Raw genomic sequence first — 111,109 nt, 5'->3', positions numbered from 1 at the left:
GTCCTGGACCTAGAGGTCGCTCAACTGGGCGTCTTTCAGGCCGAGATCGCGGCCTGGGTCGAGGCGCTCGGCGAGGCGTTCGAGGGCAATCTCGCCTATTGGGTGCCGGCCTCGTGACGGACTTCCGGTCATCGCGCGGGTTCGAAGAAGTCTTGCGGCCGCCGGTCGATATCCGGCGCGCGCGGATCACGACCGCAGTGCTGCGTCCGTCTCACGGTGCTGGCGAGCATGCGGCCATGCGGTTCGCCCGTGTGGCGCGTAAGGCGCCGGAGGTGATGGTGAAGGTCACCGGCCGGACCCGGGACGGCGCCCATCTGAAAGCGCACCTGGACTACATCAGCCGCAACGGCGCCCTGGCGCTGGAGGGGCCCGACGGCGAGCGACTGGAGGGGCGGCGGCAGGTGGGGGATCTGGCGCGCGATTGGGCCGGGGAATTCGCGCTCGATCCGGGGCGCAGGCGGGACGCCTCGATCTCCCTTTCGATCATTCTGAGTATGCCGGCCGGGACCGACGCCGTCCGCCTACATGACGCGGCGAGGGCATTCGCGGCCGGGACGTTCGGCGAACGATTTCCCTATGTCTTCGCCCTGCACGACGAAGGCCGGCACCCGCACGTCCATCTGACGGTGCGAAAACTCGGGCGGGACGGCGAGCAGTTGAATCCCCGCAAGGCGGACCTTCAGGCTTGGCGCGAAGGATTCGCCAGCGCTCTTTGCGACCGGTCCATCGAGGCCGAGGCGACGCCGCGTCGGACACGGGGCGTGACCCGCAAGGCCGAACGGATACCGGTGCGCAAGATGCGGGAACGGTTCGCGGCGGGCCAGGGGCCTTTGCCCGAGGTGCTCGCCGTCGCCTATCGGGCGGCGCTCGCCACGAGCGGCGGCGGCGCGCCGTGGCTGGAGGCGATCCGGATCCGTGAGTTGGCTATCCGGCGCGCGCTGGTGGCGGAGGCCTTGCGTCTGTCGCGATCGGAGCGGCCCGGCGACCGCGCTCTTGCCGCTGTGGTGGAGCGGTTCGTGCGGGCACGGCCGGCGCCGATGACGCGGGATCAGGCGCTACGGCAAAGAGGGGAGGCCCAGCGCGACGCGGGTCGGCCCCGTGAGCGCTAGGGGACCTTCATCGCAATCGCCGCCGTCGCGTTTGCGAAGTGTCAGAAGTTATCCTATATTTCTGACACTGAGGTTGTCATGCAAGTACTCGCCGATCAGATCATGGAGCGCGCCTCAACGCTGCCCGAAGGCGCGCCGATCGCCGCCAAGGCGCTGCTGCACCTGGGCACGCGCGCGGCGGTGGACCAGGCCCTGTCGCGGCTGGTTCGCCGGGGCCGGCTCATGCGCGCCGGTCGCGGCGTCTACATGCGCCCGGTGGAAAGCCGCTTCGGTTCCCGCACGCCCTCGGTCGAGACGGTGGTGCGCGCCGTGAGCGAGCAGCGCGGCGAGGTCGTCGCCTCCAACGGCGCAGCGGCGGCCAACGCCTTGGGTCTGACCACCCAGGTGCCGATCCGCATGGTCTATCTGACCACTGGGCGGAGCCGCACCTTCAGCGTCGGCAAACAGACGGTGGAGTTCCAGCACGCGCCCGCATGGCAACTACTCCTCGCTGATCGTCCGGCCGGGGAGGCGGTTCGCGCCCTGGCCTGGCTCGGGCCGGAGAAGGCCGGAATGGCGCTAGAAACCCTGAAGCGAAAGCTGGGCCCCTCGGCGTTCCGGGAACTCGTGTCGGTGAGGCCGCGTCTGCCGACCTGGCTGGCGCGTTCGGTCAGCCAGGCGGCGCATGCCTGAGGTGCTTTCCGCGGAACACCGACACGCTCGCCTTTGATTTATTCGGTCCGGGGCAGTGTGGCTTGGGTGCTAGCCCATACGGTGTTGCGTATGAAGTAGCTTTATCCGCATTTCCGTATTGTCTACGTTTATGCGCGTAAGCGTATATTGACAAATGATGCGGATTTCCGTATGTGGCGGCAAAAGGAGTTTCACATGGAGCCCATCGTCCGCAGTGAAAAACAGCTCGCCGCAGCCATTCGCCGATTTCGGAAGTTGGCGGATATGACCCAAGGCGATCTCGCGACCAAGGCGACCAAACGCCAGGCGACCATATCCAATCTGGAAAGCGGCTCCGCCACGCTTGAAACCCTCTTCGCCGCTCTTGGTGCGCTCGAGCTGGAAATCGTCGTGCGGCGCAGAAGCCGGGGCCCGGCGCCTGATATCGGGGACCTGTTCTGATGGCCCGCAGACGGAGCAATGCGCCCCTCCTGGTTTACCTCAATGGCAGGCTCGTCGGTCGCCTTCGCCGGGAAACCAGCGGAGCCATCGACTTTCAGTACGATCCCTCATGGCTGGCGTGGGAGCACGCGATCCCGGTGTCGCTTTCGCTGCCGCTTCGCGAGGATCGTTATCTCGGGGCGCCGGTCGTCGCCGTGTTCGACAACCTGCTGCCCGACAATGAGAAAATCCGCGGGCGGGTCGCCGCGCGGGTCGATGCCGACGGAATCGACGCCTACAGCCTCCTGGCCGCCATTGGCCGTGACTGCGTGGGCGCCCTGCAATTCCTGCCCGAAGGCAGCGAACCGCCCCGGCCGGGCGAGATCGAGGGTGAGCCCCTCAATGACCGCGCCATTGCGAAAATTCTGGACGATCTGACCGCAAATCCTCTGGGGCTCGACGATAGCGAGCACTTCCGGATTTCACTCGCTGGCGTTCAGGACAAGACCGCCTTCCTCCGTCATGACGGCCAATGGCTGAAGCCGAACGGCACCACGCCGACCACCCACATTTTTAAACCGCAGATCGGCAAGGTGCCGGGCAGCACCATCGATTTTTCCGACAGCGTCGAGAACGAATACCTCTGTCTGACCTTCCTGCGCGCGCTCGGCTTCGACACCGCCAATGTCGAAATTCAGACCTTCGGCCGGAAGCGGGTTCTTGTCGTCGAACGTTTTGACCGCACCTACGCCCGCGACGGTCGCCTGTTGCGCCAGCCCCAGGAGGATTTCTGCCAGGCGCTCTCGGTGCCTTGGGCGAAGAAGTATGAGAACGATGGCGGACCCGGGATCATCGACTGCCTCGATCTGCTCGGAGCGAGCGATGAGGTGACCATTGATCGTCAGGCCTTCATGAAGGCGGTTATCGCCTTCTGGCTGCTCGGTGCGACCGACGGGCACGCGAAAAACTTCAGCGTATTTCTGTACCCCGGCGGCGGCTTCCGCCTCACACCTCTCTACGATGTTCTATCCGTTCAGCCCGTCCACGACGCCCGGCACCTCACGCGCAACCGCTATCGGATGGCGATGGCCGTAGGCGACCGTCGACACTACCGCGTCGACAGCATCATGCCCCGGCACTTCTACCAGACCGGCGCAAAGGCGGGCCTGGACGAAGCGACCATTCGCGGACTGTTCGCCCAACTCGTCGCTGATGCTCCCGAGGCCATCCAGGCGACCAAAGCCAGCCTGCCGCGGGGGTTCCCCAAAGATCTCGCGAACTCGATCTTCACCGGGTTCAACAGCCGCCTGCGCTTGCTGGAGCTGGAGCTGGACCGGTTCGCCGCCGCCGACGATGCTGATGACGGTGAGTAACCGGCATAGACCTAACTGCCGGTCAGCTTGCGGAGCTGCTCTGCCCGGCGTTTGACGCCGATCTTTGGATCAAGCGCCAAGGCCGCGTCGTAGATCCGCAGCGCTTTCGGGAAATCCTCGAGGATTTCGCAGCAGGCGCCCTTCAGTTTTAATGCAAGGGCGCGCGTGTGCGGGTCCAGGGCGTCGGCGTTGACGAGAAAGCCGTCCAGGCTGATCAGAAGCCGGTTTGCCAGTTCCGGGGAGGGCGCATCGCCCGTCGCACGGAACAGTTTCTGCACGAGATACACATCGCCCTTGGCCAGTGAGGCCTCAACCCACGTGTCACGATCCAGGAAGGTGCCGTCGAGGCCGTAGTCGAATCCTTCGCCCTTGAGGTAAAGCAATCGCACCACCGGGCGATCCGCCGGGAATTCATAGCGCGCCGCCCAACCCGATTCAGGCACACAACTTCCCGTCTCGATCCCGGCTTCGAGGTCAAAGATGACCAGGCGTGAACTGTCTTCTGAATTCGGCGCGTTGCAGGCCTGGCAGACGGCGTAGCGTCCATCGTCGGACAATCCGCTGTCAAAGATGTTGGCGGCGAAGGTCCGCGTGATGATCGGACTTCCATCGGCGCGGAAGGCCAGAAACATGCCGCAGAGTTCTGACGTGAATCGCCAGTCGTTCAGCGTGAAGGTGCCGTTGTTCGCGACTCGGCCGTCATTGGGGCGCTCCACTTGGCCCACGGCTACGACAAGATCCCCGTCGACAAGGTAGTAGCGCCCCAGGCCTGACTGTCTGGCGCCCCCGACTGTCCCGGCGTCATTGCCGTCGCGCCATAGCAGGATGAAACGACCATTCGCCGATCGCACCTGATGGCCGATGAAGTTCAGCTCCGGAATGTGAACGATACGGCTGGCATCATCCAGCGACTGTCGGCTGATGCGCTGTCTTGCCCCGGCCGGCGGCTCCGGTCCCCCCGCGGCGCGCTCATTGGCGCCGAACAACCATTTCAGCATATCCGCACCTATTCGCTGCAAACGATTGTCAGGTCGACGTCGATGGTCTCCCGGAGGAAGGTGAGGGCCGCCGCCAGCACCACCGTCTGATCGGGCGTGCGATTGGCCTTGGACAGCCCGGGCTGCGCGATCAGGACTTCGGGCTTTACCGGCATGGCGCGGTTGAGCTTGACCATCTTGTTTATGTCGGCTGCCGAGCCCGCCAGGAATCGGGTGGGCCGGTCCGCCCGGCGCAGTGTCGCTTCGCGGTTCCGGATGTGCTGGCAAAGTTGAGGGAACTTGCCGCTCCATTTCGCCGATCGGACCGCCTGGGAGCTCACCTCCACAACATCCTTGATGCGCTCCCCCGGTGTCGCGCCGCCCGCGAACTTGCAATGCACGAACGCCACACGGATGAATCCGTCTTCGACTTTCATGCACACCAGGTCGGCCGCTTCGCCGGCGGCGTCATCATCGAAAATGACGTCAAAGCCACTCTCGATATAGTGCTGGGCGGCGTGGGCCTGAATGGAGTCCGTCCGCTTCACACCTGCCTTCCACAGGCTCTCTTTCTTGAAGTCGACGCCGTCCCATTCCCAGGTCTCAAATCGATCTTCCGAAATGACTAGGGCCTGTGGGGTTTGCGGCCCGATATGCAGGTTCGCATCGAGTTCAGTCAGGTCCACCAACCTGAAGAGCGGTGGGTAGTTCGAGAAATATTCCGCAAGGGTCTGCTGCAGCTTGCCGACCGTGACGCGGACGGTGGCGCCGGTGAGCTGAATGACCGAAAAACCGTGTTCCCCGCCGAGCTTGAAACGGAAGGTACCCCAGGTTCCGCGCGTCGCTTCGACCAACTCGAAGTCGATGGCGTCGGCCGCACGATCAGTCGCCCTCAGGACAAGCTCAAAGGTGGTCATCGCGCCTTCGCTGGTCCCGTTCCTGAATGTGACGCGCTCTTCGGCCTGACGCAGCATTTCAAGCGGCCACTCGATGCTGAACGGGTCAGCCGCCGGCAGTGCATAGACCTCGTTCGGGATCAACACATTGTCGATAAGCTTCGACGTGTCGATGTTCCCATCCAGCAGCTTGTCGCCGACGGTTTCGCACCATTCGGTGAAGCGCGGGATCGAGCCCTGCTCACGCGACCAGACCCGACCCTTGAACGAACAGCCGATGGTGATCTGCCGCCCGCCCTCCCAGCCGGTGCCGCTCAGATTGGATTTGACGGAGCCGGCCTTTTCCGAAAGGCCAAGCGCCTGTTTCACGTCCGCGCCGGTATACATCGCATAAGACAGATTTCGCCGACCGTGCTTCTTCACCCCGACATTCTGGAACAGCAGGCGCGATATGCGGCCGAGGCTGCGGAACATCACGTCGCCGAACATCAGCCTGGTCGCGCCGACCGCCTTCGCCAGGTCCTCAAACGCGGAATCATGGTCGCTTGACGAGAGGTAGAGCAGCTTCCGGGCTTCGTCGTAGTGCAGGATGAAGAGGTCCCAGGTCCGGTCGCGAACCGAGCGCGCACGCGTCCATTTCAGGAATGGTTCGGTGCGGGTGACAAAGAAGAGGGTGTTGCTCGCCTCGTTCAGCCACACCGCATGAGGGATCATGCTTTCCGGAAGCCCTGTATGGAAGCTTCGGGGCTTAAAATTCGGGGCCTCATAGAACAGCGTGCTCAAGGTTGGGCGCAGCAGCTGATGCGAGATCGCCGTGTCGTCGTCGAGGCTGTCGTCGAGCCGTTTGGACGCATTCAGGAACTCCATCAGCTTCGCGTGTTCGCGGGCCGCCTGTGAGCTCAACTCGCTCAGGAGCTGGTTCCAGTCGGCATCTTCGCTGTAGAGCCGCTCCAGCGCGCTGGACACGTTCGGTTCGGCGATGTTCGCAACCACCGAGGCGTCGCCGATCCGGTCGCCGGTGCTGCGCGTGAAGCGCCCGGTGAACTGGAGGAGGACGGCAAGGCTCTTGTGGAGGTCGTGAATAGCCGCGACCTTCAGCTCAGGAAGGTCGAACCCCTCGCCGAGCATGTTGACGCAGACGGCGATCCGGTGCTTGCCGGCGCGCAGATCGTCCACCCGGCTGTCGGTGTCGTTCAGCTTCGAGTGCAGCAGGATCGGATTGAGATCAGGTGCGAGGCGCCGGTAGATCGCGAACACCGCCGTCGCGCGTTCGATCGTCCGGCACCGGGCCATCATCAGATGGTTGAAGCCACCTGCGAGATCGTCGCGTAGCCGCGTCACGGCGGCTGTGGCGATAGCCTCATCGGCCTGGTCCAGGATCGGCTCGTAGACGGGGTCAAAAGTGATCGGTTTGAAGTAGCCGTCAGTCTGCGCCATCCGCAGCGGGTAGTTGTAGATTACATGACCATCGACGAGCTTGCCGTCGCGCCGGAAGGGCGTCGCCGTGAACTGAAGCGTGGGCTTGCCACGAAAGGCCTCCCGAAATCCGCTCCAGGTCTTTGCGCCGATGTGATGGGCTTCGTCGACAATCAGAAGGCCGACAGCCTCCGCAATGCGCGGCCACAGCGCCTCAGCGTCCGCCAGCGCGCTCATGGTCGCGATCACGACATTCGAGCGCTCAAAGATCTCGAGATCCTCGGCCTTCTTCGGCACCTTGGTGATGACGCCGACATAGGGGTTAGGGGCGCCGTCGAGCAGGACGCCGAGCCTCCGCAGCAATCCGAAGCTGAGAAACTTCCTGGCGGTCTGCGAACGCAGGGCATCCGACGGCACGATGACCAGCACCGGCTTGCGGGCGTAGGCAGCCATCGTCGACAGCATCGTCTCGGTCTTGCCGGTGCCGGTCGGCATCACAACGGTGGCAGGTTGCTGGTACAGGCTCCAGTGGGCACCGATCGCATGAAGCGCGCCCACCTGCGGCGGACGCAGGCCTTCATTGCCGGGACGGACAGTTCCATCGGCTTCCGGGCGCTCGGCCTGGAACAGGAACCGGCCGTTCCATGCGTTCGCCAGTTCGTCGAGAGCAACCTTCCATCCCGCGTCGGCCGCACGCTGATCGATCGCCTCGAGGGCGCGGTGTTTCAGCCAGCGCAATGTGCCGTCGGCCTCACGAAACAAGACCGCGTCCGCCTCCGGCGGGCGCGTGGCGATCTTGCGCGTGGTGACGACCACCGTCTCGCCGGATGGCAGCCGGTACAGCGGCTCCTTGATGCGGGCGGAGACGAAGACCTCGCCCTCGGACCTGGCCTCAACCTTCTCGTCGAACCTGACAATACGCCGAACCTGGCCGATGCCGAATTGGACCGGACCGTAGTTCAGGATTGGCAGATCGAGGCTGATTGTCTGATCGACTGCAAAAAGATCCGCTTGTGCCATCCTCGACCTATTGTTCCACCCTCATTACGCGGGGTGTTCTCCACCAATGGTAGAGACTTGCCGTTAAGCTTACCAGCGTTCTCCGAAGGTCTCGCTGGCTGGTCGCCGAATCGTTGGTGCACGACGAAGCACATTCCATCGGCGGAATCGGGTTCAGCGCTTTCGTCGCGCGAATCCTGAAGACCCCACTGCAAGCGACCCGCCGTTAGCGTTGCCGGTCGCGTCCGCGCGCCGGATCGCGCTCCGTTGGGCGAGGTCGGCCCGCGCGGGCCCAGGCGACCTCGAGCAGGCGCGTCTGGATCGCGGGATCCGGGACCAGTCTCGCCACCACGATGGCTGCTTTCGCCAGACGCTCGCCGAGCGCGTCGTGCCCCTTCGAAGGTTCTGCGTCTCGCCGGGGCGATGGACGATCGAGACCGGCGGCCTGCCGGTCGCGCTCGCGCGGTCGATGGCCCCGCACCTCCATCCCCAGGGCCTGCGCCTGAATCCACACCTCGCGGCGAAAGGCCGGATCGCCGGACACCCGGATCTGCTCCCAGCCGCGGTGGCGGGCGATCTTGAGCATGTCGATGACCGCGTCCGGATAGGCCTGGTTGGACACCAGCGACCTGCCGCGGTCCCTGAACATCGGCTCGGCCGCCTTGTGGTCGCGGAAAAAGCGCTCCGGTCGTCCGCGGAGGTCGCGCTCGACCAGATAGCGGTCGAGCACCGCTTCGGGCACGTCGCCCTTGGTGGTCGAGCGGCGCGCGCCCGCCGGAGCCGGCGCGGGGCCGAGGCGGTTGGACGGTGCGACCGGATCCGGGGCTTTCATGGTTCGCGCTCCGGCAGGGCGGCATCCACGACGCGGTCCAGCCAAGCGCCGACAGCGGTCTCGTCCGCGCCGGCGGGCGGCGGGGGCAGGCCCTCGGCGGCGAAGCCGCGGGCGATGACATCGAAGTCCATGGGATCCTCCTCAACGGCAGGCGGCGCGATCGGCATGGACGCGGGCCCGGCGAGGTCCGGGGGCGGCCGCAGCCGACGCTGGAAGATCCGGTCGCGATAGTGGGCGATCTTGCGGCCGCGGACCGGCGGCAGGCCGGCCTTCAATACGATCAGGGCGGTTTGCGGCAACTGCATCAGCTCCTGGGGCAGCATCAGCGCCCGGCGCTGGTCGGAGACGGTCGTGCTGCGCCGGCCGGGGGCGAGGCCCGTCGGTCGACTGCGGCTCCGGCCGTCCGTCGTGTAGAAGCCGAGCCGATCGCTCAGCTCCTGGGCGATCTTGAGCTCCTTGGGCGCGAAGACGATCTCGACCCCGCAGTTGGTCATCACATCCTCGGCCAAGTCCGGGCCGTAGATCGCCCTCAGCTGGGACGGGCTTTGAAGCACGGCCAGCAGCCGCAGACCGTAGCCGGCGACCCAGGCGAAGGCATGCGCGAGAACCGGCGCCGGACCGAGACGGGCGAACTCATCGAGCACGATCAGGGCGGGGCGGTCGGCGGGGCCGGGCAGGGCGCGGCTGTTCAGGTCGACCAGTTGCTGGAAGAGCAGGGCATAGAGCGGCTGGACCCTCAGCATATTGTCCGGCGTCGCCCCCAGATAGAGGGAGAGGCGGCCGCCGCGCAGGTCGCGCAGGTCGAAGTCCGAGGCGGCGGTCGCGGCGTCCACCCGTGGATTGAGCCACAGGCCCATCCGGGTGGTGATCGATTGCCGCACCGAGGCGAAGGTGTTTTCGCTGGAACTGGTGAAGTCAGTGAGTGCGGCCACGACCGGGCCGGGAAGCGGGCGACCGTCCTGGTCACGGGCCGCGATGATCCGGGGCAGCCGTGTGCGCGCGTCGCCGGCGGTGAGTTGGCGGAAGATCTCGCCGAGGGTGAAAGGCCGCTCCGGTGTGGCCGCGACATAGCCGCCGACGCCGATGAATCCCGTCCGCGCCGCCTCCGCCCAGAAGGGATCGGCTCGCTCGTGAACCGGAAACAGCATCACCGCCATGCGCTGCAGTTCGTCGAGCACCGCGATCGGGTCCGTGCGATCGACGTGGCCCAACGGGTTGAAGCGCGCCGTCCGGCCGTCCCGCGCCAGGGGGTCGAACAGATGGACGGTCTGGCCCGCTTCGGCGCGATAGCCCGCCGTGGCGAGGAAGTTCTCGCGCTTGATGTCCAGGACGACCACGGAGTTCGGCCAGGCGAGCAGATTGGGAATGACCACGCCGACGCCCTTGCCGGTGCGGGTCGGCGCGTAGAGCATGACGTGCTCGGGACCGTCGGCGATCAGGAAGCCGCTTTCAGTCCGGCCCAGCACGATCCCGGACCGCGCCCGCAAACCGGCCCGTCGCTGTTCCGCTCCGGACGCCCATCGGGCGGCGCCGTGCAGCGGCCGTCTTCGGCTAAGCAACGTGGCAGCGCCGAGGATCGCGCCCGTCAGCCCCGACACCGACAGGCCAACCGTCAGCCAGCGCCGCACTTCGGGATCGTGGCGATAGTACCAGAGCCAGCCGGGGACGCGGGCCGGTTCAAGCTCGCCGGAGAACCGCCCGAGGCCGATCACGGCGACGAGGGCGGCGAGGACGACCAGAAGACTGAGGACGACCAGACTGCCGGCGGCGAACGCCGCCGCCCTAGCCGCCGGGCTGACGCCTGCGAGCCGGGTCATGCCAGACCTCCGTCACGCGGAACCGCCCGTCGACCTTCTTCATCTGGATGACGACGTCGACGAGCAGATGGAGCAGGGCGCGGATGTCCTCGCGCGGCAGGTCGCGCCCGCCTTCGGACTCTCTCACCAACAAGGTCAGTTGCTCGAAGGCCAGGGCGGCGGAATCGGCGTGCACCGTCGTGATCGAGCCCGGATGGCCCGAGTTGACGTTGCGCAGGTAGAAGAAGGCGGTCCCGTCCCGGAGCTCCTGCAGCAGGATGCGGTCCGGCCGCATCCGCAGGGCGCTTTCCAGAAGCTGTTTGGGTCCGATCCTCGCCAGGCCCTGGCCGTCCTTGGAATAGACCAGGTGGACCACGTTTCGGTGCGGCACGACGAACTCGCGCGTGTCCTCGATGGTCAACAGGCGCTCGTGGTCGGGGATCAGCTCGATCAGTCCCTTGGCCAGGGTGGTCTTGCCCGATCCGGTCGCGCCCGAGATCAGGATGTTGCGTCGGGACGCGACGGCGAGGGTCAGGAAGCCGGTCCAGTCGCCGGCCTGGCGCAGGCGCGCCAGCTCGGCGTCGACAGGGTCGGCGGCCTCCGCCTGGGCGTCGGCGACCTGGTCGAACAGGCCGGCCGCAGCGAAATCCCCAAGGCCCAGGCGTCGCCGCGACGGCTTCCTCAGGGTCAGGGAGAGGCCGCCGTCGGCGGCGACCGGCGGCAGGACGATCTGGCAGCGCACGTCGCCGGGCAGGGTGGTCGAGCAGATCGGCTGCTCGGGGCCGACGTCCTGGCGGGTGTAGGCGGCGGCCGCCACGGCCAGCGTCCGCAACCACGCCTCGGTCAGTTCCGGCGCCTCGGACCAGCGCCACGTCCCGTCGGCTTCGACCCCGACCTCTCCGGGCCGGTTGATGACGACCTCGGTCACCGTCGGCGGCTCCAGAAAGGGACGCAGGGGCGCGAGGTAGTGGTCCAGGACCGAGGTGTCGTCCATCAGCGGGGCCGCAGTTGATAGACGCCGGAGAAGTCCAGATCCTGGGCGACGAAGATCGAGACCTCGGCGCCCTGGCCTTTTCTCAGCGTCGGCGGAATATCGACCGAGCCCTGGAGGGCGACGGCCGCCGCATCCGAGGGCAGGCGCGCGGTGGAGGACCCGCCGTCGGTCTGGCCGACCGCGGCATAGACGCCGTCGTCGACGATCGAGAGCAGCAGCGCCCCGCCGAACCTGTCCCAGAACCGGGTGTCGACCACGCCGTCGAACCCGGAGCGGCCCAGGGCGTCCGCGGCCGGTGAGCCGAGGGCCACGGCGACCCCGGTCGGCGTCACCGCCCGGGTCCACAGCACGAAGAGCCGGCGCCGGCCCTGCTGGAGACCACCGCGGTATTCGCCCAGGACCCGGGTGCCGCGTTCCATCAGCACCACGGCGCCGTTGTCGGACCAGGCGTCGCGCGGCAGGACGCAGGTGACATAGCCCGGCGTGGTGCTGTCCATGGCGGTCTGCAGGACGCACGGCACGCTGGTCCCCGCCGTGATCAGCAGATTGCGGTCAGGCAAACGGCCGGCGCGCGCCTGACCGACGGGTGTGACCTGACGCAACTGGTCGAGCGAGGTCTCTGCGGCCGCCGCCGGCGCCGCCGGTGTCCCAAGCGCTAGCGGAGCGTTCGGCTGTCCGCCGCCGGCCCGGCTGTAGGCGAGCACAGGGGCGCGCCGGGCGCTTTCGGCAAGGGCGCGGCGTTGCTCCGCCGGGGAGGGACCGGACCGGGGCGACGCTTCGCCTCCAGGCTGGGTCTCTAGCGCCGGCACGACCTCCCCCTCGCTCAAGGTCGGCGCGTCCGGATCGACGGCGGCGTCGCTGAGCAGCGGCGGGGTCTCGCGGCGGGCGGGCTCGAACGGCGCAGTCTGCCGGGGCGGGTCGTCGCGCCGGGTCGGCTCGGCGCCATCGGCGTCGCCCCGATCCCAGCTGGCGATGAGGAAGGCACCGCATCCGACGGCGAGGGCGGCCAGGGTGATGATCTTGCCCTGGCGTCCGCCGAACCGTCCGGCGATCGGCGAGACGCCGCGATCGGTCGCGGGCGGCGGCGGACCCGGGTCGTCGGCCGGGGGGGTGGGATCGGCGGACGTCATGACGGGCCTCCGACAGGGACGCGGTCCACGGACGGGGCGGCCGTGCCGGTGCCCAGGCCGACGCCGCGGGCGTCGTAGGCGTCGTTGAACAGGCAAAGCACCGATCGGCCCTGCCTCAACCGCAGACCGCGCACGACGCCGTGGATCACGACGAACTCGCCGCGGACATCGTAGGGCACGAGCCGCTCCGATCCGTCCTCGCCGACCTCGAACAGGGCGGGCACGGCCTGGACGCCGGGAAAGCGCAGCACGGTGAACCGGCCGTTGTCGCTGACCTCGCTCGGCTGCAGGGCGGCGTCGCCCTGGGCGGACCAGGCCAGATTGCGGGTCCCCTCGACCACGCCGCGTTCGAGTTCCAGACCGATCAGCCGTCGCTCCATGGCTTCGGCCTGGGCCACGAGCGCCTGCGCGGTCCGGGCCTGCTCGTCGGCCGGGTAGCGAAAGCGGACTTGATAGGCGACGGCGGTGCGGTCGCCGGGATCGCGGGCGAGCAGTTCGAAGGCGTAGTGCCGGACCGTGCCGCCGCGTTCGGTGACGACGAGCAGGTTTGTCGCTTGGTGACGTTCCCGGGGCTTCAGGAACAGCACCGATCCCTCCGCCGCCACCTCCCAGGCGACGCTGTCGCCGATTGCGGCGTGGCGGATGGTCTCTTCCGGAGAGAAGACGATCTGGGTCGCCGTGCGAAACGCCCCCGAGATTCGGTAGACGGCGGCGGGATCATAGGCGAGCTCGCGAATTCTGGGGTCGAGCGGCGTCTGCGCTGCGACCGGGGACGTCAGGGCGAGTCCGGCGACGAGGGCCAGCAGGGGGAGAAAGGGTTTCATCGGATGACCTCCGGATCGGCGCGATAGGAGGTCACCTGGAAGCCGAGGGGGTTCCTCAGCCGGTCCGGCTCCGACATCGGCGCGCGCGTGTAGGTAAAGGCGATGGTGGCGATCCAGTCGCTCTCCACGGTCTGCTGGGCCTGGCGGACCGTGCGGTGGAAGCGGACGTTGGCGACGCCGTCGTTGATGAAGCCGATGGCGCGGATCGAGATGATGGCCTCGCCGTCGCGGCCGTAAAGGTTCTGCGGGCTTGCGGGGTTGGAACCGCGGAACAGGTCGGCCCAGCGGCGCTGTTCGGCCGGGCCCGACAGGATGGAGACGAGACGGAAGGCGTCTTCGGCGGCGGGATCGAGGTAGCCCTCGCGCTGGCGCACGTACTGGCCGAGGAAGTATTTGCTGACCGCCTCGTCATAACGGACGGGTCCGTCTTCGGCCGAGAGACCGCGCACGACATCCACCGCGCCGGTCGACCGATCGACCCGGATGACGAAGGGTTCGGTGGATTTCAGCGGCGTCAGCATCGCCACCGCCCCGGTCGCGATCACCGCAAGCCCGGTCGCGACGCCTGCGGCCGACCAGGCCAGACGACGCGAGCGCAGGGCCGAGGCCAAACGGTCCTGATCCCAGCGCCGGGCCTCGGTGAAGTAGCGCTTCAGGTCGGGGGAGGGGACGCCGCTCATGCGCAGCCTCCCGCGCCGGATTCGACGGTAGGAGAGGTCGGCTGCGGGGTGGTCTGCGGCGCGAGCACCGATCCATGGGGATTGGCGGGGCGTCGGGCGGAGCCGTCGCAGGTCGGCAAGGCGGGATCGCCGCGGTGCGCGCAGGCGCCGAGCAGCATCAGGCCGGCGAACAGGAGGGAGCGATAAGTCATGTCAGGCGCCTCTCGGTCGGATGGAGCCGCCGCCTCTCGGGGGCTGACGGCTGGATTCCTGGGGACCCTGGGCGCGGCCCGAGCCGCTTCCGCCCAGGGCCGCGGCATTGGCGAAGTCGGCGAGGCCGGCGCTGGCCCCGCCCGCGACGCCGGCGGCGATGGCCGGGGTTTGGAGGAAGAAGATCGCCCCCAGCAGGCACAGGGCGATGAAGATCAGCCCGCCGATCATCGGGTCGGCGCCCTGGATCGCGCCCCACTGGTCGCGGACGAGCGACAGGACCAGCTGGAAGATGACGATGATCAGGGCGAACAGGACGAGGTAGTTCACCGCCTGGCTGAGCCAGCCGAAGAAGAAGCGTCGGGTGGCGTCGAACAGCGCGCAGGCGATGAAGATAGGGCCGAGGGTGACGAGCAGGGCCAAGGCCAGTTTGGCGACCAGTACGACGCCGAAGCCGAGCGCCGCGGCCAGGGCGCCGATGATGAAGACGGCGGCCGAGACCACATAGGGGCCGGGATTGAAGGCCGAGGCGTCGCGCGAGATGTCCTCGCCCAGCCAGGCCGCATAGGCGAAGAACTGGTCGAAGGCCGCGCCGACGCTGGGCGTGTCCGCGCCGCTGATCGCCCGGGTCAGGGCGTTCGGCAGGCCCGTGAACAGCGGCTCGGTGACGAAGGTCGAATAGGCGGCCGTGGTGGCCAGCAGATAGAGGAAGGCCAGCTTCAGCGACCGGACCGCAAAGTCCATCACCGGTTCGCTGATCGCGCCCCGCAGAATGGCCACCCCGTAGAGCACGACATACAGAACCAGGGCGATGCGCAGCGGCCCCTCGACCTCGGCGATGACCGACGACAGGCGTTCGCCGAGGAAGACGTTCAGCCGTTCGTCGATGAAGTCATAGCTGGGTTCGAAGACGCGGAAGGTCATCGTCGGTTCCTCAGAAGGCCTGCTCGTAGGCGCGCATCCGCGTCGTTCGCCGCGCCTCGGCCAGGCCCTCGCGCGCCGCCGCGCAGTCGTCCGCTTCACGGCCGGCCTCGCACGCCGCGATGACCGCTTCGGCCGCCTCGGGATCGGCGGCGAAGTCTTCGGCCGTCCGGTCGGGCGCCCCGCAGCCGACGAGGCCGAGCGCGACGAGGAGGGCGGACCGTCTCACCGGAACGCCCTCTGATAGACGTCCATCCGGGCGGCGCGCGCGGCCTCGGCCCGCTCGCGGGCGCGCTGCTCCTCCAGCCGGGCCTCGGCGGCCTGGGTCAGGGCGAGTCCCTGGAGGCGGACCTGTTCGTTCTGGATCAGCGCCTGTTCGGCCGCGAGCCGCGCTTCGAGATCCAGGACGGCGCGGGCGTTGGGCGCGGTGTCCAGCGCGGACCGCAGCGTCTCCAGCCCCTCGAGCCGCCGGTCCGCGGCGCCGGTCACCGCCTCGCCGACGGCGAGATCCCGCGCCGTGCGGGCGCCGGCCCGTTCGAGGCTGTCGCGGTAGTAGGCCTCGGCCGGATCGAGATCGCCCGTCGGGGGCGTGTAGAGCCGGGTGTCCCGGCGGATGGCGTCGGCGCGGTCGGCCAGGTCGCCCAATGCGCTCAGGTCGCCGTTCGCCGCCGCCCGCAGGGCGCGCATGTCCGGCAGGGGGTTGCGCACGGTCGGCAGTCCGAGCTCGCTGGCCAAGGCGTTGACGCCGGACAGGTCGTTCAGGCTGTCGAACAGCTGCTGGCCCTGCTCGATCTGGGTCTGAAGCGCCCTCAGCTGATCCAGGGTGGTGCGGGCCTCTTCGATCATCTGGGCGAGGGCTCTCGGATCGTGGACGATCTGCTGCGCCTGAACCGTGGGGGCGACAGCGAGGGCGAACGCGGCCGTGGCCGCGGCGAACAGGATGCGGGTCTTCACAGGAACCTCCTTTGGTCATGGAAGGGATCGCGCCAGAGCGCGTAGTCGTCGCCGGTCTCGGCGCGCACCCGGTCCAGCAGGGCGACGGTCTCGGTCCGCCCGGACAGGACCGCCAGGGCGTCGTCCATGCCGCTGAGGTCCAGTTCGACGACGACGCTGTCGTGCCCCTGTTTGACCAGGAAGCGATGCGACTCCGGCGTCAGGACCTCGCGGACGAGACGGAACTCCTCCTGGGTCAGACCGAAGCCGTCGACATAGTCGCGCGCCTGACCATGGGCGTTGGGCAGGAAGATCTTGGTCGCGCACTGCTCGAGGATGGCGTGGGCGATCGGGGAGCGCAGGGCGTCGGCCGGGGACTGGGTGCCGAACACCATCAAGGCGTTCTGCTTGCGCCAGGTCTTGAGGCCGTCCTGGGCGAGGTCGGTGAAGGCCGGATCACCCAGCACCTTCCAGAATTCGTCGATGTCGAGGACGAGGCGACGGCCGTCGACGCGTTCGGCGATGCGGTGGAACAGATACAACATCGCCGGCGTGCGGACCTCGTCGTGGTCGAGCACCTGGGTGATGTCGAAACCGGCGAAGCGCGCGTCCAGGCTGAGGGCGTCCGCGTCGTTGTCGAGCACCCAGCCGAGCGGACCGCCGCGTTGCCAGCGCTCCAGCCGCGCGCCGACGCCGCCAGCGTCGCCCTGGCCGAGCAGGCTCCGCAGGGCGGCGATGGACCGGCGCTCGGGCGGCAGAGCCTCCAGCGCAGCGACGCCCTGATCGATGGCGCGGGCCTGCGGCACGGTCAGGGTCTCATTCGGACGGGCGACCAGGGCCCGGACCAGCCGGATAAGGAAGGCGCGATTGGCGGGGGTTGGCGCGAGCGCCTTGAAGGGGGCGAAACCGGTCGGCTCGCCGTTGCGCAGGGCCAGATAGGTCCCGCCGCAGGCGCGGACGAAGATTTCGGCGCCCCGGTCCTTGTCGATGAACAGCTGCTGGGCGTCGAACCGCTCCAACTGGGCCAGCATAAAGTTCTGCACCACCGTCTTGCCCGACCCGGACGGCCCGCAGATGAAGGTGTGGCCGAGATCGCCGACGTGGAAGTTGAACCAGAAGGGCGACCCGGCCGTGGTGCGCAGCACGGCCACGGCCTCGCCCCAGTGGTTGCCGCGCGTCTTGCCGACAGGATGGGCGTGGAACGGCGCCAGGGCCGCGAAATTGCGCGATGTGATCGCTGCGGGCCGGGTGCGGCGGGCGAAGGCGCCCGGGAATTGCGACCAGAAGGCCGCCTCGAGACCGAGGTCTTCGCGGGCGACGACCAGGCCGGAGTCCGCGAGGATGGCGCGGGCCTTGGACAGGTGGTCCGCCAGCGCGGCCGGGGTGTCGCCGTGTACGAGAACCGAGGCCTGGTGTTCGCCCATCACGAAGCGGTTGCTGACCAGGTCGTCCAAGGCGTCCGACAGGCCGGTGATCTGGGAGGCCGCCCGATCGCGCGCCGAGACCATCTGGTTCTGCTTGCGCTCCATCACCGCGCGGGCCGAAGCCTTGGACAGAAAGGCGAAGGACTGGCTGATGACGAAGCCGAAACGGACGCTGAGCAGATCGTCCCAGAGGCCGGGCCGGGTCGCGGCGGGGTATTCCTTGATGGCCAGGACCCCGGCATAGCGCGCCTCGGCGGTGTCCCGCAGTTCGATCGTCTCGCGGCCGAAGATGGCGCGCACGGTGTAGATGGCGGAGCCAAGATGGCCGAACACGATCGGGACCGATGATCGACGCCCGGTGAGCACCAGCCGCATGACCTCCATCGGCTCGGAGAACCACAGGCCTCCGCGTTCGTAGAGGCCCAGCGGGCGCGGCGCGTAGCGCGCGAGGTACTGCACGAGATCGCGACCGGCTTCTTCGATGCGCTGGATATGGGCGATCTCGACCTCGGCGTCGGTCCGCCGCGCCGCCTTCAGACGACGCGCCAGCGCCGCGGCCCGGTCGCCGGCGTCGCGGCCCGGATGCAGGACGAGGGTGACGAACAGCTCGTTGATCCAGAGCTGACGGCCCGCCACCCGGTCGTCGTAGAGCGCGCCGAGCTCCCCCGCGAAGGCCGAACGGAAGCCGGTGGCCCGGTCCAGTTCGACCGGGCGACGCACCACATGGTGCCAGACCGCCAGACGGTCGTCGGCGAGGTTGCGCCAAGCCTGGTTCAGCTTGACGTGCCAGTCGTTGAGATCGCGCGCGTCGGCGGTCTCGAAGCTGGCGCCGTCGATCTGGAACACCATCATCAGGGCGCCGCTGTCGAGCGCGACCACCTGGTCCGAGACGTGGCGCGCATAGGGCAGGTGCGGCCGGGCGTCGGCTTCTCGCCGCAGCCGCGCCGCAGGGACGCCGCCCTCAGCCACGGGATAGCTCCACGGGGCGATAGCGGCGAACCAGCGGGAGCGGCGTCGCCGAGCTCCCGCCCCAGAGCGCAGAATTGCGCGACCGGCCCTTGGTGTCCACGTAGACGAAGAGAAGCCGGAAGGCGTTGTGGTCGGCCCGGCAGATGCCTCGGAACACCAGATGCAGGGCCGGCGCGACGAGCAGATAGAGCAGGCTGCCGCCGACCAGGAAGACGACGCCGGACAGGATGACGTTGACTCCCATGGCCTCCATGGGCACGCCCAGGATCATGGCCGGCCGGGTGCAGGCCAGGAACAGCGGGTCTTCGGTCAGACGTTCGTCAGCCATGGGAGCCTCCCGCAGACAGGCGCGACAAGGCGAGGCCGACGGCGAGACCCGAGGCGAGGCCTGCGAGGATCTGGGCGAACCGCTTGGGCGAGATCAGCCTGAGGCCGAGCATCAGGCACAGGGCGAGACAGGCCGAGGCTGATCCGATCACCAGCCATGAAAGGGGGAGGTCCATCATGCGCCGCCCGTGATCAGGTTGACGATCTCGGCCGCGCCGAAGACCACGACGATGCCGAGGACCACGATCGCCGCGCGGCGCAGGTCGAACAGGCCGAACATCCACAGGATGCCGACGACCACGACCGCCAGAACGGCCAGCAATCGGGCCGTGTTGCCGGTGAGCATGTCGACGACGTTCTGGAGCAGGCCTTCGACATTGGCCGAGGCGAGAGCGGGCTGCGCGGACAGGCAGGTGGCCGCCAGCGCGATGCAGGCCGCGGCGCCGACGTGACGCGGGAAGGACAGAAAGGTCAGGGAACGAGACATCAGTGGCTCCGGTCGACGGATGTGGAAAAGGCGACCCGCACGGGTCCGCGTGCGAAGACGTCCCAGGCCGCAGGCAGGGCGCTCAGCGCCGTCGGTTCGGGAGGCAGCGCGTCAGGCGGCTCGGGGGTGATCGCCATTGCCGGTGCGGCGAGGTTCAGTCTGATCGCCGCCTGCTCGACCCTGGCGACGTAGCCGTTGCGGAAACCCCGTTGTGCATCGCCGGTGTTATAGCGGGACAGGGCGGTACGGAGGGCGGACTGCCGGTGCTCCGGGGTCTCGCCGTCCGGTCTGTAGCCGGCGCGAAGCACCGTCGCCGCGGCACGAAGATTCAGGCAGGGATCGAACGTGTCCTCGACCGTCAGCCCCAGCCAGTCGAGATTGTCGCTGTTGATCTGAGCCAGACCCAGATCAAGGTTCGCGCCTCGGGCCAGGAGGCGACGGGCGGTCGCCGCCGCCTCCGCCGCGTCACGCGCCCGGGCGGGGCGGAGGCGGCTGCGATTGACCCCGATCGCGAGCGCATCGAACCGGCTCTCAACGTGCGCAATGGCGGCGAGGGTCTGCGGCGCCACGGACGGCGCGCAGCTTTGCGACAGGGCGAGAACGAGGGCGAGGTCCAGCATGAGGGGCTCCTGGAAGAGCCGTCATCTCATCGGGTTCGGCCGATGCAGACGACCCGCCAAGGCCCCGTGGGAAATCTACGGTAGGAAACTGCGGGGCTCGCCTGCGCGACGGGCGGCGACCGCCAGACGCGCGACGGCCTGCACGCGCGTCCGCACGCCGAGGGCGCCGCAGGCCGCCATCAGATGCTCATCGACCGTTCGGGGGGAGAGCCCGAGCCGTTCGCCGATCCCCGAAGAGGTCAGTCCGGTGGCCGCCAGTTGCAGGCATTCGAACTGCCGCTCGGTCAAGGCCTCAAGCGCTGGAGCATAGGACGGCGCGGACAGGGGGGCGGGCGTTTTCATCGCCGAATCCAGCCGCGAAAGTCCGACCGCGCGCCAGTCCGGAACCTTCGCACCGTGAATCTACGACCCGCCGTCGTCCCGTTCCGGGGTCATCAGCCGGCTTCGGCGTTGCTCGAGCCAGGCCTCGGCTTCGGCATCGCGCCGAACCGACTGATCCGCGAGATCCCTGAACATCCGGGTGAAGGTGTTGATGATCGGCCGGGCGTCGAGGTCGGCGATGGCGTCGCCGGCCTCCTCGTCGAATTCCTGCAGGGCGACGGCGAGGATTGTCGCCAGTTTGTTGTCGGCGCACCGCAAGGCGAAGGCGGGGGAGCCGAGGGCGAGCGCCGCGAGGATCCCGTGCGGATCGCTGTCCGTCACCTCGGCGAAGCGATGGATCCGCTCGATGTTGATTCGTCCGGCCCCGGATTCAAAATGCTCGTACGACCGGAGCGCCATGTTCATGGCCTGGGCGACGTCGATCGACCGCATGCGCCGATGCGCCCTGATCAGGCGCAGGCTTGAGGAGAGCACCGCGTTCGTCGACTGGGGGTGCCGGGCGTCCATGTCTCGGTTTACTCCCTCGCCGCCGGCATCACGCGATTACGAACCCTGCTTCACCCCTACAGGTTGAAAAATGACTCAGCCATGCGTCAAATGAAAGCTGATAAATATCAACAGCATAAAAGCTGCGGTTATGACGCAAGTTTCTTGCGGACAACAGTATAGGCGCGACCAGACCGTTTACCCTTCCCGGAGTATGGCGGTCGCCGATTTGCGGATGATCGACGGCCCAGAAAGGGGGCGACGATGAGACAGCGCGATCCTTTCGGAACGGCGCTCGCCAGTTTGCGGACGGCGATCGAGGGCGGGCTGGCGCCGGGGCAGCATCTTTCTGTGGCCGACATCGCCGCCTCATTGAACCTCAGCACCAGCCCGGTGCGTGAGGCTCTGTCCCGGCTCTGCGGCGAAGGCCTGATCGAGGATCGCCGCGGGCTCGGCTACTTCACCCGCGCCACGCCGCTGGAGGATGTGCTCGGCTTGCTGGATCTTGAAGCCGCGCATGTTCGGCTTGCGGCGCGCGACGCCCACCTCGCGGGTCCGGCCGACCCCTCGGATGCGGCGGTCGAGACCTGGATCGGCGAACTGATCGAGGTTTGCGAAAATCAACCGCTGCTGGAGAGCCTCTCACGGGTTCGTCGTCGTCTCGCGCCGCTGCGGGGTCTGACCCCTTCGATCGAGACGGAGGCCCCTCCGTCCGACGGCGACAGTATCGAGATCTACTATGCGCGCTGGCGGATCACCGCCGGAACGATCGCATCGCGCGCCCGGCGGATCGATCCCGACCAGTCAAAGTATACGCGCAATATAGTTTGAATCGATTTGCTTTGAGGCGCTGATGGTTCGTCGTCGACCTTTTGTCGACTTTTCAACGAGGAGACGACCATGACCACCCACCGCACCCCCCGCCTCGTGCGCCTTGGCGCCGCTCGCGACCTCACGCGCGCGGTCGACGAAGGCGATTACGCCGAGCTGAACACCTCCAAGCTCTACACGATCCCGCCGGGCGCCTGAGCGCGACGTGCCGTCCTCCGGGGCGGCACGGACGCCCGGTCCGGCCTCGCCCGGCGCGTCCTGATCAGAGGCCGTCATCGAAGAAGGGAGTCTGGCCATGAAGGTCCAGAACAAGAGCCGCGTCTTGCGGCTGGGCGGGGCGCGCAATCTGACGCGCGCCGTCGACGAAGGCGATTTCGCCGAGCTGAACTCGCATTTCCGCTGGGAGATGCCGCCCGAGTAAGCGGCCGGGGTCGTCTTTCGGGGCGGCCCCGAACCGCTCCCTATTGGAGGAAGAGTTCATGCTGAAAAGAACAACTGGACGCCTTGTGATCCTCGGACCGGCACGACGGCTGACCCGGGGCAAGGGCGGGGAATTCGTCGAGCTGCAGGTGACCCACCGCTACGATCTACCGCTCGAATGACCGAGGAAGGCCAACTGGCGCTGGGCGTCCACGCGGTTCCGGTCGGGCGGGATCTGATCCTGCTCGACCTCGCGGCGGACGACTATCTGCTGTTTCCGGATTGCGGAAACATCGCGGTCGACGGTGAGCGCCTTCGCGGATCGATGGACGTTCTATTGGAGCTTGCCTCCGCCGAGCTGCTGCACTCCGGTCCCGCACGCGCGGCGGCTGTCGCGCCGCCGCCGCTTCCTGTGCGCCAATTGCCGGCGTCTTCCTCTTCCCGGCCGCGCTTGGGCGATGTCGCCACGTTCGGCGGAATCTGGGCCGATTGCGCCCGGCGCCGTCCAACCCTGACCCGATTGGCGGCTGCCTATGCGAACCGCAGCGGGCGACGAGATGATCTTGACGCGATCTCGTCGCGCGCGGAGACCTTCTTCCAGCTTCTGCCGTTCGCGCCCCGAACCGGGGCCTGCCTGTTCCAGGCCGAGCTTCTGCTGCGCTTCCTCAACGCCGGCGGCCTCGACGCCGACTGGGTGTTCGGAGTTCGCGCCTGGCCGTTCCTGGCCCACTGTTGGCTGCAGGTCGACGATGTCTGCGTCAGTCAGTCTGCTGAGACGCTGAGCCATTTCCATCCGATCCTGGTGATCTGACATGGGCGTGGACTCCTTCGTTGTCCTTGTGGGCGACACGGCTGCCGCGCTGGAAGCGGTCGTCGCGCCGATGCGACGGCGGCTGGCCGGCGCGGGCTGGTCTTGCCGGGTGTCGCACCCCTTTGTCGCGGTCTATGCGCCGTCTGATCGGCTCGCGATCACAGCCGGGCTGGACGGTCATGGAGTTCTCATTGGGCAGATGTTCGGCAACTCCGGCCGCGCCACCCCAACCTCGGAGCTTGCGGTGCTGGCCTGTCGGCCCTTGGACGCGACCGCGGCCCGGCGGCTCGTCGCGGAGCGTTGGGGCCGTTACGTGCTCATCCGGCGCACCGCGGGCGACACCGCGATCCTGCGTGATCCATCCGGTGCGATCGAGGCCGTCTGTTGGCGAAGGTCCGGCGTCACCCTTATCGCCTCAAGCGCCGCTCCGGTTCTGGACAGACTGCTGCCCGACGACCTGGCCTTGGACTGGGAGGCCGTCGCGCGGCTGGTCGGCCGCGGCGGCGAGTACCGCCACTCTCTCGCTCTGACAAAACTGACGCCCATCGCCGGCGGAGAGCTTCGCGTGGTCGGCGCGGGCGGCTCGCACGGCGCGCAAATCTGGCGGCCTGCGGACATCTATCGGGGCGGCCGCGATCGACCAGCCGACCTCCGCTCGGTTGTGCAGACGGCGGTACGAAGTCTGGCCGGAGATCACAGGTGGATCGCCGAGGTGAGCGGCGGCCTCGACTCCGCGATCGTCGCAGCCTCCCTGGAGCCGTTACAGCGCGATCGCGTCGCGGCATGGGTGAACCACTATGTGGAGCACCCCGAGGGCGACGAGCGCGCCTATGCGCGCGCGGTCGTGGCGCGCCACAGCCATGGGCTGACCGAAGTGCGGCGCGAAGGATTGAACCTGTCCGCCGAGCGCCTGGCGAGGACGACGGACGCCTTCAGACCCGCCACCAACGACATCGATACCGACTACAACGACGATATCGCCGTCCGCGTTCGGGAAGGCGGAGCATGGGGATCGCTGACGGGGCAGGGCGGCGACGCGGTCTTCTTCCAGATGCCGAGCCCGCTGATCGCCTTCGATGAACTTCAGGAGCGCGGCCTCTGGGCGCGACCCGCGGCCGTCCATCGGATCGCGCGCTGGACCCGACGGTCGCTCTGGCCCTCGGCCTGGCTCCGGGCGTTGCAGGAGCATCGGCGCAGCCGCGCCGATTGGGATCATCCCTGGCTCGATGATCTGAAAGGCGTTCCGCCCGCGAAGGCGCTGCAGATCTCGATCCTCGCCTTTTGTCAGACCTTTCAGGGTCAGGCCGCGCGGAGCCGGGAGGGGGTCTGCGTGAATCCGCTGCTGAGCCAGCCCGTCATGGAGGCGGGCCTGTCCTGGTCGACCGTCGATTTGACCTGGGGCGGCCGCGATCGGTTCGCCGCCCGCGCGGCGTTCAAGGACGTCCTGCCCCCTTCGATCTACGCTCGCCGTTCGAAGGGCGAACTCGGCGCCTTCTACGGCGAGGCTGTCGCGGGCCAATTGCCCTTTCTCAAGGACTACCTGCTGGGCGGCGCCTTGGCCCAGGCCGGCCTGCTGGACGACCTTGAACCCGACCTCGCCCGCGAGGCGCTGTTGTGGCGCGGGGGCTTCTCCCGACTCCTTACCCTGGCCCTGACGGAGGCCTGGATCCGGCGATGGACGTCGCGATTGGCGGCTCGGTCATGGCCAGATGGCGATCGAACCAGTCGATGAGTTGTCGGTAGTAGATGCGGGCGTTGCCGGGGTTGTGGAGACTGTGATCTTCGCCGATCAGATAGAGCAGCGCGGCTGGATGCCCGAGGCGTCTGAGGGCTGCGTACATGCCTTCCGCCTCGCCCGTCCCATGGTCCATTTCTCCGTGCACAAGCAGGACGGCGGCTGATATCTGGTTGGCCTGTTCAAAGGCGCTGCCGCGTCTGTAGCGTTCGGGATCGGACCAGTAGGACGCCCGCATCGCGACCTGACCGGCTTCCAGCCACCGCGCCGTTCCCATGATTGCGGCGTCGTTTTCCCCGGCTAACCGGGCGTGGCTCGACAGCCTGCCGAGGGAGCCCGCGAGATTGTAGGAACCATTCAGGGCGACGACAGCCTTGAACCGGGGAGACTGCGCCGCGCTCAGGACGACCGCCCAGGCGCCGAAGCTGTGACCCCACAGGCCGATCCTGTCGCCATCGACGAGGCCGTCGTTGGCGGCGGCGTCGACCACGGCGAGGATGCGGTCCGCCAGACCGTCCGCAGGCTCGGGGCCAACGGGAAGGTCCGGGTAGAGTACGGCGTAGCCGGCGGCGACCAGCAGTTGGCCGTTAAGCGTCAGATTGCCGGCTTCGGGGCGCATGGTGGGCGGCGGCGTCGAATAGACCCGGTCGGGATAGGGGGTGACCACCACGGGAGGGGGGTGGGCCCCCTGGCGAGCCGGGGCATACAGCCAGCCTCCGGCGCCGTCCGGTCCGTCGATGCGACGAGCGGGCGTGAGGTCGACGCCGTCGAGCTCAGGATTGAGGCTCCAGATCGTCTCGAACGAGGCGCCACGGGTTGCGGTGAGGTGATTGGCCGCCCGGCCCTCGGCCCCGCGCGCGACCGCAACGCCGTGCGACCAGCTCACGGCCGCCCCGGACGGCCCGGCGACGCAATCCATTGGACCTTGGTCGGCCGACGTTCGGCACAGACGTCCCGTCTGATCCAGGACCACCGCGCTCCCCTGCTTCATCGGGCTCGCCTGGGCCCGCTGCCCGAGCGGCCCATCCGGCCGAACGACCGACGCGAGCGCGCCGAGGTCTTCAGGCGGGCCGTCGGCGCTTTGGCGGATCACACGGCCTCGGCTGACAAAAAGCGCGCCGCGGCGTCCCTGGGCGACGAGGCGGGCGTCCGGCGCCAGATCCGCGAGCTTTACCGCGCCGCTGTCGCCGCTCAGAAACCAGCCCTCGTCATCGCGATCACGGCCTCGCACGACAGGCGTGTGACCGATCCAGCCGGCTTCGGCTGTCGGCGAGCCATGGAAATCGAGCGGAACGGCCGGGGTGACATCGGGTGGTGTGACATCCCGTGCCGCGCCGGCCGGGTCGATCGAGAGCAGACGGGGACGGTCGCCGTCGATCGCGGCGATGAGCAAAGCGTCGGAGGCCGGCGACCATGTCATCACACTTGTCGAAATATCCTGGGCTTCAGGCGGATCTCGTGTCTGCCCGGATTTCAGATCCACCATCCGCAGGCTGCGGCTCCGTCGAAACTCCGTGGCGCTGCCGGGCGAGGGCAGGGTCTGCAGAGGACCGTCAACGAGCAGGGCGATGTGGCGGCCGTCCGGAGACGCCTCGAAATCGAAAAAGGGCCCTCGGGCGAGGCGTGTCGCGGCGCCGGTGCGGGCATCGACCCGCCAGAGGTCGCGCAGGGGGCGCTCCGGTTCGGGTCCCAAGCCGACGGCGACAAACGTCGCTTCCCCCCGCGCCGCCTGATCCCAGAGCCGGGGCAGCTCTCTCTGCGTGCGGTTGGTGTCCGCCAGACGTGGGGGCAGGACGCCGTCGGGCATGCCGAGCATGACGAAGGCGTCTTCGGACAGCCACTCCACGGATCGCCCCCAGGCCCCTGTCTCGGGAGAGAGGTCGGTCCAGACCACCCCGCCCGTGACCATATCGACGACACCGATGCGATACTCGAGCGCCCGAAGGCGGAAGACGATGAGCTTGCCGCCTTCGGGCGAGAAGGGGCCGGCCGTGTAGCCGGCGTCCTCGTCCATCGGCAGGAGAGGCCTGACGCCAGCGGAGCGCTCGATATCGGCGCGATAGAGGCGGGCATAGCGGAGCGCGCCCTCGGGCTGCAGGTCGTAGCGGGGCAGATCGTCCCGCGCGCGCCGTTCCTCGAACACGATCACGGCGCCGGACGGATCGATGGCGATCCGCCCGAAGCTCTCAAGCCCGAGCAGGGTGTCGAGTGTCAGGGGCTCCGAGGCGCCCGTCGTCGGGCACCCCAGAGTCAGCGCGGCCAGCGCGCCGAGCAGCCGTTTGCGCATGGCGTCTCACCAGCGCTTGACGAGTTGCAGGGAGATCTGGCGGCCGAGCGCATTGGTGTTCGCCGCGTCGTAGCCGATCCCGCGCGACGCGTCGTAGAACGGCGGTTCCGAGTTCGCGAGATTGAGCACGTTCAGGGACAGGGAAAGGCCCTGGCCCCAGCCGCGGAAGTCATAGCGGACCTGGCCGTCGAAGGTCGCCCAGTCGTCGATGCCGCGACCGCCGACGGGGTCTCGACCGCCGCTGACGTAGTTGGCGATGAAGCCGAGCGTCAGGGGGCCGCTCAGCCACTGACCGCCGAGCCGACCCCGCCAGCGCGCGGGGAAGTGCGGGTCTCCCAGCAAATTTTCGTTGGGCGAGGCCGCCGTGATCTGGCGATCGTTCGCGAGCAGGTGCGTGATTGATCCATCGATCGACATCTGACCGTCGCCCAAGTCAAAGCGATACCGAGCCGACAGGTCCAGTCCCTCGACCTCGACGGCGGCGGCGTTGACGAAGCGGTTGTCCACGATCACGCCATAGGCGGTGACAGGCATGACGGTCGGATTGAAGTTGCCGGGATGGTCCAGCAGCGACTGGACGAGAGCGCGATCTTCCGCGTTCGTAGCCGGGCTCACGAAGCGAACGAAGGGCGACAGGGCGGGGTCGTTGAGAACATTCGTCAGGTTCTCGAGAACGGGATTGCCGATGCGGTCCTCGAACCGGGTCCGGAACCACCCGCCTTCCAGCCGGAAGCCGCTGAGAGCCGCCGGTGTCCAGACGAAACCTGCGGTGGTCGAGGTGGCCGTTTCCGGCCGCAAATCAGGGTTGCCGCCGTACTGGACGACCGCCAGAATATTGACGCCGCCCCGGTTGAGGAAGGTCGGACCCAGCGCATAGGCCGTGAACAGCTCCCGGAGCGCAGGCGCGCGGAACGATGTGCCATGGCTCGCGCGCAGCAGCAGGTCGGGGGTGGGGCTGTAGAGCAGACCGACCTTGGGATTGGTGGATTGACCAACGCCCTCATGGTCTTCGATTCGGGCCGCGAGAGAGAACTCCAGGCGCTCGAGCCCAGGGCGGGCGTTGGCGGCGCTTATGAACGGCGCGCGGAATTCGACGAAGGCCGCCGAGACGTCCCGCTCATAGACGAGCGGGGCGACGATGCGCGGCGCCACGCCGGAGAGGAAATTTTCGCCTTCGGTCTCGAACCGTTCGCGGCGAAGGTCGACGCCCACGGCCATGCGCAACGGCCCGCCGGCGAGCTCCAGGATCGATCCGTCCGCCTTGAGGTTCGCCGACGCCACGGTGGTCCTATGATCGGTCCAGGAATAGCCCGAGCCAATGTGCGCCCGCATCGCAGCGCTGGTGTTGGCGGGGTCGCCGTAGGGATTGAAGAAGCCGTCGACCGCCGTTCTGAAAGTCGTGGTCGGGATGTCCGCCCGTGACCCGAGAGCCTCCTGAAGGAAGGTCGTCTGCACGCGGTTGGACAGCGTTCGGCTGCTGAACTCCCGACCACCGCTGACATAGGCCGACACGTTCCAGTCCTGGATCGAGCCGTTGAGACCAAGGGCTCCGCTGACGCTGCGCGTGCGGCCTTCCGAGAGGGCTGGGCCCAGCTCGTCGATCCAGGAATAGGCGATGTCGTGGCGGGTCGCGCCCACCGGCGACACGAAGTGAGGATTGGCGGAGGTGATCACCACGATGCCGGTGTCGGCGGGAGTCTGGAGCGTGTGGTTCCGTTCCGTGTAGCGGATGTCGCCGTCGAGGCTGAAGCCGAAGGGAAGGTTCTGCCGCGCCGCGGCGAAGAGGCTGTGCCGACGCTGGTGCGGCAGGAACCACTGGCCCAGGTTCTGGTTCGTGAGATTGACCTGATTGGCCAGGAAGTCGCTTGCCGTCAGCCCCACGCCGTTCTGATCGCGAGGAATGGCGAAGATGGGCTGGTAGGAGCCCGTGACCGGATTTTGCGCCATGATGTTGCCGGGCGCGCTGTAGACCAGCCGCCAGTCCGAGCCGCCCAGGGGGCGCAGGTCGGCGCTGGCGGTCACCCGTCGATCCTCCGACCGGAGCTCCCCGCGATCGTGGAATTCATAGGCCGCGACGAGGCTTCCGCTCGCCCAATTAAACCCGCCCACGTGGGACAGCAGCACTTCCTCGGCGCCGCCGTCGCTGGTGCCTCCAAGCCGCACGCGGCTTTCCGCCTGCTCGAACTCGGATTTCAGGATGATATTGACGACGCCGCCTACCGCGTCCGCGCCGTAAAGAGCCGAAGCGCCGTCCAGCAGCACGTCAACCCTCGCGATCGCGCTGGACGGAATGTTGGAGACGTCGGCGAAGTCGCCGGAGATGCCGGTGCCGGCGATCCGCCGGCCGTTGACGAGGACGAGGGTCGCGTCTGCGCCGAGACCGCGCAGGTTCAGGCCGGTCGCCGCGCCGCTGTTCCGGGCCGAACGATCCGCGCCGGTGTTCGCGGAGCCCTCATAGGCGGCGCCGGTGAAATTCTGGGGGAGGGCGGCCAAGGTTTCCGCCACCGTCGCGCGTCCCTGCCGCGCCACATCGTCCTGGGTCAGCACCGTGACAGGCGAGGGACTGTCCACGCCCCGGAAATAGCTGCCCGTGACCACCACCTCCTCAAGCTGCGTGGCTTCCGGCTCAGCCTCCGCGCGGGCCGAGGGATCGATCAGCACGAAGACATTCGGCCGGCTCTGACGATAGGTAAGGCCTGTCCCCCGCAGCAGTTGAGCGAGCGCCGCTTCCGCCGTGTAATCCCCCGTAACGGCAGGGGCCTGACGCCCGGCGACGAGGGCGCTGGGATAGAGAATCTGCAGGCCGCTCTGCTGGGCGAAGACCGGCAGGCTCCGTTCCAGCGGTCCGGCCCCGATGCTGAACGCGCGCACGGCGTCGATGGACTGCGCCGCCACCGGCGTCGCGACACCCATCATCAGCGCGGCGAACGCGGTTGAAGTGAACCTGTGACCCATGATCTCCCCCGTTTTTCTACCCGCAGTTTTGCGGGTCGGGGAGGAGACGTCGGGTCGCGGGCCGTCCCCTAAGTCCGGGGTCAGATTATTTTCAGGCGGGACCCGTCAAGACGAGATGACCGTCCGGCGCGCGGGTCGCTTCCAGGGCGTAGAGGTCCCGGAGCGCCGCGACGAAGCCGTCAACATCGCCCGCATCGAAGACGCCGCTGACACGGACGGACGAGATCCGGTCGTCCCGCAGCTCAACCGGCGAGGGGCTGTAGCGATTGACCTCCGCTACGGCGACCGCGATCGGGGTGTTCTCGAACGTCAGACGACCGGTCGTCCAACTCGTAGCAGCCGGTACATTCACCGCGATGACCCCGGGGCGTTGGACCGAGGTCGTGACCTGCTGCCCCGGCGCGAGGGTCCATGTCGGCCGCACCGACGCGTCCTGCCGGACCGCGACTTGGCCTTCGACCAGAACGATCTGGGCGCCCGCGCCGCTCCGGCGGACGTCGAACCGGGTGCCGATCGCGGTCACCTCGGTGTCGCCGGCCTTGACCAGGAAGGGGCGGTCGGGATCGCCCTCGACCTCGAACATGGCGCGACCGGAGGCCAGGGTCACGAGGCGTTCGGAACCGCTGAACCGGACCGTGACGTGAGTGTCCGTGTCGAGAATGATGCGTGAGCCGTCTGTCAGCCGGACCGTGCGCTGTTCTCCGATGGCGGTGTCATAGGCGTCCGGACGCTGGGCGGACCACCAGGACCAGCTTCCCAAGGCGAGCGCCAGAACGGCAGCGCCCGCCGCGCCCAGCGGGATCAGGCGGCCGGGCAGGCTCCGCCGCCGCTTCGGCGCCTGGCGCGCCCGGCTCGCGGCGTCCTCGGTCAGGGCTGCCATCCCCGAAGTCTTCGCCAGCGTTCCCGCCGCGTCCCACATCGCCTCAAGGCGACTGAAGGCGCGCGCATTCTCGGGATCGCGCCGCCACGCGCTGAACCCCTTGATGTCCGCAGTCGTGACCTTGCGCTGGTTCAACTTGCTGAACCAGTCCGCCGCTTCCTTGCGCCTGATGTCGGCTTCAGCCTCGATCGTCATCCGTCTTGCCTACAAGTCCAGCCGAGACGCGCAGTACTCGAGCGCCCTGGACATTCGCCATTCCACCGTTTTTACGCTGATCCCGAACGACTGGGCGATCTCGGGATAGGTCATACCGCCAAAGCGGCTCAAGACGAAGACGTCGCGGTAGAGTTGCGGCATGGACCGGATCACCTGCTCCAGCAGCACCTGATCAAACTGGGGGGCGGCCTCGGCTTCAGGCGGTCTCTGAGATTCCCGGTCCCGGCGGCGGCGCCCCTCTCTCCGGCTTTCGTCACGGACCAGATTGAGGGCGATCTTGAGCAGGAAGGCCTTCGGGTGGCGGATGTCGTCCAGCGCGTAGGGCGCGGCGCGGATATAGGTCTCCTGAACGACATCGGCCGCCGCATCGGCGTCGACATGGGCTCGCAAGCGCCGATCCAGCCACGCGGCATAGCGCCGATAGAGACGGTTGATGCCGTCCTGCGCCTCCGCTCCCAGCTGTTTCGTATCGCTCACCACGGATCTCCGACCTCTCGACGAGAGGTCCGGAATCCAGGCAGGTCCGCACGGCCCGGGACAGGCGCACGGGCGCGCGCCGTCAGGCGTGGGGAACGGGCATCCGCGCGATGCGCGACGCCGTCGATGATCTGATATCGCACAGGGGATTCCAGGCCCCACCGACGCAAGCGCCGGCCCCGCTAGCATGAATCAAACGGAATCGCGGTGCAAGCCGGAGGGGTCGGGCGTTGGAATCCTCTGCGATCGCGAGGCCCGCTGCTTCGGTTCACAGCGGCGCCCCCGTCTCATGGACGGACCCCGGCTCAAGCTGCGCGCCTATATCACGGCGCCCGACCGGGGCGGTCTAAAAGGGCGTCTGCCCCGGAGCAAGCGCGTCAATTCGCCCTACAACGGAGGTGGACCCAGCCGCAAAAAACTGGCGGACGCCCCGCAATTCACTGTCGTTGCCGGGCTGTTGATTCCCGCTCACCGTGCATCAGGATCAACAGTATGCGAGCGGGTCGTGGAGCACAGTCATCATGCGGAACGCCGTCCGCCCCTGGTTTTGAGCGGCCGCGAAACAGAGTGTCTGCTTTGGGTCAGCCGCGGCAAAAGCTCCGCGGACATCGGCCAGATCGTTGGGCTCTCGCCACGGACTGTCGACAGCTACCTTGAAAAGGCCTGCGCCAAACTGGGGGTGCGGACCCGGATCGAGGCGGTCGCGGTCGGGGTTCGCTCAGGCCTCATCGATCCCGAAGAGGACTGAGCTTTCGCTATGTCGGCGCGACGGAGCAGGGAGGGGGCGGGTCTGGAACTTCTGTGCAGAAGCCGGAGGTTTCGGCCCTGATCGCCGCCGACGCAGTGCGTCCCCTGGCTCAAGACCAGCGCCTGTCCGTTCCGGAACCCGCCGACCTCATCTTGTCGGTCGCCGCCCCGGTTGTCGATTCCCGTGGCGGGGCGAAGGCCAGCCCCGTCCTGCATCAGGCGGTGAGGGCGGCGATCGCCTGCCAGGTCAGGACCAGACCGACGATGGCGATCAGGCCCCCCGACGCATAGGGCGCGCGGCGGGCGAAGGCGGCGAAGCCGCCGGCCCAGCGCTTTTCGGCGTGACGCATGCCGAGCGCCGCAGCCACCCCGACTGTGACCATGGTGGCGGCCAGGCCGATCGAGAAGCAGAGCACCAGGGTCGCGCCCAGCGCGACCTGTTTGAGCTGCAGGCACAACAGCAGGACCGTGATCGAGGCGGGGCAGGGGATGAGGCCGCCGGTGAGCCCGAACAGAATGATCTGCCAGGTCGTCACCTTGCGATTGGCGAACCGCTTCTTGATGTCGTTGGCGTGGGCGCGCTCGTGGGCGTCCTGATAGCCGGGGTCGGAAACGTCCAGACCGCCGTGATCGTGGCCGTGGTCATGCTCGGCGAAGGCGACGTCGAAGGCGTGGGTGTGGTTGCCGTGACCGAGGATCAAGCGGGCCGTAAAGCTGTGGGGCTCGGGGATGGTCTCGACGGATTCCAGATAGCCGTCGCGGGTCTCGAAGGCGAACGTCTGGACCGCACCGTCGGGCCGGGTGGTCGTGACGGCGACTTCGCCGGCTTTCGGCGCCGGGGCGTGGTCCGGCGTGAGGCGGAAGCGGGGCGGAACGCCGTCTTCGAAGATTGCCAGGTTGACCACGCCGTGCCCGGTGTCGATCCATCGGGTTTCGTCGTGATCGTGCCCATGATCGTGATGATGCTCGTGGTCGTGCTCGTTGTGGGCCGCCCTCTGCTCGCGCCAGGTGGCGACGATCATCCAAACGGCGACGCCGAGGATGATCACAGCGGAGGCCAGTTGGAACCAGCCTTCGGACGCTTCGATGTCGAAGTAGCGCCCGAAATACAGACCCGTCAGCGCGATCGCCCAGACGATGGCGGTATGGGACAGGGTCGCCGACAGGCCGAGCAGGATCGCCTGCCAGACCGTGCCGCGCACGGCGACGATGAAGGCGGCCATCATGGTCTTGGAGTGGCCGGGCTCCAGCCCGTGCAGGGCGCCCAGAAGCAGGGCCGAGGGGATGAAGAGCCAGGCGTGCGCCGAGCCCTGTTGCAGCAGTTCCGCGAACGGAGTCATCGGCGTCTCACAGATATTTGGTGATCTCTTTGAACTCGGCCATGGCCTGGCGAGCCTCGGTCGGATCGCCTTCGGCGGCATGGGCGAGACAGTGGTCGATGTGGTCGTGGATCAGCACCTTCTTGGCGGCGGCGACCGCCTTCTCGATGGCGTGGAGTTGCTGGGCGAGATCCAGGCAGGGCCGGCCGCTCTGCATCATCTGGATAACCGTATGCAGGTGGCCGTCAGCGCGGCGAAGACGTTTGATGATGTCCGGATGGGACGCGTGAGAGACGTGGGCCATGACGCTCGAATATCCCCCTGGGGAGGATGTTGCAACTATCCTCCCCAGGGGGATATGGTCGGGCGCGCTCGTGGCGCAGTCAAAGGAGCGCCGACCTGTTCTCTCCCCTTCGCCATCGCGCCTATCGCCATCTGTTCATCGCGCAGGTCGCCGCCCTTCTGGGGACGGGCATGGCCACCGTCGCCCTGGGTCTGCTGGCCCATGACCTGGCGGGCGCAGGCGCGGGCGAGATCCTCGGCGCCGCCCTCGCGATCAAGATGGTCGCCTATATCGGGGTGGCCCCCTTCGCCAGCGCCCTGGCCGCGAAACTGCCGCGCAAGGTCCTGCTGGTGTCCCTCGACGTCGTGCGGGCGGGGGTCGCCGCAGCCCTGCCGTTCGTGGGCGAAGCCTGGCAGGTCTATGCCCTGATGACCGTGCTCTACGTCGCCTCGGCGGCCTTCACCCCGGCCTTCCAGGCCATGATCCCAGACCTGCTGCCCGACGAGGGCGACTACACCAAGGCCCTGTCGCTTTCCCGGCTGGCGGCCGATCTTGAGAGCGTCGCCAGCCCGGTTCTCGCGGCCCTGCTGCTGGCGGTGATGAGCTACAACAATCTGTTCGTCGGCACGGCGCTCGGCTTCGTCGTCTCGGCCCTCTTCGTGGTGAGCGCGGCCCTGCCGGCCCTGTCCCGGGCGCAACCGCTGCCCTTCGTGCGGCGGCTCACCGGCGGCCTGCGCCTGTTCGCCCTGACCCCGCGTCTGCGCGGATTGATGGCGATCAGCATCGCCGAGGCCGCGGGAGGGGCGATGGTGTTCGTCAACACCGTCGTCCTGGTGCAATCCCGCTTCGGCCTGTCGGGCCAGCACAGCGCCTGGGCCCTGGCGGCCTTCGGCCTGGGGTCCATGGGCGCCGCCGTCGCCCTGCCGCGTCTGCTCACGCGCGTCTCCGATCGCGCCGCCATGCTCTGGGGCGCGGTCATCATGACGGGCGTCCTGCTCGCGGGATCCGTCCTGGCCACGCGCTATGTCGTGTTGCTCGGGCTGTGGGCCGTGATGGGCATAGGCTATTCGCTGACGCTGACCCCGGCGGGTCGGGCATTACGCCGGTCGTCCAACGCCGAGGACCGGCCAGCCCTGTTCGCGGCCCAGTTCGCCCTGTCTCACGCCGCCTGGCTAATCGCCTATCCGGTGGCCGGTCTGGTGAGCGCCGCCGCCGATCCGAGCGCGGCCTTCCTCGTGCTGGCCGGCCTTTGCGCGATCGGGACCGGGTTGGGGTTCGTGATCTGGCCGGCGAACGATCCTGCGGACCTTCCGCACGTCCATGACAATCTGAGCGCGGGGGACGCGCATCTGGCCGACGCCGAGAGGACCGAGGCCGGGGCGGCGCATGCCCATCCGGTCGTCATCGACGACAGCCATCCGCGTTGGCCCAGGCGTCCGGACTGAGGTCAGAGGCGGAGAAGCACGACCCCGGCCAGTCCAGCGGCGGCGAGGATGACCGGCGGCGCCAGCTTGCTCTTCCAGACCCCGTTGGCGACGAAGGCGGCCACCAGGATCGCTCCCAGCACTGCGCCCTGGCTGAGAGGCGTCAACAGGCCGACGACCAGTTGCAGGGCGGTGACGGCGATCAGGCCGACGACCCCGGCCGCGACACCTTCCAGCAAAGCCTTCACGGCGTCCATTTCGACCAGGGTCTCCAATCGTTCGTAAAAGACCAGCGAGAAGGCGAAGGCGGGCAGGAAGATGCCGGCGGTGATGGCCAGGGCGCCGGGCGGGCCTCCGGCCACATAGCCGATGAAGGTCGAAAAGATGATCAGCGGCGCGGGCAGGACGCCGGACAAGGCGAGGCCGTCGAGGAACTGGCCGTCTCCCATCCAGCCATGGGCCGTGGCGTCGTTGCGCAGGAACGGGATGGCGGTGTAGGCGCCGCCGAAGGTCAGGAGGCCGGCCTTCAGTCCCGACAGGAACAGGATCCGCGGCGCCACGGACCCAGGCGAGGTCGCGACAAAGTCGAGCGACGCCCTGGCGATCTGTTCTGGCGTCGTCACTCGAATGGCCAAAGCCGCCGCCACGGCGAGCGTCGCGACGCCGACGGCCCAGCCGCGGCGGCCCGATGCGGCCAGGGCATAGACGATCCCCGCCGCCGGCAGGGTGAGCCAGAAGCTGACCCCGGCCAGGGCGGCGGCGGCGCTGGCGAGGCCGACGCCCCAGAGCCAGCGGTCGATGAGGATGTGTCGGCCGATCCGGTGCACCGCGCGAAGGATCAGGGCGATCACGGCGGCCTGGACGCCGAGAAAGGCGGCGCCGACCCAGGCGCGGTCGAAGTCGATCCGGAAATACAGCCACGACAGGATCATCATCAGGACGAAGCCGGGCAGCATGAATCCCAGGCCGGCCAGGACCCCGCCCCATCGCCCCTTGGCCCGCATGCCGAGGTGGACGCTCAGTTCATGCGCCTCCGGGCCGGGCAGGACCTGCATCACGGCCAGCAGGCGATTGAAGCGGGGGCCGGACATCCAGCCTTCCTCTTCGATCAACTCGCGGCGAAGCATGGCGATCTGGGCGACCGGTCCGCCGAAGGCCATGGCGCCGAACTTGAGGAAGCGCAGGAACAGGGCGCCGTAGGACAGCGGGGGCGGTGAGGGCTCGGGCTCGGTGAGCGCGGGATCAGTGGGTGAAGGATGGTACATGCACGCGCTCCTCGCCGCACGACTGTGCGGATGGAGCGGGACTTGGGCGGAAGCCGCCGACACCGGGCGCCCGCGAAAGGCCCGGACATCCTTTGTATCAGCAAATCGGCGCTCGGGAAGAGGCCGCCCGCCGCTTCCACCTCCTATCCTTTGGAGGCCGAAGAGACGGGCGGTTGTGTCGGCTCAGCCTATTCGACGAACTCGACGCGCTCGTAAGCGCCCCGGGTCACCAGGGTGATGGTCACGGCCTCGTCGCCGCGATTGCGCCAGAACCAGCCGTGCTTGCCGTCGAAGGCGGCGACCAGCACGCCCTGGACGCGGGTGTCCGTGCCCTTGCCGTAGCCATGGTAGGAAATCCCCCGCCCGTCGCCGTGGGTGTCGTAGTTCACCGCCCCGCCGTTCGTCGACCAGGTGAACTCGGCGCGCTCGCCCTCCTTCATGGTCAGCTTGATCTCCGCGCCCTCGTCGGGCTCGAGCGTGAGGCTCGTCCGGTCCGATCGGACGGCCGTCGCCGGCGCCGTTGCGGGCGCCGGCGGNNNGGCGCCGGCGGCGCCGCGGTGGCGGAGGCGGGCGCAGCGGTTTCGGCCGGAGCCGCGGCTGGCGGGGCGACCGTCGGCGGGACGGCGGTCCCGGCCGGGGCGGCGAGCGGCGTGGTTGCGACCGTGACCGCCTCGGGCGCGGCGCCGGCCTCCTCGGCCGCGGCTTCGGCGGCGAGCTGCTGCTTGATCCGGCCCATTTCGGTCAGACCGAGAAGAGAGCCGACCCGCGTCGGATCGACCCCGTATTCCGCCGGGAGGACGACGGTGACGAGGAGGGCCGAGGCGACGACCACGGCGATGCCGGTGGACTTCAGCAGTTTGGCGGTCGAGGGCAGTTCGGACGCGTCGGGTTTGTTGGCGTTGTACATTTCAGGTCTCCGGTCAGGCGACGAAGAAGCCGACGAGCTGATAGCCCGCCAGGATGAAGCCGAGGGTCATGAGGACGACGTTGGCGGCGTAGGCGTGCCGCCAGAAACCGGTCGTCTTCCTCCAGAAGCCCATGACGATGAGGATGGCGCCCAGGGCCAGCAGCTGGCCGGCCTCGACGCCGATGTTGAAGGCGATGAGGTTGCCGATCAGGCCGTCGGACGAGAGCTGGAAATCCTGCAGCTTGGTGGCCAGGCCGAACCCGTGGACCAGGCCGAAGATCAGCGTCGCCGCCTTGGTCGAGGGCTGGAAGCCGAACCAGCGCTGCCAGGCGCCCATGTTGTCGAGCGCCTTGTAGACGACCGACAGGCCGATGATCGCGTCGACCAGATAGCTGGAGACGCTGATGTCGGTCAGCACGCCCAGCAGCAGGGTGGTGGAGTGGCCGACGGCGAACAGGGTCACATAGAGGCTGATGTCCTTCATCCGGTAGAGGAAGAAGATCACCCCCAGCAGGAACAGCAGGTGGTCGTAGCCGGTGACCATATGTTTGGCCCCGAGATAGACGAACGGCCAGAACAGGAAGCCGGACGTCTCCTGGATGTAGCCCTTGTCGCCCTCGGCGACGCCGTGGGCCAGGGCGACCGTGAGCAGGCCGTTCAGGAACAGGATGAACAGCCCCAGCAGGAGGACGCCGGGGGGCGTCCTCAGCCAGGCCGTCCAGCGAGGGATCGCGGCGGTCATGCGTTACTCCGATTGAAGGGAAGACGGGAAAGCCAGCGGCGCGGGGCGCCGTCGGAACGGGGCGGACGGCCGTGGACGAGGCTGTAGAGGGCCGGCAGGACCAGCAGGGTCAGGATCGTCGAGGAGATGATCCCGCCGATGACCACGGTGGCCAGCGGGCGCTGGACCTCGGCGCCGGCCCCGACGTTGAGCGCCATCGGCACGAAGCCGAGGCTGGCGACCAGGGCCGTCATCAGCACCGGCCGCAGCCGGGTGAGGGCGCCCTCGCGGATCGCCTCGGACAAAGGTTTGCCCTCGGCGATCAGGGTGCGGATGAAGCTGACCATGACGACGCCGTTGAGCACGGCGACGCCGGACAGGGCGATGAAGCCGACCGCCGCCGAGATCGACAGGGGCAGGCCGCGCATCGCCAGGGCCGCGACCCCGCCGGTCAGCGCCAGGGGCACGCCGGAGAAGACGATGGCGCTGTCCTTGACCGAGCGGAACAGGGCGAACAGCAGGCCGAAGATCAGCAGCAGCACCACGGGCACCACCAGTTGCAACCGCTTGGCCGCCGAGATCAACTGCTCGAACGTGCCGCCGTAGCTGATCCAGTAGCCGGCCGGGACCTCGACCTCGGCCCCGACCTTCTCCTGGACCTCAGCGATGAAGGATCCCAGATCGCGGCCTCGCACATTTGCGGTGACCACCACGCGGCGCTTGCCGTCCTCGCGGCTGATCTGGTTGGGCCCTTTCTCGACGACGACGGTGGCGATCTCCTCCAGTGGCACGAAGGCGGTCCCGCCGGAGCCGGGGACCGGGATGCGCAGGCGGCCGATGGCCTCGGTGTCCTCGCGCAACGTCTCGGGCAGGCGCACCACCACGTCGAAGCGGCGGTCGCCCTCGAACACCTGACCGGCGACGACACCGCCGATCGAGGCCGAGACGACCTGCTGGACGTCGTCCATGCTGATCCCGAGCCGCGCCAGGGCGGCGCGGTCCGGGGTGATCTGCAGGACCGGCAGACCGGTGACCTGTTCGACCGAGACGTCCTGCGCCCCCTCGATGCCGCCGATCACGCCCTCGACGGCGTTGCCGACCTCAAGCAACTGGTCGAGGTCGTCGCCGAACACCTTGATGGCGACGTCGGCGCGGACGCCCGAGAGCAGCTCGTTGAATCGCATCTGGATGGGCTGGGTGAACTCGTAATTATTGCCAGGGATCTGGGCCACGGCGGCCTGAAGTTCGGCCAGCAGCTCGGTTCGCGGCTTGCGGGGATCGGGCCAGTCCTCACGGTCCTTCAGCATGATGAAGGTGTCGGCGACCGAGGGCGGCATCGGATCGGTCGCCACCTCGGCCGTGCCGATCTTGGCCACCACCCGTTCGACCTCCGGGAACTGCGCGATGCGCCGCTCCAGGGCCGTCTGCATTTGCACCGCCTGGCTGAGCGAGGTGCCGGGAATGCGCAGGGCATGCAGGGCGATGTCGCCCTCGTCGAGGTTGGGGATGAACTCCGACCCCATCCGGCTGGCGCCAAGGGCCGCGATCGCCACCAGGGCGACGGCCACGGCGACGAAGGCCACCCGCAGCCGCAACGCCATGTCCAGCGCTGGCTGGTAGAAGCGCCGCGCCCCGCGCATGACGAAGCTGTCCTTTTCCTCGACCTTGCCGGTGACGAACATCGCCACCGCGGCCGGGACGAAGGTCAGCGACAGGACGAGGGCGCAGGTCAGGGCGATGACGACGGTGATCGCCATCGGGTGGAACATCTTCCCCTCGACCCCGGTGAGGGCGAAGATCGGCACATAGACGAGGGTGATGATCAGCACCCCGAACAGGGACGGCCGGATCACCTCGCCTGAGGCCGAGGCCGCCAGTCCGAACCGTTCCTCGCGCGTCAGCAGCCGGCCCAGCCGGTGCTGGGTCTCGCCGAAGCGCCGCAGGCAGTTCTCGACGATGATGACCGCGCCGTCGACGATGAGGCCGAAGTCCAGCGCGCCCAGGCTCATCAGATTACCCGACACCCCGGTGCGCACCATGCCGGTGATGGTCATCAGCATAGTGATCGGAATGACCGCGGCGGTGATCAGCGCCGCGCGGATGTTGCCGAGCAGCAGGAACAGCACGACGATAACCAGCAAGGCCCCTTCGAGCAGGTTCTTCTCGACGGTGTGGATGGCCCGATCAACCAGATCGGTCCGGTCATAGACCGGCACGGCGCGGACGCCGGCGGGCAGGGCCCTGGCGGCTTCGTCGAGACGGGCGGCCACGGCCTGGGCCACGGTGCGGCTGTTCTCGCCGACCAGCATAAACACCGTGCCGAGCACGACCTCTCGGCCGTCCTCGGTGGCGGCGCCCGTCCGCAGTTCCTCGCCCATCACCAGATCGGCCACATCGGCCACCCGTACGGGCACGCCGTTGCGGTTGGCGACGATGATGGCCCCCAGGTCTTCAAGGCTCTCGGCTTGGCCGGGGACCCGGACCAGATACTGCTCGCCGTAGCGTTCCACATAGCCCGCGCCGACATTGGCGTTGTTGCGGTTCAGGGCCTCGACGACCTCGGCCATGGTGACGCCGTAGGCGACCAGTCGGTCGGGCCAGGGCGTGACGTGATACTGCCGCTCGAAGCCGCCGATGGTGTTGACCTCGGTGACGCCGGGCGTGTTGCGCAGCTGCGGCCGGATGATCCAGTCCTGCAGGGTGCGAAGGTCCTCGGGCGTGTACAGCTCGCCGTCGGGACGACGCGCGCCCTGTTCGGCCTCGATCGTGTACATGAAGATCTCCCCCAGACCCGTGGCGATGGGGCCGAGCTCGGGCGTCAGGCCTTCCGGCAGCTGTCCACGCGCCGCCTGCAGCCGTTCATTGACCAACTGGCGGGCGAAGTAGATGTCCGTACCGTCGGCGAAGACGACCGTGACCTGGCTCAGGCCGTAGCGCGAGACCGAGCGCGTGTACTGCAGCCCCGGCACGCCCGCGATAGCGGTCTCGACCGGGAAGGTGATCCGCTGTTCGGACTCCAGCGGGGAGAAGCCGGGGGCTTCGGTGTTGATCTGGACCTGGACGTTGGTGATGTCCGGGGTCGCGTCGATCGGCAGGCGCTGGAAACTCCAGACGCCGACCGCGCAGGCCAGGATGACGAGCGCCATGACGATCCAGCGAAAGCGGATCGACAGCGCGATGATGCGTTCGAGCATGACGGTTCGAGCCCCTAGTGATCGTGGCTCGCGCCGGACTTCTCGACGTCCGCGCGGATAAGGAAAGCGCCGTCCACGACGTATTCGACGCCGGGATCGATGCCGCCGAGGACTTCGGTCCATTCCGGGGTGCGGCGACCCAGCTCCAGCATCCGCACCTCATAGGTCGTGCCGAAACGGGCATAGACCACGGTGAAGTCGCGGAAGGGCTGGAGCGCCTTGGTGCGAACGGCCAGGGGAACCTCGCCGGCGCCCACCTGCACCACGCCCGAGACCCCCAGGCCCGGCCGCCAGACCCCGCCCTGAAAGGGCAGGTCAACGTGGGCGATCAGCACCTGGCTGGTCAGGTCGGTCGAGGGCAGGACCGCCTCGATCCGTCCGTTGAAGGTGTAGTCGCCCGCCAGGCTCTTCACCGTCACCGGCTGGCCCGCCCGGACCCGTTCGGCGTCGCGCGGATAGAGCAGGAACTCGGCGTGCAGCCGGGTCGGGTCGCCGATCATCAGCATCGGCTCGCCCGAGCCGGTGATGGAGCCGACATTGACGTTCTTGGCGACGATCATGCCCGAGATGGGGGCGGTGATCGCATAGGTCTGCAGGCTCTCGCTGGACTCGACCCGGGCGATGACCTGGCCGCGCGAGACGCGCGTGCCGAGCTGGACGTTCAGGCTCATCACCCGACCCGGATAGCGGGCGTGGACTTCAGCCTGGCCTTCCGGGGTGATCTCGACCCGGCCGGTCAGAGGCAGGGTCTCGCCCAGCACGGCGGGGCCGACCCGCTCGACGGTGACGCCGCCGGCGCGGGCGGCGTCCGCCGCGATGGTCGTGCGGCCCTCATAGGAGGCGTAGGTCCAGCGGTGCTGCGCGCCGGCATGGGTAGCCGTGACCGCCACGTCGAACGAGTGCGGCTCCGACACCACGCCGGGTCCGGTCAGATAGTCGTTCTCGGGCGTGAAGGCGAAACGGTCCGTCTTGGGGCCGAGGCGGCCCAGGGTGATGGCCGCCTGGACCTGACGCGGGTCGATCGGCTTATCCTTGAGATAGGGATACAGCCGGAACAGCGGCTCGGGCCCGTCCTCATAGATGGTCACCTCCAGGGCGAAGTCGCCGTCCCGCAACATGCGACCGCGGTGCGGACCGCGTTCGTAGTCCGCCGCAGCGGCTTCGCCCTCGGCCTTCTCGGCGGGGGCGCCCTGGCCGCAGGCGGCGACGCCGGCGGCGAGCGCCATCAGGGAGACGGCGATCAGCCGCCGGGAAACGAGGGGAGGGGTCATGGTTGGATCTCCAGGCCGAGCAGGCCGGCATGCGCGCCGGTCAGCCGGTCAAGGCGGGCGCGGTCGATATGGAATTGCTGGAGCACCGCGACGCGGCGAGCCCGGCTTTCGAGAAGGGCCGAATGGGCGCTCATCACGTCGTTGTAGGTGAAGCCGCCCCGGGCGAAGCCCTCGCGGACGAGCGACACCGCCCGTTCGGCCTGCGGCAGGATTTCCTCGCTGATGCGGCGAGCCTCGCTGGCCCTCGACAGAAGCAGGACCTGCAGCCGGGCGATCTCCCGTTCCCGGTCGATGCGGAAGGCGTCCAGATCGGCTTGGGCGGCCGTGCCCTCCGCGCGGGCGCGGTCTATGGCGCCGACATTGCGATCATACCGCTGCAGCGGAATGGAGCCGCCGAACACCAACGAGAGGTCGTTGTCCCAGATGTGCCGGAGCCCGACGCTGACGGTCGGATCCGGAATGGCGCGCGCTTCCTCGACGCGCACCTGGGCGTCGGCGATACCGCGCTGGGCGAGGAAGACGTCCAGATCGATCTGGGCCACGTCGCCGGCGACGACGCGTGAGGCGCTGGTGTCCTCGAAGGCCGCCGCCCCGACGCCGAAGTCGGCCGGTCCGTCCCAGAACTTGGCCAAGGTGACCCGGGCGACCCGGACTTCGATCTCCGCCTGGTCGAAACTGATCTGGGCCTGGGCCAGTTCGGCTTCGGCGCGGGCGCCGGCGAACAGCGGGTCGCGGGCGGCGTCGACACGGCGCTGCACCTGGACCTGGAACTGTTCCGCCAACTCCAGGCGCTCGCGGGCGATCTCCAGCCTGGCTTCGGCGGTCAAGACCTCCGTCCAGGCCCGTTGCACCGCCTCCAGCCGATCCAGTTGCCGGATGCGGGCGTTGGCGACGACGAGCAGGCCCTCGCTTCGCGCCAGGTCGACGCGAGCCGGCCGGTCGCCGCCCCGTTCGATCCGCTGCTCGTAGCTGATCGTCGTCTCGGTCCTCCCGAGAAGGTCGCCGCCGCCGACAGTCGGCAGGTTCTCGACCATCAGGCCGAGCGTGGGGTTGGGGCGAACGTCCGCCTGGCGGACGCCGGCTTCGGAGGCCCGGGCGCGCGCTTCAACGCCCGTGCGGGCCGGGTCGGCCGCAGCGGCCCGGCGCAAGGCCTCATCGAGAGGGAGCGGGCGCGCAGGCGCGCTCGCCGGTGACTGGGGCGACGCCTGGGCGAACGCCTGCACCGACGGCAGAGCCGTCGAAAGGGTGAGCGCGAGGGCCGATACGGCTCCACGGCGCGCCCACGATCCGGCTGGGCCGGACACGGGATGTCTCAAGGGTGGTCTCCAAAAACAGGGCGCACGCGGCCGAGCGGCCGCGCAGGATCAGACGATCAGGCGCTGCTGTTTTGGAGGGTGAGATGGGCCGTCGCCTCGGACTCCGGGCGGAGTCAGGCCGGGCGTCGGGCCGAGATGGGCGGACGTCGAGATCACGGTCTCGGTCGGGTGGACGGGCGTCGCCAGAGCGACATGCACATCGCCGCCGCTGTGGTGGTGATGGTTGATGGGCGCATCGCCGCCGGGCGTGTCGGCGACGTCAAACGCGGGGGCGTCGGTCGTCGGAGAGGGATCCGTCTGATCGTGCTCATGGTCGTGATCATGATCGTGGTCGATCGAAGCGGCCTCGGCGTAGGACACGCCCGGAAACTGCAGACCGTGTTCGATCCGATGCTGGGTATTGATCACGCCATGCGCCTGCAGCGCGACCATGATGGTCACGCCGAGGCAGACGCAGAGGAGGCGAAGCGATTGCGGCAATAGAATTCCCCGATCTTCGCCGACTAGGGGGAATCGAGTGATGGCGCAACGACCGGGTCGTCGCAGTCGATGTTTTAAGTCGGCTTTGTCGCGCGGCGCTTCAGGTCGGGACTTCATTGGCTCCCGTTGCGAATCCGGAGAAGATCCCGCAAGCTGCGCTCCTCTGGAGATGACGGTCAAATGGTGATCGAGGGTCTCGAAGTTTACGGATCTGAACGCATCGGCAAAAGCGGTTCCGAAATCTTCAATAGACCGCGAAAGACTTCGACATCACGCAAATTTTATTGATTAGAAATTCGCCAGTGTTTTCAACATCTCTAGATCTGTTCGGTTTACGGATCGGTTTGCCGTTTGGCGATCAACAAAAAACCCAAAACATTCAATGTTCTGGGCTGATTTCTGTAATCGAGTGGGAGTGAGGCCTCAGGCCTCAGCCGCCCAGGTGACCGCGTCGGGTCCGGCCGGGAGCATGGTCGGACAATCCGGATCGGTGGCGGCGCGATAGATCGCCTCCGCTACGTCCTGCGCCACGGTGACCGTACCGCCGGCCGCGGCCTGCATCATGGCCAGTGTCTTCTGCGTGTATTCGGCATAGGCCTCGGGGACACCTCCGGCGCCGATGACCTGACCGCGGGCGCTGTCGGCGAAGGCGGTGGTCGGCGCGAGGCCCGGCAGGACGACGCGGGCGCGTATGCCGAAGGGCTTCAGCTCCAGATCGGCGGACTCGGTCAGGGCGTTCATGGCCGCCTTGCTGGCGCGATAGACCGACAGCAGGGGCAGGGGCTTGTAGGTCGAGCTTGAGCTTAAGTTCACGATCACGCCCGAGCGACGCTCGCGCATGGCCGGCAGCACCGCCTGCATCATGGCGATGGTCCCGAACAGGTTGGCGTCGAAGATGTTGCGGACAGTCTCCATCGGCGTGCCCTCGATGGCGTTCAGCCAGCCGATGCCGGCGTTGTTGACCAGCACGTCGATCGGGCCGACCATCTTGATGGCCGAGGCGATGCTGGCGGGATCGGTCACGTCGAGCGGGAGCACGCGCAGTCGGTCCGAGACGGGCAGGGTGCTCGCGGCCGGATTGCGCATCGTGGCGATTACGGCCCAGCCCCTGTTGAGGAACCAGAGCGCGGTCTCGCGACCAAAGCCGGTGGAGCAGCCGGTGATCAGAACGGTCTTCATGACGGGCCTCTGTGAATTCAACGGCGGGGTGAGTTCTGCCCCGCATCTGGCTCGCGTATCGGTTTAGCTTGCGGATGTAAGGTTGTATGTTGTTGTGTAACGCAATTTTCGTGCGCTGATAACGAAATAGGCAGCTTTGCAGGCGTAGGTTTCCGACACTGACCGAGAGCCTGTGTCGATGAACGAAGCCGAACGCCTGACCTCCCTGCGATCCCTGCGTGCGATCAACACGCCGGCCGATCTCGCCACCGAGGGCGCGGTTCGGCTGGCGGCGCATCTGCTGGAATGCCCGATCGCGCTGGTCACCCTGATCGACGAGGCGATGCAGTGGTTCAAGGCGAGCCAGGGCGTTGGCGTCTGCTCGACGTCGCGCCACGAGTCCTTCTGCACCCACGCCCTGTCGCTGCCGGCGCATGGGGTGATGGTGGTCGAGGACGCCACGCGGGATCCACGCTTCGCCAACAATCCCAATGTCACCGGCGGCATGGGCGTGCGCTTCTATGCGGGGGCGCTGCTGACGGCGTCGGACGGCGCAAACCTCGGCACCCTGTGCGTGATCGATACCGCCCCGCGCGGGACGCCGGACGACGAAACGCTGGCGCGGCTGAGCGATCTGGCCCGGCTGGTGGTCTCGGATCTGGAGCGGTCGCGGGCCGAGCGGTTGAGCCGCGAGAACCAGCACATGCTGGCCATGGTGGAGGGCCTGTCGGGTGTCGGCCACTGGCGTGTCGATATGGTCAGCGAGAAGGTCCACTGGTCGGACGAGGTCTACGCGATTCACGGCCTCCGCCGGGAAAGCTTCAGCCCGACGTTCGAGCAGGCCGTCGCCTTCTATCCGGAGGCGGATCGCGAAATACTGTCCGAGTACTGGGCTCAGACCATGGCCGGCGAGGGGCCGTTCTCGGTCGAACTGACGATCAATAGGGCTGACGGGACCCCGCGACGGGTGATCGCCAAGGGCGCCGCCGAACTGGGGAGCGAGGGGCAGCCGCCGTCGGTGTTCGGGGTCTTCCAGGATGTGACGGCCCAGCGCGAGGCGCTCGAGGTCGTCGAGCGCAGCCGCACCCGATACAAGCTGCTGGCCGACAATGCGGCTGACGTCATCGCGCGCGTGAAGCTGGACGGGTCGTCCGACTACATCTCGCCGGCCGTCGAACGCCTGCTGGGCTGGACGCCGGCGGAAATGGCCGGGCGTTCGGCCGACAGCTTCGTGCATCCGGATGATCGGGACCGCCTGCGCGAAACCTTCGCCGAAATGGCGGCGGGCCGTGGCGCAGCGACGCTCGAGCACCGGTTGCTGCATCGCGAAGGGCATACCGTCTGGGGCGAGACGCGCCTGCGACTGGTCCGTGACGCGGCGGGCAAGCCGGTCGAAACCGTCGTGGTCATCCGCAACATCTCGCGGCGGAAGGTGCTGGAAGAGCAATTGCAGCAGGCGCGAGTGGCCGCCGAAACCTCGGCCGCGGTGAAGGCCGAGTTCTTGGCGAACATGAGCCACGAGCTGCGCACACCCCTGACCAGCATCATCGGCTTCACCGGCCTGACGCTGGAGCAGGAACTGCCGGACCGGGCGCGCCACTTCATCACCCGCGTGGACAACGCCGGCCGCGCCCTGCTGTGCACGGTCAACGACATCCTCGACTTCTCCAAGCTGGAGGCCGGGGAGGTCGTGATCCGTCCGCAGCCGGTCGACATCGAGGCGCTGGCGCAGGGCACGCTGGATCTGTTCACGCCGCAGGCCGGGGCCAAGGACCTGCACCTGAAGCTGGAGTCCGACACCGGTCAGGCGGCGATCGTCGCGGACCCGGACCGCCTGCGTCAGATCATGCTGAACCTCGTCGGCAATGCCGTGAAGTTCACCTCGCACGGCGGGGTGAGGCTGGAGGTGCGCTGGAGCGCGGGCAACGAGCGCCTGCGGATCGCCATCCACGATACCGGCGAAGGCCTGTCGCCCGAGAAGCTGGCGCGTTTGTTCCGTCGCTTCTCTCAGGTCGATGGCGCCCAGAACATGGGACAGTCGGGCACCGGCCTGGGGCTGGCGATCTGCAAGGGCTTGGTCGAGGCCATGGACGGAAACATCGGCGCCGACAGCGTCGAGGGGCAGGGCAGCACCTTCTGGTTCGAGATCCCCGCTCCGGCCGCCGAACGCGAGGTCCAGCCGGCCACCACGCCCATCGCGGCGGTCGAGGTCGGCGGGATCTCGGTGCTGGTCGCCGACGACCATCCCGCCAACCGCGAGCTGGCGCGGGCCTTCCTCACGGGAATGGGCGTGACGGTGGACGACGCCGTGGACGGCCTGGCCGCGATCGAGCAGGCGGGTCGCAAACGCTACGACGTCATCCTGATGGACATGCGGATGCCTCATCTGGGCGGCCGGGATGCACTGCGTCGGATCCGGGACGGCAAGGGGCCGAACCGGGATACGCCGGTGCTGGCCTATACCGCCGACGCGGGCGACGGGGTGGACGAGGCGCTGCTGCGCGACGGCTTCTGCGGGACGGTGTCCAAGCCGGTCGGGGCCGAGGCCCTGATCCGAGCGGTAGCCGAGGCGCTGGAGCAGGGCAGGGCGCTCGCGGCCTGAAGCGGGCTCAGCCCTTCGCCGCGGCCTCCAGCCCGGCGATGTCGAGCTTCTTCATCTCCATCATCGCGTTGAAGACGCGCTGCTTCTGCGCCGCGTCGCCCTCGGTCATGAGTTCGATCATTCGGCGCGGCACGATCTGCCACGACAGGCCCCAGCGGTCCTTGACCCAGCCGCACTGCTCGGAGCCCGGCACGGCCGACAGGGCGGTGAACAGGCGATCCACCTCGGCCTGATCATCGCACATGATCTGGATGGAGAAGGCCTCGCTGAGCTTGAACATCGGGCCGCCGTTCAGGATCGTGTAGCGCTGGCCCGCCAGCGTCACCTCGACCGTCAGGACCTGACCGGCCCGGCCGTCCGGGAAGTCCGCCGGCGCATGGATGATGGTCTCGATCCGCGAGTCCGGCAGCAGCGAGACGTAGTAGTTCGCGGCCTCCTCGCCGTCCTTCTCGAACCACAGGCTGGGAATGAGCTTCTGATCGAAGGCGGACATGAGCGGTCTCCCTGTTGTTTGAGGTTGAATTAAACTTAATGGTTAAATGAGTCAACCGGCTGGAGTCTGCGCGACGCGGGCCTGTCGCCGAGGGGTGCGTGAGAGGTCAGCGCGAGGCGTTCGATCCCGCAAGTTTCAGGTGGCGCTCGCTGCTCCGGATGAACATGATCCACGAGATCGTTGCGGCGATCAGCGCAAGGTGACCGAAACCGGCCTTGGTCGAAAAAGGGGCGGCGATGAACAACAAGGCGAACACGACACCGTAGGAGACGAGCGCGGCCAGCATCCAGCATGAGCTCTCAACCAGAAACCTGCGCCGTGCGTCTGCGGGGACGGATGAAACGTCATAGTGAGGCAGCGTCCCCTTACCCGCAAAGGCGAGGGCGGCTATCACGAGCATCGCCGTCATGATGGGACCGGCATAGACAGGCGGCAACAGCAGCCCGGCGGACAGGGGAATGAAACCGGCCAAGGCGCCGATTTTCAATCTGCCGAGAAGCGCTTCCCTTGAACGGATCCCGAGCTGCATCATGCCTCCTCACTGATCTCCCCTCATGGATAGATCAGAAGAATCCGTATCACGGCAAGTCAGCGCAAAGAGCCGCGCGCGACCAGAGAGTATCGAACTTTCATGACCCACACCCTCTACGGCATCCCCAACTGCGACACCGTCAAGAAGGCCCGCGTCTGGCTGGACCAGAACGGCCAGGCCTACGCCTTCCATGACTACAAGAAGGCCGGGATCGATCGGGAGACGCTGAAGGGCTGGGTCGAGGCGCACGGGTGGCAGGTGGTTCTGAACCGGGCGGGCACGACGTTCCGCGCCCTGCCGGACACGGACAAGGCGGATATTGATGCCGACAAGGCGATCGCGCTGATGCTGGCGCAGCCGTCGATGATCAAACGGCCGGTGCTGGACTTGGGCGACCGCACGCTGGTGGGCTTCAAGCCGGAGCAGTATGCGGCCGCGTTCGGCTGAGTCCGATCAGCCCAGAGTGAACTGGGCCGGCTCGCCGGCCTGGGCGTCCGGGGCCAGCCAGACGTCGAACAGACCGGGCTCCAGCGTCATGCGCAGGTCGCGGCCCATGAACTGCAGGTCCTCGGGCTTCAGCGTCATCGACACCTCGACCGAGCGACCGGCGGGCACCGACACGCGGCGATACGCCTTCAGCAGCCGCACCGGCTGGGTGATCGAGGCGACGCGGTCGCGGATATAGAGCTGGACCAGTTCCGAGGCCTCGCGGTCGCTGTCGTTGGTCAGGGTGGCCGTGGCGGTGATCTGGCCGGTGCGGGCCATGGTAGCCGAGGACAGGGTCGTGGCCGAATAGCTGACCGTGCCGTAGCCGAGGCCGAAGCCGAATGGATACAGGGCCGCGTGCGGGACCTCGCGGAACTTGGAGGTGAACTCCCGGTCTGTAGGCTTTGACGGGCGACCGGTCGCCTTGTGCGCATAGTAGAACGGCGACTGGCCTGAGCGGAACGGGAAGCTGACCGGAAGGCGGCCCGTCGGCTGGTGGTCGCCGAACAGCACGTCGGCGATGGCGTTGCCGCTCTCCGAGCCGAGGAACCAGGTGACGAGGATGGCGTCGGCGTCCTGAACGACCGGCGCCAGCTCCATGCCGCGGCCGTTGCGCAGCAGGACCACGACCGGCTTGCCCGTGGCGGCGACAGCCTCGGCCAGCGCCAGCTGCGGGGCCGGGATGCCGATGTCGACGCGCGACTTGGACTCTGCCGACATCTCGCTGGACTCGCCGATGGCCAGCAGGACGACGTCAGCGGCGTTGGCGGCGGCGACGGCGGCCTCGATGCCGCCCTCGAGCGCATCCTCGACATCCGAGCCCTTAACAACGGTCAGATCGGCGTCGGCCCCGACAACGGCGCGCACGCCTTGCTCGATCGAGACAGCCAGATCGGTGTCCTTGAAGATGGACCACGGGCCGAAGACGTCGGCCCGGTCGCCGCCGAACGGCCCGATCAGGGCGATCTTCTTCCCGGTCTTCGGCAGGGGCAGGGCGCCGCCCTCGTTCTTCAGCATGACGATCGACTTGCGACCGGCCTCGCGGGCCAGGGCAAGGTGATCGCGGCTGCCGTGCACGCGACGCTCGGTCTCGACGTCCGAGCCGCGGTACGGGTCCTCAAACAGGCCCAGCGCGGCCTTGGTCATCAGGACGCGGCGGACAGCCTGATCGACGCGCGACATCGGCACGTCGCCAGACTCGACCAGTCCCGGAATGTGCTCGAGGTAAAGGCCGCTCTTCATCGACATGTCGACGCCGGCCATCAGGGCGATGCGGGCTGCGTCACGGCCGTCGGCGGCGAAGCCGTGGGCGACCAGTTCGGCCTCGGAGGTGTAGTCAGACACCACGAAGCCGGCGAAGCTCCACTCGCCGTGCAGGATGTCGGTCAGCAGCCATTCGTTGCCGCTGGTCGGAATGCCGTTCAGATCGTTGAAGGCGCTCATGACCGAAAGGGCGCCGGCGTCGAGGGCGGCCTTGAACGGCGGCAGATAGACCGAGCGGAGCTCCAGCTCGCTCATGTCCGTCGAGTTGTAGTCCATCCCGGCTTCGGCCGCGCCATAGGCGGCGAAATGCTTGGGCGTGGCGACCAGCGACGACCAGTGGGTCAGGTCATCGCCCTGGAAGCCCTTGGTGCGGGCGGCGGCCAGCAGGTTGTTCAGCAGCACATCCTCGCCGGCGCCCTCGACCACGCGGCCCCAGCGCTGATCGCGCGCGACGTCGACCATGGGGGCATAGGTCTGGTGCACGCCCGAGGCGCCGCCCTCGACGGCCGCGGCGCGCGCCGTGCGCTCGGCCAGGTCGAGATCCCAGCTGGCGGCTTCGCCCAGCGGGACCGGGAAGGTGGTGCGCAGGCCGTGGACGATGTCGGCGGCGAACAGCAGCGGAATGCCGAGGCGGCTTTCCTTGATGGCCAGATCCTGAACCAGACGGGTCGTCGAGGCGCCGACGCCGTTGAACAGGGCGCCGATGCGACCGGCCTTGATGTCCTCAGCCGTCTGTTCCTGGTTGGCGTCAAGGGCGTCGCCCGGGTTCACGCCCTCGGGGCGCCAGCGGAACGGATCGTTCTGCAGATTCAGCTGTCCGGCCTTCTCCTCGATCGTCATGCGCGCGATCAGCGCGTTTACACGATCAAGGTTATCGCGGGCCTGCGCCGTCGCGATTCGCGGCGCCATCATCATTCCAGCCGCCATCAGCCCCCCCGCGAGCAGCAATCGACGGACAGGATCAGGGCGAGTGTTTGTGGGCATGTAACCGGTTCCAATGACATTGCCGGAGAACTACCTGCCCACATCGCTCAAGCCTACCGTATCCGAGATCACAACCCGTTGCGTCGTCACCCTTCGACGTGCGTCTCGGGGCGATCATGCCCGTCCGCGCGCTCGGTGATCCAACGACCCGAGGCGTCAGCATATTCTATCAGGGAGTCTTCGTCAGGCACCTTTTGCTCTCGAGCGGCGGCCGTGGCTGCGGCGCGGGCGAGTTCGGCATCGGGATAGGTCTCGGAGTAGGTCTGGCCGAGCTGATACGCCCAGCCGCCGTCGTGCTCGACGATACGATAGGTGATCTGGACCATGGTGTTTCTCCTGTTGCGGGGAGGTCAGGGGCTCAGAGCCAACGCGGCTGCGCATGGGCCGGTTGCGACGCGCCCGATCCCGGCTTGACCGTTTCAGCATGCTGACGAAGAAATTCCGTCCGGTCGCATCCATGCGGGCGAACGGCGGCGACTACAGGACAAAGGGCGGGCGTCGGGCTCGCGGGAGAAAGACAATGGTCCAACTGTTCTATCAGTTCTGGTGGCTCATCTTTCCGGTCGGCTTCATGCTGGCGGGAGCCTTCAACAGCTTCCTCGGCTACAGACGCCAGAAGGACGCGCTGAATCTGCTGCGCACCTACGCCGAGAAGGGACAGGAGCCGCCCGAGGCGCTTCTGAAGGTGCTGCAGCGCCCTTTGGACGATGACCCGTGGACCGGAGGCTCGGCCTCCGCTCCGCGGCAGCCCGCCAACTACTGGTCGCTGTTCGGCCTGTTCACGGCGCTGAGCGCCGGTTTCATCGGCGCGGGCTACTATACCGACATGGATGGCGGCAGCGGCGCCTTCACCATCGTGGCCTTCGTGATGGGCGCAGTGGCGGTCTGGGCCCTGATCAGCGCCCTGACCACCCGTAAGGACCGGTGACGGAGGGAGCCGGGGGAGACGCGGAGCGTGCAGGGGGCGCTGTCCGATGCGGAGCTGGTGGGCCGGGCGCTCGCCGGTTCCGATCAGGCGTTCTCGCGTCTGGTCGAGCGGCATCAGGCCGCCGTGCGCGCCTTCCTGCGCCGGTTCCTGGGCAGTGGCTGGGCCGAGGCCGACGACATCGCGCAGGAAGCCTTCCTGACCGGCTGGTCCAGCCTGCGCACGCTGAAGGATCCTGCGGGCTTCCGACCATGGCTGTGCGGGATTGCGTGGCGCAAGGCGCAGGACCGGATCCGCGGCGCGCGGCGCGGCGCGGCGCGGGATGCAGGCTGGCTGGAGACCATCGACCCGCCGGCCGGAATCTCCGCCGAAGAGAAGATGGCCCTTGCCGATGCGATGAGGGAACTGCCCGAAGAGGTTCGGGCCTGCGTCGCACTGTGTCTGGCCGACGGCTGGTCGCACGGGGATGCGGCGGCGGCGCTGGGCTTGCCTTTGGGGACGGTGAAGTCCCATGTTTCGCGCGGACGGGCGCGACTGCTGAAAGCGCTCGGAGGACCCGATGACGCCTGAACAGAAACTCGACGCCCTGTTCGCCGCCGACGCGCCGCCCGCGCGCGACTATGCGTTCGAGGCGGATGTGGCCGAGCGGATCGCCCGCCGGCGCGCGTGGCTGACGGTCGTGGCGCTGTCGCCTTGGGCCCTGATCGCAGGCATCGTGCTGTGGGCGCTGCAGCCGGTTCTGGCCGGGCTGTCCATCGAACTGGCCGTTCTGATCCAGCCGCTGGCCCTCGTGCTGGGCGCCAGCACCGTTGCGGTTGGGGTGGGTTTGTGGGCCGTGACCGGCCTTCAGCGCAGGGTGACGGTCGCCGCCACGCCGAAGTGATCCGACGGATATTCGCCGTTCGTCGGCGTGTTCCCCAGCAGCGACCATGACCCCGGCGCGAAATGCGCCGCCTCGGCGAAGATGTGATCGATGACCCGGTCGGGGTGATTCTTCGCCGGATTAAGCGTGGTCGGGACCGCGTTTCGCGGCATGGCGCTGAAGAAGCGCTCGCCGGTCAGGACGTTCAAACCGGCATCCTCCTGAACCGCGTTGAAGTCGCCCATGGCGATCAGGGGCGTGCCGTCGTGAGGAAGCCATTGCATCAGGTCGGCGATCTGACGCGCGCGAACCGGCGCGGCGTCCGCCTGCCAGGCCAGGTGGGTGTTGACGATATCGATGGCGCGTCCGTCGAAGGACACCCGCGCGCGCAAGGCCGTGCGGTAATCGTCCAGCGGCTCCAGCTTTTTCCAGTCGTGCGCCAGCACCGGCAGGCGCGACAGGATCGCGTTGCCGTAGCGCCGGGGCGCGCCCTCGGCGTCGGTCGAGCAGAAATGCATTTCGTAGCCGCCCAGCGCCTCGGCGATGGTGCGGGCCTGGTTCGGCAGGTTGACCGCCGCGTCCTCCAGCACCTCCTGCAGGGCGATGACGTCGGCGTCGGCGCTGCGGATGGCCTCGATCAGCAGGGGCTGGCGCGCTGTCCAGTCGCCGAGATTGTGCCAGATGTTGAAGGTGACCAGCTTCAGCGGTCGGCCGCCCGGCGCGCCGGTCGTGGCGCAGGCGGCCAGCGGAGCGGCGGCGAGGCCGGCGAGGAGAGAGCGGCGATCCAGCATGGCGATTCCTCTGCTTTGGCCGGCGTTGTAGCCGGGTCGGTGCGCCTTACGAAAGTTTCACGCGGCTTTGCGCATCCATAGCTACGTCCCGGCGCCTCTTGTCGTCAGAAGGCCGCAGCGTCAGGCTCCGGCTCACAGGACAAGGGGACTAATCATGGAAGACTTCATCCCGATCTTCGCGATCTTCGCCGTCTTCGGCACCATCACGGCCATCATTGTTGGACCGACCTGGCTGAAGAGCAAGGAGAAGCGCGAGATGCAGGCCACCCTGCGCCATGCGATGGACAAGGGGCAGGAGCTGCCCGCCGACGTCATCAACGCCCTGACCCAGGACGTTCAGCGCAATCTGCCCTCGCGGACCCGCGACATCCGCCGCGGCGTAATCTGGCTGGCCATCGGCATCGGCATGGCGGCCTTCGGCTACATCACCGGCGGCAGCTTCGGCAACGACTGGGACGGCAACAACTTCGACACCGGCATGCTGGGTCTCGCCGCCATCCCGACCACCATCGGTCTGGCCTTCATCGTCCTGAGCTTCTTCAACAAGAACAAGGACTGAGGCGGGCCAGGACAGGGGACGTCTCATGGCTCAGGCCTTGATGGATCGACACGATGTCGAGCTCGCCGCCTCCGCGGCGGCGGGTGGACGTCGGGAGTTCGGCGAGCTGGTGCGTCGGCACGGCACGGCGGTTCGCGCCCTGCTGCGCCGCATGGGCGCCCAGTCCGCGCTGGCGGACGACATCGCCCAGGACGCCTTCATCCAGGCGTTCGAGCGGTGCGCCGAGTTTCGGGGAGAGGGAACATTCGCCGCCTGGGTCAAGCGCATCGCGGCCCGGCTCTACATCAAACGGGTGGCCAAGGAGGCGCGCTACGTCGCCGAAACCGCGAACGAGGAGGAGGGCCATCAGCCCGACCCTTCCGGCCGGGTCGATCTCGACGAGGCGCTGAAGGCTCTGAGCGAGCCGGAGCGTCTGTGCGTTTCCCTGTGTCACGGGGCGGGCATGGCCCACTCCGAGATCGCAACCGCCCTGAATTTGCCACTCGGCACGGTGAAGTCACATGTCAAACGTGGTCTGGATAAACTCCGTGCGCGGCTGCAGCCCGCGGACGGGATGGGGAGGGCGCAGCATGTCGGCTGACGAATTCGATCCCGATATCGAGCGCCTGTTCGCCCGAACGCCCTCCATGCCCGACGCGGCCCTGTTCACCGCCGAGGTCGAGCAGCGGCTCCAGAAGGGGTCGGCGGTTCGTTCGATCGCCCTGGCGCTGGCCGGGGTCGTCGGCGGCGTGATCGCGGTGCGCGAAACCCTGACGGTCAACTTCAACTCCGACGGCGCCTCGGCGACCGGCGCTCTGGAGCAGGGGCTGCGGACGATCTCGGTCAATGGCCAGAACGCGATGCAGTCGGGCCTGAGTTCGGCCGGTCTGGGCGGGCTGGATCTGGGCGCGATGGGCGGGATGCAGATGTTCTGGATCGTCGCGGGCGGCCTGATCGCCCTCGCGGCGGCCGGGGTGATGCGCCTGTCGCAGGAAGTCTGAGGTGACGGGGAGGGCGTAGGCGGCTATCCAGCCTCTTCAGCAGCCTGGAGCCCTCCCCATGTCCAGCCAGACGCAGGATACCGCCCGCCGGGTGACCGTGCCCGACATTCGGGGACGCAAGGGCGGCGAGCCCATTGTGATGCTGACCTGCTACGACGCGCCGTCGGCCACCATCATGGATCCGCACTGCGACATCCTGCTGGTCGGCGACAGCCTCGGCATGGCGGTGCATGGCATGACCAGCACCGTCGGCGTGACGCTGGACATGATGATCCTGCACGGTCAGGCTGTCATGCGCGGCGCCAAGCGGGCCATGGTCGTGATCGACATGCCGTTCGGCAGCTACGAGGCCGGGTTCGAGACCGCCTATGCCAACGCCGCGCGGGTGCTGAAGGAAACCGGAGCCCAGGCCGTGAAGGTCGAGAGCGGCCCGACCGCGCCGGCGACCATCGACTATCTGGTGAAGCGTGGCGTCCCGGTGATGGGCCATGTCGGTCTGCTGCCCCAGTCCATCAACATTGATGGGACCTTCAAAGCCAAGGGGAAGGACGAGGCGGAGTACGCTCGCATCCTGCAGTCGGCGCATGACACAGCCAACGCCGGCGCCTTCTGCGTCGTGATCGAGGGCGTGGCCGAGAGGCTGGCGCGGGAGATCACCGAGGCCATCGACAAGCCGACGATCGGCATCGGGGCCTCGGCGGCCTGCGACGGTCAGGTGCTGGTGTCTTCCGACATGCTGGGCATGTTCGACTGGACGCCGAAATTTGTTCGCCGCTATGCAGGCCTGCGTCAGGAGATCGACAACGCGGTCGCCACCTACGCAGAAGACGTCCGATCCCGCCGTTTTCCTGCCGAAGTCGAGACCTACTTCTCGAAAAAGCCGGTGGCGTAGCAAAGGCTGCGTTGCGGGGGCGCGACGGACCCTCTAGGGTCCGCGCGGACTGAATTTCAGCGATTTGGGGCGAGTTTTTCGTGGTTGATGTCTTCGATCAGGTCGAGGAGGAGCTTCGCTCCGACCGCTACAAGCGGCTGGCCCGCACCTGGCTGCCCGTCGTGGGCGGCGTTCTTCTGGTCGCCCTGATCGCCGCTCTGGCGTGGTGGGGCTGGGACAGCATGCAGACCTCCAAGGCCGACAAGGCCTCGATCGCCTACGAGCGCGGCCTCGAATCGCTGGAGGCCAACAACCCGGTCGGCGCTGACGCGGCGTTCGCCCAGGCGGCCAAGGAAGGCAACGGCGCCTACAAGGCCATGGCCCTGATGCATCGCGCCGATATCGCCGTGAAGCAGAACCGTATCCCCGAGGCGATCGCCCACCTCGACGAGGCCGCCAAGGCGTCGCGCGATCCGCTGCTGGCCGACAACGCCGCACTCAAGGCCGCGTGGCTGGCCATGGATACCGCCTCACTGGAAGACATTCAGGCGCGTCTCGAGCCGCTGGCCGACGCCAAGCGCCCGTTCAGCTCCTTCGCCCGTGAAGCCCAGGCCATGGCCCTGCTGCAGCACGGTCAGGCCCCGCAGGCGCGGGAAATCCTCGTCGTGCTGAAGAACGAGCTGGGCACGCCCCAGGCCGTCAGCCAGCGCGCCGATGTGGCCATCGCCGCAATCGACGGCGGTGCGGCTGCAAACATCAAGGCGATCCGTGATCGTGCGGCTGCAGCGCCCGCTGCTCCCGCCGCTCCCGCTGCGCCTCAGGCGGCGCCGGCCCCGGCCGCCGCTCCGGCTCCGGCCGCCCAGTGATCACAGCCTCCAGGACGCCCGTCATGAATCGCGTGCTCAAAGTCGCCCTGCTGTGCGGTCTGGCCGTCACCGTCGCTTCCTGCGGTTCCGTTCGACGGGCCCTGCCTTTCGGCCTCGGCGGAAGCGACGAGCCGCGCGCCACCGCGACTGCGGGCGAGCGCATCTCCGTTCTGGAGTTCGACCAGCAACTGGCGCCGTCTGCGGCCCTGTCGGGACGCGACTTCTTCGTTCCGGGTCCCCAAGCGGCTACGGCGTGGACGCAGCCCGGCGGCAACGCCGAGAACGCGATCGAGCATGTCATCGGGGCGCAGGAGTTCACCGTCGCCTGGCGCCGCAACATCGGCGCAGGCTCGGCGCGTGACCGGCAGGTGATGGCTCCTGTCGTCGCCGACAGCGGCCAGGTCTTCGCCATGGATGGCGAGTCCTCCGTCAGCGCCCTCGACGCCTCCAGCGGCGCGCAAGCCTGGCGCACGAATGTCCGTCCCGAAGGACGCGAACGTGGCGGCTTCGGCGGCGGTATCGCCGTCGGCGGCGGCAAGGTCTTCGTTGCATCCGGCTATCGCACCATTTCGGCGCTGGATCAGGCGACCGGCCAGGTCCTGTGGACCACGCCGGTCGATGTGCCGGTGCACGGCGCGCCGACCGTGTCGGGCAGCCGCGTCTTCGTGGTCGATGTCGAGAACCAGATCGTCGCCCTCGACGTGAATACGGGACGCCAGGAGTGGTCGTACCGCGGCATTCCGGAACCGGCTCGCATCATGCGGGCGGCCAGCCCGGCAGTCACCGGCGACACGGTGATCGTGCCTTTCTCATCGGGCGAAGTGGTCGCCTTGCGCGCCTCGACCGGTCAGGCGCTGTGGAATCAGGTGCTCTCGCGCACCAGCCGCACCAGCGCCCTGTCGGAACTGCGCGATATCGCCGGCCGTCCGGTGGTCAGCCGTGGTTTCGTGTACGCGGTCGGTCACTCGGGCGTGATGGCGGCCATGGACGCCCGTTCGGGCCAGCCGCGCTGGCAGCTGCCGGTCGCCGGCGTCAACGCTCCGCTGCCGGTCGGCGACGTGGTGTATGTTGTGTCCAAGAGCGGCGAACTGAGCGTCATCAACCGCGAATCCGGTCAGGTCTACTGGACCCGCAACCTGAATGAAGGCCGCATCCGTCAGGAAGGCGGCTTCCTTGGCTTCTGGGATCGCACGGTGACCCCGGAATGGTCGGGTCCGCTGCTGGCCTCGAATCGTCTGCTGCTGGTGAATTCGGACGGCGATCTGGTCGCCTTCGATCCGAAGACCGGAGCCCAGACGGCTTCCCTGAAGCTCGGCGCCGGCTCGTTCATCGCTCCGGCGGCCTACAACGGCTCCGTCTTCGTCCTGACCGACAAGGGCGATCTCGTCAGCATCCGCTGACGGGAACCCACCTTTTGCGTTAGAAGGCCGACATGGCTCTCAAGCTCGCCATCGTCGGCCGCCCCAATGTGGGCAAGTCGACCCTGTTCAACCGCCTCGTCGGCAAGCGCCTCGCGCTGGTCGACGACCGGCCAGGCGTGACCCGCGACCGTCGCTATGCGGACGGCAACATCGGCGACATCGACCTGACGCTGATCGACACCGCCGGCTACGAGGACGTCACAGACGAAAGCCTCGAGGCACGGATGCGCGAGCAGACCGAGGCGGCGATCGACGACGCCGACCTGCTCCTGTTCATGATGGACGCGCGCGAGGGCGTGACCGCGCTGGACCGCATCTTCGCGGACCGTCTGCGTCACCAGCACAAGCCGGTCATCCTGCTGGCCAACAAGTCCGAGAGCCGCGAAAGCGGCGGCGGCATCGGCGAGGCCTATGCGCTGGGCTTCGGCGAGCCGGTCGCCATCTCCGCCGAGCACGGCGAAGGCATGGCGGATCTGTATTCCGCGATCGTGACCGCCAGCGCCGACATCTTCGTCGAGGAGATCGACGAGCCGGACAAGCCGATCCGCATCGCCGTCATCGGTCGTCCAAACGCGGGCAAATCGACCCTCGTGAACCGCCTGCTGGGCGAGGATCGCCTGCTGGTCGGGCCCGAGGCCGGGATCACGCGCGATTCCATCTCGGTGGACTGGGAGTACGAAGGCCGGGCGATCCGCTTCGTCGACACCGCCGGCATGCGCCGCAAGGCGCGCGTGCAGGAGAAGCTGGAGAAGCTTTCGGTCGCCGACACCATCCGCGCCATCACCTTCGCCGAGGTGGTGATCCTGATGATGGACAAGGACAACGCCTTCGACATCCAGGACCTGCAGCTCGCCGATCTGGTTGAGCGGGAAGGGCGCGCGCTGATCTATGTCGCGTCCAAATGGGACCTTGAGGAAGAGCCCCAGGCCCGCATGGCCAAGCTCAAGACCATGGCCGAGGACAAGCTGCCCCAGCTGAAGGGCACGCCCTTCGTGGTGCTGTCGTCCCACTCGGGCCGCGGCGTCGAGCGTCTGATGCCCGCTGTGATCCAGGCCTACGAGACCTGGTCGGTGAAGGTGAAGACCAAGGATCTGAACACCTGGCTGTCCATGGCCACCCAGCGGCACCCGCCCCCCGCCGTGGACGGCAAGCGCATCAAGCCGAAATACATCGCCCAGACCAAGGCCCGTCCGCCGACGTTCGTGCTGATGGCCAGCCGGGCCGAGTCGATGCCGGAGCAGTACAAGCGCTATCTGGTCAACTCGATCCGGGAGAGCTTCGACTTGCCGGGCACGCCGATCCGCCTGATCGTCAAATCCAGCGGCGACAACCCCTATGCCGAGGGCGGCGCGAAGTCGGGGCCGGAGCGCTACAAGGGTGACGCCAAGACCGCGCCGCGCCGGGTGAAAAAGGCCGAGAAGGCCGAGGCTCTGTCGAACCTTCCCGGCAAGGCGCTGGAGCAGAAGAAGACCCGCAAGCATCAGCCCAGGATCGTCTCGGGCGTGAAGGCCAGCTCGTCCAAGAAGGCCGGCTCGTCCATCGCGGTCCAGAAGGGCGCGCGCGGCGGCGCCCGTCAGGTTTCGCGTTCGGGCCGGATCCGCACCGGCCAGAAGCACGCGCCGAAGAAGTAGGGCGTCAGCCTCGCCCCAGTCGGGCGAGGAAGTCGTCCCGATACGACCGGCTGACGACCGCATGGCCGCATCGGGGCCGCGACGATCACGATGGTTCAACGTCTCAGGGGCGAAACGCAGCCTGCCGGGACATGCGTCACGCCTTCGGCTTGAGCGTCGGCCGCGCGGGTTGACGCGGCTTTCCGGCGACGATGTCCCCGGCCTGTTTCCAGCGACCGCTGTCGATCAGTTGAGAGCGAACGACGCGCAGCTTGCTGCAGCCCGGCAGCTCGCGCAGCGTGGCCTTCACGCTGTCGGCGATCGGCTGGGGAAGCCAGGGGTTCAGATAGACGGCGTTGACCCAGCGGATTGGCATGGGGATGCCAAGCGCGGGCTGCTGTCGCTCCCGCGTCTCCGCAATCACCCGGTATTCTTCCTCGGCCTTGAAGCCCTCGCGCTTGACGAAGGGCAGGCGGTCGACATCCCTCGCTGTGAGCTTCGTGGCTTCCTGAAGCTTCAGGTAATCGACCTCGCCGAAGCGGATGCCCTCCAGTTTCGACAGGGCGTCCTCCATCAGCGTGCGATTCAGCTCGACGCAGGCGCCGTCTGCGGTGCCGGTGAAGACGCGCCAGTGGTGATAGGTCTCGGAGCATTGGGCCGCGCACAGCCCGTAGAGGCCGCCAGCGCCGCGCGCCTCCTTGTACAGGGCCATGAAGTAGCGGTCGTTGCGGTCGTCCCAGCTCTGCGGGTCGAGCAGGTGCAGTTCCTGCTTGCGCAGCATGTGCACGACCGCGGAGATCGAGGTGTAGCGTCGCACGAACCCGGTCAGTTTCGTCATGCGCCGCGTCTCCCGTTCCTCAGACCAGCGCTGCCGGGCCCGGAGCGCCCTTCCACTCGCGGAACTTGATCTCCAGCGGCGGAGTCAGGTCCGGACGGGCCAGTTCGACGATCATCGGCCCGATCTCGGACGGCAGCGGATGCTGCGCCGGATCCTCGCCGGGATAGGCCTGCGCCCGCAGCTGGGTGCGCATGCGGCCGGGATCGACGATGGAGACGCGGATCGGCATCGACTCGATCTCGTCGGCCCAGCATTTCATCAGCGCCTCGGCGCCGGCCTTTGTCGCGGCATAGGCGCCCCAGAAGGCCTTGGGCGCGGCGGCGACGCTGGTGGTCAGATGAATGACGCGTGCGCCGTCCGAGCTCTTCAGCAGCGGCTCCAGCGAGCGGATCAGGCGATAGACGGCCGTGAAGTTGGTCTTCTCGATCTTGGCAAAGCCGCGCGGGTCGGCGTTCGAGACCGGCGTCAGGCCTTCGGCGCCCATGGTGGCGGCCGTGTGGACCCAGATGTCCAGCTTGCCGAAGCGCTCGTAGAGCGCGCCGCCCATGCGATCGATCGCGCCGCCGTCGACGAGGTCGAACGGGATCAGGGTCGCGTGCTTCCCCGTGGCCGCGAAGATCGCGTCGTCCAGCTCTTCCAGCGCGCCCTGCGTCCGGGCGGTGGCGATCACATGCGCGCCGGCTTTCGCCAGGGCGAGGGCGCTCTCGTAGCCGATGCCGCGCGAGGCGCCGACGACGAGGGCGACGCGGTCTTTCAGGGGTAGATCAGTCATGGCGCGCTGATAGCGCGACGTCTCTCCGACCGGAAGCGAAACCGGACCAAGGCGCGCCGGATGTCAGGCGCTCACCAGCAGCGAAAGTTGCCGTGAGTTGTCCTCCCGGCCGCCTTCCTCAATTTCACGGTCCAGCAGGCGGGTCGGATACTCGCCGGTGAAGTAGTGATCGGTGAACTGCGGCATGTTCGGATCGCGCGGGCCGGCTTCCATGGCCTGATAGAGGCCATCGACCGACAGGAAGCCAAGCGAGTCGACCTCCAGATAGGCGCACATCTCTTCCAGCGTCTTGTTGGCGGCGATCAGCTGATCCCGCTCCGGCATGTCGATGCCATAGAAGTCTGGATAGAGGATCGGCGGCGAGGCCGAGCGCAGGTGGACCTCGGTGGCGCCGGCGGCGCGAACCGCACGAACCAGTTTCACCGAGGTGGTGCCGCGCACGATCGAGTCATCGATCAGCACCACGCGCTTGCCGGCCAGAACCTCGCGGTTCGGGCTGTGCTTCATGCGCACGCCCTTCTGACGGGCGCCCTGGCTGGGCTGGATGAAGGTGCGGCCGAGGTAGTGGCTGCGGATGATGCCCATCTCGTAGGGAATGCCGCTTTCCTGCGCATAGCCCAATGCGGCGGGCACGCCCGAGTCGGGGACCGGCACCACGACGTCGGCTTCGACCGCGTGCTCGCGGGCCAGACCGCGGCCCATGCGCTTGCGCACCTCGTAAACCGACTTGCCGTTCACGACGCTGTCAGGGCGCGAGAAGTAGACGTACTCGAACAGGCAGGGGCGGGCCGGCCGGGCCGGGAAGGGCTTGATGGAGCGCAGTCCCTCGTGGTCGATCACGATGACCTCGCCATGCTCGACGTCGCGAACAAAGGTCGCGCCGATGGTGTCCAGAGCGCAGCTCTCCGAGGCCAGCACCCAGGCGTCGCCCATCTGGCCCAGCACCAGCGGGCGTATGCCCAGCGGGTCGCGTGCGCCGATCATCTTCGAGCGAGTCTGGCAGACGAGGGCATAGCCGCCCTCGATCCGGCCGATGGCGTCGATGAAGCGGTCGACAATCTTGGCCTTCCGGCTGCGGGCGATCAGGTGGAGGATGACCTCGGAGTCCGACGTCGACTGGAAGATCGCGCCTTCCGAGACCAGCTGGCTGTGCAGGTATTTGAAGTTGGTCAGGTTGCCGTTGTGGGCGATGGCGATGCCGCCCTGGTCCAGATCGGCGAACATCGGCTGGATGTTGCGCAGGAAGCTACCGCCGGCGGTCGAGTAACGGGTGTGGCCCACGGCCGCCGAGCCTGGCATGCGCTCGGCCAGATTGGCGCCGCCGAAGGCCTCGCCCACCAGACCCATGTGGCGCTCGGTGTAGAAGCGCTGGTCGTGGACGCTGGCGATGCCGCAGGCTTCCTGACCGCGATGCTGCAGGGCGTGGAGGCCCAGAGCCACGATGGAGGAGGCGTCGTCCTGATCCGCGCCCCATACGCCGCAGACGCCGCATTCGAGGCGCAGCTGGTCGTCCTCGACGTCGCGATAGTGCTCCCGATGGACGACGGGGGCGGCGATGGAATGGTCGAGGCGGCTCATCGTGGGGCTCCGATGAAGCAGGGGGAACGCTAACGTGGGGCGGACGGCGGCGAAGTATTGTTTGTTTGGGGCGAGGGCAAGGCTTCTTCGCCGGAAAACCCTTGGCTCACGGATGAACTGACGACCGGCGACAGGGCGTCGGCGCCCCGGCCGATGCCCGGCAGTACGATCTGGATCAGTCGGGCGGCTCCGGCGGTCACCGGGCGCAGGGCCGCCTCGCTGAGCCAGCGCGGGGTTTTCTCGCCCGGCATGGCCGCCACGACGACCAGATGGATGGCGCCGAGCAGCACCAAGGCGCGCGCCGCGCCGACGAAGACGCCGACGAAGCGATCGACCCCGCCCAGTTGCGGGTGCGCCTGCGCCCGCTTCGACAGGATCGAGCCGAAGATGCGGATGCCGAAATAGATCAGCAGGAAGGAGGCGATGGCCGCCAGAATGGTGCCCGCCCAATCCGGATCGACCAGTCCCCGTCCGATCGGCGCCGTCAGCGGCAGGGTCACAAGGGCGATGAAGGCCGCCAGCACGAAGCTGAGCAGGGTGATGATCTCGCGCGTGCCGCCGCGAACCCAGCCGGCGGCGGCCGAGCCCAGAATGACCAGGATGGCGATGACGTCGAAACCGGTCATGGGCGCTCGGGCTTCCGCTTGCCGAACATCAATAGCGGTTCTGCGAGATTCGTTCGACGGCTTCGGCGAGGCGATTCACGGACGTGATCTTCACGCCCTTGTCCTTCACGGTCAGGGCCGGGCAGAGGGCCTGATCGAAGCCCAGCTTCTGGGCCTCGCGTAGCCGGGCCTCGGCGCGGCCGACGGCGCGGATCTCGCCCGACAGGCTGATCTCGCCGAACACCACGCAGCCCTGCGGCAGGGGCATGTCCATGGCCGAACTGATCAGGGCGGCGGCTGCGGCCAGATCGGCGGCGGGTTCGTTGACCCTCAGGCCGCCAGCCACGTTCAGATAGACGTCCTGATCGCCGAAGCCGATGCCGCAGCGGGCCTCCAGCACGGCCAGCACCATGGCCAGCCGGCCGGTGTCCCAGCCGACGACGGCGCGACGCGGCGTGCCATAGGCGGACTTCGACACCAGCGCCTGCACCTCGACCAGCACCGGGCGTGAGCCTTCGATGCCGGCGAAGACGGCGGCGCCCGGCGCGCGGTCCTTGCCCTCGCCGAGGAACAGGGCGGAGGGGTTGGAGACCTCGCGCAGACCGGCGTCGCCCATCTCGAACACGCCGATCTCGTCGGTCGCGCCGAAGCGGTTCTTGCCGGCGCGGAGGATACGGAAGGGATAGCCGCGCTCGCCCTCGAAGCTGAGGACGGCGTCGACCATGTGTTCGACCACTCGCGGCCCGGCGACCTGGCCATCCTTGGTGACGTGCCCGACCAGAACAACGGCGGGGCCGCCCGACTTGGCCAGACGCACCATCTCGCTGGCGCAGGCGCGGACCTGGGTGATCGAACCCGGCCCGGCCTCGTGGGCGTCGGACCACAGCGTCTGGATCGAGTCGACGATGACGATGTCGAACTTCTCGCGCTTCAGCGTGCCGAGAATCTCGCGCAGGGCCGTGGCCGAGGCCAGTTCGACCGGGGCTTTCTCGAAGCCCATGCGGCGGGCGCGCGAGCGGATCTGCTCCACAGCCTCCTCACCCGAGATGTAGGCGACGCGACGCCCGGCCAGCGCCGCCTTGGCGGCCACTTCCAGCAGCAGGGTCGACTTGCCGACGCCCGGATCGCCGCTGAGCAGCAGGGCCGAACCGGGCACCACGCCGCCGCCGCAGACCCGGTCGAACTCGGTCACGCCGGTGATGTTGCGCGGCGGCTCGGGCGTATCGGACTGCAGGGTCTCGAAGTTCAGACCGCGCGCCCGGCTGCTGGCCGCGGGCTTAAGCGCGCCCGGCGGGGCCGAGCGACTTTCCTCGACGATGCAGTTCCACTGGCCGCAGGCGCTGCATTGCCCCGCCCACTTGCCGTGAACCGCCCCGCAGGACTGACAGACATAGATCGCACCGTCTCTGGCCATGCGGACGGGCTTACAGGAGTCGCGGCACCTCCGGCAGGGGGCGCCGGGAATGGTGCGACCAAATTTGACGTATCGCTCCCGAGGCGGTCCGCGTGGCAGCGTCCGGCATCCTGGGGAGGATCACCATGCTGCACCGTCTGGCCGTCGCCGCACTCTCGCTGACACTGGTCGCTACACCGGCGCTGTCCGAGACGCTGGTCGTCACTGCCGCCCGCATGGTCGATGTCGAGCGCGGACGCTACGTCGACAATCCTGTGGTGGTGGTCACCGATGGCCGGATCGTTTCGGTCGGGACCGCGGCGCCGGCCGATCTTCCGGCAGACGCGCAGCGCCTCGACCTGCCGGGTCTGACCCTGCTGCCCGGCCTGATCGACATGCACGTACATCTGGCCAACACGCCTTACGTCTCTGGCTGGAATGCGCTGGACTACGCCGACGACTTCGGCGCCATCCTTCAGGCGCCGAACGCCCGGGCCACGCTGGATGCGGGCTTCACCACCGTGCGCAACCTTGGCGGTCCGAACTTCGCCGATGTCGCCTTGATGCAGGCCATCGACGCGGGCTTTGTCGTCGGCCCGCGCGTGGTGCCGGCCGGGGCCTATATCGGCGCGACCGGCGGTCACTGCGACGAGACCGGCTACCCCTATTCGATGCAGGTCGAGAGCGACTTCGTCGCCGACGGCGTGGACCGGATGCGTCACGTGGTTCGCGAGGTGCGCAAATACGGGGCGCAGGTGATCAAGATCTGTGCGACCGGCGGAGTCTTCTCGCGCAACACCGAGCCGGGCCAGCAGCAGCTGACGTTCGATGAGCTGAAGACCGCGGCGGACGAGGCGCACATGTGGGGCCTGCGCGTCGCCGCCCATGCCCATGGCGCATCGGGCATCCGCGAGGCGATCCGCGCCGGCATCGACACCATCGAGCACGCCTCGATGATCGACGCCGAGGGCATCCGGCTGGCGGTCCAGCACGGAACCTGGCTGTCGATGGACATCTTCAATACCGACTTCACCCAGGCCACGGGCACGGAGTTCGGCGTCACCGAGGACAACCTGCGCAAGGACCGGGAGATCGCCCAGATTCAGCGCGACAACTTCCGCGCGGCGCATCGCGCCGGAGCCCGGATCGTGTTCGGGTCCGACGCCGCCATCTATCCGCATGGTCAGAACGCCCGGCAGTTCGCCGTGATGGTCGAGTATGGCATGACGCCGGCCGAGGCGATCCGCTCGGCGACGTGGAACGCAGCGCAGGCTCTGGGGCGCGAGGGCGATGTCGGGGCCATCGTTCCGGGCCGTTACGGCGATCTGATCGCGGTCGCGGGCGATCCGCTCTTGGATGTCCGGGCGCTCGAGACCGTCCCCGTCGTCATCAAGGGCGGCGAGGTCATGAGGGACGCGCGCTAGCCGACGTAGGCGCGCGGCACCCGGGCGGTGATCGAGGTCAGCAGCTCGTACGCGATGGTGCCGGCCGCTGCGGCGGCGTCATCGAGCAGGCGGTTGGCGCCGAACAGCTCGACCCGATCGCCGACCGAGACGTCCAGCCCCGTCACGTCGACCGCGCAGACATCCATCGAGACCCGGCCGAGCATCGGACGCAGTTCGCCGCCCACGAAGACCTGCCCCTTCGGGCTGTAGCTGCGCAGCACGCCGTCCGCATAGCCGGCCGCACAGATAGCCACACGGGTGACGGTGTCGGCGACGAAGCCGCGCGAATAGCCCACGCTCTCGCCGACCGGCACGTCGCGGATTTGCAGGATCTCCGCCTCCAGCGTCGCGACCGCCTTCAGCCGCGGATCCGGCCGGCCTTCGGGCCCGCCGCCGTACATCGAGATGCCGGGACGCAGGGCGTCGAAGCCGTATCCCGGCGTCAGGAAGACTCCGCCGGAGTTGGAAAACGATCTCAGGATACCGGGGTATCGCGTTGCGATCTCTTCGAAAACCATCCTTTGGCGCCCATTCATCTCCTGGCCGGGCTCATCGGCGCAGGCGAGGTGGCTGAGGACGAGTTCGAGCCCGTCGAACGGCTCCGGCGCATCCTCGGGACGGAAGCCTAGGCGGTTCATGCCGGTATCGATCTGCAGGCCGCAGGCGCCGCCGTTCGCGCCCTTCCACTCGGCCAGTTGCTCCGGCGTGTTGATGACCGGACGCAGGTTTGCCGCGACTAGCTTGCCCGCACGCCCGGTCGCGCAGCCGTCCAGCACATAGATGGCGGGCTCGGCCCCGAGCGTCTCGCGCAGCGCCACGCCTTCCGAGGCCCGGGCGACGAAGAAGGTCCGCGCGCCTTCCGCCATCAGGCGTGTGGCGCAGGCGGCGGCGCCGAGGCCGTAGCTGTCCGCCTTGACGACGGGATGGACGGGGACGCCGCCTATGGCTTCCAGCGTGTGGAAGTTCGCGGCGAGGGCGTTCAGATCGACGGTGAGCGTGGCCGGGGAGGGCATGCCGTCATCTAGAGGCCTGCGCTTGTGCGATGCAACAAGCGTTACGCTTCAGAGGCGGGCGAAGGCGTTTCCGGCGGAGTCGAACAGATGCGCCTGATCGGCCGGCACGGCGAGCTCCAGCGCCTTCCCGGCTTCCGGACGAACGTCGCCGGGCAGCTGCACTGTCAGCGAGGTCCCTGCGTAGTCCGCATAGGCGAAGGTCGCGTGGCCGAGGGTCTCGGCGAAGGTCACCTTCGTCGAGATCGAGCCGGTCTTGCCGCCCAGCGCGAGGTGCTCAGGGCGAATGCCGACAGTGACGGTGTCGCCGGCCTTGGCCGAGGCGGCGTCCACCGCGACCTTCAGTGTGTCGCCCGCCGCCGTCTTCACGGTCGCGCTCTTCGCGGTCGCCGAGACGACCTCCGCGGCGATCAGGTTCATCTTCGGACTGCCGATGAACTCGGCCACGAACAGGTTGCGCGGGCGCTCGTACAGCTCCATCGGCGCGCCGACCTGTTCGATGATGCCACCGTTCAGCACCACGATGCGGTCGGCCAGGGTCATGGCCTCGACCTGGTCGTGGGTGACGTAGATCATCGTCGTCTTCAGCCGCTCGTGCAGGCTGGCGAACTCGTAGCGCATGCGCACCCGCAGGGCGGCGTCGAGGTTGGACAGCGGCTCGTCGAACAGGAAGACCTGCGGCTCGCGCACGATGGCCCGGCCGATGGCGACGCGCTGGCGCTGGCCGCCCGACAGGGCCTTGGGCTTGCGGTCCAGATAGTCGGTGATGTTCAGCGTATCTGCCGCGGCGCGCACCCGGCGATCAATCTCGGCCTTGTCGGCCTTCGCCAGCTTCAGGCCGAAGGCCATGTTCTCGTACACGCTCATGTGCGGGTAGAGGGCATAGGACTGGAACACCATGGCGATGCCGCGATCCGAGGGGGACAGGTCATTGACCTTGCGCCCGCTGATGGCGATCTCGCCGCCGTTGGCCTCCTCGAGGCCGGCGATGGTGCGCAGCAGGGTGGACTTGCCGCAGCCGGACGGGCCGACGAAGACGACGAACTCGCCATCGGCGATGTCGAGGTCGATCCCCTTCAGCACCTCGGTCGTCCCGAACCGCTTGGTCACGCCGGTCAGCCGGACGTCCGCCATCTGTTTCCTGCCCGTATCTTGTTGATTGGTCGTCAGCGTAAACGGTTACAGGTGCAGATCAATGGGCGCGAACGGGTGACACCGTCGCTGTGTCTGTTACCGTTAATGCATGGCAGTCTCACCAGTACTCCAGGCGCTCCGCACGGCCACGGCCGATATCCACACCAAGATCGAGACGGAGGCGGACGTCGAACGTCGCCTGCGCGATCTCGAGGAGCGCCCCGGAATGACGGTCCGTTTCCTTGCCCTGCACACCGCCGTCGAAGCCGCCATCGCGCCATGGCGCGGGAGCTTCGCCGAGGATGGCTATGATCCCGACAGCCGCTCGCCGCTGATCCGCGAGGGACTGAAGAGTCTGGGAGGAACGCCGGACGACGCGGAGCCCGCGCCCGCCTTGCCGAGCTATGGCGAGGCCATCGGCTGGGTCTATGTCGCCGAAGGTTCGATGCTGGGCGGGCGGGTCATGCGCAAGGCCATGGTCCGTGACAGCATCCCTCTGACGGGACTTGAGTTTCTTGATCCATGGGGCGATGAAACCGGATCGCGCTGGCGCGCGTTCATCCACGCGATGGAGTCTGCCTGCGCTTCGGGGCGCGCAACGCAGGACGACATCGTGAAGGGCGGCGAGGACGCATTTGACCTGGCCTTCAGAATTCTGGTTCCACCCGCCCGTTAGAGCATGGCCGTATGACCGACATCGCCGACGCCGAAGATCGCGTCGACCTCACGGATTGCGATCGCGAGCCCATCCACGTCCCGGAGGCTATCCAGCCCCACGGTCTTCTCTTCGTGGTGGACCGTCGGGACATGACCGTCGGGCGCGAGGCCGGTCGTCTGGAAACGGTGACGGGCCGCGCCAGCTGGATCGGCCAGAACATCGAGGGCGTGTTCGGCGAGGCCGTGGCCTCCCGTCTGAAGGCGGCGGCCAGCGTCGGCGAGGACGGCTTCATCGGTCGTTGGCGCGGCGTGAACGGCCTGGACTATGACATCATCGTGCGTCCCTCCGAGACCGGACTGGTCGTCGAGGTCGAGCAGAGCTCGCAGGCGGCGCAGCTTGGCGTGGAACTGATCACGCGTCTGGACGCCGCCGGCGCGGCCCTGGAACGGGCTGCCACGGTGCGTGCAGTCTGCGAGCGCGCGGCCGAAGCCTTCCGGACCCTGACCGGTTACGACCGGATCATGATCTATCGCTTCCTCGAGGATGAAGCGGGTCAGGTCGTGGCCGAAGCACGCTCGTCCGAGGTCGACTCCTTCCAGAACCACCACTTCCCGGCGACGGACATCCCGCGGCAGGCCCGGGCTCTGTATCTGCGCAATCCGGTGCGGGTGATCCCGGACTCTTCCTACGAGCCCCAGCCCCTGCGCCCGGCCGCGGACAAGCCGCTGGACATGAGCAACTGTGGTCTGCGCAGCGTGTCGCCGGTCCACCTCCAGTACCTGAAGAACATGGGCGTGCGCGCCTCCGCCTCGGTGTCGATCATCATCGATGGCGAGCTGTGGGGACTGGTGGCCTGTCACAGTTCGCGGCCGCAGCTCTTGCCGTTCGAACTTCGCATGGCGGCGACCAATCTGGCCCGCTCGCTGGCTCGCCAGATCAAGGCCAAGGGCGACGCCGAGCTCTATCGCGAGCGCACGCGCCTGCGACAGCTTGAGGACGAACTGATCGGTCGCCTGCCGGTGGATCGCCCGCTGGCGGAGGCGCTGTCGAGCCGCGGGCGCGACCTGGCGGATCTGATGGACGCCGACGGCGTCGCCATCGTCGGTGGCGGCGATGTCTATCGCTTTGGCGTCACGCCGCCGGCCGAAGCCGTGCAGCAACTGGCCGAATGGGTCGCCGACCAGCCCAGCCTTCGCCCGTTGGCGACGCATGCGCTATCCACCCGCAGGCCGGAGACGGCCGAATGGCAAACCGAGGCCAGCGGCCTGCTGGGCGTGCACCTGCAGGGCGACCGTCCCCTGACCCTGCTGTTCTTCCGCGCCGAGATCGTCGAGACCGTGCGCTGGGCCGGCAATCCGTCGACGGCGATGAAGACGGGTGCGGCCGGGCAGCTGACGCCGCGCGCCTCGTTCGAGGCCTGGACCGAGACCGTGCGCGGCCGCTCGCGCCGCTGGACGCCGGCGCAGGTGGAATCGACCCTGCGCCTGCGCGACGCTCTGAATGACTTCGTCTCGGTCAGTCAGCTGCGGCATCTCAACCGCTCGCTACAGGCCTCGCTCAGCGAGCGCGAACTAAGGCTGGAGCAGCAGGAGTTCCTGATCCGCGAGGTGAACCACCGCGTCCAGAACAGCCTGACGCTGGTGTCATCCTTCCTCGGCCTTCAGGCCCGTCAGGCCGATCCGGCCGCGCAGGCGCAGCTGATGGAGGCGCGCCGACGCGTGCGCGCGGTGTCGATGGTGCACAGCCGGCTCTACCGAGCCGAGGCCAGCAGTTCGGTCGATCTGGCGCGCTACTTCATCGAGCTGATCGACGACCTCGGCGCCTCGATGGGACAGGACTGGAGCGCCCAGCTGGACCACGACCTGTCGCCGGTTCGCGTCGAGGCGGGCAGGGCGGTGACGCTAGGCCTGATCCTGACCGAGCTGATCATCAATGCGCAGAAATACGCCTATGACGGCTCGCCGGGTCCGATCCGTGTACGGCTGCAGGAAGACGACAGCCATCTGCGGCTGATCGTCGAGGACGCGGGCAAGGGCGGCCACGCGGTCGGCGAGGGCTTCGGCTCGATGATGATAGGCAGCCTGGTCGGCCAGCTGGCCGGCGACCTGAGCTATCAGGACACCAACCCCGGCCTGCGCGTGGTGCTCAAGGCGCCGATCGGCTCCGAAGCCTGATCAGTCCCGCTTGGGCTTGCCCTTGAACGGCGGCTTGCCGCCGGCGGGCTTGCCCTTGAAGCCGCCCGGCTTGGGCTTGCCGGTCCACGGGCGCTCGCCCCCGGTCGAGCCTTCAGCGCGCGGCGCCCAAGGCTTCTTGTCGCCCTTCGGCTTGTCTACCCACGGCTTCTTGCCCTCGGGCGTCGGCGCGTCCTTGGTGCGCTTCACCCACTTCGGCTTGCTCTCGCCCCCGGCGGCGGCCGGCGCTTCGCGGTCCGTGCGCGGCGTCCAGGGTTTGCGCGGAGCGTCGCCGTCAGCGCGCTCCTCGCGGGGTTTCCACGGCTTCTTCGGCGCGTCACCATCGGCGCGCGGCTTGCGGAACGGCTTGTCGCCACGGTCGGGGCGGTCACCGGCCGGCTTGTCCCACTTGCGCAGGCTCTTCTCGCCGGCGGCCGGAGCCACCGCATCCTGGATGGTCACGCCCTCGTCGTTGGCCTGAGCCATCGCAGCGCGGAACTTGGCTTCAGCGTCGGCGGTGATCTCGAACTTTGTCTCGCGGTCGAAGATCTTGATCGAGCCGACGTCGCGCTTGGTGACGTGACCCAGACGACAGATCAGCGGCAGCAGCCATTTCGGGTCGGCGTTCTTCTCGCGGCCGATGTTGACGCGGAACCAGGTCATGTCGCCGCCACGCGCGAAGTCGACCAGCGGACCGTCCTTCTGGCCGCGCTCGTTGCGGCCCGATTCCTGGGCGCGCTTCATGCGCTCGTCGTCCTGCACGTCCTCGGGCGGCGGCAGCTTTTCGCGGTAAAGGCGGATCAGGGCGGCGGCGACGTGCTCGGGCGAGGTCCGCTCCAGCAGTTCCTTGCCCATGGCCAGCGATTCCTCGTCGGCCTCGGCCATCAGGATCGGGTCGGTGAGCATGCGCTCGTGATCCTTGGCGCGGATCGCGTCGGCGGACGGGGCGCCCGACCACTCCGCCTTGATCGACGCCGAGTTCAGCATCATCTCGACCTTGCGGCGACGGGTATGGCTGACCATCAGCACCGAAACGCCCTTCTTGCCCGCGCGGCCGGTACGGCCCGAACGGTGAAGCAGGGTGGCCTTGTTGACCGGAATCTCGGCGTGGATCACCAGCCCCAGATCCGGCAGGTCCAGCCCGCGGGCGGCGACGTCGGTGGCCACGCAAACGCGGGCATGGCCGTCGCGCAGGGCCTGCAGGGCTTCCGAACGCAGCGACTGGGTCAGCTCGCCCGACAGGCCGACGACCGAGAAGCCGCGTTCGCGCAGCGAGGCGGTCAGGTGCTTCACCCGCTCGCGCGTGTTGGCGAACACCAGGGCGCCGGGGCTTTCGAAATAGCGCAGGACGTTGACGACGCCGTGCTCGACCTCGTGCGGGGCGATGCGGATGGCCTTGTATTCGATGTCGCCGTGCGAGGCGTTCTTGACGACCGTGTCGATGCGGAAGGCGTCGCGCTGATAGGTCTTGGCCAGTTCGGCGATGTCGCGCGCGATGGTGGCCGAGAACAGGAGGGTGCGGCGCTCGGCCGGGGCCTGGTCGAGGATGAAGGTCAGGTCTTCCTGGAAGCCCATGTCCAGCATCTCGTCGGCCTCATCGAGGACGACGGCCTTCAACTCGGACAGGTCCAGCGCATCGCGCTCGATGTGGTCCTTCAGACGACCAGGCGTGCCGACGACGATGGCGGCGCCGCGATCCAGCACCCGGCGCTCGGCGCGGGGATCCATCCCGCCCACGCAGGTAGCGATGCGCGCGCCTGTGTTGGCGTACAGCCACTCCAGCTCCTTGGAGACCTGCAGCGCCAACTCGCGGGTCGGGGCGATCACCAGAGCCACCGGCGCGGCGTTGTCGGTGAACCGCTCGGCGTCGCCCAGCAGGGTCGGGGCCAGCGCGAGGCCGAAGGCGACGGTCTTGCCCGAGCCGGTCTGGGCGGAAACGAGGAGATCGCGACCGGCCTCGGCTTCAAGCACGGCGGCCTGAACGGCGGTCGGCTCGGCATAGCCGCGTTCGGAAAGCGCGCGGTCAAGCGACGGGTGGCTGGCTGGGAAAGGCATGGGCAGGGTCCGTAGGGCGCCGCGTCGGCGCGCGCCAGCCTTTCGGCCGGAAAAGGGGGCGCGCGTTTGCGCCCCGATAAAGGCGGAACAGCGGCTGACGAGCGGAAAACCGCTCCATCGCTCAAATTTGGCTTCACTGGTCGCAAGTGAGAATGGATTGCATTAAGCCGCAACCATGTTCCGGCGCCGCTTACCCGTATCGCGTCTCGCCAGCACGACTGCCGCTGCAGGTCTGATCGGCGCCGCGCTGGTTTTCGGCCCCGGCCTGCAGCAGCGGGTCGCGCCGGACCCGGCCGCGGTGATGGCCTCTCTCGCGCCTCCGCTGCTGGAACCGGGCTCCGTTTTCACGGAGTTCGGTCCTGTCCCGGCATTGCCGGAGCAGCCGCGGGCGTTGCGGGCGCTGGGCGAGCGATTGTTCGAGGATCCGCGATTGTCGGGCTCGGGCCAGATCGCCTGCGCGTCGTGCCACAACCGCGAACTGGCCTTCGCTGATGGGTTGTCGCGATCGTTTGGGCACGACCGGACACCCCACACCCGCAACTCTCCCTCGCTGCTGACCGCCGGCTGGATGGAGACCTTGTTCTGGGACGGGCGCGCCGACAGCCTGGAAGCCCAGGCGCCGATGCCGATCATTCATCCGGAAGAGATGCACGCGGACATGGCCGAGGTTCGCCGCCGGCTCGCCGCCGATCCGGCCTATGTCGAGGCGTTCGCGGCGGCCTTCGGCGACGGCGCGGTGACGGGCGAGCGGATCGCCGGTGCGCTCGCCTCGTTCCAGCGCAGCCTGTCGCCACGCCGCAGCCGCTACAGCCGCTTCATCGCCGGCGACATCAATGCGCTGGACGAACAGCAGCGCCGGGGCCTCGACCTGTTCCGGGGCAAGGCCGGTTGCGCCAGCTGTCACAACGGTCCGCTGCTGACGGACCAGCGCTTCCATAATCTCGGTCTGGGCTTTTACGGCCGTCCCCGCGAGGACCGCGGGCGCTATGTCGTGACAGGCAAGCCGGAGGACATGACCGCCTTCCGCACGCCCAGTCTGCTCGGCGTCTCCCGCACCGCGCCTTACATGCACAACGGCGGCCTGCCGACGCTGGCCGGGGTGGTGGCCTTCTACAACGCGGGCGGCGCGAGACCTCGTCCGCGCGATGAGCAGATCGGCGATCCGCTGTTCCCGAAGACTTCGGACATGCTGCGGCCGCGCAATCTGACCCGCGAGGAGCAGGCGGATCTGGTCGCCTTCCTCGAGGCGCTCTAGCGAAGGCGGTAGTCGATCGCGACGTCGAAGTCGCGTCGCGACCAGGTCGTGCCCGGCGGCGGCGTGGGGAAGGGCTGCATGGCGTGCAACTGGCTGAGCGCGACCTGATCCAGAGACGGGACGCCGCTGCCGTTGACGATCCGGCTGGCGCGCAGCCGGCCGCGACGATCGAGAACGAAGCTCACATGAACGATACCGCCTGCGCGGCCGCCCGGATGACGCTTGTGTCGCTCGATCCAGGCGATGACCTCGGCGCCATAGCGATCTTCCAGAGGCGCTGCTGCGGCCCCCAGCGTCTGGCCGCCGCCCCTGCCGGTCTGGCCCGCGCGACTGTTGCGCTCGCCGCCGGCGATCGTGCGGGAACCGTCAGCGGGCCCCTGTGAAGGTCCCTTGCCGGGCGGGGCCGGAGACGGCGCCAGCGTCGATGTCTGTGCCGCGGCGATCTCAACCGTCGGCGCGGGCGTGACCGCGGCGGACAGCGGCGAGGGCTGCGGCGTCCGCACCCTGAGCTCCGCGCGGGGCTGTGAGGGCTGAGTGGAGCCTCCGCCGCTGCCTGCGGTCTCGGCCGCCGTGGCGACATCGCTGTCTGCGCCGCCGTCCCCGTCGAACCGCGCGATCGGCTCCAGTGTCAGCTGAATGACCGGCGCGCCGCCGGAGATCTCCGGCGGCGCTGTGCTGGACAGGAAGACGCCCAAACCGATGTGGCCGACGCCGACGGCGGTCGCGACAGCCAGTCTGGGCGTGCTCAGGCTCACCGATCAGTACCGGAACCGCATGCCCAGCCAGACCACCCGACCGATCTGGTACGGGTTGGTCGAGAACGACACGCTCTTGTTCGGCACGGTGTCGAACAGGTTGGCGACGCGGGCCTCCAGCGTCGCCTGACGGCCGTTGTCGCGGATCACATCGAAGCTGGCGTTCAGATCGACATCGACCGACGGCTTGTATCCCACCACGTCATAGACGTCGTAGTTGACGTTGTTGATCCGCTGGTTGACGCCAGTGTCCTCGACGCGCTCGAAGCTGCCGCGGTAACGCAGGCCGCCGCTCAGACTCAGCCGGTCGTCGACCCAACGCGAGCTCCAGCTGAGATTGCCGACGAACGGCGAGGCGAAGTCCAGACGATCGTTCTGCTGGGCGATATCGATCAGCGAGACCAGCTGGCCGTTGTAGACCACCTGCGTCGAGCCGATGTCCTCGAAGTCGTCGATGTCGTACTCCCGGTTCGCATTCGACTTCGTCTCGGAGAAGGCGGTGCTGAACGTCAGGCTGTGGCGGCCGAAGGTGCGGATGTATTCGAACGATCCGCCCTTGTAGGAGCTCTCGCCCTCGTTGCTCGGCGAATAGATCGTGTAGGTCCGCGCGCGGTTGACGTCGTCGTAGGTCGTCACCTGACCCGGGTTGCTGACGATCAGGTCGCGGCTTTCGCGGATGACGCCCTTCAGACGCCACTCGCCGCCGACGAAAGGCGCCGGGCCGGTCAGGGCGAGCGTGGCTTCGTCGCTGTAGGGCGTGTCGAGGTCGGCATCCGCATAGTTGGCCGGGGTGCCGATAGCGGTCAGGTTCCAGTTCTCGCTGAACACCAGCTGGCCGCCGGTCAGCACGCCGGTGCGCTCGTAGGTCAGGTTGCCCGGACGGGCCTGACGCACGGCATAGCTCAGGAAGCTGCGGCCATAGTAGCGGTTCAGGCCGCCGGTCGCGGTGATGCCGAACCACGGCAGCTCGCCGCTGACCGACAGGCGGGGCGACAGGGTGTGATTGCCAAGGAAGCTCTCGTAGTCGTACCGGAGGCCCGCACGGAAGGTCACGCCGTTGATCTCGCGGGTGTACTCGCCGAACGCGCTGAAGGCGTCGATGCCGACGTTAAAGTCGAACACGCCGTACGAGATGTAGCGGAGTGAGGCGTGGTCGCCGGCGACGCAGGCGATGTCGGTCGGCGAGGCGCAGACCGTGCGGGTGTCATAGGCGCCGCGCTGATAGGCGCGGCCCTCCTCGGGGCGCTCCTTCTGGGCTTCGGTGCGGTTGTAGTCGAAGCCGAGGTTCAGATCCCCGCCGCCGAAGGGCTGGGTCCAGCGGCCCAGGAAGCTGGTGTCGCGCTGGCTCTGGTTGATGTCGCCGAAGCCGCCCTCGGTGCAGGTCGAGCTGGCGCACCAGTTCACGATGCCGCCGGTCGGGCGCGAGAAATTGTAGCGGGGCGCGTCCCGGTCCATGTCCGACCAGGCGTGGTTTAGCTCCAGCCGCCAGTCCGCCACGCCGCGCACGCCTTCCAGCGAGATCTTGCCGGTCGTGCCGCCGCTGTGGGTGACGATCAGATTGTTGATCCCGCTGCCGCCCTCGTAGTCGCTGCGATAGGGCGCGTGGGTGACCTGGGCGGTCAGCCGCATCTCGTTCGGCAGTTCGACCAGCGTCTTCAGCAGATAGTTCTCGCTGAAGGTCAGCGAGCCGTACTTACCGCCGCCATAGGTGGCGCTGCGAGTGTAGGTCGATTCAGCTTCGGACCGGTTGTAGGCGGCCAGAACGCTGATGGTCTCTGTGATCGGCAGATCGGCCGACAGGCTCCAGCGCAGCTTGCGATAGTCCGGCTCCTCCGGAAGCGTGCCCGTGAATCCCGGCGCCGTCTTCCACGAGGTCAGCTCCGAGCCGCTGTACCCGACGCTGCCCTGCACACTGTATCGGCGGCCCGGATCGCGGGTGACGATCTCGACCACGCCGCCGGTGAACTTCCCGTACTCGGCCGAGATGTTCGAATCACGGACCGTGATGCCGCCGATCAGGTTGGTGTCGATGAAGATGCTCTGGGCGCTGACGCCGGCCACATCCTCGAAGTGGGCGGGAAGGGTGGAGCGGGTGCCCGGCGTGGTCAGTTCGAACAGGGTGTTCGTGCCGATGCCGTCCAGGGTGAACATGTTGTCCGTCGGACGACCGCCCGAAATCGAGATCATCTCCGGGCGCAGGTCGCGCAGGCTTTCCTCGGTGACGCGCGTGTCGCGCTCGATGGCGAACTGGGTGCCGGCCAGACGACGCAGCAGGTCGATGGCGTCGCCGCTGCCCGGCGCGTTCGTCCGGACGGCCTCCTCGGACAGGATGCTCGTCCCGGAGTCGATCGCGGTCCCGAAGCGGTAGGCGGGAACCGCAGGCGCTTCACCCTCGACGACGACGGTCGGCACCGAAGCGGGCTGCTGCGTCGCCGGCGCGGTCTGGGCCGATGCGATCGCCGGATAAAGCAGGGCGGCAGCGATGGCGCTGCTGGTGAGTGTGATCTGCCGGAAGGAGTGCCGCATGCGATTGCCCCGCTTGTTACTGAGAGGGTGGCGCAATAACGAGAATGATAGTTACTCGCAATTCCCAAACCAAACCGGTTACGCTTTCCGCTCAGGGTTGCGTCATGCGCGCGACCACGCCTGACCCTGCGAGGGCGAAGACGCTGAAATCGATGTCGGTAGGGGAAATGGTGGATGTGACAGGGATTGAACCTGTGACCCCCTCGGTGTGAACGAGGTGCTCTCCCGCTGAGCTACACATCCATCTTTCGGGCCCCGGCGAAGCGGGGAGGCGGCGAGATAGCCCGACCCGCGCCGGGTGGCAAGAGCCTTGGCATCGACACTCGCCCCGGCGTGCCTCATCCTCTGCCCGTAAAACGGGGGTCGGTGAAATGTCGGATCAAATGGCTTGGGGCGGGCGGATGGTTCCGGTCGCGGAACGGCTGGTGCTGCTCGATACGCTGAGGGCGATCGCCCTGTTCGGCGTGATCGTGATGAACATCACCGCCATGGTCATGATCTTCAAGGCTCCGGCAGTGCTGGCGGCGGCCGGACCGGTCGATCTCGGCATCGGCCTGTTCGACCTGGTCTTCCTGCAGGGCAAGGCGCGCTCGGCCTTCGCCTTCCTGTTCGGCGTCGGCTTCGGCATCCTGATGCAGCGGGCGCAGGCGCGGGGCGCCGGCTTTGGCGCATTCTACCTGCGGCGGATGCTGATCCTGCTCGGGATCGGGGCGGCCAATCTGGCGTTCCTCTACTGGGGCGACATCCTGATCGTCTACGCCTTGCTGGGCATGGTGCTGCTGCTGTTCCGGAATGCGAGCCAGCGACTACTGCTGGCTCTCGGCCTCGCATTGATCCTCGCCCCACCGCTCTTCGCCGGCATGATCGAGGCGGTGACGGGCGCGCCTCTGCCCAGTCTCGCTGGCATGACGCCGGGCCAGGTTGAGGCCGGCTATGGGGCGTTGGCTCCGGCCTATCTGTCAGGCGACTATATGGACTTCATCTGCGCCAACCTGCGCTACTACCTGCTGCACAACGTCGGCGAGACAGGCCCGGTGATCGTCTACGATCTGGGCGTGCTGGGTCTGTTCATGCTCGGCGTCTGGGCGGCGCGGCGGGGCCTGTTCGAGGATATCGAGCGCCACCGGCCGGTGCTGCGCCGCCTGGTCTGGATCGCGCTGCCGCTGGGGCTGCTGCTCAGCGCCGTCCATGCGACGCGCCGCCTCGGCCTCCCTGTGGACGGCGTGGTCTACGGCGTGGTCTCGGCGGCCTACATGGGGCTGCCGATCATGGCCTTCGGCTATCTGGCGGCCCTGACGCTCTACATCAATCGCAAGGGCCAGTGGCTGACCCGGCTGCTGGCGCCGATGGGGCGGATGGCCCTGACGGGCTACCTCGCCTCGAACGCGATCGGCAGCTTCGTCTGGTACGCTTGGGGGCTCGGACGGATCAATGATGTCGCCTGGCTGACGACGCTGGTGATGAACGGGCTCGCCATCGCCGTCTTCGTCGGGCTGTGCGTGTTCAGCGCAGTCTGGCTGAGGGTTTTCCGCTTTGGACCGGCCGAGTGGGTCTGGCGAAGCCTGACCTACGGCCAGCCGCAGCCCATGCGGCGCGCGGCGCCCTGATCAGATCCCCGCCGCCCGCGCGCCGTCCACGCTCTCGGCGTCCGGGTCGCCCGGCAGCCAGGCCACGCGACCGTCGTAGATGTCCTCGTTGAGGATCTTCTCCTCCTTGGCCACCAGCACCGGGACCAGCATCTGGCCGGTGACGTTGGTCGCGGTGCGCATCATGTCGATGATCCGGTCGATAGCGACGATGTAGCCGATGCCTTCCAGAGGCAGACCGGCCGTCGACAGCGTCAGGGTCAGCATGACGATCGAGGTGCCCGGCACGCCCGCGGTCCCCAGCGAACCCAGTACGGCGGTCAGGCCGATCAGGACGTACTGGGTCAGCGACAGCTCGATCTGGAAATACTGGGCGATGAAGATGGCCGCGATGGCCGGATAGATGGCGCCGCAGCCGTCCATCTTCACATTGGCCCCTAGCGGCACGGCGAAGGCGGCATAGGCTTGCGGGACGCCCAGACGCTCGACCGTCTGGCGCAGTGTGATCGGCAGGGTGCCCAGCGACGACGAGGTGGCGAAGGCGGTCTGCTGGGCCGCGAAGGCCCCGCGGAAGAAGCTCTTCACCTTCAGCCCGTGCGCCTTCAGCAGGCCGGAATAGACGATGAGGATATGGAACAGGCAGGCGGCGTAGATCGCCACGATGAATTTGATCAGCGGCAGCAGGGCCTCCCAGCCGTAGCCGCCGACCACCGAACCGATCAGGCCGAACACGCCGAAGGGCGTCAGCTGGATCACCCAGCGGGTGATGCGGAAGACGATGGCCGCGCCTTCATCGACAAACCGGCGGGCCGTCTGGGCGCGATCGCCCAGCGCCACCAGCGCCATCCCGACCAGGGCGGAGAAGAAAATGATCTGCAGCACCTTGCCTTCGGCCAGGGCGGCGAAGGGATTGGTGGGGACGATGCCGATCAGCACCTCCAGCGGCGTCGGAATCACCCGCTCGCGCACCTCGCCCAGCGGCAGGTTCGACAGGCCCACGCCGGGATTGATGATGTGGCCGAAGGCGAAGCCGACCAGCACCGCCAGCAGAGAGGTGATGGCGAACCAGACGATGGTCCGAACGCCCAGCCGCACTGCGCCCGCGCCTTCGCCCAGCTTGGCGATCGAACTGGCGATGGTGAACAGCACCAGCGGGGCCACCACCATGCGGATCAGGTTCAGATAGACGTCGCCGATCGGCTGCAGCCAGACCGTGGCCTGCTCGCGCAGGATCAGGCCGGCGACGATGCCGAGCGCGAACCCGACCATGGTCCGGATCCACAGGGGAATGGCGAAGAAGCGACGAAGCATGGCGCGGTCTCGAGCGACTGAGCCGTCGAACATGTTATCGCAGTGCAGCAATCGCAACGGCTGCGACTGCAATCAGGCGTCGGCGAGCGCCTTTTGCACGTAGAAGTCGACGACCAGCCCGTCGATCGCCTCCTCGACGTCCTCGAAGGCGTCGATCAGCACGTCGCCGCCCAGATCTTCCGGTGCAATCGGGCTGTAGCCGAAGGTGGCGACGATGCAGGGCATGCCGGCGTCCTGCGCTGCGCCGGTGTCCGGAGAGGCGTCGCCGACCATGATGGCCCGCGCCGGATCGCCGCCCACCAGCTTCACCGCCTCGATCAGGTGCGCGCCCGACGGCTTGCGGGCGCTGACGCGATCCGGCCCGACGATGGCGGCGAAATGCCGGGTCAGGTCCAGCTTGCCCAGCAGCAGTTCCGACAGGTCGCTGCGCTTGTTGGTGGCGACGCAGAGGATCGCCCCGCGCGCGGACAGCCGCTCCAGCGTCTCGACAACGCCGTCGAAAGGGCGGGAGTGATCGTCGATATGCTCGACGTAGTCGGCGATGAAATCCTCGAACAGGGCAGGGGCATGGGCCTCGTCCCAGCTGGCGCCCGCGCGCTCGAACCCGTGCTGCAGCAAGGCCCGCGCACCGCCGCCGATCAGGGAGGCCGCGCTCTCCATCGGCGTCTCCGGCAGGCCATGCTTCACCAGCATCCGGTTCAGCGTGCCGACCAGGTCCTGATGGGTCTCCACCAGCGTGCCGTCCAGGTCGAAGGCGATGGTCCAGCCTTCCAGGTCGCGATCGATCACCGGTGTCTCCCGTCCGCCGCCCCGATGGGCTAGACACGCGCGTCACTAGCCGCCGGGACGATTCATGACCAGCCAAGCCAGAGCCGCCATCATCCTCGCCGCGGGGCAGGGCACGCGGATGAAGTCGCCGCTGCCCAAGGTGCTGCACCCGGTCGGTGGGCGCGCCATGCTGGATCACGCCATTGACGCCGCAGAGGCGCTGGGCTGCGAGCGGGTCATCGTCGTGGTGGGCAATCACTCGCCAGAAGTCCGCGCCCACGTCGTCAAGCGACTGGGCGAAGGCGCCATTGCGGTGCAGGACCCGCCGATGGGCACCGGCCACGCCGTGCTGTGCGCGAAGGACGCTATGGCCGGCTTCGAGGGGCAGGTGGTCATCACCTACGGCGACGTGCCCCTGCTGAAGGCCTCGGACATCGCGCCTGTATTCGGCGGCGGCGAGGGCGTGACGGTCGTCGGTTTCGAGGCCCGCGATCCGTCGGGCTACGGCCGGCTGCTGATCGACGCCGACGGCGGCCTTGAGGCCATCGTCGAGCACAAGGAGGCCTCGCCGGATCAGCTGAAGGTCACCGCCTGCAATTCCGGCGTCATGGCGGCGCCGTCGGGCCTGCTGTTCGAACTGCTGGCCGAGGTGAAGAACGACAACGCCAAGGGCGAATACTATCTGACCGACGTGGTGGCCCTGGCCCGCGGCCGCGGCGCGCCGTCCAGCGTGGTCTTCGCCGACGAGGACGCCGTGATGGGCGTCAACGCGCAGGGCGAACTGGCCGTCGCCGAGGCCCTGTTCCAGAAGGTCCAGCGCGAGACCTTCCTCGCCAATGGCGTGACCATGCCGGCGCCCGAGACCGTCCACTTCTCGTGGGATACCGAGATCGGCGGCGGCGCGACGGTCGAGCCCTTCGTCGTCTTCGGCAAGGGCGCGAGGATCGCCGGCGGCGCACGCATCCGCAGCTTCAGCCACATCGAGGGCGCCACGGTCGCCGCCGGCGCCGAGGTCGGCCCCTACGCCCGCCTGCGCCCGGGCGCCGAACTGGCCGAGGATGTGAAGATCGGCAACTTCGTCGAGGTCAAGAACGTGAAGATGGCCAAGGGCGCCAAGGCCAACCATCTGGCCTATCTCGGCGACGGGACGGTGGGGGCGAAGGCCAACATCGGCGCGGGTACGATATTCTGCAATTACGATGGTTTCTTCAAACATCATACGACGGTAGGCGAGGGCGCCTTCGTCGGTTCGAACAGCTCGCTGGTCGCCCCGGTGACCATCGGCGAGGGCGCCATGGTCGGCTCGGGCTCGGTGATCACCAGCGACGTCGGCCCCGGCGATCTGGCGCTGGGCCGGGCGGGACAACAGAGCAAGCCGGGCTGGGCCGCCCGGTTCATGGACGCGATGCGCGCGAAGAAGGCGAAGTCGAAATGAGTGCGGACGATCAGAAACGCCGGGCCGGCGAAGCGGCGGCCGAACGCGTCGAGGCCGGGATGGTGGTCGGTCTGGGCACCGGCTCCACCGCCGCCTGGTTCGTGAAGGCGCTGGCTGCCCGCAAGCTGGAGGGCCTGCGTTGCGTGCCGACGTCCGAGGCGACCGCCGAGCTGGCGCGCGAGCTGGGTCTGACCCTGTCGACGCTGGAGGACACGCCGCGCATCGATCTCACCGTCGACGGCGCCGACGAGATCGGCCCGGGTCTGGCCCTGATCAAGGGCGGCGGGGCGGCCCTGCTGCGTGAGAAGCTGGTGTGGGAGGCCTCCAGTCGCTGCATCTGCATCGCGGACGCGGCCAAGGTCGTGACGGTCCTCGGCAAGTTCGCCCTGCCGATCGAGGTGGTCGCCTTCGGCCACAAGACGACCGGCAACCGGATCGCCGATGTGCTGGCAGACCACGACATCGCCATGCCGGCCCGTGTGCGTCAGGCCGAGCGCGGCGTCGTCCGCACCGACGGCGGCAACCTGATCTACGACGCGGCCTGCGGCGCGATCCACGATCCGGCCCGCCTCGCCGACGATCTGAAGCTGATCACCGGCGTGGTCGAGCACGGCCTGTTCCTCGACCTCGCCGACGAAGCGATCATCGGCACGGACGACGGCGTCGAGGTGCTGACGCCGTAACCACCGTCGGCGGGCTTGCCCCTCCTTATGACGGCGCCTAAGTCCGGGGCCTGCACGCCCCGTCGAGGGTGCATGATCTGCACGAAGTGTACGAAGTGCACGGCAACTTTTCGGGACCGCTCATGGCTGACCACGACTACGACCTCTTCGTCATCGGCGCCGGTTCGGGCGGGGTGCGCGCGGCGCGGCTGACGGCGCTGGGCGGCAAGCGGGTCGCCATCGCCGAGGAGTTCCGGGTCGGCGGCACCTGCGTGATCCGTGGCTGCGTGCCCAAGAAATTCATGGTCATGGCCTCGGACTTCGCCCACCAGTTCGAGACCGCCGAGGGCTATGGCTGGACCATCGACGCCAGCTTCGACTGGCCGAAATTCATCCAAGCCAAGGACGTCGAGATCGCACGACTGTCGGGCATCTACGCCGCCAACCTCGGCAAGGCCGGCGTCGATATGGTCCATGGCCGGGCGGTTCTGAAGAACCGCAACACCGTCCAGATCCTGAACAAGGAAGGCGCGGTCGATCGCGAGATCACCGCCGACAAGATCCTGATCGCCACGGGCGGCCGCCCGTGGATGCCGGAGCAACTGCCGGGCATCGAGCACGCCATCACCTCGGAAGAGGCCTTCCACCTGCCGGAACTGCCGAAGCGCATTCTGATCGCGGGCGGCGGCTACATCGCGGTTGAGTTCGCCGGTATCTTCGCTGGACTCGGCGTCGAGACCACCCTGATCTATCGCGGCCCGAACATCCTGCGCGGTTTCGACGACGACGTGCGCGCCCACCTCGCTGGCGAAATCGAGAAGCGCGGCATCAAGGTCATCCTCGGCTGCCAGCATTCCGCGATCGAGAAGACGGACAGCGGTCTGGTCAACGTGCTGGAGAACGGCATGAAGATCGAGACCGACGTCGTCATGTTCGCCACCGGTCGGGCGCCGTATGTGAAGGGTTTGAACCTCGACAAGGCCGGCGTTGAGATGACCGAGGACGGCGCGATCAAGGTCGACGAGCTGTCGAAGACCACCGCCGACAACATCTGGGCCATCGGCGACGTGACCGACCGGATGAACCTGACGCCGGTCGCCATCCGCGAGGGCGTGGCCTTCCACGAGACGGTCTTCCGCGACAACCCGCAGGCCTTCGACTACGAGGCCGTCGCCACCGCCGTGTTCAGCCAGCCGCCGGTCGGCGTGGTCGGCCTGACCGAGAGCGAGGCGCGTCACTCCTGTCCGGGCGAGGTCGACGTCTATGTCACCCGCTTCCGGCCGATGAAGTACGCCTTCACCGGCTCCGACGAGCGGGTGCTGATGAAGCTGGTCGTCGACGCTACCAGCCAGAAGGTGGTCGGCGTCCACATCGTCGGCCCCGAGGCGCCGGAGATGATCCAGCTGGCCGCCATCGCCGTGAAGGCGGGCCTGACCAAGGCCCAGTGGGACGCCACTTGCGCCGTCCACCCGACGATGGCCGAGGAGCTGGTCACCCTGCGCGAGAAGCAGCAGCCGGGACACATGTCGGCGGGCTGATGGAAAGCGCGACAAGATCGCGTCATCGCTTCATTGTCCCGGAACCTCCACAGGCCTATCTTGGCGGCATGAGTACCCGCTGGACCCCCGAGAGCTGGAGATCGAAACCCGTCGTGCAGATGCCGACGGATTATCCGGACATGGCCGCCCTTCATCGCGTGGAGGATGAGCTTCGCGCCATGCCGCCGCTCGTCTTCGCCGGGGAGTCGCGTCGCCTGACGTCGCGCCTGGCGCAGGTCGAGGCCGGCGAGGCCTTCCTGCTTCAGGGCGGCGACTGCGCCGAGAGCTTCAAGGAGTTCTCGACCGACAACATCCGCGACACCTTCCGCCTGATCCTGCAGATGGCGGTGGTCCTGACCTTCGCCGGCCGCAAGCCGGTGGTGAAGGTCGGCCGCATCGCCGGCCAGTTCGCCAAGCCGCGCTCCTCGGGCGTTGAGACGATCGACGGTGTCGAGCTGCCCAGCTACCGCGGCGACATCATCAACGGCATGGCCTTCACGCCGGAAGAGCGGGTTCCGGATCCGCAGCGTCTGCTCAAGGCCTACAACCAGTCGGCCTCGACGCTGAACCTGCTGCGCGCCTTCGCCGGCGGGGGCTATGCCGACCTGTACAACATCCATCGCTGGACGATGGGCTTCGCGGGCGACACAGCCTACGGCGCCAAATATCGCGAACTGGCGGACAAGATCACCGAGGCGCTGGCCTTCATGGAGGCCGTTGGCGTCACGCCCGAGAGCCATCCGGACCTGAGCCGCGTCGAGGTCTTCACCAGCCACGAAGCCCTGCTGCTGAACCTCGAGAGCGCCCTGACGCGTCTCGACGGCGGCACCGGCGAATGGTTCGACACCTCGGCCCACATGCTCTGGATCGGCGAGCGTACCCGCCAGCTGGACGGCGCCCACGTCGAGTTCATGAAGGGGATCAAGAACCCCATCGGCGTGAAGTGCGGCCCGACCATGGAGCCGGACGACCTGCTGCCGCTGATCGACGCGCTGAACCCGGACAACACGCCGGGTCGCCTGACGCTGATCGGCCGCTTCGGTTCGGACAAGGTGGGCGACCGCCTGCCGCGCCTGATGAAGGCGGCCAAGGATGCCGGCAAGCGCGTGATCTGGTCGATCGACCCGATGCACGGCAACACACTGAAGGCCGGTAACGGCTACAAGACCCGCCCGTTCGAGCGGATCCTGAGCGAGGTCCGCACCTTCATCGACGTGGCAGAGGCCGAGGGCGTCCACCCTGGCGGCGTGCATCTGGAGATGACCGGCCAGAACGTCACCGAATGTCTCGGCGGCGCGCAGGCGCTGACCGAGGACGACCTGTCCAGCCGCTACCACACCCACTGCGACCCGCGCCTCAACGCCGATCAGGCGCTGGAGCTGGCCTTCCTCGTCGCCGAGCGTCTGAAGTCGGGGCGGCAGTCCCGCTCCGAGGCCGCCTGATGAACGGCGTCGGGCGGCCCGAGGGGCAGGCGGCCGGCGGTCGCTGCGCCTATCAGGGCGCGCCCGGAGCTTTCAGCCACGAGGCCTGCCTCGACCTGCGCCCGTGGGACGAGCCGGTCGCCTATGAGACCTTCGACGCGGCGCTGGCGGCCCTGTTCGCCGGCGAGGTGCACTGCGCCCTGATCCCGGTCGAGAACTCGACCATCGGCCGGGTCGAACCGGCCGCGACGCTCGTCGAGCAGTCCGGACTGGTGCAGGTCTCCGACGTCTGGCGACCAATCCGTCTGGCCCTCATGGCCCCGCACGGCGCCAGCCTGCGGTCGGTGAAAACGGCGGAGAGCCATCCCATCGCGCTGCGCCAATGTCCGGCATCGCTTGCGTCGTTGGGCATCGAGGCGGTCGAGGCGTTCGATACCGCAGGCGCCGCCCGCGCCGTGGCGGAAGCTGGCGATCCGGCCCGCGCCGCCGTGGCTCCGGCCCGGGCGGCCGAGGTCTATGACCTGTCGATCCTGCGCAACGATCTTCAGGATTCCAGCGATAACCGCACGCGTTTCGTCCTCCTTAGCCGTCCCGAGGGTTGACGGCGCACGATCCTTGCCGCCATTGAGGCGCATGGTCCGCTCGCAAGCCATCGCTGCGACTTTCACCGCCCGCCTCGCCGCGGCCGCGGACCTGTATTTCTACGGCTTTCGATACGCCGGCTGAGGCGTCAGGCAACGCGTCCTGACCGCCTCGCCGGCGACCGCCCTGCGACGGGGCGGCGGCTCGCAAACGCCTCATGCCGTACTGAAATCGAAAGCTTCTCCCCGTGTCCCAATCCGCTTCCCTGCAACAGGTCTGGCCGTCGACGATGACCAACCCCGCCGACCTGTCTCCCGAACACATGGCCCTGGCCGCCCTCCGTCACGAGATCGATCTGCTCGACGACGAGATCCTGGCCCTGTTCCAGCGCCGCCTCTCCATCGCTGCCCGCGTCGGCAAGGCCAAGGACGCTCCGGCGGGCCCGCACGTCAAACTGCGTCCCGACCGCGAGAAGGCGGTCCTCGAACGCCTGCTCAAGCAGGCGGCCGCGGAAAACCACGAGGCGGTCGAGTCGCTCTGGCGGCAGATCGTCGGCTGGGGTCTGGCCCGTCAGGGGCGGATGCAGGTGCAGGTCTGGTCGCCGATCGAACCCACCCGCGCTTTCGATGGCGCCCGTCTGCGCTTCGGCGACGCCGCCGAGATGCGCGCCGTCCGCGATCCTCAAGCGGCGCTCAAATGGGCCGCCGAGGGCCACGGCGTGGCTGTGCTGGCCATCAACACCGAGGACGCCTGGTGGACGGGCCTTCGCCGCGAATGGACCGGCCTCAGCGTCTTCGACGGCTTCGGCGGCGATATCCCGACGGCCTTGGCCGTCGGCAAGATCGATCCGGCGGCCCTGCCGGGCGGCCGCCGTGTGCTGGTCGATGTCGGCGGCGACGCCGGCGACGGCTCGGGCATCCGCCGTCGCGGTCTGGCCACCCACCACGGCTGGACCCTGTCCCTGACCGACGCCCCGCTGAATGTCGGCGGCATCGAGGGCTGCGTCGGCTCGATCGGCTAGAACGGCGGCGGCGGCGTCCAGTCCATCCTGATGGACGGATCTCCCTCCGCCGGCCGGTGAATGCGGATGCGCCAGTGCAGCTGATCCCGGCGTCCCGGATTGAGCTCCAAGTACCAGTTTCCGCCGTGCATCGAGATGCTGCTCGCCTGATGGAGCGGCAGGGCGGCCAGAACCGCCCTGTCTCCGGCTGCGCATGGATCCGGTTGGAACCCTGTACAGGCTAGCGACACGGCCAGATCTTCACCGCCCGCTGCCCGCATCTTCAGGTTGGCGAACCAGCGGAGGAGCTCCAGTGACCGGGCGGCCTGTGCAGGGTTGGTCCGCATCATCCGCCAGCCCGGCTCGCCGTGGCACCCGGGAGCGAGGGCCAGTTCGAGGCTGGACGAGACCGTCTCGCCAGTGAGGTTCCGGTCGCCGGCCGGTTTCAGCGTGACTGTGTAACCCGTCCGCCGGCAGGCATCGGCTTCGACGGGAGTGGCGTCGCCATGAAACACGACCATCCGCGGCGGGAGGCCATCCGTGTTCTCGCCGATCTGGTGCGATGTCACCGCGCCCGCCACGGAGACCGGGAGCAGTCTGGCGGCCAGCTCCTGGGTGGACGCCGACCGGAGCTGGCTTTCGGTGACGGTCTCGCCAGTTGGCCTGAGCCACGTCTGGACCCATCGCCTCTCGTCGTCAGGAACCCATGTCGGCGGTTGCTGCTCGACTTGAAAGGCGAAGATCAGGCTCAGCAACATGGGTCTCTCCCGGATCGCCGGACCAAGCGTCAATGGTGCGCTCAGACCGCCATATTGTCGATCAGACGCGTCCGCCCGATCTTCGCAGCAGCGAGGATGCGGGCGGGGGCGTCGATGGCGCCCTCGAACGGCGACAGGTCGTCTGCCTTTCGGATGGCGACATAGTCGATGCCGTCGAACCCCGCAGCGATCAGCGCCTCCGACGCCCACGCCTCGGCCGCCACCACGCCGTCGGACGCCCTCACTCCAGCCTCGGCGAGAATGCCGTTCAGGCGCCGCGCCGTCTCCAGTTCGACGGGCGAGAGGTAGGCGTTGCGGCTGGACAGGGCGAGGCCGTGTCCGTCGCGCTCTGTCGGCGATCCGACCACCTCGACAGGGATGTCCAGATCGCGGACCAACCGGCGGATCACCATCAACTGCTGCCAGTCCTTCTCGCCGAACACGGCCAGATCTGGCCGGACCTGGTTGAACAGCTTGCTGACGACCAGAGCCACGCCGCCGAACATCTGCGGCCGGAACGCGCCCTCCAGCCCTTCGGCCGGGCCGCCGACGCTGATCGTGGTCGTCGCGCCGGCCGGATACATCTCCTCGACCGACGGCGCGTAGAGCAGATGGCAGCGGGCGCCGGCCAAGAGCGCCGCGTCCTGCGCCTCCTGCCGCGGGTAGGTTCCCAGATCCTCGTGAGCGGCGAACTGGGTCGGGTTCACGAAGACACTGGCGACGACCTTGTCGGCGCGACGCACGGCCTCGCGCACCAGCGTCAGGTGGCCTTCGTGCAACGCTCCCATGGTCGGAACGAAGCCGACGGTGAACCCTTGTCGACGCCAGTCGCTTACATGGGCGCGAAGGTCCGCGATGGTGCGGGCGACGGGCAGGGGAGTGGTGTCGGTCATGGTGAACGGAAGGGCCTCTCGCGTTAAGCCTGATCGTGAACCGTACGGCAAAAACTGCCGTGTAGGATCTGGCTTATGACGCCGAGCCTCCTGATCCGTCCAGTGTTGGCCCTATCCCTGACCCTCGGTCTGGGCGCTTGCGGCATGGTCGAGAGCGACCCCAATCGTTTCGAGAACTGGGCCCGCGATGTGGCCGCCATCCCGCTTGACGGGCAGGCTGCCAAGCCTGCGGTCCTGACGCCGGCTGTTGCGCCGGTCCAGACCGCCGCTCAGGAAGGTCTTCGTCCGGCGCTGCGCGTCGAGGTGATGACGCCGCACGATCTGTGGGACGCCCGTGACGGCGTGGTGCAGCAGGCCTCGGCCCGCGTGGCGGAGGCCGCCGCTCCGGTCGTCGTCGACGCTGTGGTGCGCGAGGCTTCGGAGCGGATCGAGCAGGCAACACCGCGCCTGCGCCCGGCCATCAGCCGGCATCAGACCTCGCCCCGTCCGGCCGCCGCGCGCGGTCTGGTTCAACTGGGCGCCTATTCCAGCCGAGAGGCCGCGCAGGCTGCCTGGGCGCGCCTGAAGGCCGGCGGCGCCGCATGGGCTCTGGACGGCCTGTCGCCGACCTATGAGGCCGTGCAGGTCAACGGCCGCGATCTGGTCCGTCTGAAGGTGCAGGCGCCGGGCGCCGGAGCCGCTGCGCTCTGCGCCGCTGCGGGCGTCGACGATCCTTGGTGTCGTCGCACGGCCTGAGGTCGCTCAGTCCACAGTCCGCTGCGCTCTGATGCGTTGACGGACGCCCCGGGTACCGCGACTCTGCGGTTAAGGATCGCGCGTTCGAGTCGGCGATCGCACAAGGACTGAACACCCATGGCTGACCCCACGGTCATCGTCGTCGGCAACGAAAAGGGCGGAGCGGGCAAGTCCACGCTCGCCATCCACATCGTCACCGGCCTGCTGCACGCCGGCAAGCGCGTGGCGATCATCGATCTGGACCTGCGCCAGCGGTCGCTGGCCCGCTTCTTCGCCAATCGCCAGACCTGGACCGCCGCCAACGGCCACACCCTGCCCATGCCGGTCGAGCCGGATCTGGGCGACGGCAAGGCGCTGGCCAAGGCGGACGAGGCTGAACAGCTGGCCCGCTTCGAGGCCGCCTTCGCCGAAGCGCGCGGAATGGCTGACGTCATCCTGATCGACACGCCCGGCGGCGACACCGTCCTGTCGCGCGCCGCGCATGGCTTGGCCGACCAGATAGTCACCCCGATGAATGACAGCTTCGTCGACTTTGATCTGCTGGGCACGGTCGATCCGGTGACGCTGGAGCTGCAGAAGCCGTCGATCTATTCCGAGAGCGTATGGGAGGCCCGCAAGCAGCGCGCCATCAGTCAGGGGCGGCATGCCCAGATCGACTGGGTCGTGGTCACCAACCGCCTCGCCGTGGCCGCCGCCCGTAACCGCCAGCGTCTGGAAGAGCGGATGGAGAAGCTGGCCAAGCGCGTCGGCTTCCGCATGGGGCCGGGTCTGCGCGACCGGGTCATCTATCGCGAGCTGTTCCCGTTCGGTCTGACGGTCGCTGACCTGTCGAATGATATTCGCCCGGTGTCGGTCTCGCTCGCCCACGTCTCGGCCCGGCAGGAGTTGCGCGGCCTGATGTTGTCGCTGGGTCTGGACGGCGGGAAGCTGGACGCGCCGCTCGACGCCGCGGCCTGAGGCCGTGTCGCCGCTCTGGCTGGTGCTGGCGGCGATCGCCGTCTGGGGTCTGATCCGCCTTGGCCGCTCCAGCGAGGGTGGTCGCAAGGGGCGGGGACAGTGGCGCGTAGCCGCCACCCTGTTCAGCTCGGTTCTGATGGCCGGAGCCGCGTTGGCGGCCTTTCGTGGAGCCTGGTTGCCGGCCGCAGGTCTGGCTGGCGCGGGTCTGTGGATGACGATCGCCTCGAGACAGCGAGTACTCGCTCCGCGCGCCGAGGGCATGACGGACAGCGAGGCCCGGTCTCTGCTGGGGGTGTCGTCCGCCGCGACGAAGGCCGAGATCAATGCCGCCTGGAAGCGGTTGATGGCCCGTGCGCACCCGGACCAGGGCGGCACCGAAGGGCTCGCCGCGCGGCTGAACGCCGCGCGGGATCACCTTCTGAAGCGCTAGAGGATCACTCCTCGGCCTTGGCGACCTTCTTCTTCGCCGGAGCCTTCTTCGCGGCCGGCTTCTTCGCAGCCGTTTTCTTCGGAGCCGCGGCCTTCTTCGCCGGCGCCTTCTTCTTGGAGGCCGGAGCCTTGGCGGCGCGTTCGGCCAGCAGGGGAAGAGCCGCTTCCAGCGTCATGTCCTCCGGCGCCGTGCCCTTGGGCAGGGTGGCGTTGACCTTGCCCCACTTCACATAGGGGCCGAAGCGGCCGGCCATGACCTGGACGGGGGCCTCGTCCTCGGGGTGGTTGCCCAGTTCCTTGAGCGGCGCGGCCGCCGATCCGCGGCCGGCGCGACCCGCCCGCTTCTCGGCCAGCAGGGCCACGGCGCGGTTCAGGCCGACTTCGAAAACCTCTTCGATGTCAGAGATATTGGCATAGGTCCCTGCGTGTTGCACGAAGGGGCCGTAGCGGCCGAGGCCGGCCGTGATCATCTTGCCGTCCTCGGGGTGCGCCCCAACCTCGCGCGGCAGGGCCAGCAGGCGCAGGGCCTGTTCCAGCTCCAGCGACGCCGGCGACCAGCCCTTGGGCAGGGATGACCGTTTTGGCTTCTCCTCGCCCGGAGGCGTGGTTTCGACATAGGGACCGAAGCGGCCGATTTTCAGGTGCACCGGCTGGCCGGTGACCGGATCCGGACCCAGTTCGCGATCGCCGCCGTCCGCGCCGCCGTCCTTGGCGTCGGGCGAGGCGACCGGGCGGGTGTATTTGCACTCCGGATAACGCGAGCAGCCGATGAAGGCGCCGAAACGGCTGGTCTTCAGGCTCAGCTGGCCCTGATGGCACAGCGGGCACTCGCGCGGGTCGGATCCATCTTCCTTCTGCGGGAAGATGTGCGGTCCCAGCGACTCGTTCAGAGCGTCCAGAATGGCCGTGGTGCGCAGTTCACCGGCGGCCGAGGTCGCGGCGTGGAAGTCGGTCCAGAAGTCGCGCAGAAGCACCTTCCAGTTCAGGTCGCCGGCCGACACCTCGTCCAGCCGGGTCTCCAGCGCGGCGGTGAAGTCGTACTCGACCCATTTGCGGAAGAACTGCTCGAGGAAGGCGGTGACCAGACGGCCCTTGTCCTCGGGATAGAAGCGGTTCTTGTCGACGCGGACATATTCGCGGTCGCGCAGGGTCGTCAGGATCGAGGCGTAGGTCGACGGACGGCCGATGCCCAGCTCTTCCAGCTTCTTGACCAGGGTCGCTTCCGAGAAGCGCGGGGGCGGCTCGGTGAAGTGCTGTTCGGTGCGGATCGCCTCGACCTTGGCCTTGGCGCCTTCCTTCAGCGCGGGCAGGCGGGTGGTGTCGTCCTCGTCATCCTCGCCGGTCTTCTGCTTCTCGTCGCGACCTTCCTCATAGACGGCCATGAAGCCGTCGAAGGTCACGACCTGGCCGGTGGCGCGCAGGGCGGTCTGGCCGGTCGGCTCCTCGATCTCGACCGTCGTGCGGTCCAGACGCGCGGACTCCATCTGGCTGGCGATCGTGCGCTTCCAGATCAGTTCATAGAGGCGCTGCAGGTCGCTTTCGAGACGCAGGGTCTCGGGCGCGCGAGCCACGTTGGTCGGACGAATGGCTTCGTGCGCTTCCTGAGCGTTCTTGGCCTTTGTCTTGTAAAACTTGGGTTGTTCCGGAACGTAGGCCGGGCCGAAGCGCTGGCCGATCACCTCACGCGCCTGGGCGATGCCCTCGGGGCTGACGTACAGGCCATCGGTCCGCATATAGGTGATCAGGCCGCCCTGATCATCGACGCCTTCATACAGCTTCTGCGCCGCCTGCATGGTGCGCTGGGCGGTGAAGCCGAGCTTGCGCGAGGCTTCCTGCTGCAGGGTCGAGGTCATGAAGGGCGGGCTGGGCGAGCGCTTGACCGGCTTCTTCTCGACCGAGTTGATCGTGAAGGTCCCGGCGTTGATGGCGTCGCGCGCGGCGCTGGCCATGGCTTCCGAGACGATGTCGAGACGCTGGACCCGCTTGCCGGCGTGCTTGACCAGACGGGCGACGAAGGGCGGACTGTCGGCGGCCAGATCGGCCTCGACGGACCAGTATTCCTGCGCCTTGAACTTCTCGATCTCCATCTCGCGATCGACGACGATGCGCAGGGCAACCGACTGCACGCGACCAGCCGAGCGCGCGCCCGGCAGTTTGCGCCACAGTACGGGAGACAGGGTGAAGCCCACCAGATAGTCGAGCGCGCGGCGGGCGAGGTAGGCCTCGACCAGCTCCATGTCGATGTCACGCGGCGCGGCCATGGCTTCGAGTACGGCCGACTTGGTGATGGCGTTGAAGGTGACGCGCTGGACGGTCGCGTCCTTCACGGCCTTCTTCTTCGTCAGGATCTCGAGCACGTGCCAGCTGATGGCCTCACCCTCGCGATCCGGGTCGGTCGCGAGAATGATGCGGTCGGACTTCTTCGCGATCTCGGCAATCTCGCTCAGGCGCTTGGACGCCTTGGCGTCGACCTCCCAGGACATGGCGAAGTCCTCGTCCGGCAGGACCGAGCCGTCCTTCGACGGCAGGTCGCGGACGTGGCCGTACGACGCCAGGACCGTGTAGTCCGGGCCGAGGTACTTGTTGATGGTCTTGGCCTTTGCGGGGCTCTCGACAACGACGAGATTCATTCGGGAGGTGCGCCTTTCGAAGGGCCGGGAACGTGGTTGGCCGAAGCCTCGCTGTCAATCGGGAGTAGCGAAGACGGGATCAGACGGACGCCAATCCGCCGGAAAGAAGCGTCGCGCGACCCGCCAGACTGAGCTCCAGCAACGCCGCCGCGACCACGCCGATCGGCAGGTCGGCGGCCCGCGCCAGTTCGTCGCGCGGCGTTGGCACGGGCGAGAGCAGGGCGGCGATGCGCTCGACCGTGGCGTCATCCAGATCGGGCGGCGCACCGCTGAAGGGATTGTCAGCGGGCGGCTCGCGTACGGATCGGCTTCGCGAGAACTCCCGCTCCACGTCCTCGATGCCCTCGCACAGGATCGCGCCCTGCCGCAGGAGCTCGTTCGGGCCCTTTGACCGAGGGTCAAGCGGCGAGCCCGGCACGGCGAAGACGTCGCGGCCCTGCTCGGCGGCCAGGCGGGCGGTGATCAGGGAGCCGGAGCGTAGTTCGGCCTCGACCACGATCACGCCGCGCGAGAGGCCGGAGATGATGCGGTTGCGGCGGGGGAAGTCCTTCGCCTGCGCCCGCGCGCCGACCGGACTCTCCGAGACGATGCAGCCGCGCTCGACGATCTGGCGATACAGATCGGCGTTGTCGGACGGGTAGACGTCGTCCACTCCGCCGCCCAGCACGGCGACCGTGCCGGTCTCCAGCGCTCCGGCGTGGGCGGCGCCATCGACGCCGCGCGCCATGCCCGAGACGATGACATGCCCGGCCTCGCCGAGCTGCTGGGCCAGCCCGCGCGCTATGCGCTGACCGCCGGCCGAGGCGATGCGCGCGCCGACGATGCCGATGCACGGACGGGCCATCAGGGAGACCTCGCCCAGCGTCCAGAGCACCGGCGGCGGCGGATCGACGGCCGCCAGCATGTCCGGAAACTCGGGATCGCCCAGCACCAGCAGCCGCGCGCCGATGCGGTCACCGGACGCCAACTCGGCCTCGATGCGAGAGATATCGGGCAGGGCATGGCCCGCGCCGCCCTTGCGGATCAGGTCGGGCAGGGCGTCCAGCGCCCGCGTCGCCGTGCCGAAGCGGTCCAGAAGCTGGCGGAAGGTGACGGGGCCGACCTTGTCGGTGCGGGCCAGCCGCAGCCGGGCGAAACGCTCGGCTGCTTCCAGCGTCACGCCTTTTTCGCCCCGATCCGGGGCTCGGCGCCCTTGAGGATGCGGCCGATGTTCTCGCTATGCCGGGCCCAGATCAGCAGGGCGGTGAAGATCGACAGGCCGAGGATCGGACGCGGCGCCGGCAGGCTCATCGCGGCGACGGGCAGCAGGGCATAGACCGGCGTCAGGGCCGAGGCGGCCAGCGCCGACAGCGAGGAGATGCGGAAGACAGCCGCCATCAACAGCCAGGTCGCGGCCGCCACAAGGCCCAGCGGCCAGGCCGCCGCCAGCATCAGGCCGAAGAAGGTCGCGACGCCCTTGCCGCCCTTGAACTTCAGCCAGACGGGGAACAGGTGGCCTAGGAAGGCCGCGCCGCCGGCGATCGCGCCGGCCAGTTCGGCGGACGGGCTCACGCCGCCCATCATGTATTTGGCCAGCAGCAGCGCCGCCGCGCCCTTGCCGGCGTCGAGGATCAGGGTGGCGAAGGCCAGGTCCTTGCGGCCGGTGCGCAGCACATTGGTCGCGCCGATGTTGCCGGAGCCGATCTGGCGCACGTCGCCCGCGCCGCCCAGTCGGGTCAGGATCACGCCGAACGGAATGGAGCCCAGCAGGTAGCCGCCGACCGCAAAGGCCGCGAGCGTCCCGATAGCCGGTCCTGCCAGATCCTGCACGTTCGTCCCCTACAGCTTGAGCGTGTGTATCACGACTTTTCGCGTCTTGAAGCGGAGTTTCCGCTGATTCGGGCTCCGGCCGTCAGCGCCCTGCGTAAACGCGCCGCCCGCCGACGAAGGTTCCGGCGACCTTGCCCTGCAGGCGACGGCCATCGAAGGGCGAGTTCTTGGATTTCGACCTCAGGGCGTCCGCATCCACGACGATCGGCGCAGCGGGATCGAACAGCACGAAATCGGCCGGCGCATCGGTCGCGAGGATGCCGGCGTCCAGACCCAGCAGGGTCGCCGGGCCGTGGGTCAGGGGACGCAGCACGTCCAGCAGGTCCAGCCCGTCCTCGTGATGCAGGGTCAGGGCGGCGGGCAGCAGGGTCTCAAGGCCGATGGCGCCCGGCGCGGCCTCACCGAACGGCCGGCGCTTGTCCTCGGCCGGCGCAGGGGCGTGGGCGCTGGTGATGACGTCGATCAGTCCGTCGCGTACCGCCTCGATCATCGCCTGCCGGTCGGCCTCGGTCCGCAGCGGCGGATCCAGCCGGTAGAAGGTCCGGTAATCGCCGATGTCGATCTCGTTGAAGCAGAGGTGGTTGATCGACACCGAGGCGGCGACCTCCAGTCCCTTCGCCCGGGCGCGGGCCAGTGTTTCAAGCGCGCCGGCGGTCGAGATCTGGTCCACCAGGAACCGCGCGCCGGTCTGTTCGACCAGGGCCAGATCCCGCTCCAGCTGGATTCGCTCGGCGATGGCCGGGACCGAGGACAGGCCCAGCCGCGTCGCCAGCTCGCCCGAGGTCGCCACAGCGCCCTCGCTCAGCCATGGATCGGCCGGACGGCAGACGATCAGGGCGTTGAAGGCGGCGGCATAGCTCATCACCCGTTGCAGGGTGCGGGTGTTGGCGATGACCCGGTCGCCATCGGTGAAGTAGAGCGCGCCGGCCTCGTCCATCAGGCCAATTTCGGCCATGCGCTGGCCGTCACGGGCCTTGGTCGCCGCACCGGCGGCGCGAACGTTGACAAGCCCCAGCGCCGCGCCACGACGCTGGATGTGGTCGATCATCGCCGGGTCGTCGATGGCGGGGTCGGTGTCCGGTTGGACGACGATGGTGGTCACCCCGCCGGCCGCGGCGGCCAGGCTGGCGGACTTCAGCGTCTCCTTGGGCTCGTCACCGGGCTCGCCGGTCTTGACCCGGATGTCGATCAGGCCGGGCGCGAGGCACAGGCCGCCGGCATCCACGACCTCGACGCCGTCCGGCGCGCGGGCGGAGGCGCCGTGGACCACCTCTACGATGCGGCCGTCCTCGACCAGCACGGCGCCCGGGCCGTCATAGTCGGTCGCCGGATCGAGCAGGCGGGCGTTCAGAATGGCGAGAGCGGTCATTGGTCGGCTCCCTCGCGACGCACGGACAGGGCGGCCAGCACCGCCATGCGGGCGGCCACGCCCATCTCCACCTGATCCTGAATCAGGGAAACGTTAAGGTCGTCGGCCACGTCGGAGTCGATCTCGACGCCCCGGTTCATCGGCCCGGGATGCATGACCTTGGCGCCCGGTTTGGCCCAGGCCAGCTTCTCGCGGTCCAGACCCCAGAAGCGGAAATATTCGCGGGTCGAAGGGACCAGCGCGCCCTCCATCCGCTCAAGCTGAAGGCGCAGCATCATCACGACGTCCACGCCCTGCAGGCCGTCCTTCATGTCGTGGAAGACCTCGCAACCCCAGCGGTCGGCGTCGCCGGGCACCAGGGTCGGCGGGCCGATCAGGCGGACGCGCGCACCCATCATCGACAGCAGGGCGACGTTGGAGCGGGCCACGCGGCTGTGGGCGATGTCGCCGCAGATGGCGACGCTCAGCCCGCCGACGTCGCCGAAGGCGCGGCGCAGGCTCAGCATGTCCAGCAGGGCCTGCGTCGGGTGTTCGTGGCGGCCGTCCCCGGCGTTGACCACCGCGCAGCCGACCTTCTGCGACAGCAGGGCCGCCGCGCCCGAGGCGGAGTGGCGGACCACCAGCACGTCCGGCTTCATCGCGTTCAGGGTCGCGGCCGTGTCGATCAGGGTCTCGCCCTTGGCGACCGAGGAGGTCTTGGGCGTCAGGGCCGTCACATCGGCGCCGAGGCGTCTGGCCGCGATCTCGAACGAGGCGCTGGTGCGCGTCGAGTTCTCGAAGAACAGGTTCATCACCGTGCGGCCGCGCATGATGTCCAGCGACTTGGCCGATTGACGATTGAAATCGACGAAGGCATCGGCGAGGTCCAGCAGCGGCGGGACGGTCGCGGCGTTCAGATCGCCTGCGGACAGGAAATGGTCGCGGGGGAACGGCGCCAGCCGCTCGTGAATCAGGTCGGTGACAGCGGGCTGGGTCATCGAGACGCGGCTATACGGCCTCGTCAGACCAAATGGAACAGGGTCAGCAGGATCGGTATGCTCAGAGCGCTGCCAACCGTGGTCAAAGCCACGATCCCGGCCATCAGAGGCGCGTCCCCGCCCATCTGTCGCGCCAGCAGATAGGCGGCCGCTGCGCCGGGCGCAGCGCCGCAGAGGAGGGCGGTGCCCTGGGCCAGCTGGTCGCCGCCGAACAGGATGCACAGGCCCCACATCAGCGGCGGCATGACGCCCAGCTTGACGAAGGTGACCGCAGCCACCGTCCATTTGCGCCGGGCGACCTCGGCGAAGCTCAGGCCCGCCCCGGCCACGATCAGGCCCAGCGGCAGGGCCGCACCGCCCAGCAGTTCCAGCGTCTCGGAGACCCCCGGGATCGGGGGCACGCGCAGGAAGTTCAGGACCAGACCTGTCAGGCAGGCCACGAGGATCGGATTGGCCAGCATGGCCTTCGTCAGCGCCAACGGCGACACGCCCCGCTGGTCCGCACCCCAGCGCGCGAGAACGGCCACGCAGGCGATGTTGGTCACCGGAATGATGCAGGCGATCATCACGGCCGCCAGCGCCAGCCCTTCGGCCCCGAAGACGGCCTGGATGACCGGCAGGAAGACGAAGCTGTTCCAGCGGATCACGCCCTGGAACACGCTGGTGTAGGCCGGGCCTTCAAGCCTGATCAGGGGCTTGGCCAGAAGGGCGCAGGTCCCGACGATGATGACGGCGACCACGGCCGAGGCCGCCGCTGCGCCCGCGCTGCCGCCCGACAGATCCGCACCCCAGATCGAGGGCACGAGGAAACCGGGATAGAGCAGATTGATCGACAGCTTCTCGATCGGCCGCCAGGTCGCGTCGGGCAGGAAGTCGGATTTTCTTAGACCATAGCCGATGGCGATCAGGGCGAAGACCGGAAGAACGCCCGCGAACAGTCCGCCCATCAGCCCCTCAGTCGATCCAGCGCGCCCTGCAGGATCCAGGCGGCGGCGGTGCGGTCCACGACCTCGGCCCGGCGCTTGCGGGTCAGATCCAGCTCGTCGATCAGGAAGCGTTCGACGGCCGTGGTCGACAGCCGCTCGTCCTGAAAGGTCACCGGCACCTCGCGGATGCGCTGCAGATTGCGGGCGAAGGCGCGGCAGGACTGGGCGCGCGGCCCTTCGGTTCCGTCCATGTTCAGGGGCAAGCCGATCACCAGCCCGGTCGCGCCGCGGCTGTCCATCAGCTTCAGCACCCGGTTGGCGTCGTCGGTGAACTTCGTCTTGCGGATCAGCTCCATCGGGCTGGCGATCATGCGAAGGGCGTCCGACGCCGCCACGCCGATGGTCTTCTCGCCGAGATCGAGCCCAAGCCACGGCGTGTCGCGCGGCGTCTGCTCGGCCAGTTCCTGAAGGGTGAGTACGGTCACGCCGTGGCGGTAGGACTGGCGGGCGGCGCTGGCAAGGTGCAAGCTGGCTGCAGAGGGCGAATTGGGAGGGTTCGATGAGACATCCGGTCGTTTTTCTCGCGGCGTTGCTCGGGCTCACCGCCTGCGACGCCCAGGTCGAGAGCCGCAGGGAGGCCGTACCGCCTGCCGAGGCGCCGCCTCCGCCCGTCCAGTCCCGGGACCCGCTGGTCGCCGGCGGCCCGGCTGCGACGGTGCAACCCGACGCCGACATGAACATCCAGTGGGCGGCCTCTGTGGTGCGCCTCGACCCGCTGGATCGGCAGGGCGGAGCGACAGTGAAGCTGTTCGGCACGGCCGGCGGCGATCCCGCCATGAACGGCCTCTACACCCACATCGCCTTCTTCAGGTCCTCGGCCGAAGGCTGGGCCGTGTTCCGGATCGGCGATGTGCTGGACTACGAAATCCTGTCCGAGGCGCCCGGACGCGTCGATCTGAAGCTTGAGGAAAGCACGATGGACGAGGCGACCGGCCAGATCGGCAGCCGCGAGCGTCGGATCATCGTCTCCTGGACGCCCGGCGCGGACGAGGCTCCGCCCGCGAGCGTCTCGGTGACCCCGGCCCGGTGACCGAACCGAGCCGTAACCGGCGCACCGTCGCCGCCTATGACGACTACGCCGAGAAGTATGCCGAGGTGACGCGGGACCGTCTGCCGATAGGCGACGAGGCGCTAGCCCACTTCGCCGACGCGCTCGGACCTGGCGCACGGGTTCTGGAGGTCGCATCCGGCCCTGGATGGGATGCCGACGAACTGGAAAGGCGGGGCCTGCATGTGCGCCGCACTGACCTGTCCGAAGGTTTCATCGCCGTCCAGCGGCGGCGCGGAAAGGTCGTAGAGCCGCTGGATCTCGTGAGCGACGATCTGGGCGGGCCGTGGGAAGGCCTGATGGCGCTCTACGTCCTGCAGCACATCGAACGCGGCGGGATGGAGGGCGTGATCCGGCGCATCGTCGCTGCGCTGCGGCCCGGCGGCCTGTTCCTGACCAGCTTTCAGGAAGGCGAGGGCGAGTGGCGTCAGACGGGCTCGGAGGGCGGGACCTACACCATGATCTGCTGGCGGCCTGCGGACATGCTCGATCTGATGGCGGGATGCGGGCTTGAGGTGGACTGGAGCCACAGTTTCGAGGGCGACGAGGCGCGCTGGACCATCCTGATTGCGCGCCGTCCTTGAGATTCGGCCGCCGCGCGGCTAGTCCAACCGTTCCGCATTCGCATTGGAGGGCCGCATGGCCATCGACGCCGCGACGGTGCGCAAGGTCGCACACCTCGCCCGCATCAAGACTTCAGAGGATCGGCTCGAGCCCCTCGCGGCCGAGCTGAACGGCATCCTGTCGTGGATCGAGCAGTTGAACGAGGTCGACGTCGACGGCGTCGAGCCGATGACCTCCAATGTGGCCCAGCCGCTGCGCCTGCGCGACGATGTCGTCACCGACGGCGCCAAGGTCGACGCCGTCCTGTCCAATGCTCCGAAGTCGGCTGACGGCTTCTATGTCGTGCCCAAGGTGGTCGAGTAGTCCCATGACCGACCTCACGAAACTGACCCTCAAGGCCGCCATCGACGGCCTCAAGGCCCGCGATTTCTCCTCGGAGGAAATCACCAAGGCCTTCGTCGCCAACATCGACGCCGCCAACCCGACGTTGAACGCCTATGTGACCCAGACGACCGACAAGGCGCTGGAGATGGCGCGCGCCTCCGACGCGAAGCTGGCCAAGGGCGAGGGCGGGGCGCTGGAAGGCGCGCCGCTGGGCATCAAGGACCTGTTCTGCACCGACGGCGTCCAGACGACCGCGGGCTCCAACATGCTGCGCGGCTTCGTGCCGCCGTATGAATCGACCGTCACGGCCAATCTGTGGGCTGACGGCGCGGTCATGCTCGGCAAGCTGAACATGGACGAGTTCGCCATGGGCTCGTCCAACGAGACCTCGGCGTTCGGTTCGGTCGTGAACCCATGGAAATCAAAGACGTCGAACGCTGATCTGACGCCGGGCGGCAGCTCGGGCGGCTCGGCTTCTGCTGTCGCCGGAGACCTCTGTCTGGCCGCCACGGCTTCGGACACCGGCGGTTCGATCCGTCAGCCGGCCGCCTTCACCGGCACCGTCGGCATCAAGCCGACCTATGGCCGCGCCAGCCGCTTCGGCATGGTCGCCTTCGCCAGTTCGCTGGATCAGGCCGGCCCGATCACGAAGACGGTCGAGGACGCCGCCATCCTGCTGCGCTCGATGTGCTCGTTCGACGTGAAGGACTCCACCAGCCTGAATGTCGAGACGCCGGACTGGACGCAGTCGCTGGGCAAGGGCGTGAAGGGCCTGCGCATCGGCGTGCCGAAGGAATACGTCGTCGACGGCATGCCCGCCGAAATCCAGAAGCTGTGGGACCAGGGCGTCGAATGGCTGAAGGCCGCGGGCGCCGAGATCGTCGAGATCAGCCTGCCGCACACCAAATACGCCCTGCCGGCCTACTACATCGTCGCCCCGGCCGAGGCGTCGTCGAACCTCGCGCGCTACGACGGCATGCGCTTCGGCCACCGCGCCGAGGGCACGACCTCGCTGACGGACCTTTACGAGACCAGCCGCGCCGAGGGCTTCGGCAAGGAGGTCCAGCGCCGCCTGACCATCGGCGCCTATGTTCTGTCGGCCGGCTTCTATGACGCCTATTACGTCCGTGCCCTGAAGGTGCGCCGTCGTATCGCCGAGGACTTCGACAACGTCTGGGGCAAGGTCGATGCGATCCTGACCCCGTCTACGCCCTCCGCAGCGTTCGCTATCGGCGACAGGCAGATCGATCCGCTGCAGATGTACCTGAACGACATCTTCACGGTGACCGCCAACCTCGCCGGCCTGCCGGGCATCTCGGTGCCGGCCGGTCTGGACGCCGGCGGCCTGCCGCTGGGCCTCCAGGTCATCGGCAAGGCGCTGGACGAGGCTACGGTCTTCCAGGTCGCCGACGTGCTCGAACAGTCGGCGGGCTTCACCGCCCGGCCCGAGAAGTGGTGGTGAGCGGGAATAAACCTCGCTCGCTTCCGGCGTTCCTGATCGGTCTGGGGGCGGCGCTTCTTTCCGGCGGCCTGATCGCCGTCGCAGCCCTGGTTTTTGTGGCGATCGAGGCCGGTCTCATCGACCTTTGGAAAGCGGCTGGCTGGGCCGATCCCTCGCTCTATTTCTGCCTCGCCTTCGCCGTTGTCTTTGCCATCACAGCGGGGGTCGGCGCACATCTCTGTCGCTTGGGATACCGCCTTTTGAAGGCGGCGAGAGGCTAGACCAGCCCCTCCATCGTCGGCGCTTCCGCCGCGCTGCCGGGGAATACCCGCTGGTCCAGCGCGGCGCGGTCCACGCCGATGTGGTCGCGAAGCACGCCCTTGAAGACCGAGCGAACATCGATGGTCGGCGTCAGGTCGCGGCTTTCGAACAGGCGGTTGTCGGCCAATGTCGGCCAGTCGCCGATCATGCCCCCGGGCTTCAGCGCGCCGCCGGTCAGCAGCATGGACGAGCCCGTGCCGTGGTCGGTGCCCTGGGTGCCGTTGGCGCGGGCGGTGCGACCGAACTCGGTGGCCACGACCACCACCGTATTGGCCCACTGGTCGCCCAACCCGTCGTGCAGGCCGCCAATGACCTGATCCAGTCCGGTCAGACGCGTCTGGAGCTGGGCGTTCTGTCGCGCGTGGGTGTCCCATCCGTCGATCGACAGCGCAACGACATCGGCGCCGTCCTCCCCGGTCATCAGCCGCGCGACCGCCTGACCCAGACCGTTGACGTCGTTACGGCGCAGGGACGTGTCGCCGCCCGCCGCCGCCAGAGCCTCGGTCTCCAGCCCGCGCGCCAGATTGCCCTGCAGCATCGGATCGTCGACGTAGAGATCCTGCAGCAGCGAGGCGATGCGGTCCTCGCCCTTCACCAGACCGCCGGGCGCCCAGCTGGATGTCTCGGCCTGACCGCGCAGGATCAATGGCGTCTGGGCGCCGATGGACAGGCCCTTGACGGCGCCGGAACCGCCCGCGGCGACCAGAGCGCGGTTCAGCCAGCCGTCGGCCTGCTGCCGCAGGCCTTCGCCGCCGTTCTCCAGCACGTCCTGCGCATCGAAATGCGAGCGGACCCGCACCGGAATGGCCGCCGCCGCCGCGAACCGCATCTGGCCGGCGTCGTACATCGCCTTCAGGCCAGGCAAGGCGGGGTGCAGGCCGAAGCTGTCGTCGAGCGCCAGCGCGCCGTTGGCCTGCCCCGGCGCGCCGATGGCCAGGCCGCCACGCAGGTTGCGATAGTTGGGGTCGGCGTGGGGCACGGTCACGGACAGGCCGTCCATGGCGCCGCGCGCGATCACCACCACCAGCTTGTTGCGCGCTCCGCTGGTCTGCGCCGCCGCCTGTCCCGCATAGGCCAGACCGATGCCGGCGAGGGAGCCGCCCAGCAGCAGGCGGCGGTTCAGGGCGAAGGGGGAATGGGTCATCGGCGCTGGAACTCCGGCGACATCAGGAACAGGGTGACCGCCTCGGCGCGGCTTTCGGCGCGGGAGACGAACTGGCGGGTCCGGGGTGTCAGCCGGTCACCCAGCGCGGCCTCGGCAAGGGCGACGGCGTCGACATCGCCGGCCATGTCTCCGGCGGCCTTGGCCCAGTTCAGGCGCTTCACCAGCGCATCGGGGCCTGCCCAATCCGCGGCCGTGTCGGGCCAGCCCTCGGGCGAGGGCGCGGCGAAGGCCGGCTGGCCCATCTGGACCAGAGCCTGCTGCAGCGGCTGCGGCCGGTTCGGCTGCGTGCCGAAGGCGCGATGGCTGGAGACGATGAATTCGTAGGGCGTCTTCACCTTGCCGGCGGCGGGCGCCCAGCTCTCGGGCGCCTCGACCAGGGCCCGCGCCACGGTCGACAGATCGCCGCGCGAGCCGGTCCAGGCCGCTTCCAGCCTGCGCACCAGCGCCTCGGGCGGATCGTCAGCGATGAAATGCTGCGCGATCTTGCGGGACAGACGACGGGCCGTCTCGGGGCGGTTGGCCAGATCGGTCAGGATCGCCTCGCCCTGCGCCGCGCCGGCCTCGGCATAGGTGCGGCCCAGTACGGTGCGCCGGCCGGGCTCGTGGATGGCGGCGCGGAAGATGAAGCCGTCCTCCGGCCGCGCCTGCTGTCGCATGGCCGCTCTTCGGCCGGTCACGCCACGAGCGCCGACGCTTTGCTCGCGGGCGTTTGGAACGCTCCAGCCGGTCAGGGCGCGGGCGAATTCGGTGACGTCGGCCTGGGTATAGCCGCCGTCCGAACCGACCGTGTGCAGCTCGAGGATTTCGCGGGCGAGGTTCTCGTTCAGCCCGGCCTGCCGACGCTCACCCGCCATGCTGTTCGGGCCGACAGACTGGGCCTGATCGAGGTAGAGCAGCATGGCCGGATGCCGTTCGGCGGCCAGTGTCAGATCCTCGAACCTGCCGAAGACATGGGGGCGGATCGCCTCGCGCTCGTACTGGCCGACGAAGACGGCCGTCTGGAACTTGGTCGCCGAGGCTGTGAAGGCGTTAGCCCAGAACAGGGCCCAGCGCTCGGCAAACCCCGCCTCGGTCGTCGCGCCCAGCTTCGCCCGGGCCAGAAACTCCTGAGCGGTGTCCTGAACGAGGTTGCGACGGCTGCGGCGGCGGGCGTCGAAGGCGGCCTGGGCCTGCGGGTTTTCGTCCGACTGCGCTTGCATCGACGCCGGCTGCATCGCCGGTTGGCCGTTCTCCCGCCGAACCTGACGGGCATCCCGCGTTTCGGCTTGATAGGCGTGCCAGCTTTCGACGCGCTGGTCGGTCGTTTCGAACTCGCCAGTCGGGATCGGCGCGCCATTGGGGTTGATCTGGCCCGCCAGCCAGCCGCGCGGGTCACGCGCGACTGAGGCGATTTCGCCCGGGCGGGCGCCGAGCCCAAACCGGGTCAGCGCGATGGCGGCGTCCTGCGGCGGTGACGACATCTCGACCTTCCCTTGGCAGTCCTTGGGAGATCTAACGCGTCAGCCGCCGCATTCCGGCGAAGAAATCAGCCGCCGCCGTTCTGGGGCCCGCGCGGTACGGGCTGGTAGGCCCGCACGAACTCTTCCAGCAGACGCACGCTGAAGCCGGCGGAACCGGCCGGTTTCCAGTCGTTGGCGCTTCCGTAGGCCATGTTGGCGATGTCGAGGTGGGCCCACGGAATGTCGCGGCTGACGAACTCGCCGATGAAGTGGGCGCCTGTTCCCGCGCCGGCCCCGCCCGATCCGGTGTTCTGCAGATCCGCGATGCTCGACGAGACGAAGCCGCCGTAGTTCGAGGCCAGCGGCAGACGCCACAGGCGCTCTCCCGTCGCCCGGCCGGCGGTGTCCAGTTGATCCGCCAGCGCATCGTGACGGCTGAAGAGACCCGCATAGTCGTTGCCCAGCGCACCGCCGACGGCGCCGGTCAGGGTGGCGACATCGACGATCACCGAGGGGTTCAGGTTTCGCTCGGTCCAGACCAGGGCGTCGGCCAGCACAAGGCGGCCCTCGGCGTCGGTGGAGATGACCTCGATGGTCTTGCCGTTCATGGCGGTCAGGACGTCGCCCGGCCGGATCGCATTGCCGTCGGGCATGTTCTCGGCGAGAGCCGCGACCGCGACCACATCGACCGGCGCGCCGGACCGGGCGAGGGCCAGCACCGCGCCGGTCACGGCCGCCGCGCCGGACATGTCCATCTTCATGTTGCCCATGTTGGCCGACGGCTTGATGGAGATGCCGCCGGTGTCGAAGGTGATGCCCTTGCCGACCAGCGCGATCGGACCGCCTTCTGGCGCTCCGGCGCCGCGGTAGCGGACGACCAGCAGGCGAGGGGGTCGCTCCGACCCCTGACCCACACCCAGCAAGGCCCCCATGCCCAGACGCTCCATCGCCGGCACGTCCAGCACCTCGATTGTCACGCCGCGAACGCCCTGGAAGGCCGCGCGGGCGCGGGCGACGAAGGTCTCCGGATAGACGACGTTGGCCGGCTCGTTGGAGATGTCGCGCACCCAGGTCATGGCGTCGACCAAGGCCGCGCCTCGGGCAGCATAGGCCGCGCGGGCGGCGTCCGCGCTGTCCGTGACGATGGTCACGCCGCCGGGCGTCGTCGCTTCCCGGCGCGAGCTGTAGAGGTCCGAACGGTAGTGACCGATGCCCAAGCCGGTCGCCAGGCTGGCTGCCGCTTCCGCCGGAAGACCCTGCGCCAGCACGGTCACCGGACCGGTGTCGCTCATCACGGCGCGTCCTGCGACCGCGCCGCTCCACTGGACGTCGGCTCCTTCGGCGCCAGCTCCAATGCCCGTGACCAGAATGCGGTCCCAACCGCCGATCCCGCGCAGGCTCAGGGTCTGGCGTGCGCCGTAGCTGAACGAAGCTGACGCCAGCGCACGCTCGATCGCCTCACGATCCGACGCGCCAAGCGATGCAGCCCGCGTTGGCAGGTCGCCCGCGGCGGCCAGCGGCAGGATCAGCACGCCGGATTGCGTCGCCGGAGCCGCCGCGAAGGCGATCTCGCGCGGCGTCGTGACGGCAGCGCGGCTCTCCGCGGCGGCCCCACGCGACTGCGCGACGACGATCTGCGGCGTGGACAGGGTCAGCGCGGCCGCCATCAGGGCGGCGGGCGCGGCGAGCGTGCGAAGTCGGCGATTCATCTGGTCCTCCCGGATTCTGGAACCGGGAGACTGGTGCAGTGCGCCGAACCGTCACAATGCGACCAATCGCGCGCGTCGATCAGGGGATCAGGCGGCGGCTGGCATCAGCCGCTGGATGCGACGGATCAGTTCCGCGTCATTGCCCGTTTTCACGATGTAGTCCCGGGCGCCGAGCGCAACCGCACGCCTCACGTCTTCCTCACGGCGGCGAGCGCTCAGAACCACCACGGGAACGTCGAAACCGGGAGGATTGGCCCTGAGGGCCTCGAGAACCCCAAACCCGTCCAGTTCGGGCATGTTGATGTCCAGCACCAGAACATGCGGTTGAAGGGTCAAAACACGCTGCAGGGCCTCGTTGCCGGTGCGCGCGGTGTGAACCTCGTAGCCGTTCGAGGTCAGCCGCGCTCGCAGAGCCTCGCGGAACAGGCCGTCATCTTCAGCCAACAGCACGCGGTGCGGGTCGGTTGCCATCTGCCCAATGCAACTCTCATGTAATGATCCAACCTTAGCGCGAGCTTCGAGGGATGCAAGGTTGAGCATTGCGGCGGTCCTTGAGGCGGTGCGCGGCTCCGCGCTATAGCCGTGACATGACCGATACGATCGACACCGCTGCGACCTCCAAACTCATCCAAGGCCGGACCGGCGACTGGGAAATCGTCATGGGGCTGGAGATCCACGCCCAGGTGGCGTCGAACGCGAAGCTGTTCTCCGGAGCCGCCGTCGGGTTCGGAGCCGGACCGAACGAGCAGGTCTCGCTGGTGGATGCCGGGTTCCCGGGCATGCTGCCGACGCTGAACCGCCACTGCGTCGAGCAGGCGGTGAAGACGGGTCTGGGCCTCAAGGCGCAGATCAACCTGAAGAGCCAGTTCGACCGGAAGAACTATTTCTATCCGGATCTGCCGACGGGCTATCAGATCAGCCAGTTGTTCTTCCCCATCGTCGGCGAGGGCGTCGTCGAGGTCGAGGCCGAGGACGGCAGCTTCTTCAACGTCGGCATCGAGCGCCTGCACCTGGAACAGGACGCAGGCAAGCTGATCCACGACCTGTCGCCGACCGAGAGCTTCGTTGACCTGAACCGGGCCGGCACGGCCCTGATGGAGATCGTCTCGCGGCCGGACATCCGTACGCCGGAGCAGGCGGTCGCCTACGTCAAGAAGATCCGCACCATCCTGATGTATCTGGGCACCTGCGACGGGGACATGGAGAAGGGCAACCTGCGGGCGGACGTGAACGTCTCGGTCTGCCGTGCGGGCAACTACGACAAGTTCAAGGCCAGCGGCGACTTCAGCTATCTGGGCACCCGCTGCGAGATCAAGAACGTGAACTCGTTCCGCTTCATCTCGCAGGCGATCAACTACGAGGCCCGTCGCCAGATCGAGATCGTCGAGGACGGCGGCTCGGTGATCCAGGAAACCCGCCTGTACGATCCGACCAAGGGCGAGACCCGCTCGATGCGGTCCAAGGAAGAGGCGATGGACTATCGCTACTTCCCGGATCCGGACCTGCTGCCGCTGCAGCTGGAGCAGGCCTGGATCGACGACATCCGCGCCAGCCTGCCGGAGTTGCCCGACGAGAAGCGTCGGCGCCTGATGGCCGACTACGGTCTGTCGCAGTACGACGCCATCGTCCTGATTTCGGAGCAGGCCAAGGCCGACTATTTCGAGGCGGCCGCCAGGGGGCGCGACGCCAAGCTGGTCGCCAACTGGGTGACGAACGAGCTGTCGGCCCGTCTGGCTGCGGACGGAAAGGACTTCTCGGAGAACACCCTGCCAGCCTCGCACATCGCCGAGCTGGTCGAGCTGATCGAGAACGGGACGATCTCGTCCAAGATCGCCAAGGAAGTCTTCGACCACGTCTGGAACGGCGAGGGCTCGCCGGCCGAGGTCGTCGACAAGCACGGCCTGAAGCAGGTGACCGATACCGGCGCCATCGAGAAGGCCGTCGACGACATCATCGCCGCCAACCCGGACAAGGCCGCCGCGGTCGCCGAGAAGCCCCAGGCCATCGGCTGGTTCGTCGGTCAGGTCATGAAGGCTACCGGTGGCAAGGCCAATCCGGCCGCGGTCAATGACATCCTGAAGGCCAAGCTGGGGCTCTGACCCCTCCGTCTCTCTCGCTTCAGCGCCAAGCCACCTTTCCACGCAGTGGGGACGGGGGCCATGCGAAGCATGGTGGAGGGGTGACAAACAAAACGCCCGCC

Annotated in this window: 107 protein-coding genes and 1 tRNA gene (1 of these 108 only partly in view); 44 read left to right on the top strand and 64 right to left on the bottom strand. The window is 68.1% G+C overall.

Annotated elements, in window-relative coordinates; all coding sequences use genetic code 11:
* The 5 genes from mobC to ABDZ95_RS11230 form a co-directional block, all read left to right on the top strand.
* A protein-coding gene (gene mobC, locus ABDZ95_RS11250; RefSeq protein WP_343793739.1) for a plasmid mobilization relaxosome protein MobC crosses the window boundary here: on the top strand, window positions 1-117 show its 3' end. Its footprint begins 405 nt before the window's first position; 117 of the gene's 522 nt are visible here — the last part of the coding sequence; its start codon lies beyond the left edge, outside the window; it ends in the stop codon at window positions 115-117.
* Window positions 118-152: 35 nt separating this feature from the next.
* Window positions 153-1,109, top strand: coding sequence for a relaxase/mobilization nuclease domain-containing protein (locus tag ABDZ95_RS11245; protein ID WP_343793737.1), 957 nt, complete (start codon window positions 153-155; stop codon window positions 1,107-1,109).
* 78 nt (window positions 1,110-1,187) lie between these two features.
* Window positions 1,188-1,781: a DUF6088 family protein gene (locus ABDZ95_RS11240; RefSeq protein ID WP_343793735.1), complete on the top strand. Its 594-nt coding sequence runs from the start codon at window positions 1,188-1,190 to the stop codon at window positions 1,779-1,781.
* A 195-nt stretch (window positions 1,782-1,976) separates the two neighbouring features.
* On the top strand, window positions 1,977-2,222 hold the full coding sequence (locus ABDZ95_RS11235; RefSeq protein ID WP_343793733.1) for a helix-turn-helix domain-containing protein: 246 nt from the start codon (window positions 1,977-1,979) through the stop codon (window positions 2,220-2,222).
* A complete protein-coding gene (locus ABDZ95_RS11230) occupies window positions 2,222-3,574 on the top strand; it encodes a type II toxin-antitoxin system HipA family toxin (RefSeq protein ID WP_343793732.1) in 1,353 nt (450 codons plus the stop codon). The genes ABDZ95_RS11235 and ABDZ95_RS11230 overlap by 1 nt, the downstream gene beginning before the upstream one ends.
* An 11-nt stretch (window positions 3,575-3,585) precedes the next feature.
* Here ABDZ95_RS11230 and ABDZ95_RS11225 read toward each other — a convergent pair whose 3' ends face one another.
* From ABDZ95_RS11225 to ABDZ95_RS11135, 19 genes are all read right to left on the bottom strand, one after another.
* Window positions 3,586-4,572 carry a tetratricopeptide repeat protein gene (locus tag ABDZ95_RS11225; RefSeq protein WP_343793731.1) on the bottom strand — a complete coding sequence of 329 codons (987 nt, stop codon included), beginning with the start codon at window positions 4,570-4,572 and terminating at the stop codon, window positions 3,586-3,588.
* Window positions 4,573-4,580: 8 nt separating this feature from the next.
* On the bottom strand, window positions 4,581-7,883 hold the full coding sequence (locus ABDZ95_RS11220; RefSeq protein WP_343793730.1) for a DEAD/DEAH box helicase: 3,303 nt from the start codon (window positions 7,881-7,883) through the stop codon (window positions 4,581-4,583).
* Window positions 7,884-8,088: 205 nt separating this feature from the next.
* Entirely contained in the window at window positions 8,089-8,694 is a 606-nt protein-coding gene (locus ABDZ95_RS11215; RefSeq protein WP_343793727.1) for an LPD7 domain-containing protein, read from the bottom strand.
* The gene (locus ABDZ95_RS11210) at window positions 8,691-10,511 is read right to left on the bottom strand and encodes a type IV secretory system conjugative DNA transfer family protein (protein ID WP_343793725.1); all 1,821 of its coding nucleotides are present in this window, start codon (window positions 10,509-10,511) and stop codon (window positions 8,691-8,693) included. The genes ABDZ95_RS11215 and ABDZ95_RS11210 overlap by 4 nt, the downstream gene beginning before the upstream one ends.
* On the bottom strand, window positions 10,477-11,484 hold the full coding sequence (gene virB11 / locus ABDZ95_RS11205) for a P-type DNA transfer ATPase VirB11 (protein WP_343793723.1): 1,008 nt from the start codon (window positions 11,482-11,484) through the stop codon (window positions 10,477-10,479). The genes ABDZ95_RS11210 and virB11 overlap by 35 nt, the downstream gene beginning before the upstream one ends.
* Window positions 11,484-12,614 (bottom strand): type IV secretion system protein VirB10, encoded by a 1,131-nt coding sequence (gene virB10, locus ABDZ95_RS11200; RefSeq protein WP_343793721.1) that lies wholly within the window; start codon window positions 12,612-12,614, stop codon window positions 11,484-11,486. Before virB10 ends, virB11 begins: the two co-directional genes overlap by 1 nt.
* Window positions 12,611-13,438, bottom strand: coding sequence for a TrbG/VirB9 family P-type conjugative transfer protein (locus ABDZ95_RS11195; RefSeq protein ID WP_343793719.1), 828 nt, complete (start codon window positions 13,436-13,438; stop codon window positions 12,611-12,613). The genes virB10 and ABDZ95_RS11195 overlap by 4 nt, the downstream gene beginning before the upstream one ends.
* A complete protein-coding gene (locus tag ABDZ95_RS11190) occupies window positions 13,435-14,118 on the bottom strand; it encodes a VirB8 family type IV secretion system protein (RefSeq protein ID WP_343793717.1) in 684 nt (227 codons plus the stop codon). The genes ABDZ95_RS11195 and ABDZ95_RS11190 overlap by 4 nt, the downstream gene beginning before the upstream one ends.
* The gene (locus ABDZ95_RS11185; protein WP_343793715.1) at window positions 14,115-14,309 is read right to left on the bottom strand and encodes a hypothetical protein; all 195 of its coding nucleotides are present in this window, start codon (window positions 14,307-14,309) and stop codon (window positions 14,115-14,117) included. The genes ABDZ95_RS11190 and ABDZ95_RS11185 overlap by 4 nt, the downstream gene beginning before the upstream one ends.
* 1 nt (window position 14,310) lies before the next feature.
* Entirely contained in the window at window positions 14,311-15,231 is a 921-nt protein-coding gene (locus tag ABDZ95_RS11180) for a TrbL/VirB6 family protein (RefSeq protein ID WP_343793713.1), read from the bottom strand.
* Between the two features lie 10 nt (window positions 15,232-15,241).
* A complete protein-coding gene (locus ABDZ95_RS11175) occupies window positions 15,242-15,457 on the bottom strand; it encodes an EexN family lipoprotein (protein WP_343793711.1) in 216 nt (71 codons plus the stop codon).
* Complete coding sequence (locus ABDZ95_RS11170) at window positions 15,454-16,182, bottom strand: TrbJ/VirB5 family protein (RefSeq protein ID WP_343793709.1); 729 nt, start codon at window positions 16,180-16,182, stop codon at window positions 15,454-15,456. Before ABDZ95_RS11170 ends, ABDZ95_RS11175 begins: the two co-directional genes overlap by 4 nt.
* Window positions 16,179-18,554: a VirB4 family type IV secretion/conjugal transfer ATPase gene (locus tag ABDZ95_RS11165; RefSeq protein WP_343793707.1), complete on the bottom strand. Its 2,376-nt coding sequence runs from the start codon at window positions 18,552-18,554 to the stop codon at window positions 16,179-16,181. The genes ABDZ95_RS11170 and ABDZ95_RS11165 overlap by 4 nt, the downstream gene beginning before the upstream one ends.
* Window positions 18,547-18,882 carry a VirB3 family type IV secretion system protein gene (locus ABDZ95_RS11160; RefSeq protein ID WP_343793705.1) on the bottom strand — a complete coding sequence of 112 codons (336 nt, stop codon included), beginning with the start codon at window positions 18,880-18,882 and terminating at the stop codon, window positions 18,547-18,549. The genes ABDZ95_RS11165 and ABDZ95_RS11160 overlap by 8 nt, the downstream gene beginning before the upstream one ends.
* The gene (locus ABDZ95_RS11155) at window positions 18,875-19,057 is read right to left on the bottom strand and encodes a hypothetical protein (RefSeq protein WP_343793703.1); all 183 of its coding nucleotides are present in this window, start codon (window positions 19,055-19,057) and stop codon (window positions 18,875-18,877) included. Before ABDZ95_RS11155 ends, ABDZ95_RS11160 begins: the two co-directional genes overlap by 8 nt.
* A complete protein-coding gene (locus ABDZ95_RS11150) occupies window positions 19,057-19,368 on the bottom strand; it encodes a TrbC/VirB2 family protein (protein WP_343793701.1) in 312 nt (103 codons plus the stop codon). The genes ABDZ95_RS11155 and ABDZ95_RS11150 overlap by 1 nt, the downstream gene beginning before the upstream one ends.
* Window positions 19,368-19,988: a lytic transglycosylase domain-containing protein gene (locus ABDZ95_RS11145; RefSeq protein ID WP_343793699.1), complete on the bottom strand. Its 621-nt coding sequence runs from the start codon at window positions 19,986-19,988 to the stop codon at window positions 19,368-19,370. Before ABDZ95_RS11145 ends, ABDZ95_RS11150 begins: the two co-directional genes overlap by 1 nt.
* 75 nt (window positions 19,989-20,063) lie before the next feature.
* Entirely contained in the window at window positions 20,064-20,330 is a 267-nt protein-coding gene (locus tag ABDZ95_RS11140) for a helix-turn-helix domain-containing protein (protein WP_343793697.1), read from the bottom strand.
* Window positions 20,331-20,390: 60 nt separating this feature from the next.
* The gene (locus ABDZ95_RS11135; protein WP_343793695.1) at window positions 20,391-20,876 is read right to left on the bottom strand and encodes a helix-turn-helix domain-containing protein; all 486 of its coding nucleotides are present in this window, start codon (window positions 20,874-20,876) and stop codon (window positions 20,391-20,393) included.
* 243 nt (window positions 20,877-21,119) lie between these two features.
* Here ABDZ95_RS11135 and ABDZ95_RS11130 point away from each other — a divergent pair, with 243 nt between their 5' ends.
* The 5 genes from ABDZ95_RS11130 (at window position 21,120) to ABDZ95_RS11110 (ending at window position 24,649) form a co-directional block, all read left to right on the top strand.
* The gene (locus ABDZ95_RS11130; RefSeq protein WP_343793692.1) at window positions 21,120-21,686 is read left to right on the top strand and encodes a GntR family transcriptional regulator; all 567 of its coding nucleotides are present in this window, start codon (window positions 21,120-21,122) and stop codon (window positions 21,684-21,686) included.
* A gap of 69 nt (window positions 21,687-21,755) precedes the next feature.
* Complete coding sequence (locus ABDZ95_RS11125) at window positions 21,756-21,884, top strand: hypothetical protein (protein ID WP_263973019.1); 129 nt, start codon at window positions 21,756-21,758, stop codon at window positions 21,882-21,884.
* Between the two features lie 97 nt (window positions 21,885-21,981).
* A complete protein-coding gene (locus tag ABDZ95_RS11120) occupies window positions 21,982-22,107 on the top strand; it encodes a hypothetical protein (RefSeq protein ID WP_343793688.1) in 126 nt (41 codons plus the stop codon).
* A 177-nt stretch (window positions 22,108-22,284) separates the two neighbouring features.
* On the top strand, window positions 22,285-22,917 hold the full coding sequence (locus tag ABDZ95_RS11115; RefSeq protein ID WP_343793685.1) for a lasso peptide biosynthesis B2 protein: 633 nt from the start codon (window positions 22,285-22,287) through the stop codon (window positions 22,915-22,917).
* Between the two features lies 1 nt (window position 22,918).
* A complete protein-coding gene (locus ABDZ95_RS11110; protein ID WP_343793683.1) occupies window positions 22,919-24,649 on the top strand; it encodes an asparagine synthase-related protein in 1,731 nt (576 codons plus the stop codon).
* Here ABDZ95_RS11110 and ABDZ95_RS11105 read toward each other — a convergent pair.
* From ABDZ95_RS11105 to ABDZ95_RS11090, 4 genes are all read right to left on the bottom strand, one after another.
* The gene (locus ABDZ95_RS11105) at window positions 24,558-26,801 is read right to left on the bottom strand and encodes a S9 family peptidase (RefSeq protein WP_343793680.1); all 2,244 of its coding nucleotides are present in this window, start codon (window positions 26,799-26,801) and stop codon (window positions 24,558-24,560) included. The two genes, ABDZ95_RS11110 and ABDZ95_RS11105, sit on opposite strands and share 92 nt — an antisense overlap.
* A gap of 144 nt (window positions 26,802-26,945) precedes the next feature.
* Window positions 26,946-29,894 carry a TonB-dependent receptor domain-containing protein gene (locus ABDZ95_RS11100; protein ID WP_343793678.1) on the bottom strand — a complete coding sequence of 983 codons (2,949 nt, stop codon included), beginning with the start codon at window positions 29,892-29,894 and terminating at the stop codon, window positions 26,946-26,948.
* Between the two features lie 91 nt (window positions 29,895-29,985).
* Window positions 29,986-30,969, bottom strand: coding sequence for a FecR family protein (locus tag ABDZ95_RS11095; RefSeq protein ID WP_343793676.1), 984 nt, complete (start codon window positions 30,967-30,969; stop codon window positions 29,986-29,988).
* 9 nt (window positions 30,970-30,978) lie between these two features.
* Window positions 30,979-31,467, bottom strand: a complete 489-nt coding sequence (locus ABDZ95_RS11090) for an RNA polymerase sigma factor (RefSeq protein ID WP_343793674.1) — start codon at window positions 31,465-31,467, stop codon at window positions 30,979-30,981.
* Between the two features lie 289 nt (window positions 31,468-31,756).
* Here ABDZ95_RS11090 and ABDZ95_RS11085 point away from each other — a divergent pair, with 289 nt between their 5' ends.
* On the top strand, window positions 31,757-32,215 hold the full coding sequence (locus ABDZ95_RS11085; protein WP_343793672.1) for a response regulator transcription factor: 459 nt from the start codon (window positions 31,757-31,759) through the stop codon (window positions 32,213-32,215).
* A 214-nt stretch (window positions 32,216-32,429) separates the two neighbouring features.
* Here ABDZ95_RS11085 and ABDZ95_RS11080 read toward each other — a convergent pair whose 3' ends face one another.
* Window positions 32,430-33,554, bottom strand: coding sequence for a nickel/cobalt efflux transporter (locus ABDZ95_RS11080; RefSeq protein ID WP_343793670.1), 1,125 nt, complete (start codon window positions 33,552-33,554; stop codon window positions 32,430-32,432).
* Between the two features lie 7 nt (window positions 33,555-33,561).
* The gene (locus tag ABDZ95_RS11075) at window positions 33,562-33,837 is read right to left on the bottom strand and encodes a metal-sensing transcriptional repressor (RefSeq protein ID WP_343793668.1); all 276 of its coding nucleotides are present in this window, start codon (window positions 33,835-33,837) and stop codon (window positions 33,562-33,564) included.
* Between the two features lie 95 nt (window positions 33,838-33,932).
* Here ABDZ95_RS11075 and ABDZ95_RS11070 point away from each other — a divergent pair, with 95 nt between their 5' ends.
* Window positions 33,933-35,261, top strand: a complete 1,329-nt coding sequence (locus ABDZ95_RS11070; RefSeq protein WP_343794293.1) for an MFS transporter — start codon at window positions 33,933-33,935, stop codon at window positions 35,259-35,261.
* Window positions 35,262-35,263: 2 nt separating this feature from the next.
* Here the strand turns inward: ABDZ95_RS11070 and chrA are convergent, their stop codons facing one another.
* The 8 genes from chrA to ABDZ95_RS11030 all read right to left on the bottom strand — a co-directional run bounded on the left by chrA (window position 35,264) and on the right by ABDZ95_RS11030 (window position 45,573).
* Window positions 35,264-36,505: a chromate efflux transporter gene (gene chrA / locus ABDZ95_RS11065; RefSeq protein WP_343793666.1), complete on the bottom strand. Its 1,242-nt coding sequence runs from the start codon at window positions 36,503-36,505 to the stop codon at window positions 35,264-35,266.
* Between the two features lie 188 nt (window positions 36,506-36,693).
* On the bottom strand, window positions 36,694-36,945 hold the full coding sequence (locus ABDZ95_RS11060) for a hypothetical protein (protein WP_343793663.1): 252 nt from the start codon (window positions 36,943-36,945) through the stop codon (window positions 36,694-36,696).
* A gap of 480 nt (window positions 36,946-37,425) precedes the next feature.
* A complete protein-coding gene (locus ABDZ95_RS11055) occupies window positions 37,426-38,154 on the bottom strand; it encodes a HupE/UreJ family protein (RefSeq protein ID WP_343793661.1) in 729 nt (242 codons plus the stop codon).
* Window positions 38,151-41,327: an efflux RND transporter permease subunit gene (locus ABDZ95_RS11050; protein ID WP_343793659.1), complete on the bottom strand. Its 3,177-nt coding sequence runs from the start codon at window positions 41,325-41,327 to the stop codon at window positions 38,151-38,153. Before ABDZ95_RS11050 ends, ABDZ95_RS11055 begins: the two co-directional genes overlap by 4 nt.
* Window positions 41,328-41,341: 14 nt before the next feature.
* A complete protein-coding gene (locus tag ABDZ95_RS11045) occupies window positions 41,342-42,598 on the bottom strand; it encodes an efflux RND transporter periplasmic adaptor subunit (RefSeq protein ID WP_343793657.1) in 1,257 nt (418 codons plus the stop codon).
* The gene (locus ABDZ95_RS11040) at window positions 42,595-43,746 is read right to left on the bottom strand and encodes a TolC family protein (protein WP_343793655.1); all 1,152 of its coding nucleotides are present in this window, start codon (window positions 43,744-43,746) and stop codon (window positions 42,595-42,597) included. The genes ABDZ95_RS11045 and ABDZ95_RS11040 overlap by 4 nt, the downstream gene beginning before the upstream one ends.
* A gap of 216 nt (window positions 43,747-43,962) precedes the next feature.
* Window positions 43,963-44,511 (bottom strand): hypothetical protein, encoded by a 549-nt coding sequence (locus tag ABDZ95_RS11035; RefSeq protein WP_343793653.1) that lies wholly within the window; start codon window positions 44,509-44,511, stop codon window positions 43,963-43,965.
* A 306-nt stretch (window positions 44,512-44,817) separates the two neighbouring features.
* Window positions 44,818-45,573, bottom strand: coding sequence for an SDR family oxidoreductase (locus ABDZ95_RS11030; RefSeq protein ID WP_343793651.1), 756 nt, complete (start codon window positions 45,571-45,573; stop codon window positions 44,818-44,820).
* A gap of 178 nt (window positions 45,574-45,751) precedes the next feature.
* On the opposite strand from ABDZ95_RS11030, the gene ABDZ95_RS11025 reads away from it, so the two are divergent.
* On the top strand, window positions 45,752-48,154 hold the full coding sequence (locus ABDZ95_RS11025; RefSeq protein WP_343793649.1) for a PAS domain-containing protein: 2,403 nt from the start codon (window positions 45,752-45,754) through the stop codon (window positions 48,152-48,154).
* Between the two features lie 7 nt (window positions 48,155-48,161).
* On the opposite strand, the gene ABDZ95_RS11020 is transcribed toward ABDZ95_RS11025, so the two are convergent.
* Together ABDZ95_RS11020 and ABDZ95_RS11015 are read right to left on the bottom strand one after the other, a co-directional pair.
* Complete coding sequence (locus tag ABDZ95_RS11020; RefSeq protein ID WP_343793647.1) at window positions 48,162-48,647, bottom strand: VOC family protein; 486 nt, start codon at window positions 48,645-48,647, stop codon at window positions 48,162-48,164.
* 106 nt (window positions 48,648-48,753) lie between these two features.
* A complete protein-coding gene (locus ABDZ95_RS11015; protein ID WP_343793645.1) occupies window positions 48,754-49,176 on the bottom strand; it encodes a hypothetical protein in 423 nt (140 codons plus the stop codon).
* Window positions 49,177-49,278: 102 nt separating this feature from the next.
* Between ABDZ95_RS11015 and ABDZ95_RS11010 the strand changes: the two genes are divergently transcribed.
* Window positions 49,279-49,626, top strand: a complete 348-nt coding sequence (locus tag ABDZ95_RS11010) for an ArsC family reductase (RefSeq protein WP_343793643.1) — start codon at window positions 49,279-49,281, stop codon at window positions 49,624-49,626.
* Between the two features lie 6 nt (window positions 49,627-49,632).
* Here ABDZ95_RS11010 and ABDZ95_RS11005 read toward each other — a convergent pair whose 3' ends face one another.
* Entirely contained in the window at window positions 49,633-51,768 is a 2,136-nt protein-coding gene (locus tag ABDZ95_RS11005) for a glycoside hydrolase family 3 N-terminal domain-containing protein (RefSeq protein WP_343793641.1), read from the bottom strand.
* Between the two features lie 230 nt (window positions 51,769-51,998).
* On the bottom strand, window positions 51,999-52,238 hold the full coding sequence (locus tag ABDZ95_RS11000) for a hypothetical protein (RefSeq protein WP_343793639.1): 240 nt from the start codon (window positions 52,236-52,238) through the stop codon (window positions 51,999-52,001).
* Window positions 52,239-52,432: 194 nt separating this feature from the next.
* On the opposite strand from ABDZ95_RS11000, the gene ABDZ95_RS10995 reads away from it, so the two are divergent.
* The 3 genes from ABDZ95_RS10995 to ABDZ95_RS10985 are packed head-to-tail and all read left to right on the top strand — an operon-like array spanning window position 52,433 to window position 53,720.
* Window positions 52,433-52,840: a hypothetical protein gene (locus ABDZ95_RS10995; RefSeq protein ID WP_343793637.1), complete on the top strand. Its 408-nt coding sequence runs from the start codon at window positions 52,433-52,435 to the stop codon at window positions 52,838-52,840.
* A gap of 27 nt (window positions 52,841-52,867) precedes the next feature.
* The gene (locus ABDZ95_RS10990; protein WP_343793635.1) at window positions 52,868-53,407 is read left to right on the top strand and encodes an RNA polymerase sigma factor; all 540 of its coding nucleotides are present in this window, start codon (window positions 52,868-52,870) and stop codon (window positions 53,405-53,407) included.
* A complete protein-coding gene (locus ABDZ95_RS10985) occupies window positions 53,397-53,720 on the top strand; it encodes a hypothetical protein (protein WP_343793633.1) in 324 nt (107 codons plus the stop codon). The genes ABDZ95_RS10990 and ABDZ95_RS10985 overlap by 11 nt, the downstream gene beginning before the upstream one ends.
* On the opposite strand, the gene ABDZ95_RS10980 is transcribed toward ABDZ95_RS10985, so the two are convergent.
* Window positions 53,684-54,490, bottom strand: a complete 807-nt coding sequence (locus ABDZ95_RS10980; RefSeq protein WP_343793631.1) for an endonuclease/exonuclease/phosphatase family protein — start codon at window positions 54,488-54,490, stop codon at window positions 53,684-53,686. The two genes, ABDZ95_RS10985 and ABDZ95_RS10980, sit on opposite strands and share 37 nt — an antisense overlap.
* A gap of 154 nt (window positions 54,491-54,644) precedes the next feature.
* Here ABDZ95_RS10980 and ABDZ95_RS10975 point away from each other — a divergent pair, with 154 nt between their 5' ends.
* From ABDZ95_RS10975 to der, 7 genes are all read left to right on the top strand, one after another.
* Window positions 54,645-55,049 (top strand): DUF6249 domain-containing protein, encoded by a 405-nt coding sequence (locus ABDZ95_RS10975; RefSeq protein ID WP_343793629.1) that lies wholly within the window; start codon window positions 54,645-54,647, stop codon window positions 55,047-55,049.
* Between the two features lie 25 nt (window positions 55,050-55,074).
* On the top strand, window positions 55,075-55,629 hold the full coding sequence (locus ABDZ95_RS10970) for an RNA polymerase sigma factor (protein WP_343793627.1): 555 nt from the start codon (window positions 55,075-55,077) through the stop codon (window positions 55,627-55,629).
* A complete protein-coding gene (locus tag ABDZ95_RS10965; protein WP_343793625.1) occupies window positions 55,619-56,029 on the top strand; it encodes a hypothetical protein in 411 nt (136 codons plus the stop codon). Before ABDZ95_RS10970 ends, ABDZ95_RS10965 begins: the two co-directional genes overlap by 11 nt.
* 58 nt (window positions 56,030-56,087) lie before the next feature.
* Window positions 56,088-56,921 carry a 3-methyl-2-oxobutanoate hydroxymethyltransferase gene (gene panB / locus ABDZ95_RS10960; RefSeq protein ID WP_343793623.1) on the top strand — a complete coding sequence of 278 codons (834 nt, stop codon included), beginning with the start codon at window positions 56,088-56,090 and terminating at the stop codon, window positions 56,919-56,921.
* A gap of 80 nt (window positions 56,922-57,001) precedes the next feature.
* Window positions 57,002-57,766 (top strand): tetratricopeptide repeat protein, encoded by a 765-nt coding sequence (locus ABDZ95_RS10955; RefSeq protein ID WP_343793621.1) that lies wholly within the window; start codon window positions 57,002-57,004, stop codon window positions 57,764-57,766.
* A gap of 23 nt (window positions 57,767-57,789) precedes the next feature.
* Window positions 57,790-59,166: a PQQ-like beta-propeller repeat protein gene (locus ABDZ95_RS10950; RefSeq protein ID WP_343793619.1), complete on the top strand. Its 1,377-nt coding sequence runs from the start codon at window positions 57,790-57,792 to the stop codon at window positions 59,164-59,166.
* Between the two features lie 32 nt (window positions 59,167-59,198).
* Window positions 59,199-60,818 (top strand): ribosome biogenesis GTPase Der, encoded by a 1,620-nt coding sequence (gene der / locus ABDZ95_RS10945; RefSeq protein WP_343793617.1) that lies wholly within the window; start codon window positions 59,199-59,201, stop codon window positions 60,816-60,818.
* 136 nt (window positions 60,819-60,954) lie between these two features.
* Here the strand turns inward: der and ABDZ95_RS10940 are convergent, their stop codons facing one another.
* The 5 genes from ABDZ95_RS10940 to radA form a co-directional block, all read right to left on the bottom strand.
* Window positions 60,955-61,635 (bottom strand): hypothetical protein, encoded by a 681-nt coding sequence (locus ABDZ95_RS10940; protein WP_343793615.1) that lies wholly within the window; start codon window positions 61,633-61,635, stop codon window positions 60,955-60,957.
* A gap of 19 nt (window positions 61,636-61,654) precedes the next feature.
* Window positions 61,655-62,407, bottom strand: coding sequence for an SDR family NAD(P)-dependent oxidoreductase (locus tag ABDZ95_RS10935; RefSeq protein ID WP_343793613.1), 753 nt, complete (start codon window positions 62,405-62,407; stop codon window positions 61,655-61,657).
* 63 nt (window positions 62,408-62,470) lie between these two features.
* Complete coding sequence (gene purF, locus ABDZ95_RS10930) at window positions 62,471-63,985, bottom strand: amidophosphoribosyltransferase (protein ID WP_343793611.1); 1,515 nt, start codon at window positions 63,983-63,985, stop codon at window positions 62,471-62,473.
* A 29-nt stretch (window positions 63,986-64,014) separates the two neighbouring features.
* Window positions 64,015-64,611, bottom strand: a complete 597-nt coding sequence (locus ABDZ95_RS10925) for a CvpA family protein (RefSeq protein ID WP_343793609.1) — start codon at window positions 64,609-64,611, stop codon at window positions 64,015-64,017.
* A gap of 28 nt (window positions 64,612-64,639) precedes the next feature.
* Window positions 64,640-66,004: a DNA repair protein RadA gene (gene radA, locus ABDZ95_RS10920; protein ID WP_343793607.1), complete on the bottom strand. Its 1,365-nt coding sequence runs from the start codon at window positions 66,002-66,004 to the stop codon at window positions 64,640-64,642.
* A 125-nt stretch (window positions 66,005-66,129) separates the two neighbouring features.
* Here radA and ABDZ95_RS10915 point away from each other — a divergent pair, with 125 nt between their 5' ends.
* Entirely contained in the window at window positions 66,130-67,407 is a 1,278-nt protein-coding gene (locus tag ABDZ95_RS10915; protein WP_343793605.1) for a Xaa-Pro dipeptidase, read from the top strand.
* Here the strand turns inward: ABDZ95_RS10915 and alr are convergent.
* Both alr and ABDZ95_RS10905 read right to left on the bottom strand, forming a co-directional pair.
* Window positions 67,404-68,441 carry an alanine racemase gene (alr, locus tag ABDZ95_RS10910; RefSeq protein ID WP_343793603.1) on the bottom strand — a complete coding sequence of 346 codons (1,038 nt, stop codon included), beginning with the start codon at window positions 68,439-68,441 and terminating at the stop codon, window positions 67,404-67,406. The genes ABDZ95_RS10915 and alr overlap by 4 nt on opposite strands.
* Before the next feature lie 48 nt (window positions 68,442-68,489).
* Complete coding sequence (locus tag ABDZ95_RS10905; RefSeq protein WP_343793601.1) at window positions 68,490-69,572, bottom strand: ABC transporter ATP-binding protein; 1,083 nt, start codon at window positions 69,570-69,572, stop codon at window positions 68,490-68,492.
* 109 nt (window positions 69,573-69,681) lie between these two features.
* Between ABDZ95_RS10905 and ABDZ95_RS10900 the strand changes: the two genes are divergently transcribed.
* Both ABDZ95_RS10900 and ABDZ95_RS10895 read left to right on the top strand, forming a co-directional pair.
* On the top strand, window positions 69,682-70,248 hold the full coding sequence (locus tag ABDZ95_RS10900) for a biliverdin-producing heme oxygenase (protein WP_343793599.1): 567 nt from the start codon (window positions 69,682-69,684) through the stop codon (window positions 70,246-70,248).
* 11 nt (window positions 70,249-70,259) lie between these two features.
* On the top strand, window positions 70,260-72,404 hold the full coding sequence (locus ABDZ95_RS10895; RefSeq protein ID WP_343793597.1) for a histidine kinase dimerization/phosphoacceptor domain -containing protein: 2,145 nt from the start codon (window positions 70,260-70,262) through the stop codon (window positions 72,402-72,404).
* Here ABDZ95_RS10895 and ABDZ95_RS10890 read toward each other — a convergent pair whose 3' ends face one another.
* Window positions 72,405-74,456, bottom strand: coding sequence for a DEAD/DEAH box helicase (locus ABDZ95_RS10890; RefSeq protein ID WP_343793595.1), 2,052 nt, complete (start codon window positions 74,454-74,456; stop codon window positions 72,405-72,407).
* Between the two features lie 175 nt (window positions 74,457-74,631).
* Between ABDZ95_RS10890 and ABDZ95_RS10885 the strand changes: the two genes are divergently transcribed.
* Window positions 74,632-75,711, top strand: a complete 1,080-nt coding sequence (locus ABDZ95_RS10885) for a cytochrome-c peroxidase (protein WP_343793593.1) — start codon at window positions 74,632-74,634, stop codon at window positions 75,709-75,711.
* On the opposite strand, the gene ABDZ95_RS10880 is transcribed toward ABDZ95_RS10885, so the two are convergent.
* The 3 genes from ABDZ95_RS10880 to ABDZ95_RS10870 all read right to left on the bottom strand — a co-directional run bounded on the left by ABDZ95_RS10880 (window position 75,708) and on the right by ABDZ95_RS10870 (window position 79,235).
* Entirely contained in the window at window positions 75,708-76,466 is a 759-nt protein-coding gene (locus ABDZ95_RS10880) for an energy transducer TonB (RefSeq protein WP_343793591.1), read from the bottom strand. The two genes, ABDZ95_RS10885 and ABDZ95_RS10880, sit on opposite strands and share 4 nt — an antisense overlap.
* 3 nt (window positions 76,467-76,469) lie before the next feature.
* Window positions 76,470-78,992, bottom strand: coding sequence for a TonB-dependent receptor (locus ABDZ95_RS10875; protein WP_343793589.1), 2,523 nt, complete (start codon window positions 78,990-78,992; stop codon window positions 76,470-76,472).
* A gap of 168 nt (window positions 78,993-79,160) precedes the next feature.
* A tRNA-Val gene (locus ABDZ95_RS10870) sits at window positions 79,161-79,235 on the bottom strand.
* Between the two features lie 128 nt (window positions 79,236-79,363).
* Between ABDZ95_RS10870 and ABDZ95_RS10865 the strand changes: the two genes are divergently transcribed.
* Complete coding sequence (locus ABDZ95_RS10865) at window positions 79,364-80,599, top strand: DUF418 domain-containing protein (RefSeq protein WP_343793587.1); 1,236 nt, start codon at window positions 79,364-79,366, stop codon at window positions 80,597-80,599.
* Here ABDZ95_RS10865 and ABDZ95_RS10860 read toward each other — a convergent pair whose 3' ends face one another.
* Window positions 80,600-81,889: a dicarboxylate/amino acid:cation symporter gene (locus ABDZ95_RS10860; protein ID WP_343793585.1), complete on the bottom strand. Its 1,290-nt coding sequence runs from the start codon at window positions 81,887-81,889 to the stop codon at window positions 80,600-80,602.
* Between the two features lie 72 nt (window positions 81,890-81,961).
* Window positions 81,962-82,678 (bottom strand): HAD-IA family hydrolase, encoded by a 717-nt coding sequence (locus ABDZ95_RS10855; RefSeq protein WP_343793583.1) that lies wholly within the window; start codon window positions 82,676-82,678, stop codon window positions 81,962-81,964.
* A gap of 64 nt (window positions 82,679-82,742) precedes the next feature.
* Here ABDZ95_RS10855 and glmU point away from each other — a divergent pair, with 64 nt between their 5' ends.
* The 6 genes from glmU (at window position 82,743) to ABDZ95_RS10825 (ending at window position 89,316) form a co-directional block, all read left to right on the top strand.
* Entirely contained in the window at window positions 82,743-84,092 is a 1,350-nt protein-coding gene (gene glmU / locus ABDZ95_RS10850) for a bifunctional UDP-N-acetylglucosamine diphosphorylase/glucosamine-1-phosphate N-acetyltransferase GlmU (protein WP_343793581.1), read from the top strand.
* The gene (gene rpiA, locus ABDZ95_RS10845) at window positions 84,089-84,775 is read left to right on the top strand and encodes a ribose-5-phosphate isomerase RpiA (protein WP_343793579.1); all 687 of its coding nucleotides are present in this window, start codon (window positions 84,089-84,091) and stop codon (window positions 84,773-84,775) included. The genes glmU and rpiA overlap by 4 nt, the downstream gene beginning before the upstream one ends.
* Before the next feature lie 122 nt (window positions 84,776-84,897).
* On the top strand, window positions 84,898-86,292 hold the full coding sequence (gor, locus tag ABDZ95_RS10840) for a glutathione-disulfide reductase (RefSeq protein ID WP_343793577.1): 1,395 nt from the start codon (window positions 84,898-84,900) through the stop codon (window positions 86,290-86,292).
* A gap of 68 nt (window positions 86,293-86,360) precedes the next feature.
* A complete protein-coding gene (locus ABDZ95_RS10835) occupies window positions 86,361-87,734 on the top strand; it encodes a class II 3-deoxy-7-phosphoheptulonate synthase (protein WP_343793575.1) in 1,374 nt (457 codons plus the stop codon).
* Entirely contained in the window at window positions 87,734-88,315 is a 582-nt protein-coding gene (locus ABDZ95_RS10830) for a prephenate dehydratase domain-containing protein (protein ID WP_343793573.1), read from the top strand. The genes ABDZ95_RS10835 and ABDZ95_RS10830 overlap by 1 nt, the downstream gene beginning before the upstream one ends.
* 227 nt (window positions 88,316-88,542) lie before the next feature.
* Complete coding sequence (locus ABDZ95_RS10825; RefSeq protein ID WP_343793571.1) at window positions 88,543-89,316, top strand: chorismate mutase; 774 nt, start codon at window positions 88,543-88,545, stop codon at window positions 89,314-89,316.
* Here ABDZ95_RS10825 and ABDZ95_RS10820 read toward each other — a convergent pair.
* On the bottom strand, window positions 89,313-90,053 hold the full coding sequence (locus tag ABDZ95_RS10820) for a hypothetical protein (protein ID WP_343793569.1): 741 nt from the start codon (window positions 90,051-90,053) through the stop codon (window positions 89,313-89,315). The genes ABDZ95_RS10825 and ABDZ95_RS10820 overlap by 4 nt on opposite strands.
* 41 nt (window positions 90,054-90,094) lie before the next feature.
* On the bottom strand, window positions 90,095-90,946 hold the full coding sequence (panC, locus tag ABDZ95_RS10815; RefSeq protein WP_343793567.1) for a pantoate--beta-alanine ligase: 852 nt from the start codon (window positions 90,944-90,946) through the stop codon (window positions 90,095-90,097).
* Between the two features lie 75 nt (window positions 90,947-91,021).
* Between panC and ABDZ95_RS10810 the strand changes: the two genes are divergently transcribed.
* The 3 genes from ABDZ95_RS10810 to ABDZ95_RS10800 all read left to right on the top strand — a co-directional run bounded on the left by ABDZ95_RS10810 (window position 91,022) and on the right by ABDZ95_RS10800 (window position 93,068).
* The gene (locus ABDZ95_RS10810) at window positions 91,022-91,681 is read left to right on the top strand and encodes an SPOR domain-containing protein (RefSeq protein ID WP_343793565.1); all 660 of its coding nucleotides are present in this window, start codon (window positions 91,022-91,024) and stop codon (window positions 91,679-91,681) included.
* A 117-nt stretch (window positions 91,682-91,798) separates the two neighbouring features.
* A complete protein-coding gene (locus ABDZ95_RS10805; protein WP_343793563.1) occupies window positions 91,799-92,638 on the top strand; it encodes a division plane positioning ATPase MipZ in 840 nt (279 codons plus the stop codon).
* A 4-nt stretch (window positions 92,639-92,642) separates the two neighbouring features.
* The gene (locus ABDZ95_RS10800; protein ID WP_343793561.1) at window positions 92,643-93,068 is read left to right on the top strand and encodes a J domain-containing protein; all 426 of its coding nucleotides are present in this window, start codon (window positions 92,643-92,645) and stop codon (window positions 93,066-93,068) included.
* A 4-nt stretch (window positions 93,069-93,072) separates the two neighbouring features.
* On the opposite strand, the gene topA is transcribed toward ABDZ95_RS10800, so the two are convergent.
* The 7 genes from topA to ruvX form a co-directional block, all read right to left on the bottom strand.
* A complete protein-coding gene (topA, locus tag ABDZ95_RS10795; RefSeq protein ID WP_343793559.1) occupies window positions 93,073-95,697 on the bottom strand; it encodes a type I DNA topoisomerase in 2,625 nt (874 codons plus the stop codon).
* 79 nt (window positions 95,698-95,776) lie between these two features.
* Window positions 95,777-96,856, bottom strand: coding sequence for a DNA-processing protein DprA (dprA, locus tag ABDZ95_RS10790; protein ID WP_343793557.1), 1,080 nt, complete (start codon window positions 96,854-96,856; stop codon window positions 95,777-95,779).
* A complete protein-coding gene (gene plsY, locus ABDZ95_RS10785; RefSeq protein ID WP_343793555.1) occupies window positions 96,853-97,506 on the bottom strand; it encodes a glycerol-3-phosphate 1-O-acyltransferase PlsY in 654 nt (217 codons plus the stop codon). Before plsY ends, dprA begins: the two co-directional genes overlap by 4 nt.
* A gap of 82 nt (window positions 97,507-97,588) precedes the next feature.
* Window positions 97,589-98,875: a dihydroorotase gene (gene pyrC / locus ABDZ95_RS10780; RefSeq protein ID WP_343793553.1), complete on the bottom strand. Its 1,287-nt coding sequence runs from the start codon at window positions 98,873-98,875 to the stop codon at window positions 97,589-97,591.
* Window positions 98,872-99,852, bottom strand: a complete 981-nt coding sequence (locus ABDZ95_RS10775; protein WP_343793551.1) for an aspartate carbamoyltransferase catalytic subunit — start codon at window positions 99,850-99,852, stop codon at window positions 98,872-98,874. The genes pyrC and ABDZ95_RS10775 overlap by 4 nt, the downstream gene beginning before the upstream one ends.
* Window positions 99,853-99,875: 23 nt before the next feature.
* On the bottom strand, window positions 99,876-100,799 hold the full coding sequence (locus ABDZ95_RS10770) for an AEC family transporter (protein ID WP_343793549.1): 924 nt from the start codon (window positions 100,797-100,799) through the stop codon (window positions 99,876-99,878).
* Window positions 100,799-101,263, bottom strand: coding sequence for a Holliday junction resolvase RuvX (gene ruvX / locus ABDZ95_RS10765; RefSeq protein WP_343794291.1), 465 nt, complete (start codon window positions 101,261-101,263; stop codon window positions 100,799-100,801). The genes ABDZ95_RS10770 and ruvX overlap by 1 nt, the downstream gene beginning before the upstream one ends.
* A gap of 74 nt (window positions 101,264-101,337) precedes the next feature.
* Here ruvX and ABDZ95_RS10760 point away from each other — a divergent pair, with 74 nt between their 5' ends.
* The 5 genes from ABDZ95_RS10760 to ABDZ95_RS10740 are packed head-to-tail and all read left to right on the top strand — an operon-like array spanning window position 101,338 to window position 104,556.
* A complete protein-coding gene (locus tag ABDZ95_RS10760) occupies window positions 101,338-101,868 on the top strand; it encodes a hypothetical protein (RefSeq protein WP_343793547.1) in 531 nt (176 codons plus the stop codon).
* On the top strand, window positions 101,865-102,470 hold the full coding sequence (locus tag ABDZ95_RS10755; RefSeq protein ID WP_343793545.1) for a class I SAM-dependent methyltransferase: 606 nt from the start codon (window positions 101,865-101,867) through the stop codon (window positions 102,468-102,470). The genes ABDZ95_RS10760 and ABDZ95_RS10755 overlap by 4 nt, the downstream gene beginning before the upstream one ends.
* A 55-nt stretch (window positions 102,471-102,525) precedes the next feature.
* Window positions 102,526-102,813: an Asp-tRNA(Asn)/Glu-tRNA(Gln) amidotransferase subunit GatC gene (gene gatC / locus ABDZ95_RS10750; protein WP_343793542.1), complete on the top strand. Its 288-nt coding sequence runs from the start codon at window positions 102,526-102,528 to the stop codon at window positions 102,811-102,813.
* A 4-nt stretch (window positions 102,814-102,817) separates the two neighbouring features.
* Window positions 102,818-104,296, top strand: coding sequence for an Asp-tRNA(Asn)/Glu-tRNA(Gln) amidotransferase subunit GatA (gene gatA / locus ABDZ95_RS10745; RefSeq protein ID WP_343793540.1), 1,479 nt, complete (start codon window positions 102,818-102,820; stop codon window positions 104,294-104,296).
* Window positions 104,293-104,556, top strand: a complete 264-nt coding sequence (locus ABDZ95_RS10740; RefSeq protein WP_343793538.1) for a hypothetical protein — start codon at window positions 104,293-104,295, stop codon at window positions 104,554-104,556. Before gatA ends, ABDZ95_RS10740 begins: the two co-directional genes overlap by 4 nt.
* Here the strand turns inward: ABDZ95_RS10740 and ABDZ95_RS10735 are convergent.
* The 4 genes from ABDZ95_RS10735 to ABDZ95_RS10720 form a co-directional block, all read right to left on the bottom strand.
* Complete coding sequence (locus ABDZ95_RS10735) at window positions 104,553-105,740, bottom strand: DUF1501 domain-containing protein (protein ID WP_343793536.1); 1,188 nt, start codon at window positions 105,738-105,740, stop codon at window positions 104,553-104,555. The two genes, ABDZ95_RS10740 and ABDZ95_RS10735, sit on opposite strands and share 4 nt — an antisense overlap.
* Window positions 105,737-107,221: a DUF1800 domain-containing protein gene (locus ABDZ95_RS10730; RefSeq protein WP_343793534.1), complete on the bottom strand. Its 1,485-nt coding sequence runs from the start codon at window positions 107,219-107,221 to the stop codon at window positions 105,737-105,739. Before ABDZ95_RS10730 ends, ABDZ95_RS10735 begins: the two co-directional genes overlap by 4 nt.
* Before the next feature lie 65 nt (window positions 107,222-107,286).
* Window positions 107,287-108,909, bottom strand: a complete 1,623-nt coding sequence (locus ABDZ95_RS10725) for a leucyl aminopeptidase (protein ID WP_343793532.1) — start codon at window positions 108,907-108,909, stop codon at window positions 107,287-107,289.
* 87 nt (window positions 108,910-108,996) lie between these two features.
* Window positions 108,997-109,449 carry a response regulator gene (locus ABDZ95_RS10720; RefSeq protein ID WP_343793530.1) on the bottom strand — a complete coding sequence of 151 codons (453 nt, stop codon included), beginning with the start codon at window positions 109,447-109,449 and terminating at the stop codon, window positions 108,997-108,999.
* A 47-nt stretch (window positions 109,450-109,496) separates the two neighbouring features.
* On the opposite strand from ABDZ95_RS10720, the gene gatB reads away from it, so the two are divergent.
* Window positions 109,497-111,008: an Asp-tRNA(Asn)/Glu-tRNA(Gln) amidotransferase subunit GatB gene (gene gatB, locus ABDZ95_RS10715; RefSeq protein ID WP_343793528.1), complete on the top strand. Its 1,512-nt coding sequence runs from the start codon at window positions 109,497-109,499 to the stop codon at window positions 111,006-111,008.
* Window positions 111,009-111,109 lie beyond the last annotated feature (101 nt).

Source organism: Brevundimonas kwangchunensis, assembly GCF_039523815.1.
In the GTDB taxonomy this organism is placed as follows: Bacteria; Pseudomonadota; Alphaproteobacteria; order Caulobacterales; family Caulobacteraceae; genus Brevundimonas; species Brevundimonas kwangchunensis.
Note: the sequence above shows the minus strand (reverse complement) of the source record. Positions and strands in the feature narration are given on the sequence as shown.

What these genes read in the sequence shown, in the direction of transcription:
- ABDZ95_RS11240 (WP_343793735.1), top strand. Translation starts at nt 1,188, where the DNA reads ATGCAAGTACTCGCCGATCAGATCATGGAGCGCGCCTCAACGCTGCCC.
- ABDZ95_RS11235 (WP_343793733.1), top strand. Translation starts at nt 1,977, where the DNA reads ATGGAGCCCATCGTCCGCAGTGAAAAACAGCTCGCCGCAGCCATTCGC.
- ABDZ95_RS11230 (WP_343793732.1), top strand. Translation starts at nt 2,222, where the DNA reads ATGGCCCGCAGACGGAGCAATGCGCCCCTCCTGGTTTACCTCAATGGC.
- ABDZ95_RS11225 (WP_343793731.1), bottom strand. Translation starts at nt 4,572, where the DNA reads ATGCTGAAATGGTTGTTCGGCGCCAATGAGCGCGCCGCGGGGGGACCG.
- ABDZ95_RS11220 (WP_343793730.1), bottom strand. Translation starts at nt 7,883, where the DNA reads ATGGCACAAGCGGATCTTTTTGCAGTCGATCAGACAATCAGCCTCGAT.
- ABDZ95_RS11215 (WP_343793727.1), bottom strand. Translation starts at nt 8,694, where the DNA reads ATGAAAGCCCCGGATCCGGTCGCACCGTCCAACCGCCTCGGCCCCGCG.
- ABDZ95_RS11210 (WP_343793725.1), bottom strand. Translation starts at nt 10,511, where the DNA reads ATGACCCGGCTCGCAGGCGTCAGCCCGGCGGCTAGGGCGGCGGCGTTC.
- virB11 (WP_343793723.1), bottom strand. Translation starts at nt 11,484, where the DNA reads ATGGACGACACCTCGGTCCTGGACCACTACCTCGCGCCCCTGCGTCCC.
- virB10 (WP_343793721.1), bottom strand. Translation starts at nt 12,614, where the DNA reads ATGACGTCCGCCGATCCCACCCCCCCGGCCGACGACCCGGGTCCGCCG.
- ABDZ95_RS11195 (WP_343793719.1), bottom strand. Translation starts at nt 13,438, where the DNA reads ATGAAACCCTTTCTCCCCCTGCTGGCCCTCGTCGCCGGACTCGCCCTG.
- ABDZ95_RS11190 (WP_343793717.1), bottom strand. Translation starts at nt 14,118, where the DNA reads ATGAGCGGCGTCCCCTCCCCCGACCTGAAGCGCTACTTCACCGAGGCC.
- ABDZ95_RS11185 (WP_343793715.1), bottom strand. Translation starts at nt 14,309, where the DNA reads ATGACTTATCGCTCCCTCCTGTTCGCCGGCCTGATGCTGCTCGGCGCC.
- ABDZ95_RS11180 (WP_343793713.1), bottom strand. Translation starts at nt 15,231, where the DNA reads ATGACCTTCCGCGTCTTCGAACCCAGCTATGACTTCATCGACGAACGG.
- ABDZ95_RS11160 (WP_343793705.1), bottom strand. Translation starts at nt 18,882, where the DNA reads ATGGCTGACGAACGTCTGACCGAAGACCCGCTGTTCCTGGCCTGCACC.
- ABDZ95_RS11155 (WP_343793703.1), bottom strand. Translation starts at nt 19,057, where the DNA reads ATGGACCTCCCCCTTTCATGGCTGGTGATCGGATCAGCCTCGGCCTGT.
- ABDZ95_RS11150 (WP_343793701.1), bottom strand. Translation starts at nt 19,368, where the DNA reads ATGTCTCGTTCCCTGACCTTTCTGTCCTTCCCGCGTCACGTCGGCGCC.
- ABDZ95_RS11145 (WP_343793699.1), bottom strand. Translation starts at nt 19,988, where the DNA reads ATGCTGGACCTCGCCCTCGTTCTCGCCCTGTCGCAAAGCTGCGCGCCG.
- ABDZ95_RS11140 (WP_343793697.1), bottom strand. Translation starts at nt 20,330, where the DNA reads ATGAAAACGCCCGCCCCCCTGTCCGCGCCGTCCTATGCTCCAGCGCTT.
- ABDZ95_RS11135 (WP_343793695.1), bottom strand. Translation starts at nt 20,876, where the DNA reads ATGGACGCCCGGCACCCCCAGTCGACGAACGCGGTGCTCTCCTCAAGC.
- ABDZ95_RS11130 (WP_343793692.1), top strand. Translation starts at nt 21,120, where the DNA reads ATGAGACAGCGCGATCCTTTCGGAACGGCGCTCGCCAGTTTGCGGACG.
- ABDZ95_RS11125 (WP_263973019.1), top strand. Translation starts at nt 21,756, where the DNA reads ATGACCACCCACCGCACCCCCCGCCTCGTGCGCCTTGGCGCCGCTCGC.
- ABDZ95_RS11120 (WP_343793688.1), top strand. Translation starts at nt 21,982, where the DNA reads ATGAAGGTCCAGAACAAGAGCCGCGTCTTGCGGCTGGGCGGGGCGCGC.
- ABDZ95_RS11115 (WP_343793685.1), top strand. Translation starts at nt 22,285, where the DNA reads ATGACCGAGGAAGGCCAACTGGCGCTGGGCGTCCACGCGGTTCCGGTC.
- ABDZ95_RS11110 (WP_343793683.1), top strand. Translation starts at nt 22,919, where the DNA reads ATGGGCGTGGACTCCTTCGTTGTCCTTGTGGGCGACACGGCTGCCGCG.
- ABDZ95_RS11100 (WP_343793678.1), bottom strand. Translation starts at nt 29,894, where the DNA reads ATGGGTCACAGGTTCACTTCAACCGCGTTCGCCGCGCTGATGATGGGT.
- ABDZ95_RS11095 (WP_343793676.1), bottom strand. Translation starts at nt 30,969, where the DNA reads ATGACGATCGAGGCTGAAGCCGACATCAGGCGCAAGGAAGCGGCGGAC.
- ABDZ95_RS11085 (WP_343793672.1), top strand. Translation starts at nt 31,757, where the DNA reads ATGGACGGACCCCGGCTCAAGCTGCGCGCCTATATCACGGCGCCCGAC.
- ABDZ95_RS11080 (WP_343793670.1), bottom strand. Translation starts at nt 33,554, where the DNA reads ATGACTCCGTTCGCGGAACTGCTGCAACAGGGCTCGGCGCACGCCTGG.
- ABDZ95_RS11075 (WP_343793668.1), bottom strand. Translation starts at nt 33,837, where the DNA reads ATGGCCCACGTCTCTCACGCGTCCCATCCGGACATCATCAAACGTCTT.
- chrA (WP_343793666.1), bottom strand. Translation starts at nt 36,505, where the DNA reads ATGTACCATCCTTCACCCACTGATCCCGCGCTCACCGAGCCCGAGCCC.
- ABDZ95_RS11060 (WP_343793663.1), bottom strand. Translation starts at nt 36,945, where the DNA reads ATGAAGGAGGGCGAGCGCGCCGAGTTCACCTGGTCGACGAACGGCGGG.
- ABDZ95_RS11055 (WP_343793661.1), bottom strand. Translation starts at nt 38,154, where the DNA reads ATGACCGCCGCGATCCCTCGCTGGACGGCCTGGCTGAGGACGCCCCCC.
- ABDZ95_RS11050 (WP_343793659.1), bottom strand. Translation starts at nt 41,327, where the DNA reads ATGCTCGAACGCATCATCGCGCTGTCGATCCGCTTTCGCTGGATCGTC.
- ABDZ95_RS11045 (WP_343793657.1), bottom strand. Translation starts at nt 42,598, where the DNA reads ATGACCCCTCCCCTCGTTTCCCGGCGGCTGATCGCCGTCTCCCTGATG.
- ABDZ95_RS11035 (WP_343793653.1), bottom strand. Translation starts at nt 44,511, where the DNA reads ATGAAGTCCCGACCTGAAGCGCCGCGCGACAAAGCCGACTTAAAACAT.
- ABDZ95_RS11030 (WP_343793651.1), bottom strand. Translation starts at nt 45,573, where the DNA reads ATGAAGACCGTTCTGATCACCGGCTGCTCCACCGGCTTTGGTCGCGAG.
- ABDZ95_RS11025 (WP_343793649.1), top strand. Translation starts at nt 45,752, where the DNA reads ATGAACGAAGCCGAACGCCTGACCTCCCTGCGATCCCTGCGTGCGATC.
- ABDZ95_RS11020 (WP_343793647.1), bottom strand. Translation starts at nt 48,647, where the DNA reads ATGTCCGCCTTCGATCAGAAGCTCATTCCCAGCCTGTGGTTCGAGAAG.
- ABDZ95_RS11015 (WP_343793645.1), bottom strand. Translation starts at nt 49,176, where the DNA reads ATGCAGCTCGGGATCCGTTCAAGGGAAGCGCTTCTCGGCAGATTGAAA.
- ABDZ95_RS11010 (WP_343793643.1), top strand. Translation starts at nt 49,279, where the DNA reads ATGACCCACACCCTCTACGGCATCCCCAACTGCGACACCGTCAAGAAG.
- ABDZ95_RS11005 (WP_343793641.1), bottom strand. Translation starts at nt 51,768, where the DNA reads ATGACGATCGAGGAGAAGGCCGGACAGCTGAATCTGCAGAACGATCCG.
- ABDZ95_RS11000 (WP_343793639.1), bottom strand. Translation starts at nt 52,238, where the DNA reads ATGGTCCAGATCACCTATCGTATCGTCGAGCACGACGGCGGCTGGGCG.
- ABDZ95_RS10995 (WP_343793637.1), top strand. Translation starts at nt 52,433, where the DNA reads ATGGTCCAACTGTTCTATCAGTTCTGGTGGCTCATCTTTCCGGTCGGC.
- ABDZ95_RS10985 (WP_343793633.1), top strand. Translation starts at nt 53,397, where the DNA reads ATGACGCCTGAACAGAAACTCGACGCCCTGTTCGCCGCCGACGCGCCG.
- ABDZ95_RS10980 (WP_343793631.1), bottom strand. Translation starts at nt 54,490, where the DNA reads ATGCTGGATCGCCGCTCTCTCCTCGCCGGCCTCGCCGCCGCTCCGCTG.
- ABDZ95_RS10975 (WP_343793629.1), top strand. Translation starts at nt 54,645, where the DNA reads ATGGAAGACTTCATCCCGATCTTCGCGATCTTCGCCGTCTTCGGCACC.
- ABDZ95_RS10970 (WP_343793627.1), top strand. Translation starts at nt 55,075, where the DNA reads ATGGCTCAGGCCTTGATGGATCGACACGATGTCGAGCTCGCCGCCTCC.
- ABDZ95_RS10965 (WP_343793625.1), top strand. Translation starts at nt 55,619, where the DNA reads ATGTCGGCTGACGAATTCGATCCCGATATCGAGCGCCTGTTCGCCCGA.
- panB (WP_343793623.1), top strand. Translation starts at nt 56,088, where the DNA reads ATGTCCAGCCAGACGCAGGATACCGCCCGCCGGGTGACCGTGCCCGAC.
- ABDZ95_RS10950 (WP_343793619.1), top strand. Translation starts at nt 57,790, where the DNA reads ATGAATCGCGTGCTCAAAGTCGCCCTGCTGTGCGGTCTGGCCGTCACC.
- der (WP_343793617.1), top strand. Translation starts at nt 59,199, where the DNA reads ATGGCTCTCAAGCTCGCCATCGTCGGCCGCCCCAATGTGGGCAAGTCG.
- ABDZ95_RS10940 (WP_343793615.1), bottom strand. Translation starts at nt 61,635, where the DNA reads ATGACGAAACTGACCGGGTTCGTGCGACGCTACACCTCGATCTCCGCG.
- ABDZ95_RS10935 (WP_343793613.1), bottom strand. Translation starts at nt 62,407, where the DNA reads ATGACTGATCTACCCCTGAAAGACCGCGTCGCCCTCGTCGTCGGCGCC.
- purF (WP_343793611.1), bottom strand. Translation starts at nt 63,985, where the DNA reads ATGAGCCGCCTCGACCATTCCATCGCCGCCCCCGTCGTCCATCGGGAG.
- ABDZ95_RS10925 (WP_343793609.1), bottom strand. Translation starts at nt 64,611, where the DNA reads ATGACCGGTTTCGACGTCATCGCCATCCTGGTCATTCTGGGCTCGGCC.
- radA (WP_343793607.1), bottom strand. Translation starts at nt 66,004, where the DNA reads ATGGCCAGAGACGGTGCGATCTATGTCTGTCAGTCCTGCGGGGCGGTT.
- ABDZ95_RS10915 (WP_343793605.1), top strand. Translation starts at nt 66,130, where the DNA reads ATGCTGCACCGTCTGGCCGTCGCCGCACTCTCGCTGACACTGGTCGCT.
- alr (WP_343793603.1), bottom strand. Translation starts at nt 68,441, where the DNA reads ATGCCCTCCCCGGCCACGCTCACCGTCGATCTGAACGCCCTCGCCGCG.
- ABDZ95_RS10905 (WP_343793601.1), bottom strand. Translation starts at nt 69,572, where the DNA reads ATGGCGGACGTCCGGCTGACCGGCGTGACCAAGCGGTTCGGGACGACC.
- ABDZ95_RS10900 (WP_343793599.1), top strand. Translation starts at nt 69,682, where the DNA reads ATGGCAGTCTCACCAGTACTCCAGGCGCTCCGCACGGCCACGGCCGAT.
- ABDZ95_RS10895 (WP_343793597.1), top strand. Translation starts at nt 70,260, where the DNA reads ATGACCGACATCGCCGACGCCGAAGATCGCGTCGACCTCACGGATTGC.
- ABDZ95_RS10890 (WP_343793595.1), bottom strand. Translation starts at nt 74,456, where the DNA reads ATGCCTTTCCCAGCCAGCCACCCGTCGCTTGACCGCGCGCTTTCCGAA.
- ABDZ95_RS10885 (WP_343793593.1), top strand. Translation starts at nt 74,632, where the DNA reads ATGTTCCGGCGCCGCTTACCCGTATCGCGTCTCGCCAGCACGACTGCC.
- ABDZ95_RS10875 (WP_343793589.1), bottom strand. Translation starts at nt 78,992, where the DNA reads ATGCGGCACTCCTTCCGGCAGATCACACTCACCAGCAGCGCCATCGCT.
- ABDZ95_RS10865 (WP_343793587.1), top strand. Translation starts at nt 79,364, where the DNA reads ATGTCGGATCAAATGGCTTGGGGCGGGCGGATGGTTCCGGTCGCGGAA.
- ABDZ95_RS10860 (WP_343793585.1), bottom strand. Translation starts at nt 81,889, where the DNA reads ATGCTTCGTCGCTTCTTCGCCATTCCCCTGTGGATCCGGACCATGGTC.
- glmU (WP_343793581.1), top strand. Translation starts at nt 82,743, where the DNA reads ATGACCAGCCAAGCCAGAGCCGCCATCATCCTCGCCGCGGGGCAGGGC.
- rpiA (WP_343793579.1), top strand. Translation starts at nt 84,089, where the DNA reads ATGAGTGCGGACGATCAGAAACGCCGGGCCGGCGAAGCGGCGGCCGAA.
- gor (WP_343793577.1), top strand. Translation starts at nt 84,898, where the DNA reads ATGGCTGACCACGACTACGACCTCTTCGTCATCGGCGCCGGTTCGGGC.
- ABDZ95_RS10835 (WP_343793575.1), top strand. Translation starts at nt 86,361, where the DNA reads ATGAGTACCCGCTGGACCCCCGAGAGCTGGAGATCGAAACCCGTCGTG.
- ABDZ95_RS10830 (WP_343793573.1), top strand. Translation starts at nt 87,734, where the DNA reads ATGAACGGCGTCGGGCGGCCCGAGGGGCAGGCGGCCGGCGGTCGCTGC.
- ABDZ95_RS10820 (WP_343793569.1), bottom strand. Translation starts at nt 90,053, where the DNA reads ATGTTGCTGAGCCTGATCTTCGCCTTTCAAGTCGAGCAGCAACCGCCG.
- panC (WP_343793567.1), bottom strand. Translation starts at nt 90,946, where the DNA reads ATGACCGACACCACTCCCCTGCCCGTCGCCCGCACCATCGCGGACCTT.
- ABDZ95_RS10810 (WP_343793565.1), top strand. Translation starts at nt 91,022, where the DNA reads ATGACGCCGAGCCTCCTGATCCGTCCAGTGTTGGCCCTATCCCTGACC.
- ABDZ95_RS10805 (WP_343793563.1), top strand. Translation starts at nt 91,799, where the DNA reads ATGGCTGACCCCACGGTCATCGTCGTCGGCAACGAAAAGGGCGGAGCG.
- topA (WP_343793559.1), bottom strand. Translation starts at nt 95,697, where the DNA reads ATGAATCTCGTCGTTGTCGAGAGCCCCGCAAAGGCCAAGACCATCAAC.
- pyrC (WP_343793553.1), bottom strand. Translation starts at nt 98,875, where the DNA reads ATGACCGCTCTCGCCATTCTGAACGCCCGCCTGCTCGATCCGGCGACC.
- ABDZ95_RS10775 (WP_343793551.1), bottom strand. Translation starts at nt 99,852, where the DNA reads ATGACCCAGCCCGCTGTCACCGACCTGATTCACGAGCGGCTGGCGCCG.
- ABDZ95_RS10770 (WP_343793549.1), bottom strand. Translation starts at nt 100,799, where the DNA reads ATGGGCGGACTGTTCGCGGGCGTTCTTCCGGTCTTCGCCCTGATCGCC.
- ABDZ95_RS10760 (WP_343793547.1), top strand. Translation starts at nt 101,338, where the DNA reads ATGAGACATCCGGTCGTTTTTCTCGCGGCGTTGCTCGGGCTCACCGCC.
- gatC (WP_343793542.1), top strand. Translation starts at nt 102,526, where the DNA reads ATGGCCATCGACGCCGCGACGGTGCGCAAGGTCGCACACCTCGCCCGC.
- gatA (WP_343793540.1), top strand. Translation starts at nt 102,818, where the DNA reads ATGACCGACCTCACGAAACTGACCCTCAAGGCCGCCATCGACGGCCTC.
- ABDZ95_RS10735 (WP_343793536.1), bottom strand. Translation starts at nt 105,740, where the DNA reads ATGACCCATTCCCCCTTCGCCCTGAACCGCCGCCTGCTGCTGGGCGGC.
- ABDZ95_RS10730 (WP_343793534.1), bottom strand. Translation starts at nt 107,221, where the DNA reads ATGTCGTCACCGCCGCAGGACGCCGCCATCGCGCTGACCCGGTTTGGG.
- ABDZ95_RS10725 (WP_343793532.1), bottom strand. Translation starts at nt 108,909, where the DNA reads ATGAATCGCCGACTTCGCACGCTCGCCGCGCCCGCCGCCCTGATGGCG.
- ABDZ95_RS10720 (WP_343793530.1), bottom strand. Translation starts at nt 109,449, where the DNA reads ATGCTCAACCTTGCATCCCTCGAAGCTCGCGCTAAGGTTGGATCATTA.
- gatB (WP_343793528.1), top strand. Translation starts at nt 109,497, where the DNA reads ATGACCGATACGATCGACACCGCTGCGACCTCCAAACTCATCCAAGGC.